This is a genomic window from Rothia sp. HMSC071C12 (assembly GCF_001813895.1).
GTDB lineage: Bacteria > Actinomycetota > Actinomycetes > Actinomycetales > Micrococcaceae > Rothia > Rothia mucilaginosa.
In genome coordinates this window covers 244621-359963 of sequence record NZ_KV814374.1, presented here as the reverse complement: position 1 = coordinate 359963, position 115343 = coordinate 244621, and the positions used below count along the sequence as shown (strand labels likewise).

Sequence of the window (115343 nt, the reverse complement as noted above, 5' to 3'; positions counted from 1 at the left end):
CACGTGGCTTCCCCGGCTCCGCACGGCGGTATCTGGATTATTGGTCTGGCGCAGAACCCGTTGATGTTCCTGGCGGCTGTTGTTGCCGGTACCGTTGTTTCTGCGCTGCTGTACGTGGTGCTGAAGTCCCTGGGTGCCCGCTCTAAGGCATCCGCATAAAGGCCGTATAACCTCACCTTCATTTGATCGTCTGTTTGCAGGCGTGAGCGTGAAAAAACACGTTACACTGTAGACAAACCACAGATAGGACATGAATTTATGACTACCTACAAGGGCGTCGGCGTATACGCCGGCCGCGTTATTGGCCCCGTTCTTCAGATGCCTAAGCCCATCGAGGAACCCAAGGACGGTCTGCGTCTGAGCGGTGAGACCGCTGAGGCTGCAGCGCAGCGCATCAAGGACGCTTCGGTCCGCGTGAAGGAAGACCTGCTCGCTCGTGCAGAGCACGCTAGCCGTGACGGCAAGGCTGTTCTGAAGTCTACCTCTCAGATGGCTACCGACCGTGCACTGATTAAGAGCGCTATCAAGCTGGTTGAGACTCAGGAGATGGCGCCCGAGCGCGCAATTTGGGAGGCTGCAACCTCCTTCGCAGACCAGATGGCTGCCCTGGGTGGCTACATGGCTGAGCGCGTCACCGACATCCACGACGTGCGTGCCCGCATCGTTGCTGAGCTGACCGGCCAGCAGGCTCCCGGCATCCCCGTTTCTGATGAGCCGTTCATCCTGGCTGCTATTGACTTGGCACCGGCTGATACCGCGACTCTGGACCCCGAGAAGGTTATCGCTCTGATTACCTCTGATGGTGGCCCCCAGGCACACACCGCTATTCTGGCTCGCGGCCTGGGTCTGCCCGCTATTGTGGCGGCTAAGGGCGTGACCGAGATTGCTGACGGCACCGTCGTCTACGTGGAATCCAACGAAGGCATCGTTGATACCGAGCCGACTGACGCTGACCGTGAGGCAGCAATCAAGTACGCAAACCGTAAGCCCGTCGCTGACTTCGACGGTCAGGGTGTGCTGGCTGACGGCACCCGCGTTGAGCTGTACGCAAACGTTGGTGACGGCAAGTCCGCTGAGAAGGCTGCAAGCCTGAAGGCTGAGGGTGTTGGCCTGCTCCGCACCGAGTTCGGCTTCCTGGGCCACGACTCTGAGCCTTCTATCGAGACTCAGGCTAAGACCTACAAGTCCGTGTTTGACGCATTCCCCGGCAAGCACATTGTGGTTCGTACCCTGGACGCTGGCGCTGACAAGCCCCTGCCGTTCCTGAACGTGAACCCCGAAGAGAACCCCGCGCTGGGTGTTCGCGGTTTCCGTACCGACTGGACTGTTCCGGGCGTTCTGACCCGCCAGCTGGAGGCTATCAAGGCTGCTTCGGAGGACTCCGACGCTGACATCTGGGTTATGGCTCCGATGATTTCGACCACCTCCGAGGCTCGCAACTTCGCGAACATGCTCAAGGAGATTGGCCTGCCCGTTCACGGTGTGATGGTTGAGACCCCCGCAGCTGTGATGAACGCTGAGGCAATCCTGGGCGAGGTCGACTTCGTGTCCATCGGCACCAACGACCTGACCCAGTACACCATGGCGGCTGACCGTCTGCTGGGCGACCTGGCACACCTGAACAACCCCTGGCAGCCTGCAGTGCTGAAGATGATTAAGATGACCGTTGAGGGTGCTCAGCGTGCATCGGTCACCGCGGGTAAGAAGAAGTACGTGAGCGTCTGTGGTGAGGCTGCGGCTGACCCGGCTCTGGCTGTTGTTCTGATTGGTCTGGGTGTTGACACCCTGTCCATGAACGCTGGTGCTATTCCCGCTGTGGCTGCGGTTCTGAAGTCTGTGACCAAGGAGAAGGCACAGCAGATTGCGGCTATCGCTCTGCAGCAGATTTCTTCTGCTGAGGCGAAGGAGAGCGCACGCAAGGCTCTGCCGATTCTGGATGAGCTGGGCCTCTAAGCCTTAAAACGATTCCGGGTTCTGCCTGCCGCCCCTTGGTGGGGTGTGTTAGGCGGTGCCCGGGTCCATAAAAATGCCGGGTGCGGAGTTTTATTTCTGCATCCGGCATTTTTGTACTTGTTAGCGTACGGCTGAACGGTACAATTTATAGAGTAAGGGCGGGTCCTGAAGCGCCCCGTTCATTTAGAATAGGTACTGATATATTTTCGGTTCCTTGATCAAAGGAGAAACATAATGGCAGAGCGCGAAGCCACTATTGCAAGCCGTGTTGGCCTGCACGCACGTCCGGCAGCTATCTTCGCTGAGGCAGCTGGCGACCTCCCCGTCGAGGTCACCATCGCAGCTAAGGGCGAGCCCGCAGATGAGGCTATGGACGCTGCATCGATTCTGTCCCTGATGTCCCTGGGTGCAAAGCACGGCGACGTTGTTGTCCTGCGCGCTGAGGGCGAAGGTGCTGAAGAGGCTCTGGACTCGCTGGTTAAGATCCTCGAGACCGACCACGACGCTGAGTAATTGACTTTCGCCTCTGAGGTGGCCCCGAGCGGTGCGCTTCAGATGCTGTGAAGGCTACAGCCTTAAAGCGTGAATATCCCGTCACTTCGGTGGCGGGATATTTTTTTATTATGAATAATTCATTTTTTATTGAGTTGTAAGTGGGGCATGGGGAATATTTCTCTGCTAAATCTTAATGTATATATAACCTTTATTTTCCCTCGGAAATAGCTCCAAAAATATATCCCCAAATATCTTCTGTACAGTAGCGCCCCGGATTTCTCTACATATCGATGAAGATATTTGGTGTTGGTTACGCAGTGCGCTTTTTGCGTGCAAAACCACCGGTCAGAAAAGTGATATTTCTGCGTCCCAGTGCTACCGCAGAATCGTGCCCTTGTTAGACTAAAAAGGCACTGTCTATCTGGGAGGGACATTGGCAGAATCGAGGAACACCCCCGCGGAATCCAAACCGCGGGAAGCTTCGCATGCAGGCGAGGCAAATACTGCCGCAACGGAAGGAAGCGAGCAGAACACCACCGCGGGCTACATTGCCGGTAAACGCGGTTTTCCCCTGGTTTCGCTAGATCAGGTCACCGACGAGAAATTGCGCCGCGTGCTGGCTCAGCAGACCGCCTCCACGAAGAGCTCGGAGGGTACCGTCGCTGCTGAAGCTGTCAGCGAGGTACTGCAGGAAGCCGCAGCGGATATGGGCATCACCTCGCAGGAGGTAGAGCCCGCCAGCGATCCCGAGCCGATCCCTAACGGCCACGGTGCGCGCACCGTCATTGACCCCTCCCTCGTACCTGACGACGACCTGGACGCATACCGCGAGGAACCGAACCCCGTCACCTCCAGCAACCTGGTGACCGAGGCGGCGCTGACCCGCCCCTCCCAGCCGGTGCCCATGACCGGCATGATTCCGCAGGTGCCCAACTCTCACGCAGCCCGACGCTACGGTGCGGAACCTACCGCAATGCCGAAGACCGGGCCTGTCTCGATGCCCACCACCTCCGTACCGCTGGTTGAGGGCGGCTCTCGCGGCCTGTTTGGGCGCGGTAGCGGTGGTCGCTGGGGTTCGCGTCGCTTCCGCTCCTTCGTGCGCACTGAGGAGGCGGCACCCGCCGCCCCGCGCGGTGCCCAGCGCATCGCGCAGCGCCAGTTCGTGCCGACGATCCGCTCTGAGGAGCATGAGCGCCGTGAGGCGTTCCGCCGTGAGAAGGAGTACGCCCGCGATACTCTGAACTTCACCCTGCGCCTGGCGGAGGCGATGTTCCACTACGGTGCGGATGCAATGGACGTGGACTCGGCGATTATTGCGGTCTCTTCGGCGTACGGGCTGGACTCTGTGGAAGTCGACATTACGAACCAGTCGGTGACCATCAACTACACTTCGGACCCCGATATTTACATGGAGTCCCGCATCGCCAAGCGCAATGCGAACGCTGAGGAGCGCTTTACGCACACCCTGGTGCGTGTGGTGCGTTCCTCTACGGAGAACTACGAGGCGCTTTCTGAGGTGTACGGCCTAATCTACAAGATTACTCGCGGTGGTATGACCCTGGAAATGGCTGATTTGAAGCTGAACCAGATTACCCCCCGCCCCAAGCCGTTCCCGCCTCTGGTGGTGTGGTTGGCGAACCTGGCGTGTGCCGGAACCCTAACGGCGGCGCTGGGTGCAAGTTTTGCGACGGCGTTGAGTGCGGCGATTATTTTTATTCCGGTGTACCTGCTGATTCAGTGGTTGAGTTCGATTGGTATTCCGGCGTTCTTTCGTATGGCTGCTAGTGCGGGTCTGATGACCTTCTTGGCGATTTGGCTGGGCGGTGAGGGATCCATTCTTTCGGTGTTGCAGCGTCAGGGGGAGGCGATTTCGGCGCCTCTGGTGGTGGCTGCGGGCATGATTATGTTCTTGCCGACTCCGCGTCTGGTGGGTGCCGTACAGGACGCGATTAATGGCTTCCCGGTGACGGCTGCGGGTCGTTTCGTGTCTACGGGCATGAGCTTCTTGGGTCTGGTGGTTGGCATTGCGACCGCGGTGAGCGCGATCAATATTTTCAACGGCCCGACCCTGGATATTGAGCAGTTGCGTTTTGAGCCGACAACCCCGCTGGTGGCGTCGTTCTTCTTCCTGGTGGCGATTGCGACCTTTGCGATTACCTTGCAGACGAAGCTGGTGAAGGTCGGGTGGCTGATGGTCATTACGGGCTGCGGTCTGGCGGCGTATTACGGTTATGAGCTGCTGGCTGGCCCGAGTACTGGTCGCGGTCCGACGGCGTGTGCGGCGGTTGTGATTGGTGCGTTGAGCACGTATTTTGCGTACCGTCTGCATGTGCCTCAGGCGATCTTCTCGATTCCGGCGATTACGTTCTTGCTACCGGGTCTGTCGTTCTTCCGCGGCATGTATTTGTTGACGGTTGAGACGGACGTGATTCTGGGTATGCAGAATATGATTACGGCGGTTTCGATTGTGGTGGCGATGGCTTCGGGTGTTGCGTTGGGTAATTACACGATGCAGTATGCACTACAGCGTTTTACGACTCCGCGAAACGTGGAACCGGCTGATTCTTAGCCCTTTTTCAAGGGTATATAGCCAATATTGCATATACTTGTGATGCAAAAGGGGCGGTGGCTTGTGAGGTGAACTCGTAGCCGCCGCCCCTTCACTATGCCTATTGCGCCAGCTCGTACACTGGCTCTTATGTTGCGCCTAGCGAACCGTCCAGTCCACCGGCTCCGCGCCCTGTTGCACCAGCAGGGAATTCACGGTCGAGAACGGGCGCGAACCAAAGAAACCACGACGAGCAGACAGCGGCGAAGGATGCGCTGACTCCACGCTCGGGTACGGTTGCAACATGGGTGCGCACTTGCGTGCATCCGCACCCCACAGCAGACCCACCAGCGGCTGGTTACGCGCCACCAGTGCACGGATAGCGCACTCGGTGATCTCCTCCCAACCCTTGCCGCGGTGCGAACCCGCATCAGACTCGCGCACCGTCAAAACCCTGTTGAGCAGCATGACGCCCTCATCAGCCCAACAGGACAGGTCGCCGTGATCAGCCGGGGCAATACCCAAATCGTCCTGCAGCTCCTTGTAAATATTGTTCAGCGAACGAGGCAACGGCATACCGCGGTGCACCGAGAACGACAGACCCATCGCATTGCCCGGAGTAGGGTAGGGGTCCTGACCAATAATGAGGACCTTCACCCCGCTCATCGGGCGGCGGAACGCATTGAAAATATCGGCAGCAGGCGGGAAAGTACGGTACCCCGCCGCGTGCTCCTCACGCAGGAAAGCGCCCATGGCGTGAATCTGCTCTTCGACGGGGGCAAGTGCTGCCGCCCAATCCTCGCTCATAATGCTGCTGAGGGGCTGGTTCATAAATCTCCTCGGGAATCTCCTGGTGCTGATGCAACCCGGACGGTGACGGGGCCGGGTGCGGGATGAATGGTTCTCTTCTAGACTGAGTTTCTCTTCTAGACTAGGGGATGACGAATACACGCGCTAGGAGACGCCAGCCGCGGCAGGCGAGCTACAGACAGGAGGGAACGTGTCAGAACAGGAACGAGCTGAAACCGCTGAGACCCAGACGGAAGTAGAAAACCAGCCGGAAGTAGAGAACCAACCCGGTGGCCTGACCCCGGTGGAGCGCCGCATCCTTGAGGTGGAGCGCCGCCGCTTCAAACACCAGGGCTCCAAAGAGAAGGCGATTATCGCCGCCGGATTTACTCCGATTGCCTACTATCAGCGCCTGAACGTGATGCTGGACGATGAGCGGGTACGTGCCGCAGCGCCGCAGATGATTGACGTTCTGCGCGCCCGCCGAGACGCTGACTAGGGGCTCAAACTGGAGGAGTCGTGCGAGCTTTCCAACTCCTGCTTTCAACCCCGCGCACCTCAAGTTCAACCAGAGATTGAACACTGTGCGGTGTCCGTCTCTTTCACAGCCGGTTGCGGGGCGTTCACGTTGGTTCTCGCTAGTTGAGCCGGTACTCTAGGTACTAGAACACCAAGACCGCACCTTCCGCAGCAGCGCCCGCGCGCCCGGTAGGGCGGTACGGTACCAGCCGGTAAACAGAGACCCGTGAAATGAGGATAAATGAGCTACCCCCGCGACGAATTTGACGAGGTAGACGAAAATACCGCCCGCCGCGGAACCTACCGCGCGGTCAATGCTGACCCGGCAAAGAGCCCCAAGGGTGCTATCCCCCTGGTAGCTGCAGGCGTAGTTGGTCTGCTCATCGGCGGTGCAATGTACGTGTACGCGCCGCGCACCGCCTCCCCACAGTATTCGGCGTCCACTGCGAAGAGTAGCTCCGCCCCCGCAAGCGCCTCTGCGTCCTCTGCTCCGGCTAAGGCTTCCGCCTCGGCAAGTGCTACGAAGACCGGTCTGGCTGAGTCCATCTCTGTGGCGGTCTACAATGCGGCGGCTCCGGCGGGTAGTGCATCCCGTGCGGCGGCTCTGCTGACCGGCTACACCATCAACGAGACGGCAAACTACACGGGTGTGGCACCGGCAACCAGCGTGGTCTACTACGCTGAGGGCTACCAGTCGCAGGCGCAGAGCATCGCCTCGAAGCTGGACATTTCGCAGGTGCGTCAGGCAACTTCCGATGTGCAGATGGGCAACCACGAGGTGATTGTGGTGCTGGCTTCCGATTACACCGGCTAGGCCCCGGCATCCGCCGCTTTGTAATTACAAACTTTCATCAACCCCACCCGTGCGATCCCACCGATGCACAGGGCGGGGTTGATGCTTTTAACACCCCTCTCGCACTCCCGGCGGGCACACCGGTAACGCCCCTTTTGACGGGGTTGATGAGCGCAGATTAAGCACTGGGCGATTAACCCTTCAACCTTGGGCATAAACGTTTGCTCCATGCCGGTACGGGTGCCACAATTGATGTAGCGTTCGGGTGTTTTATGTCCTGCTCTGCCCGCGCCTCCGTAACGGGGGCGTTGTGGAGGGGTAGCCACCCGATTTTAGATGTACCGCACCCGCAGGGGTGAAGGAAAAAATCCGATCGTCCAGGAGGACACTTATGGCAAAGCTCATTGCTTTTGACGAAGAGGCACGCCGCGGCCTTGAGCGCGGTTTGAACACCCTCGCCGATGCAGTGAAGGTGACCCTCGGCCCCCGCGGCCGCAACGTTGTGCTGGAGAAGGCGTGGGGCGCCCCCACCATCACCAACGACGGTGTCTCGATCGCGAAGGAAATCGAGCTGGAGGATCCGTACGAGAAGATTGGTGCGGAGCTCGTCAAGGAAGTTGCTAAGAAGACTGACGACATCGCAGGTGACGGTACCACCACCGCTACCGTTCTGGCTCAGGCACTGGTCCGCGAGGGCCTGCGCAACGTGGCTGCTGGCGCTGACCCGCTGAGCCTCAAGCGCGGCATTGAGAAGGCTGTTGAGGCTGTGACCGAGGCTCTGCTCTCCTCCGCAAAGGAAGTTGAGACCGAGGAAGAGATCGCTGCAACCGCGTCTATTTCCGCTGGCGACGCTGAGATTGGCAAGCTCATTGCTGAGGCAATGGAGAAGGTCGGCAAGGAAGGCGTCATCACCGTTGAGGACTCCAACACTTTCGGTCTACACCTCGAACTGACTGAGGGTATGCGCTTCGACAAGGGCTTCCTGTCCGGTTACTTTGTGACCGACCCGGAGCGTCAGGAAGCAGTCCTGGAGGACCCCTACATCCTGGTTGTGAACCAGAAGATTTCGAACGTTAAGGACCTCGTCCCCGTCCTGGAGAAGGTCATGCAGTCCGGCAAGCCGCTGCTGATCGTTGCTGAGGACGTTGAGGGTGAGGCTCTGGCTCTGTTGGTGCTGAACAAGATGCGCGGCTCCATCAAGTCTGTGGCTGTGAAGGCTCCGGGCTTCGGTGACCGCCGTAAGGCTCAGATGGCTGATATCGCTATCCTGACCGGTGGCCAGGTCATTACCGAAGAGGTTGGCCTGTCCCTGGACGCAGCAACCCTGGACATGCTCGGTTCCGCTCGCAAGGTCGTTGTGACCAAGGACGAGACCACCATCATCGAGGGTGCAGGCGACGCAGCAGCTATCGAGGGTCGCGTGGCTCAGATTCGCGCAGAGATCGCTAACTCTGACTCCGACTACGACCGTGAGAAGTTGCAGGAGCGCCTGGCTAAGCTTGCCGGTGGCGTAGCCGTGCTGAAGGCTGGTGCCGCAACCGAGGTTGAGCTGAAGGAACGCAAGCACCGCATTGAGGATGCTGTGCGTAACGCTAAGGCTGCTGTTGAGGAGGGTATCGTCCCCGGTGGTGGCGTTGCTCTGATTCAGGCCGGCGTGAAGGTCTTCGACAAGCTGGAGCTGACCGGCGATGAGGCGACCGGCGCGAACATTGTGCGCGTGGCTATTGACGCACCGCTGAAGCAGATCGCTGCTAACGCTGGCCTGGAGCCGGGCGTTGTGGTTGACCGCGTTCGTTCCCTGCCTGCTGGTACCGGCCTGAACGCTGCAACCGGCGAGTACGAGGACCTGATGGCTGCCGGTATTGCTGACCCGGTGAAGGTGACCCGTTCGGCTCTGCAGAACGCTGCGTCGATTGCTGGTCTGTTCCTGACCACTGAGGCTGTTGTTGCGAACAAGCCGGAGCCCGCTGGCGCGGCTGCTCCCGGTGCGGACGCAATGGGCGGAATGATGTAATAACTTTTTGTCCCTGATGGGGCAAAAAGTTATGGAATCCGAAGGGCACGAAGTGACCTTCGGTGGTGAGATGCCGCTGGAAACTAACCCGGCATAATCACACCGCATCCGTATGAGGCGGGGGCGGCTACCCATGAAGGGTGGCCGCCCCCGCTTTTGTGTGCCCGTGCGTCCTGTCCCGGCGGTGGAGGCGGTAGAATGGCTCCTTATGGAATGCGCCTATTTTCGTGATGACCTCTGCTCCTCCTGCCCCAGCATTGAGACCGCCTACACCGCGCAGGTGCAGGCGAAGCAGGAGCATGCCCGCGCCCTGCTCGCTAACTACCCGCAGCTACAGTGGCTGGACCCGGTGACCAGTGCGGAGGCGGGCTTCCGCAACAAGGCGAAGCTCGTGGTGGGCGGTTCGGCGAAGAACCCGACCCTCGGCATCGTGGATTACCGCACGGGTGCCTCCACTGATCTTGGCGAATGCCCGCTCTATATGGAGCCGATTCAGGCGGCTATACCGGTGCTGCGTGAGCTGATTCAGCGTGCAGACCTGACCCCTTATGACATTCCGAACCGTCGCGGTGAGCTGAAGAATATTCTGGTGACTGCTTCGGCGGCGGGTGAGCTGATGGTGCGTTTCGTGCTGCGTTCGAAGAAGCTTCTGGTGCCGATTCGCCGCCAGATGGGCTGGCTACAGGAGCGGCTGCCGAACCTGGCAGTGCTGTCGGTGAACCTGCTGCGTGAGCCGGTGGCGCGCGTTGAGGGTGATGAGGAGATTATTCTCTCGGAGCGTCAGACCCTGCCGATGCAGGTGAATGACCTGACCCTGCATTTGCGTCCGCAGAGCTTCTTCCAGACGAACACGAAGGTCGCTGAGGCGATGTATGCGCAGGGCCGTGAGTGGGTGCGTGAGGTGGCTCCGCGCTCGCTGTGGGATCTGTACTGCGGTGTGGGCGGTTTTGCCCTGCATGCCGCTTCGGTGATGGATGGCGGCTCGGTGACGGGCATTGAGATTAGTGCGGAGGCGGTTGCTTCGGCACAGCGCACGGTCGCTGAGTACGGTCTGGAGGGCGTGGACTTTTCGGCTCAGGATGCGCCGGAGTTCGCGGTGTCTTCGGGCGCGGTGCCGCAGATGCTGGTGGTGAATCCGCCGCGCCGCGGTATTGGTGAGAGCTTGTGTGCGTGGATTGAGGGTTCGGGTATTGACCGTGTGGTGTATTCGAGCTGTAACGCGGTGACTTTGGCGAAGGATCTGGAGCGTATGCCCTCGTATGCGCCGGTGCAGGGCCGTGTGCTGGACATGTTCCCGCATACGGACCACTATGAGGTTATGACGTTGCTGAAGCGCGGGTAGGTTTCTCGGGTCAAGCGCTCATTCCTATCCCAAGTCCGCGAGCAGATACATAACACTAGGGCGCGAGCAGGTGATTTTTGGCCGAGCAGGTAGTATTTTTCCTGCATGCTCGGCCAAAAATCACCTGCTCGCGGTGTTATCAGGGTTGCCCGCAACGTGGCGGAGGTGAGGCGATGATGCCCCGAGGCGATATACAGAGCACAGTCATGCACCCGCACGGCTCTTTGCCTCATTCCGCGATTCCTGCGCCCGTATCGCTCGCGCAGTCGGGCCGAGAATGAACGTGAATACGGTGGCGATGATGAAGAGTGCCCCTCCGGTAACAATGGTGTTGATCGCGCCGAACGCTGGTACCGCCCATCCGGTGATGAGGTACCCGACCATACCCGCTAGGGAGAAAACCACACCCATGAAGCTGTAGACGCGCCCGCGCATGTGTTCGTCGATAGCGTCTGCGAAGAGGACTTGCCCGAGCACTTCTTCGGGTCCGTAGAACATGCCCCAGATGAACCAGAGCACGAGTACCGCCCACAGCGCCGGGTGTAGTCCCATACTCAGACAAACGGCGCCGTAGCCGAGTCCGGAGATGCACATCCACCCGCGTTTGGTCATACGCACCCGCCCGGCGCCTGTACCGACGCCGAGTTTGGCTGAAAGCCAGGAGCTGATCACGCATCCGGCGGCGTAGACGGAAGTTGCGATTCCGAAGGCGGTGTAGTCGTGCCCGAGGCCGCGGGTGAGGTATTCGAGCATGGGCAGGGTGGTGATGGGTACGGCGGCGATGGAGAGGAACCAGAAGGTGAGCATACCGCGCACGATGGGGTTGTGTGCGGTGTAGGCGGCGCCTTCGCGCAGGAGTCTGCCGGTGTGGTGTTCCTGCACGGTGGCGGTGCGTTCGGCGTGGGTGAGGTCGTAGTTGCGTATGGTGGCGACGGTGAGGGCAGCGAGCAGGTTGAGGGTGCCTGCGAATCCGACGGCGAGGGCTGGGGTGGTGAAGGATGCGACGGCGGCTGCGATGGTGGGGCCGAGGGTTTGGGCGAGGAAGATGAGGCTGCCGCGGCGTGCCATGTATTTTTGGTAGTCGTCGCCGAGCAGGGAGGGCATGGCGGCGGAGGCTGCGGGGGATGAGAAGGTGCCGAAGGTTGAGACGAGGAATGCGATGGTGAGGAAGGCGGGTAGTCCTGCGGCGGCGTAGAGGGCTGGGGATGCGATGAGTAGGGCGGCGCTGGCGAGCCTGAAGCTGACGGTGAGGGTTTTGCGGTTGAATTTGTCGGCGATAGCGCCTGCGAATGGTGCGAAGAGGATGACGGGGACTGCCTCGACGACCATGACGATAGCGGAGTGGGCGAGGTCGCCGGTGGCGCCGTAGGTCAGCAGGGGCATGGCGATAGCTTGGATACTGGACGCAAGAGCATCAGAAACCTGCGCGGTCAGGAGCGTGAGCTGCCCGCGTGCGTTCAGCGGCGTTGCTGATGTGGGTTTTGCGGTCGCGTCTGGTGTGTTTGTTGGAATGCGCGACGCAGGTGATTCAGGGTGCTCAGGCGAAGGGTCTGTGGTGCGTCTCATAATACTGTGGATTCTATCACGGGTAAGAACGCTGTAACCGAGGCGAAACAAGACACAAGATGCGCGAGCAGATAACAGTCCGTTATCTTCTCGCCGAAATATTATCTGCTCGCGGTGTTATCGGGGTTGCCCGCAACCGGGCGGTGGCGTCTCGGGCTGGTTGTGTCCGAGGCGCCACCGCTTTTTCGTTCCCCTCTAGCGGGCGTGAAATTCTATCCCTGCGCCGCGAAATCCTGTGCCGCGAGAATACCCGCCGCGTACGCCGCCTGACCCACGTGCTGGGTTGCGTCGTCAATCAGGCTGACCAGGCGCATACCGCGAGTTACCGGCGGAGTCCACGAACGGTCAATAATCTCGCTCAAATCAGCCTCGCTCAGTGTCTGCGCGTAGTCGGCGAGCGCCTCGCCGGTCGCCACAAGGTACTCCACCAGCAGGGCAGAATCTTCAACCACGATGGAGCGTGCCTGCTCGGCGGTGTGACCGTAGCCCATGGTGTCGCCGAGCTCGCCCAGGTTGAAACGCTCCCTGAAACCCTGAGTCTCCCAGACCTGCGGCTGACCATTCAGAGCAGAAAGCTGCATGTCCATTTGTCGTCCTGCATGCCAGAGGAGCCAGGCGATAGAGTTCGGGTGCCCACCCGGATGTGCGTTCAAAGCCTCGGGGGATAGCCCCTTGACGGCTACGGCGGCTTCGATGCCGGGGCGGCTGGCGGCGTCGTGCAGAATATCGTGGGTTTTCATAAAGTCCTCCTGAAAATGTTGGCTGCTCGTAGGCTGGCTTCTCGTAGGGAGCCGGGTAGTTTCAGTCTACGCCCGCACGGGCTGAGGGGCGGCTGGGGCCAAGAAAAAATGTGGCGCACGGGAATAATACTCATTTCTTCCCGTTGAACTCTGTGAAGACATCATTATCTAAATTTCACAGGAGAATATTATGACCACCCCCGCTCAGTTGCACTTTGACATGGTCGTCATCGGCTTCGGCAAGGGCGGCAAGACCCTCGCCGGCGCATACGCCAAGACCGGCAAGAACGTTGCCCTCATTGAACAGTCCAGCGGCATGTACGGCGGCACCTGCATCAACATCGGTTGCGTACCCACCAAGGCGCTCGTACACCGCGCCGACGAGTTCCGCGCCAGCGGCGAGCGCAGCCTTGAAGAAGCAAACGCCGCCTACGAATCCGCCGTGGTTTTCCGTGACAAGCTGACCGGCATGATGCGCGCCAAGAACCGCGAGATTCTGCTGTCCAACGAGACCGCTAAGCTCATTGACGGTCACGCACGTTTCGTCTCCGACACCGAGGTTGAGGTCACCGCGGGCGAGGACACCCTGCGCGTTACCGCCGACTACTTCATCATCAACACCGGTGCCGTGTCGGTTATCCCGCCGATTGAGGGCATCCGCGAATCTGAGCGTGTGCTCACCTCCACCGAGCTGCAGAAGCTCACCCCGCGCCCCAAGCGTCTGGGCATTATCGGTGGCGGCCCCATCGGTGTTGAGTTTGCCGGTATTTTCTCCTCCTACGGTACCGAGGTGACCATTCTGGACGGTGCACCCGCCCTCTTCGGCCGCTACGACGAGGACGTTGCCCAGGTTGCCCGCGAGATTATCGCAGACCAGGACATTACCGCTCACACCGGCGTGCGTGTGCAGTCCTTCAAGGACGGCGCTGACTCGGTGACCGTAACCTACCTCGACTCCGAGGGCGCTACCCGGGAGCTGGAGGTGGACTACGTGATGGTTGCGACCGGCCGCAAGCCCGCCACCGAGGGTCTGGGTCTGGAGAACACCAGCATCGAAACCAATGACCGCGGCGCAATTGTCGTGGATGAGCACCTGCGCAGCACCGTGCCGAACATTTTCGCGCTCGGTGACGTGAACGGCGGCCCGCAGTTCACCTACATCTCCATGGATGACTACCGTGTGGTGCTCTCCCAGCTGGTCGGTGACGGTTCCCGCTCCACCAAGGACCGCAAGGCAGTGGCTTCGACCATTTACATGAACCCGCCGCTGTCTTCCGTGGGTCTGACCGAGCGTGAGGCAATCGAGGCTGGCCACAAGGTGAAGGTCGCTTCGAAGCCGGTTGCCGCGGTTGCCGCGATGCCGCGCGCGAAGACCCAGGAGAACCCGCGCGGCATCATGAAGTTCGTGATTGACGCGCAGACCGACCAGATTCTGGGTGCCCAGCTGCTGGTAATCGAGTCCATGGAGGTTATTAACCTGGTGGCTCTGGCGATGCGCCACGGCATTACTGCTTCGCAGCTGCGCGATGAGATTTACACTCACCCCTCGATCACTGAGGGCCTGAATGAGGTTCTTGCCGTCGCGGCGCCCGTGAACTAGTTGAACTAGAATCGCGTCTGGATTCGCGGTTCGTATAGCGTTTCTGCTTGTCTGAGTGCTTCCCTGCCCGTTCCTCCCGTTGTGCTGTCAACGGGGGTGCGGGTGGGGAAGCATTTTTGTTAAGGCTCATATATACCTTGCACCTAAGCATGCCCTAAGATGGTTATGAGATAAGCGCAAGCTCACCGGTTGGGTGGTCAGCGCGAGAGGGCTCGGAGGAGACACCCACTCGCTGCTACACCCACCACAGCGCACCGCCTGCGCCGCGCATACAACCGAAAACCATAGGCACGAACCGGGAGAATCATGGCACTGCCCAAAATCAAGCCCTACACCTACGTCGACCGTGAACACAGCAACCGCGTGAGCTGGCCCGTGGACCCCTCCCGCGCTGTACTGCTCGTGCACGACATGCAGGTACACTTCGTCCAGGCTTTCGAAGGGGCCAACCTGGGTGAGGGCAACGACAACCCGGACGCCCAGATCAACATCGCCATTCGGAACCTGCGCCGCCTCATTGACGCCGCCCACACCGCCGGAATCCCGGTCTACTACACCGCGCAGCCGCCGCGCCAGAACCCCGAAGACCGCCGCCTGCTCATCGACTTCTGGGGCGACGGCCTGCAGAACGACGAGTCCGCCCGCGTGCTCGACGAACTGGCACCCACCGACCGCGACACCGTGCTGACCAAGTGGCGCTACTCCGCGTTCGTGCGCAGCCCCTTCGAGGACCTGCTCAAGGAGTCTGGCCGCGATCAGCTCATTATCGGCGGCGTGTACGCGCACATTGGCTGCCTGACCACCGCCCTGGAGGCGTTCATGCGTGACATTCAGCCGTTCATGGTTGCGGATGCGCTCGCCGACTTCTCGGAGGAGGAGCACCGCATAGCGTGCGAGTACGCTTCGGGTCGTTGCGCCCGCGTGCTGAACACCGCCGATGTACTCGCCGACCTGCATGCTGCAGAAGGTGCTGAGAAGGCTGAGACTGCTGAGGAGGCGCGCGCATGAGCTGGGTCATTGTGACCGGCGCGAACGGCGGTATTGGTGAGGCAACCGTCCACCAGCTCATCAAGAACGGTTATTCGGTGTTTGCGGCTGACCTTGCGGAGCAGCCCATTGCTTCCTTCGGTACCTACGGGGACGCGATCTTCCGCTACCGCGCCGTAGACGTTACGAGCGAAGAGTCCGTCACCGCCCTCGCCAACGCTGTAGCGGCACTCGACGAACCCATCACCGGCGCAGTGCTCGCCGCGGGCATCGCCCACAGCCAGCCGCTGCTGGAAACCAGTTTCGCGACCTGGAAGCGCCTGCACGCGGTCAACTCCGACGGCGTGTTCCTGTGCCTGCGCGAATTCGCGCGCATCATGATTGACCAGCAGGAGAGCGACCCGGCGAACAGCCGCTCCCTGGTGACGGTCGCCTCCAACGCGGCACGTGTGCCCCGCGCGGAGTTTGGCGCCTACGGTGCATCGAAGGCGTCGGCGGCGCGCGTGAGTTCCAGCTTCGGCCTGCAGCTTGCCGCGCACGGTATTCGCGTGAACTCGGTCTGCCCCGGCACCACCCGAACCCCCATGGTGACTGACGCCTGGGAGGGTGAGGATCGCTCCGCCCTGCCGGTTGCCGGTAACCCGGAAACGTTCCGCCTGGGCATTCCGCTGCGCCGTATTGCCGACCCGGCGGATATTGCGGCGGTCAACGCTTTCCTCATTTCTGAGGCGGCACGCCACATCACCATGCAGGAGATTGTCGCTGACGGCGGCGCGACCCTCTAACGGCACCCCGCGTCCGGCGTTTAGATGCCCGGCGCGAACCCACACACCACTGATAGAAGTACGATGACGAACCTTCCCGACTTTATCTTTTCCACCGGCACCCGCGTTCTGCGCGCATCCGGTGCGATGACCCCTGTTACCTTCGATAATGCCCTGGACGAGGCGAAACGTGCCGGTAGCGCCGTCGTGGGTCTGATTCCTTTTGACCCCGATATGCCCGCCTACCTCTTCGTGCCTGAACGCCTGGAGGAGCAGCAGGTGCCGGTCCCCGAGCAGACCGTGGCGCTTGCCGAGCCGGTATCGGTCACCGGCCGGCAGAACGACCGGTTCCGTGCCGCCGTTGCGACCGCCGTGGAGCGCATGAAGGCGGGTGAGCTGAGCAAGATCGTGCTTTCGCGTGTGCTCACCGCCCGCTACGCACCCGGCGCTCTCAACCTGGAGGCGCTGTACAACAACCTGCGCGCCCAGCAGCGTTCCGCATTCAACTTTGCGGTGCGCCTGCCCGACGGTGAGCGCGGCATGAGCGGAAGCTACCTGATGGGCGCCTCCCCGGAGCTGGTGTTCCGCACCGAGGGCCGCGCCTTCAAGACCCACCCGCTTGCCGGTAGCGCCCCGCGCATTGCCGAGCCCGGTAGCGCCGAGGACGAGGCGATTCGTGACCGCCTGTTCGCCTCGCCGAAGGACCGCCACGAGCACGCCTACGTCATTAACGACATTGCCAAGCGCCTGGCCCCCATTGCCGAGGAGCTGAACGTACCGCAGGTGCCCTCGCTGCTGCAAACCCCGCAGCTGTGGCACCTGGCGACCCCCATCGACGGCGTGCTGAAGGAGGGGCTGACCTGCCTGGACGGTGCCCGCGCGATCCACCCGACCCCCGCGATTTGCGGTGCCCCCACTGAGAAAGCGCTGGAGCTGATTCGCCAGCTGGAGTCTTTCGAGCGCCGCTACTTTGGCGGCCTGGTCGGCTACATGGACGCCGAGGGTAACGGCGAATGGGCGCTGGTGCTACGCTGTGCCCAGGTCAGCCCGGACGAGGCGGTGCTGTACGCTGGCGCGGGTATCGTGGCTGACTCCGACCCGGAGCTGGAGCACACGGAGACCGGCACGAAGCTCGGTAGCTTTGGCCGCGCCCTGGGCGTGGACACTCTGGGCGAAGATACCCCTTAGGTTCTGCCACGAACTCCTTGACGAGGCAGAATACAACGACTGAATACGATGACTGAATAAAACGACGGAACGCGCTCGCTGGCATGGCGGGCGCGTTCCGTCGTTGTATCAGGTGTTAGGGGATTGAGCGTGACTAATCGGTGAGCAGGCGCTTGAGCTCCAGGGGAGTAGCCACCGGCAGAAGCTGAGCCTCAACCTGCGCGGGCTCACCCTCGGCAGGGTTCTCCACTGCCAGGGCGATGAGCATCTTCTGCGCGTGCTCGGGGTTCTCCGCGTCGGGGAGCGCCACGGGTACCCACTGCAGGCTAAAGCTTCGCTCGATAGCCTCGCCGCCCTGATTACCGCCCTGATCGCCGCCTCCCTGAGCTGTGGGTGCGCTAAAGGTCGCTTGGGTGGTCAAGCTGTCCTGAGTCAGTACGCGCAGGGCGGTCGGCTCGGGAGTATCGCTGTCTAGAAGGTCCCCCGGGACCTCCTCGTTCATGGCAAGTTCGAGCGCATCCAGCAGGTCATCGGTGAGCTGTACCCGAACCAGGGAGGGCACCACGCTCAGGCCGTGGCCGGTCGCCTTGAGCACCGCCTCCTTAGCGGTCCACAGCGCCACCGAGAACAGGTGCAGTACGGGCGCGGGACGTTCCTGCGCCACCTGCTCATAGAATGCACGTTCTTCATTGGAGAGCGCTAGGCGCGCAAAACCGGAGAACAGGCGCGCATCCAGGGTCTCAACATCCACGCCGAGCACCGCCGAAGAATTACGACTAAACGCGCCCACCACCAGCGGATTCACCTGCGACATATTGAAATTCACGCCCGCAATACGCGGCTTGCCGTGCTTCTTACCGCTGGTGCACAGGGTGCAGGAACGATCCACCTCAATCTCAGAAGCGGCACTGGACGGCACATCCAGACGCGCCGCCGCCATAGCGCGCATGAGCGCCTGAGTGCTCAGGTAGCTGACCGCCGCCGTGGAGGTCGGCAACTGCGCCGCATGCTGCTGCTCGGCAAGACCCAGGTAGCTCAACCAGCTAAAACGCAGGGAACCGTACATTGTGCGGGTGGGAAGAGCGAAAATCTGCACGCGCTCGCTCGGGCGGGCGGTAGGGCGCTCCGGGCGCTGTGCGCCGGGTGTTTCGGGGGCAGAATAGCTCATAGGTTTAGTGTACCCGCCCGGCATTACGGCAATGAGCGCGTCCGAGGCTACTTGAGGTTATCCACAGTGGCGACTGTGTGCTACGCACCCTCGCCGCCGGTGCGGTAAAGTCATCACAGACATCATTACGGACAGCCGCCCGCACGCTAGAGGGGTGGCAGCTTAGAAAGAAGGTACCGTGAACAGCACGCAAGAAATCATTGCCGCCGCAGACGGCTCGGCGCTGGGCAACCCCGGACCGGCGGGCTGGGCATGGTATATCGACGACGACCACTGGGCGAGCGGCGGCTGGGCGCACGGCACCAACAACATGGGTGAGCTCAAGGCGGTCTTGGACCTGTTCGAGGCGACCGCATCCCGCCCGGAGGCGAAGCTGCGCGTGTACTGCGATAGCCAGTACGTCATTAACTCGCTGACTAAGTGGATGCCCGGCTGGAAGAAGAAGGGCTGGAAGAAATCTGACGGCAAGCCCGTGCTCAACCGCGACCTGCTGGAGGCGCTGGATCAGGCGCTGACCGGCCGCGACTACGAGTTTATTTGGGTGAAGGGCCACGCGGGTCACGCGCTCAATGAGAAGGCGGATTCCCTGGCGAACGGTGCCGCGCGCGCCTACCAGGAGGGCCGTGAACCCGCGCACGGCCCCGGCTTCGGTGCGGCTGCTGAACCCACTACTGCGGCTGAGCCTGTGGAGGCTCCGGCTGTTGAAGTGCCGATTGTGAACGCTCCGGTTGCAGAACCTGCCCTCTCTGACGTTGCGCTCTCTGATTCGGCGCCCTCCGAGTCTTCCGCGGACGCCCACCTGCCCATGCAGGAATTCACCGCAGCCGAGATCGAGAACGCCCAGCGCGGCGTGGAGAGCCTGCGCCTGTCCGGTCTGTTGCGCCCCGCCTCCGCGGTGAACGCCCCCGACCCGGAGGCGGTCCGCACCCGCAAGGAACAGCTGGCGCTCGCGGCAGAGCGTGCCGCTGAGCGTGACGCAAAGGCACTGGCACGCCAGCAGGAGGAGACCGCTCAGCAGGCATCGAGTGCCGCGCAGGCGGAAGAAGAGGATGACCTGACCGGTCTGGAAGAGTTCGCAGGTCTGGACCCGAACGATGTTGACCCGGCGGAACTGCTGGGCGAGACGGAAGCGCACGCAGAAGAGCAGGCGGTAGAGCCCGCCGCGGCGCCCGCACAGACCGTAGAGCCCGCTCAGGTTGAGGCACCCGTGAAGGACGCACCCGCTTCTGCCCCTGCGGCACCCGCGGCACCCGCTCTGAACCCCGAGGAAGCCGCCGCCGCAGAACAGCTACTCGAAAGCCGCGGCTCCGTCATGGAGGCACCGCAGCTGGAGTCCATGCTGCACGAGCGTCTGGTGTGGGTGACCGCCACCGGTAAGTCGGTGTCCCGCTCCTCGGTGCTGCAGTACCGCGAACGCGCCTTCACCCAGCAGGGTGCCCCACTCAAGCAGGGTATGCAGGTGCTGGATTCTTCCAGCGTGCTGGTTATGGCGGCGGTTGCGACCGCGCGTGGTCGCGTGAGCCGTTCGAGCATTTGGCATTACGATGCTGAGCGCGGCCTGTGGCGTCTGCGTTTCCGCCAGGAGACCCCTGCTTCCTAAAGCTCAGCTCCTAAAGCTCAGCTCCTAAGGAATGGGCTCTTGGGCGCAAAGATTTCCGTGCAATAAAACCCCGCCGCATCCTCATTCTCGAGGATGCGGCGGGGTTTTCTCAATAGATGTTCGCCGCCTTCTGGCAAATCTGGCGGGCGGTGTGCCGTGCGTCCGGGACCTTTAAACCACCCGGCCTGCTGCCTGGCTGCGGGTGGGGTTTTGGGCTTGCCGCCCTGACCCCTTAGCCGACGAACATGGAGGCGTTAGCCTGCTCGGTGTCTGCGTAGTTCACGCCTGCGCGGGTGAGTGCCTCGTTGATCTGGGTGATGGATGCTTCGACCTGGCGCTGGGTTGCGTGCCACTGGTCCAGTACGCCCTGGAAGTTGGCGGATGCGGAGCCGGTCCAGGAGCTCTGCAAATCGTGCAGGGATGCGGTCATACCGTTGACGTCTGCGGTGATGGATGCGACGTAGGATCGTGCCTGTGCGCTCTTGGCTGCGATGACTTCGGAATCGACATTGAACTGTGCCATGGTTTTTCTCCTTTGAGATATGTGAGATAGGTGGGGCGGTTGCCCCGTGGTGGCGCTTGGGGTGTGGATCTCTGGAAGGGTTGAGTTCCTGACCGGAAGCTTGTTATCACTATATCTTTCAAAATGCATCAAATGAGCTAAAAAGTGATTATTAAATAAATCTGTGGATAAACCCGCCAGATTCACTCCGCATCTCGAAAAAATCGAAAGCCCTCCCGAAAATGACGTCGCCATGACGCGCGCTAGGTTGTTCCCGCTGTTCTTTAGCCGTGCCGCTCCTTCTTACTCACGCTCTCTTTACTCGCGCCGCCGCGAGTTATCATCCCGCCTCCGGCGCACAGCAAAACCCCCGAACCGCAGAACACTCAAGTTCCACAATCCGGGGGTTTATGCATCAGTACTACTTCATCAGCTGATCGTCCGAGACGGGCGGCGGATAGAACGGCAAAGAAATCACGAAGGTAGCGCCGCCACCATCGGTCTCTTCAATGTGAATCCTGCCCTCATGCTGCTCGATAATCGCAGCCACAATGGACAGACCCAGACCCGTACCGCCGGTCTCACGCGAACGTGAAGCATCGGTGCGGTAGAAACGCTCGAAGACGCGCTCGCGGTCCTCGCCGTGAATGCCGGGGCCGTGGTCGCGCACCTCCAGCACGGACAGCGGGAAGCCGTGAACCTCTTCGCGTACGCCCACCGCAATCTCCAGGGGAGAGCCGTCGGGGGTGTAGCGCATGGCGTTGGTCAGCAGGTTCGCCACGACCTGACGCAGGCGTGATTCGTCGCCGAGTACGGTTGCGGAGGTCGGCGCGACCTCTTCGTTCAGACCCACCAGGGACACTGCACGGTCGGGTGCCGTAGCGTAGGCGTCGTTCGTAGCGTCCACCGCAAGGTTGAACAGGTCGAAGGGCGCCAGCTTGGATTCGCGGCGCTCATCAATACGCGCCAGGGTCAGCAGGTCTTCCACGAGCTGACCCATACGCTTGGACTCCGATTCGATGCGGCTCATCGCGGTAGCGACAGCCTCATCGGTCGGTAGCGCGCCCTGACGGTACAGCTCCGAGTAGCCTCGAATACTGACCAGCGGGGTGCGCAGCTCATGCGAAGCGTCACCCACGAAGCGGCGCATTTTCGCCTCGCTCTTCTCGCGGGCTTTGAAGAGCATTTCAATCTGGGTGAGCATCGTGTTCAGCGAAACCGCGAGGTTACCGATCTCGTTGCTGGGGTTGTAGTCCTCAATACGCTGAGAGAGGTCACCGGCAGCGATCTTGGCGGCGGTCTGCTCCACGCGAGCCAGCGGCTCGAAGGTGCGGGTCACAATCACCCAGGTCATCGCAATCGCGGAGGCGAGAGTCGCCAAACCAAACGCGAAGGTCAGCACACCCACGAGGGCGACCACCTGGTTCGTTTGTTTCAGCGGCATGGCAATAACCAGAGATGCCGCCTCCGTCAGCCCAGAAGAATCTTTCGATTCAATGGGCACGGCGAGCACGCGCCAATCGGAGGAGCTGCCCACCGAGTTGACGGTGACTGCCTCCTCGTTTTGCTTGCGAACCTTCTCTTCGGTCCAGCCCTGCAGCGCCGGCTCGCTGAACTGTTCGCTGTCCTCGGACTTGAGCGAGTACAGTACGTTGCCGTCCTTATCGAGCAGGTACAGGCGGTAGGTGCTCAGGGATTGTTCCTGATTGCCGGAAGGGCGCACGGTCGCCAGCTGCACGAGTGAGGGGGCGCTGTTCTTCATCTCTTCGTCCAGCTGGTGCACCATCTGGGCACGCAGAGCGGAAATCGCCACCAGGCTCGTCACCGCAATGGAGAGGGCGATGAGCATGGAGGTAATGAGTACCAGCTGGGTGCGAAGGGAAAGAGACTGGGGGATCCGGTCGAGGGGTTTGAGCGCCACGTTAGCCTCGAGAACCGCGAATCATGTAGCCCACACCGCGCTTGGTGTGGATGAGCGGCTCGTGGTTTTCACGGTTGTTGTCAATCTTGCGGCGCAGGTACGAAATATAGGACTCAACGATGGAGGAGTCGCCGTTGAAATCGTACTCCCACACGTGGTCGAGAATCTGCGCCTTGGACAGTACGCGGTTGGCGTTGAGCATCAGGTAGTGCAGCAGGTTGAACTCGGTGGGGGAGAGGTCAATCTCTTCGTCACCGAGGAACACTTCGTGGGTGTCCACGTTCAGGGTGAGGGCGTCAACGCGCAGTACGGCGTCGTCCTCTTCCTGGACGCTGCGGCTACGGCGCAGAATCGCGCGGATGCGGGCGATCACCTCGTCGAGGGAGAAGGGCTTGGTGACGTAGTCGTCACCACCGGCACCCAGACCGGTTACCTTGTCCTCGGTGGCGTCCTTTGCGGTCAGGAAGAGTACGGGGGTGGTGGTGCCGTTTTCGCGCAGGCGGCGGGTCACCTCGAAGCCGTCCATGCCGGGCATCATGACGTCCAGGACAATGAGGTCGGGGTTTTCGGCGTGCGCCTTTTCGAGGGCTTCGCGGCCGTTGCCGGCGGTAACTACTTCAAAACCGGCGAAACGCAGGGAGGTGGCGAGCAATTCAAGAATGTTGAACTCGTCATCGACGACTAGGAGTTTTGCTTCAGCAGACATACTCTATCTTTCTCTCTGAATGGCAGGCTGTACTTGATAAGTGAATGATGTGTGTGAGCTTGCGGCTCAAATCTTTATGCCTTGTTGCGGCGCATGACCGACAGGATGAGTGCGGCCATGAGTGCAATAAAGGCGACGGGTAGGAGGACCAGCGGAATCTGGCTCATGAGGGCGGGCGGCGTTGCCCCAACCCACTTCATCACGAGCATGGCAACTCCGGTGAGCAGACAGAGCAGGGCGAGAAGCGCACCTGCCGCGCCGAGCCAACGGATGGCTCCGGCGTAGGGCAGGGGTGCAGGGATCTGCTCTGCAGTGTTGTGCTTATCCTGTGCGGGTTCATTACTCATGAAATTAACGGTATCAGCTCACACACAGCTGTTCGTGGGCGAAGCCCCAGATTTAGCGGTTTGAGACCCAAATTCACAGCGTATGCGAAGCTTGGAGCGGGCGCCGCAATGTTTGCGCACGCGAGATGCTTTAATAGGGGTATGTCTGAACAGGTTATTGAACTGCTCCCCGAAACTACGCCCGCTACTGACGCGCCCGCAGAGTCCGTTGTGCCTTCTGCCGCGCCTGAGAGCACCGACGAGGGTAGCGCTGTACCTGCTGAGACTCAGCCCTCCGTGAACGCTGAGGAGACTGAGGCGGCTGATACGCCCACTGAGGGATCTACCGCTGAGGAATCTGCCTCCGGGGAATCTGCTGCCGAAGAAACCGCACAGAACGAAGACTCCACCCCCGACCCCTTCACCCCGCTGGATGAAGAGGTGGGTGCCCCCTCCCTGGGTGTTCCGCACAAGCTGCGCCGCACCTCCAAGGTGGATGAGATTCTTGCCGCCGCAAAGGATGTGGCGTTGCAGGGCGTTCAGGAAATCGCTCCGGCACACGCTATCGGCCTGGTGCACCACGTGCGCGCCGAGGAAGAGCGTCTGAGTACTCACCTTTTCGAGTGCACCCTGCCCGGTTACCGCGGCTGGTTCTGGTTCGCGACCCTCTCGCGTGCGCCTCGTTCCCGCGTGGCAACGATTTGCGAGGTTGGTCTGCTGCCCGGTGATGATGCGCTCATCGCGCCGGATTGGGTGCCGTGGGCTGACCGCGTTCGCCCGGAAGACCTGGAGGAGAACGCCGAGCAGGAGAACGCAGAGTCTGCTGAAACCGCTGAGGCAGAGGAATCTGCTGAGCTTGCAGAGAACAAAGCGGAAGAGAACGAATCTGCCGTGGAAGAAACCGCTGAGGCTGAGTCCGCAGAGTAAGCCTACCGTCTACTCCTCTTAATAAGGGGTGGGTTAGCAAAAGCGTATATATAAGGTGTCTTGAGTCGTCCAATGAGTTTTCATTGGACGACTCAATGACTTAAGCCGTGGCAAAAGCCGCTGAAAAAGTACATAATAGATTATTGAATTAAGTAACGACTTAGGCAGTGCTATCTAAGTACTGTTGCGGTGATAGCTGGGAGAGATATATGACAGACCTCATCGATACCACAGAGATGTATTTGCGCACCATCCTCGAACTGGAGGAAGAGGGCATCGTCCCCATGCGTGCGCGCATCGCTGAACGACTCGAGCACTCCGGCCCGACCGTTTCCCAGACTGTGGCACGCATGGAGAAGCACGGCCTGCTCACCGTTGAGCCGGACCGCCACCTCGAACTGACCGAGGAAGGCCGCCACAAGGCGGTCGAGGTAATGCGTAAGCACCGCCTGGCTGAGCGACTGCTCTCCGACATCATTGGTCTGGAACTTGAATACGTGCACGAAGAAGCATGCCGCTGGGAGCACGTCATGAGTGACAAGGTGGAGAAGCGCATCCTGGAGATGCTCAAGGACCCCAAGTTCTCCCCGTACGGCAACGCTATCCCTGGACTGGAGGACCTGGGTCACGCTAGCGAGAAGAACGACGAGCGTACCGTGCCCATGTCCCTGGCGGCACGCGACTCCGGTCCCGAGGACCGTTTCACTATTTCTCGCTTCCCCGAGTCCATTCAGACTGACGTTGAGTTGCTGAAGCTGCTGGCTGACGCAGGTATTGTTTACGGCGCTTCGGTGTCCGTGGTCGCCGGTCAGGACGATGACGTGATTGTTCACGCCGACGGTGAAGAGGACACCCTCTCCCTGGATATGGACGTGGCAAACGCAATTGTGGTCAAGCGCGGCGGCAACCTCTAAGCTCTAATTCTGAGAGTCCGCTAACCCAGTTCACGCTAAACGGTGGTATCGCCTCCTCACTTGAGGAGGCGGTACCACCGTTTTTTGTGCCGTTAGCTCCCTGAGAACCGGCTTTGTCTTAGATAATGGACGATTTAGCTCAATAATCGGAGTAAAACGCCGCATATAAGGGAAGAATCGGGGAAAGCGGAGGAACGAGGCGTATTCGGGCTGCAAAAGGTGGACTAAGTGGCGTAGATCAGTGGCCCAGGCTACCCTCACGTGAGCGAGCATATACTCCTCTCTTAACTTTTTGGCAACTGCGCTTGAGTGCATTTTTCGCGTTTTTCGCTTAAATCTGAGGTTGAAGCTAAGAGACACGCCGGTTTCTGAGTGAGTATATGGGAGCAAAAGCTTAAGAGACGAGGGTCATTTTTAAGAGTTTTGAACCATGCCCTTAAGGGGTGGTAGTGCATTAAAAGCGAATGTGCATCCTTGTGAAATGCCTAGTCAAACGCCTTAATCTGCTTAAGCTCCCATAAATAAACGGGGTTCTAGTTGCCCAAACCCGCTCCGTTCCGCCGGGGGTGAAAGCTCAAAATTTAAGTCCGAATGAAGTGACAACTGGGAGTTTTCTGTGTATTCTCGATTTGTGCCTAAATCCTAATCGTAAGAGGGCACCGTCGAAGCGGTTCCGCTGAGTTCTGCCAACGCTTCGATGAACGTCTACCCAATATGGCAGAAGCGGGGGACCCAATCCCCAAGCTGGGATACGGCTTCTCAATCGAGAGGCCTCGGGGCTAAGTCACTTCGGTGGCCGAGCGAATCCATGCTCGAGTCCGACAGCTCACCTCGTCAGGCAATGGAGGAATTACCAATGGCTAAGAAGATCGTACGTACCGCAGGTGCAACCCTCGCAGCAGGCGCAATCCTGCTCGGCTCGACCGTTCCCGCGAACGCATTTGCACAGATCCCCGCTGCTGCTGATCTGTCCTACGACTACACCAACTACGAGTTCGACTACACCAGCTACAACACCCCCGCAACCACCTACGTTGCACCCCAGGCTCAGGCACAGCAGACCTACGTTGCTCCCGCAGCAGCTCCTGCACCCGCAGCTGAGACCGCCTACGTAGCACCCCAGGCTGAGACCCAGCAGGCTTACGTTGCACCCGTTGCAACCGAGGCTCCCGCTGCACCCGCAGCTTCCTCCGCTTCCACCGGTAACGCTTCCCGCGACGCAATCGTTGCAACCGCAATGAGCGGCCTGGGCGGCTCCTACGTTTGGGGCGGCAAGACCTTCGGTGCATGGGACTGCTCCGGCTTCACCTCTTGGGTTTTCGCTCAGCACGGCATCAAGCTGACCGCTTTCACCTACGCAATGAAGAACGAGCTGCGCCCGACCGCTAACCCCCAGCCCGGCGACATCGTCTTCCAGAACGGCTACAGCCACGTTGGTATCTACCTGGGCGACGGCAAGATGATCTCCGCTCTGAACCCCACCAACGGTACCCTGGTGCACCCCACCTCCTGGATGTCCGTTGACGGCTACTACACCGCTCTCTAAGCCTTAGCGCATAAGAGCTGGGTCTAGTCCAACATACTTCTCAAAAGGCGCCTACCCCGCACGGGGTGGGCGCCTTTTGCGTACCCGAAAGATTCCGTGAAAATACCGCCGAGAACGCACCTTAGTATGGGCGCATTCTCGGCGGTATGTGTTTTAGGTGTATGCGGCTAGGACGCGAGAGCCTGCAGAAGCCCCTGCGGGTCCTGCGACCACTCGCTGAGCTCTGCCTGCAGATTAGTCTGCGCGGGCTCCTCCCAGAGCTGCAGAGCCTGTTCGGAGAGGAAGATGCGCTTGCGCCCCAGAATCGAACGCAGGAAGGTCGTACGACCGGCACGGAATGCCTCATCGTCAAAATGGGAGTACTCGCTACGCACCCCGCGCAGGTAGCGGCGGTAGCGTGCCGAATCAGCCGCCAGGATAGCCATATCGGCATCGAGGAAAAACTGAATATCCGCTGGCTCATAGCCCGCCGGTAGATCGGCAGACTCGGGCAGCTTGTGGGTTGCCGTGGCACGCACCAGAAGGCTCACCATCTGCAGCTCGTCACCACTGAGCAGGCCCGCGGTAACCAGCGGCTCCAGGGAGATGTTCGCCAGCTGCTCGCTACGGCGCTCATCCTCACCCGGCGCGCCCTCGTACACCGCGTCGTGGAACCACGCCGCCAGAACCAACGCCAGGGGAGTAGAACCCTGCGTGCGGTATGCGTAGAGGCGGTCCAGATCAGTGAGCATCTGCGAAAGGTGCCCGCTGTGGTGGTAGGCGCGGTGCGGCTGCTCCCACGCCTGCAACAGGCTCTCACCCAGCTCCGCGACCTGTTGCTGGAATGTAGCGGGAGCCTTCTCGAGGCGGGGTGCAAACGCCGCCTCCCAGGCGCGAAGCAGGCGCGGGCGAATCTTCTCGGGGCGTTCCTTTAGGGGAATCCGCAGACCGCTGGCAATGAGCGTGCGAGTCAGTTCTGCACCGCTGAGTTCCTTCGCACCCGCCTGCACCAGCTCATCGTAGAGGTGCGCCGGAACATCGTAGTGGTCGCGGTCGAAGGCGCGTTCACTGATGCCCGCTGCTGCGGCGAACTCGTGCAGTTCCGCCAGGGATGCATCGGAGATGAGGTGCGAGAAGACGGTGCCGTGCGCGGGCCAGGTGGGCGGGTCAATGTAGATGCTCATTCGTACATTGTAGGAGCGGTTCTGCCGCCGGGTGCGGGTGTCCTCAAGCGGTGAACACAGGGCGGTGAACACGGGCTGTGCGGACCCTTGGTGCGGGGTGCTTTATACTGGATAGGTACGCCCTCGTAGCTCAGGGGATAGAGCACTTCTCTCCTAAAGAAGGTGTCGGACGTTCGAATCGTCTCGGGGGCACACAGAACCGGTATTCACGCCGGTACGAGAAAACCGCCCGTCGCTTGCATTAGCAGGCGCGGGCGGTTTCTCTGTTTCTGCACGTAACGAGCACTCAAGAAAACACGTTGTTATAGCTGAGACAGGTCAATCTTGCCCATCAGCAGGATTTTCTCGCGAGCGGCCTTATCCGCCATCAGCTCAGCAATATTGTGCGGGACAACCTGCCAAGAAATACCCCAGCGATCTACACACCAGCCGCAACGCTCCGCCTCAGGTATAGCCGAGAGCTGCTCCCAATAGTAATCAATCTCCTCCTGAGTACGGCACGAAAGAACTACCGAAACCCCCGGCGTGAATGTGAAATCGTGGAAAGTGCCGGAATCAGCAGCCGCCATCCAGGTGCCGTGCAGGTTGAAGTCGGTAAACATGACCGCATCTGCCTCAAAGGGGCTACCTTCCGGATAGTGGTACAGGGTACCGCGGCGGGCATCATCAAACATGGAAATCCAGCCGTTGGTGGCTTCCTCTGCATTGCCGTGATTCGTGCCGCCAAACATGAATGAGGGAATGACGAAGGGTCGAGGGTCACCCTCGGGGTTGGTGAGCATCAGCTGCCAGGTCATACCGAAACGATCGCGAACCCAGGCGTAGCGAGGAGAGAACGGGTACTCGCCTAACTCCATGAGTACACCGCCGCCGCTTAGCTTTTCGTAGAGCTCATCAAGGTAGGCGCGCGCCTGATCCTCACCGCCGAACAGGAGTGGGTCAAAGTTTAGGATGCAACTGATGTACTGGTTCGGGACGTACCGGTCATCACCATTAATGAGTGAGAGCTGGAAGCCATGGATGCTTAGAGCCGTCGTAAGTCCGGGCACCTGTTCAACGATAGAAGCATCGCGAAAAACCCTGGTATAGAACTGTGCGGCTTCATCGGCTGAGCCATTGCACCATAGGGCTATTGAGAGGCTCGGAGGTAAGGTCTGGGTCATGCGGTCATCCTAGCATGACTATTCTGTGCCACCGGTGTGCCGTTGCCGATTTAGGTTGTGAGGCTGATTGACCGAACGGGTGGGAGCCGCGGAGTAAATGCGGTAGCATGGAATATCGAACGTGTATTCTAGGCAGCGAGGTAGATGATGAGCGACAAGCCCGAACAGCAGAAGCAGCCCTTCACCGAACAGGACGGCCTGTTCGCCGCCGAACTCGTCACCCCCGCAGCACCGGTAGCGGATGATGAGCCGCCCTTCGACCCCTACTACGACGTACCCCCTGCCGAGGACGACTACTACGCCCCTCCCATGGACGCCGCAGTGATGGATGCCCCGGTGATGGAAGCGCCCGCACAGGACGTACCCGCCGCCCTGCCCACCGGCATGCCCGCCTACGGTACCCCTGCTACCAGCGCGCCCGTTCCTGAACCCGGCGCACCCGCAGCCTTCACCGCCGCAGACCCGCTCGGCGACTTCATGCCACCCGCCTACCGCGTCGGCGGCTACGGTGAGGACTTCGACCCCGCTGACCCCTACGGCGAACGCGCCCACAGCCTCAACGCCGTGGACCCCGCCTCCCTCACCGCCGGGCTCAACGAACGCCAGGAAGAAGCCGTGCTGCACTCCGGCTCGCCCCTGCTCATCGTCGCGGGCGCCGGCTCCGGCAAGACCCGCGTGCTCACCCACCGCATCGCCTACCTGCTCGCAACCCACCGCGCGACCCCCGGCCAGATTCTCGCCATCACCTTCACCAATAAGGCTGCCGCCGAAATGCGTGAACGTATTGAGGCGCTGGTTGGCCCGCGCGCCAAGCACATGTGGATTTCGACCTTCCACAGCTTCTGCGTGCGCGTGCTGCGCCGTGAGGCCGCCGCCCTGGGTTTGAAGTCCACCTTCACCATCTACGATTCGACCGACTCGCAGCGCCTGCTGAGCCTCATCATTAAAGAGCTCAACCTGGACACCAAGAAGTTCACCGCCAAGGCCGTGGGCAACCGCATCTCCGCGCTGAAGAACGAGCTGGTCAGCGCCGAAGCGTACGCATCCCGCGTGGCGAGCGATAACCCGTACGAGAAGACCATCTCGCAGATCTACACCGTCTACACGCAGCGTCTGCGTGCCGCCAACTCCCTCGACTTTGACGATCTGATTGGCCGCACCGTCTTCTTGCTCAAGAAGTTCCCCGAAATCGCGAACTACTACCGCCGCAAGTTCCGCCACATCCTCGTGGACGAGTACCAGGACACCAACCACGCCCAGTACCAGCTGGTGCGTGAACTGGTCGGCGCCCACACGAAGGCACCGGCTGACCGCGGCCCCTACCCGGATGCCGTGCCCCCTGCCGAGCTGACCGTGGTGGGTGACTCCGACCAGTCCATCTACGCCTTCCGTGGCGCGGATATTCGCAATATTACGGACTTCGAGAAGGACTACCCGAACGCCCACACGATTCTGCTGGAGCAGAACTACCGTTCCACGCAGAACATCCTCTCTGCGGCGAATGCGGTCATTGAACGCAACCCCGACCGTCGCCCCAAGAAGCTGTGGACCGCCTCCGGCGCGGGCGCGAAAATCATCGGTTACGTCGCCGAGTCCGAGCACGCCGAGGCACGCTACATCACCCGCGAAATTGACCGCCTTGCCGATGAGCACGGCGTGCAGCCCGGTGACGTCGCAATCTTCTACCGCACCAACGCGCAGTCCCGAACCCTCGAGGACATGCTCATGCGTGCCGGCCTGCCCTACCGCGTGGTCGGCGGTACCCGCTTCTACGAGCGTAAGGAAATCAAGGACGCCCTGGCGTACCTGCGCGCCCTGAGCAACCCCGATGACGACGTGAACGTGCGCCGCATCCTCAACGAACCCAAACGCGGTATCGGTGCCAAATCTGAGTCCGTGGTGGCGGAGTACGCGAGTGCGAACCGCATCTCCTTCTACGCCGCCGCACGCCAGGCAGCCGACATCCCCGGCCTGGGTGCCGCCGCGGTCAAGAAGTACGCCGAGTTCGTGCGCCTCATGGACGACCTCGCGCAGATTGCCCGCACCGAACCCGCCGCAACCTGCCTGGAAGCGGTCCTGGAGCAGACCGGATACCTGGCGGCTCTGCGCGCATCCAAGGACATTCAGGACGAATCGCGCGTGGAGAACCTCTCCGAGCTACTTGACGCCATGGTCGAGTTCGAGACCGAGAACCCCGGCGCCGACCTGGAGCAGTTCCTCGAACACGTGGCCCTGGTCGCCGACGCCGACTCAATCCCGAACCGCCCCGCCAGTGCGGAGGGCGAGAACGCCTCCGCCGCACAGATTGCCGCCGAAGCCGCCGAGGCGAAGGCGCAGGGCATGGTCACCCTCATGACCCTGCACACCGCTAAGGGCCTGGAGTTCCCCGTGGTGTTCCTGACCGGCATGGAGCACGGCCTGTTCCCGCATCAGCGTGCCCTGACCGATGAGAAGGAAATGAGCGAGGAACGCCGCCTGGCGTACGTGGGTCTGACCCGCGCCATGGAGCGCCTGTACCTGACCCGCTCGGAAACCCGCACCATGTGGGGTAAGAGCCAGTTCAACCCGCCCTCGCCCTTCCTGGAGGAAATCCCGGAGGAGCTCATCGAGTGGAAGCGCACCGCCGGTTTTTCGGGTTTTGGCGCCTCCGGTATGGGTGCGTATGGCGCTCGCGGCGGCGGTTCCTATGGCGGCAGCTCCTACGGCAACTCGTACGGTGGCGGCTATTCGGGTGGTTCCCGTTCCGGCTATGGTTCCGGCGGCTACTCGGGCGGTTACGGCTCGGGCGGGTACAGTTCCGGTGGCTCGCGCGGCTCATACGACCCCTACGAGTCCCGCCCCGTACGCCGTTCCGAGCCGTCCACCGCGGATATTAACGGCTCGGCAAGCTACGGGCTGGCGGCGGCCACCTCGAAGGTGACGAACCGTTCCCGCGTGCACCAGAGCAAGGAAATCCCGACTCTGGCGGTCGGCGATACCGTGCGCCACACCAAGTTTGGTGAGGGTCGCGTGCTCGCCGTTGAGGGTAGCGGCGATAAGACCGTGGCGAAGGTCCGTTTCGGTTCGGAAGAGAAGCGCCTGCTGCTGCGTTACGCGCCGCTGGAGAAGGTGAGCTAACGCGTCGGGCGTGAGAACCTGACAACGCCGATGGAGGGGCGGGTACCTGAGGGTGCCCGCCCCTCTTTTGTGCGCTGTACCGGGCGTGTTGTCCGCCTGCTGAGAAGGTGGCCGGGGCTTTGCAGAGCACGGCGGTAAACGCCGCATTTTCGCCGGTATTTCGCGGCGGATGGGGGAGCGTTAGTTCGGGTTAGTTACCCGGTGCACAGCCTTTGGGTGGAATGTACCCAAAATATTTGTGAGCTGAGTCGCTAAAATCTCAGATTTGGGGCTCTGTGAGTGCGAGCTCACGCCGAATCCGATAGAGTAGAGACGAGAGAAATTCCCCGCGTCAATGATGCGTGTGCGCCGGGTGCGAGAGACCCTTATCGCACCGTACTGACCACACGGGGGAACCTCCTCTAATGACCAGGCCGAGTGCACCAGTACTCGGCACCACTTCGAAGAAGAAGGACACCTGTGGACCTTTTCGAATACCAGGCGCGCGAGCTCTTCGCAAAGCACGGTGTACCCGTGCTCAAGGGCATTGTTGCGACCACCCCTGAAGAAGCAAAGGCAGCAGCTGAGGAAATTGGCGGCCTGACCGTCATTAAGGCTCAGGTTAAGACCGGCGGCCGCGGTAAGGCTGGCGGCGTTAAGCTCGCAAAGTCCCCCGAAGAAGCTTACGAGCACGCTAAGGCAATTCTCGGCATGGACATCAAGGGCCACACCGTTCACCGTGTGCTGGTCGCTGACGGCGCAGACATCGCCGAAGAATACTACTTCTCCCTCCTGCTGGACCGTGCAAACCGCTCCTATCTGGCAATGTGCTCGGTAGAAGGCGGTATGGAAATTGAGCAGCTCGCTGCTGAGCGCCCCGAGGCACTGGCAAAGATTGAGGTTGACCCGCTGGTTGGCCTGGACCAGGCTAAGGCTGAGGAAATTGCTAAGGCAGCAGGTTTCTCCGCAGAACTGCAGGAGAAGGTTGTTCCCGTTCTCGTCAAGCTGGGCGAAGTCTACACCAAGGAAGACGCAACCCTGGTTGAGGTTAACCCCCTCGTTCTGACCCCCGAGGGTACCATCCTCGCCCTGGACGGCAAGGTCTCCCTGGACGACAACGCAGAATTCCGCCAGCCCGAGCACGAGGCTCTCGTGGACAAGTCCGCTGAGAACCCGCTGGAAGCTAAGGCAAAGCAGTTCGACCTGAACTACGTGAAGCTGGACGGCGAGGTCGGCATCGTTGGTAACGGTGCAGGTCTGGTTATGTCCACCCTGGACGTCGTTGCATACGCTGGTGAGAACCACGGCAACGTCAAGCCCGCAAACTTCCTTGATATTGGTGGCGGCGCGTCCGCTGAGGTTATGGCTGCTGGTCTGGAAATCATTCTGGGCGACGAGCAGGTCAAGAGCGTTTTCGTGAACGTCTTCGGCGGCATCACCGCATGTGACGCAGTGGCAGACGGCATTGTGAAGGCTCTGGAGATTCTGGGCGACGCAGCAACCAAGCCCCTGGTTGTGCGCCTGGACGGCAACAACGTTGCTGAGGGTCGCCGCATCCTCTCCGAGGCGAACCACCCGCTGGTTGTTCTGGCTGAGACCATGGACTCCGGCGCCGACAAGGCAGCAGAGCTCGCTCACAAGGCGTAATCGCCAGCAAAGGATTTCAAGGAAGTAATATGTCTATCTTTGTGAACAAGGACTCCAAGGTCATCGTTCAGGGCATCACCGGTGGCGAGGGTACCAAGCACACCGCACGCATGCTCGCAGCAGGCACCAACATTGTGGGCGGCGTGAACGCTCGCAAGGCTGGTACCACCGTCACCCACAAGGCGAAGGACGGCTCCGACATCGAGCTGGACGTCTTCGGTTCCGTAGCTGAGGCTATGGAGAAGACCGGCGCGAACGTCTCCATCGTCTTCGTTCCCCCGGCCTTCACCAAGGCAGCAGTTCTCGAGGCTATCGAGGCTAAGATCGGCCTCGTCGTCGTCATCACCGAGGGCGTTCCGGTTCAGGACTCCGCAGAGTTCTGGGCAGCTGCTAAGGCATCCGTGGACGAGAACGGCAAGCAGATCACCCGTATCATTGGCCCCAACTGCCCCGGCATCATCTCCCCCGAGGAGTGCCTGGTTGGTATTATCCCGGCGAACATCACCGGCAAGGGCAAGATTGGTCTGGTTTCCAAGTCCGGTACCCTGACCTACCAGCTGATGTACGAACTGTCTGACATTGGTTTCACCACCGCTATCGGTATTGGTGGCGACCCCATCATCGGCACCACCCACATCGACGCTCTGGAAGCTTTCGAAGCTGACCCCGAGACCGAAGCAATCGTCATGATTGGTGAGATTGGTGGTGACGCTGAGGAGCGTGCTGCAGAGTACATCAAGGCAAACGTGACCAAGCCCGTCGTTGGTTACATTGCAGGCTTCACCGCTCCTGAGGGTAAGACCATGGGCCACGCAGGCGCTATTGTCTCCGGTTCCTCCGGTACCGCTCAGGCGAAGAAGGAAGCTCTGGAAGCAGCAGGCGTGAAGGTCGGTAAGACCCCCTCCGAGGCTGCAAACCTGATGCGCGAAATCTTCGCAGCGAAGTAAACAGCATAGTATTGCGGCAGATGCCGGTAGTCCATGAGGCTACCGGCATCTGTGCTTTAACCGAGAACTTAACAGAGACAGCGCCGAAGAACGCTCAGAGGCGCTGGGGGAGTGCGCTGGGGAAAAGAGGAGGGATAGAGCCGCTCCAGCTGTCGAACAGTGCTGGGATTTGAGGGTGCTTTTGAGATGTTTGAACCAGAGCGGTAGAACTTGCGACAGAAAGTAAGATTGTGCACATCCGCCCTCATAAGGTGCAGATATAACCTTAACCTTTGTATACTGGAGTGCATTGAGCCTAGTCAGAATCATTTTGAGCGGCTCTAAGAAACATCAAACACTCACAGGAGATCACTACACTCATGACTCAGCCCATCTCTCGCCGTACCATCGCCAAGGCAGGCGTCTGGTCCGCACCCGTCGTCGCAGCCTCCGCGGCCGTTCCCGCCTACGCCGCATCTAAGGAAACCCCCGGCGTGCAGTACGGCGTGTACGTCAGCGTGCAGAACAACGGCGGCTACGTCGGCTACGCATCCTCCAACAACACCGGCACCATCAACCCGGCAAGCCCCGAGGCACACTTCACTGCCTCCGGCACCCCCGACTCCGACATCAACTGGGACGACGCAACCTCCAAGCCCAAGAGCGCAACCTACGTCAACGGCGAAGGTAAGTTCACCCCCGTCACCAACTCCCAGACCGGCGCAAACGGCGCCTACATGTCCTCCAGCGGCTTCTGGTGGTCCGTACCGACCAAGGACACCGCAACCGGCACCGGCTATATCCCCGGCAGCAGCGTTACCCTCGCGGCGGGTGCGACCTTCGTGACCGAGGTTGAGTACACCGTCGCCGCCAGCGCACAGTCGCTCACCAAGCTCGGTAAGATCAACGGCCAGTCCTGGAGCCCCTCTGGCCGCAAGCTGACCGGTAAAACCACCGAACTGGTAGCCTCCGCAGGCCAGGCAAAGTACCTGTCCGTGGCACAGACCGCCGGCACCTGGACCGCAGAAGTACCGACCGTCACCAAGAACTCCGACGGCACCTACACCTTCAAGGGTCGTATCGTCTACACCACCAGCAAGGCGTACACCATGAAGCAGTCCGGCACCAAGTACTACAGCCAGACCAACTTCATGCCGGCGCAGCTGCGATTCCCGGCAAACGACGGCTGGGTTTCGTACAAGCAGACCTCCAGCGTGCAGGTCGCTAACCTGACCTACTCCGGCAATGGCGCGACCGGTTCGGAGAGCGTTTCCGGTCAGGCCACCACTGCGGAGATTCACCCGTAATAGATCAACCCCTCATGCAGGGTAAGAACATATAGAAAACCCCGGCGTGTGATTTCAAATCACCCGCCGGGGGTTTCTTTGCGCTCAAGCTACGGCACATGCAAGAGCGGCTATATACACTTGTTGAGAGCTTATAAGGGGTGTTGCAACTAGCCGACCGTCGTGCCGAACGCCAGACCCAGCAGATAGGTCACGAACGCCGCACCAAAGCCAATTAGAATCTGGCGAATACCGCGCTTGAGGGGGGAAGCACCCGAAAGCAGGCCCACCACGCCGCCGGTGAAGCCCAGCGCCGCACCCACAAACAGCAGAGACAGCACCATCGCGAACACACCCGACAAGCCAAAGATATACGGCAGAATCGGAACCAACGCACCCGAAGCGAAGAACGCGAACGACGCTGCGGCGGCACCAATATCGGTACCCAAAGCCACATTCTCCTCACGATCCTCTTCCTCGCGGTGAGACAGCGACGGATCGCAGTCACAATCCAGGTAGCCGAAACGCTCCATCGCACGGTGATGCGCCGCGTCCGGCTCCATGCCGCGGGCACGGTAAATGAGCTCCAGCTCGTTCGAATCCAAATCCAAATCGTGCGCAACACGCAGGGTCACCTGGGTCGGCTGGGAGGCATCCAGCAGTTCGCGCTGAGAACGCACAGACACAAACTCACCCGCCGCCATCGACAGTGCACCCGCCAGCAGGCCCGCAATACCCGAGAGCAGAACCATCGAGCTGGACGCGCCCGAGGCGGTAATACCCATAGTCAACGCCAGGTTCGACACCAAACCGTCGTTAGCGCCAAAGACTGCCGCACGGAAATTACCCGAAAGCTTCTCCCTGCCACTGGTCGCCAGGGCACGGATAATTTCCTCGTGAATCGCCTCGTCAGCCGCCATTTCCTCGGTAGCGTCCGGATCCTCAGCGTAAGGGGAACGGGACTCGGCGCGCTGAGCCATCGCCAGAATAAACACCGAACCGAAGTTCTTCGCCAAGAACTGCAGTAGCTGAGACTGCATGGACGGGCGCACGTGAACATCCGCGTGTTCGCCGAGCATGTCACGCCAATGCTGCTGGTGACGCTTCTCCGCCTCAGCAACCTGCAGCAAGATTTTGCGGTCGGTGCCCTCGGCGCGGCGAGCCAGGTAGCGGTAGATGCGTGCCTCCGACTCTTCATCAGCCAGGTAGCGGCGCCAACGCTTAATCTGCGCGGGGGAGGGGGAGGTGACGGCGCTATGGCGGGTTGGCTTGTGCTCGGTCGCCTCAGCTGCGGTCCTTTCAGTCTGAAGCTTCTCGGTCTGCTCGCCGTACGTGTCTTCGCCGTGCTCGTTCGGGGCGTGCGTGCTCATATCTCTCTTTTCGCCGGATGCGGGTCGCGCAGGGTATCTCCCGGGCGCTCAATCATGCGTTTGATCTGTGTGTTCTGAGTTGATCAGTGAACCACTGTAGAGCACTCCGAACAGAAAATCTAGGACGGCCTAACCCGGTGTTATTGTTCGCCTCAACGTACTTTGTGATACCGCACGGACGAGGACTCAAGTGCCGGGAAAGGTAAAAGTGGTTGGGAGTAAGCGGGGTAGCTTCGAGCATAAAAAGCCGGGCGGGTGCACCCTCCATAAGGAGAGCGCACCCGCCCGGCTTGTGACTCTAAAAGCTAACGCCTATATAACTTGCCGCCATAGGTAGGCTGCAGTTTAGAGGCTACAACTTAGATGGTTGCGGCTTAGATGTTGCCTTCGCCGTTCTCCAGGAACGCGCGGATGAACCACTGGAACTTCTCCAGCTCAGCGGTCTGGCCAATCAGCAGGTCCTCGGTGACGGGGTCGGACTCACCGGCAAAAGCAATCGCCTTGCGGTGATCCTTGATCACACGGGTGTACACGTCGTTCAGAGCGTGCAGGTGGTCAGCAACGCGTGCGCGGCCGACGGGGTAATCCTCGACGGTACGCTGTGCGACCAGTGCGCCAGCCAGGCCGTTGGGGGTTGCGCCCAGGGTTGCCATGCGCTCTGCGATGGCGTCGACGAACTCGCGGACGGTGTCGACCTGGGGGTCAATCATTTCGTGAACGGCGATGAAGCCGGGGCCGGTCACGTTCCAGTGAGCGTGCTTCAGCAGCAGGTGCAGGTCGTTCAGGTCGTGCAGACGTGCCTGGAGAACCTCGGAAATGCCCTTGCCTTCTTCGAGGGTCAGGCCGGGTGCGGTGTAGTTTGCAAATGCCATGATGGTCTCCTTCATGATGCTGTGATGTTTGTGGTTCGGTGGGATTTGTCGCCCCGCCGAATCGTTATTATGAGTAAATCATTTTAAGGAACCGCTGTCAAGGTTATTTTGAGTAATTCGTAATAAATTGTCATCTATGTGTCGCGCCACACTTAAAAGCCCCTGTTCAAAAGGCGCTGCTTAAACGTGTCAGCCCCAAATGCCCGCGTGGCTCACCGCCCAAGCACGCACAAAGGGTGGGACGCGCGGTATCTCATATCGCGCATCCCACCCTTTATGGTGAAGCGTATTCAGTTTTCTACAGAGCTTCCGGCCTTTCTGTAGGGCTTCCCGCGTGCGAATCGGGCGGCTACGCCAGCGCGCGAACCGCCTCCAGGGTCAGCTCCTCATGCTTGAGGCGTGCGGTGCCCAGCTCCGCCGGAACCTCCAGCTCGCCCGGTACAACAATGACACGCATACCTGCCGCGGTCGCACTGCGCACGCCCGAAGGGGAATCCTCGAGAGCCACGCACTGAGTCGGGTCAACACCCAGACGCTCCGCCGCCAAAAGATAGGGCTGCGGGTCCGGCTTGGGGTTGGTGGTCTCATCGTTGCCAATAACCACCGAGAACGTGCCCTCGGGTGCCGCGTTTGCGGTGCGGCGAGCCACGGAGGTGGTTGCGTTTGTGACGATGGCGGCCGGAATCTGTGCATCGTGAACCTCCGAGAGGAAACGCTCAATGCCAGGAAGGAACTCGACCGGCTGCTGCGCCAGGGCCTCGCGCACCTTCGCCACCAGTCGATCGTTAATCTCCTCGTCTGGCAGGTTTACGCCGCGCTCGCGCAGGCGATCCAGGGTGAACTGCATGGATAGGCCCAGGCAGTCGAGGGTGTCCTGCTCGGTCCAGGTGCCGCCAAATTCTGCGGTGAGAGCAACCTTTGCGGCAGCCCATACGGGTTCGGTATCGACGAGGGTTCCGTCGTGGTCGAAGAGAATGGCGGCGGGGAAGGTGTTCGTAGTCGTCATGTCATTAAGCCTACCGGTTTATTTCTGGGGCGAGCGTAGGGTAACGTCCCCAATCGTCACCAAAAAATCTGTGCCCGCGTTCTGGGGGTTCTTGGCGATAGTGAGTAGCGCATCGGCGACGTCTTCACGGGCAATCGTCGGAATGCCTGGAGTTCGCTCGACACTCGCCATATCAAACACCTTCACCCCGCCCTTACCTGGCTTATCGGTCAGCCTGCCCGGATGTGCACGCGAAATATACGGCTGATATTCGGCAACCAGGGCGTCCGCCTTAACCTTGTCGGTAAAAATGCCGCGCATGATGACCTTGCATACCAGGCGCATGGGCAGGGACGCGGTCCGCATCGTATCGCCGACACCGTAGGCGCTCATCAGAACGCAATGCTTTACGCCTGCACCCGTGACCGCCTCCATGATGAGGGGCAGGCGCTCCTGCATGAACGTGGAGGAGAGAAATTCTCGCACCGTGGCTTTCTGACCCAGGATGCTGACCATCACGTCTTGCCCGGAGGATGCTGCGGCGAGCTGCTCGGCATCGTTCAGGGCTCCCGGAATGATAGTGAGATTTTGGTGTGCCCCCAAAAGTGTTAGCGCCTTGTCGGGGTTGCGCACGTAGGCGGTGACGGTGTGCCCCTCCTCTAGGGATTTGCGGATGAAGAGGTAACCGGTGCGGCCGGTTGCACCTAGAACCAGTATTTTCATGTGGGTCCCCATTCGTGACTGTGATTGTTGCGGGAGCCCGCAAGCGCCCAGCCTCGCAAGTACCCAGTCCGGTCAGTATAACAATGCGGTTTTGACTGGGGTTTTTGTCCGGGGCTTTTGTTTGGGGGCAGGGGGTGTGAGGTGGGGCAAAAAATACGAAAATTTTTTACAGGAGGCTTGCGAAACATAATTGAGTGGAGTAGACTCAAGTTATGTAATGCGGGGGCGCATAGGATAAGCCCCTCGAAACACGAAAGGAACATCATGGACAACAAGTTCACCACCAAGAGTCAAGAAGTCATCTCGGCGGCAAATACTAATGCTCAAACCGCCGGCAACCCCACTATTGAAACCGCGCACATCCTCAAGGCCCTCATGGACCAGCGCGAAGGCGTCGCCGTAGCAGTCCTCAAGGCTGCAGGCCTGGATGTAGACGCTATCTCCGAGGCCGCATCCGCCGAAATCAAGAAGCTGCCGAAGGCATCCGGTGCCTCCGTGCAGAACGCCTCCCTCAGCCGTGCCGCGCTTTCCGCTCTGCAGGCGGCACAGACCCGCGCCCAGGGCTTCGGAGATACCTACGTTTCTACCGAAATGATTCTGCTGGGCATTGCCAGCGGAACCGATAGCACCGCAACCGCAATGCACAAGCTCGGCGCTACCGCAGAGCTCATCGCACAGACCATCCCCAACGTCCGAGGAGACCGCACCGTGGACACCCCCGACCCCGAAGGCACCTTCCAGGCACTCGAAAAGTACGGCACCGACCTGACCGCCATTGCTCGCGCAGGCAAGCTTGACCCGGTCATCGGCCGTGACTCCGAGATTCGCCGCGTGGTGCAGGTGCTTTCCCGCCGCACCAAGAACAACCCCGTGCTGATTGGTGAGCCCGGCGTCGGTAAGACCGCCGTCGTGGAAGGCCTGGCACAGCGCATGGTTTCCGGCGACGTGCCCGAATCCCTGCGCGGCAAGACCCTGATTAGCCTGGACCTGGGCTCCATGGTCGCAGGCGCAAAGTACCGCGGTGAATTCGAGGAACGCCTGAAGGCAGTCCTCGAAGAAATCAAGAAGTCCGAGGGTCAGATTGTGACCTTCATCGACGAGATTCACACCGTTGTCGGTGCTGGCGCATCCGAAGGCTCCATGGACGCAGGCAACATGCTCAAGCCCATGCTCGCCCGAGGCGAGTTGCGCCTGATCGGTGCCACCACCCTCGACGAGTACCGCGAGAACATCGAGAAGGACCCCGCCCTGGAGCGCCGCTTCCAGCAGGTGTACGTGGGCGAGCCCAGCGTAGATGACACCATCGGTATTCTGCGCGGTCTGAAGGAACGCTACGAGGCACACCACAAGGTGCAGATTGCTGACTCCGCGCTGGTTGCCGCAGCAACCCTGTCTAACCGCTACATTCCCTCCCGTCAGCTGCCGGACAAGGCAATTGACCTGATTGATGAGGCAGCATCCCGCCTGCGCATGGAAATTGACTCCGCACCGGAGGAAATCGACCAGCTGCGCCGCGCCGTGGACCGCCTCACCATGGAGGAACTGGCACTTGCCGGCGAAACCGACCCCGCATCCGTGGAGCGTCTGGAAGCGCTGCGCAAGGATATGGCAGACAAGAAGGAACAGCTCGACTCCCTCAACGCCCGTTGGGAAGCCGAGAAGGCGAACCTGAACCGCGTGGGTGACCTCAAGACTGAGATTGACGAGCTGCGCTCCCGCGCAGAGGTTGCACAGCGCGAGGGTAACCTCGCCGAGGCATCTCGCCTGCTCTACGGTGAAATTCCCGCGAAGCAGGCTGAGCTGGAAGAAGCACAGCGCGCCGAGGACACCGCCAAGAGCGAGTCCATGGTCTCCGAAGAGGTTACCGCGGACGATATTGCCGAGGTGATCTCCTCCTGGACCGGCATTCCCGCAGGTCGCATGATGCAGGGCGAGTCCGAGAAGCTGCTCGAAATGGAGAAGCGCATCGGTGCCCGCCTTATCGGCCAGGAAGCCGCAGTGGTCGCTGTCTCTGACGCTGTGCGCCGCGCCCGCGCCGGTATTTCCGACCCGAACCGCCCGATTGGTTCCTTCCTGTTCCTGGGCCCGACCGGTGTTGGTAAGACCGAGCTGGCTAAGGCACTGGCTGAGTTCCAGTTCGATGACGAGCGTGCCCTGGTGCGTATCGACATGAGCGAGTACTCCGAGAAGCACACCGTGTCCCGCCTGGTCGGTGCCCCTCCCGGATACGTCGGCCACGAAGAGGGCGGTCAGCTGACCGAGGCTGTACGCCGTCGCCCCTACTCGGTGGTCCTGCTCGACGAGGTCGAGAAGGCACACCCCGAGGTCTTCGACATCCTGCTGCAGGTACTCGATGACGGCCGCCTGACCGACGGCCAGGGCCGCACCGTGGACTTCCGCAACGTCATCCTGATCCTGACCTCGAACCTCGGTTCGCAGTACCTGGTCAACCAGGACCTGCCCTTCGACGAGCGCTCCGAGAAGGCGCTGGAGGTTGTGCACCAGGCATTCCGCCCCGAGTTCCTCAACCGACTGGACGACATCATCATGTTCCAGCCCCTGTCGGCTGAGAACCTGGGCCAGATTGTGGGCCTGCAGATCAAGAGCATGGCTAAGCGTCTGGAGGACCGCCGCCTCACCCTGAACGTCACCCCCGCCGCTCTGGAGTGGCTGGGTAAGACCGGCTACGACCCGGCATTCGGTGCCCGCCCGCTGCGCCGCCTGGTACAGCGCGAGATTGGCGACCGCCTGGCTCGAGGCATCCTCTCCGGTGCAATCCACGACGGCGACACCGTGACCGTGGACGTGAACCCGGACGTTGCCAGCGACGGCCTGTCGGTGACCTCCGAGCGTGAGCAGAAGGCTGAGAACTAAGCTCAACCGGTTGGCTGGGCGGACTTAGCCTGTGGCTGAGTTTGCACATTCGAAACCATAAGAAATAGGCTGTGGGGTACCCTCGAAAGGGGGCGCCCCACAGCCGTTTAACGCGCTAGAACCGCGCTGAACCGCACTAGTACACAGAGCATTGAGGAGAAGAATGGACCGCTGGGCTGACCACCAGAACTTCGCCGCCGCAGGTGAGCAGCGCGAAGAAATCGCCTCCGTGCACCGTGCCGCAATCCGCTCGATTCAGCGCGTTGTCTCTGAGAACGCCACCCCGCACGACGAAGAATACGCCTCCGCGGGTATTGCCGAGCTACTCAAGGCGGGTAAGGTTCTCGTGCTCACCGGCGCGGGAGTAAGCACCGAATCCGGCATCCCCGACTACCGCGGACCCGGCGGTTCCCTGCACGATCACCGCCCCATGACCTACCAGGAATTCCGCTACGATGACGCCGCCCGCCAACGCTACTGGGCGCGCTCCTACGTGGGTTGGCGCCGCATGCGCCGCGCCGAACCGAACCGCGCCCACTATGCGCTCGCCGAGCTGGAGCAGCTGGGTGCCGTGAGTGGTGTGATTACGCAGAACGTGGACGGTCTGCACGCCCGTGCCGGAAGCTCTAATCTGCTGGCGCTGCACGGTGACCTGTCGCGTATTGTGTGCCTGGACTGCGGTCAGGATGAGGGGCGCGAAAGCCTCGATACGCGCCTGGATGCGGCGAACCCCGGCTACCTGGCGCGCCTTGAAGACGAAGACCTGCGCGTGAACCCCGACGGTGACGTGGAACTGGACGACCGCTACATCCGCGATTTTCAGATGGTGCCCTGCCTCGCCTGCGGTTCGACCCGCCTCAAGCCGGACGTGGTGTACTTTGGCGAATCCGTGCCCGCCGAACGCAAAGCGCTCAAGGATGCCATGCTCGCCGAGTGTTCGGCGCTGCTGGTGGTCGGCTCCTCGGTAGCGGTCATGAGCAGCTACAAGATTGTGCTGGAGGCTCTGCGCGCCGGCAAACCGGTCGCCATCATTAACGGAGGTCCGGGACGCGCCGATGCGAAGGCAACCTACCTGTGGCGTAGCGGCGTGGGTGAGGCGCTGGAGCTCATGCTTGACGAGATTGACGACTAAGTAGCACTGGCACAACTAGGTGGCGCCGGCACGACTGGGTAACGCTGGCGCCCGGCGAATTTTGCCGCGCGTGCACTGACCTGTAGTTGGCCCGTCATTAACTGCACGAAAGTGCTACTTTGTGGCGTAATTCATTTTAAATAGCCCCTGGACAGGCGGATACACCCATTACGCGAGGATAAAATGATGGGATGGACATTCGACACACTATCACTCGCTTCGGTGCCACCGCCCTGATCGGTTGCGGTCTGGCGGTCACCGCAATCCCCGCAACGTTCGCTCAGAACGGCGAAGAGTCCGTCACTCACGTCTACTCCGACAAGGCTACTTCCCACATTTCTGAGGTTTGGTACAAGGGTGAAACCCTGAAGATTACCGGCGAAGGCTTCCTGACCCAGGACGGCACCTCCGGCTCCACCATCGCTATCAAGCTGAACAAGGGTACCGTCAAGATTGACGGCCAGGACTACCTGGAAGTTCAGGCTGATGAGAAGGGCAACTTCTCCGTTTCCATTCCCTGGCAGGACGACCTGGATGAGCGTATCTCCGTGGACGTCTACCTGCTCTCCGGCTCCCTGAAGGACAACGACACCGCTCGCGGCGGCAAGGCAGCCACCGTGAAGATTCAGGCTCGTTCCGTTCAGGAAGCAACTCCCTCCGCATCTGCTTCTGCGACTGCTTCGGCAACCGCTTCCGTGGTGGCTACCCCCTCCGCATCTGTAACCCCCTCCGCTTCTGCGACTGCTTCGGCTACTGCCGCTGATGAGGTTGTTGCCTCCGTGGATGCAAAGATCAAGGACCGTGCCGAGGAGAAGGCTTCCGCTACCGCTTCGGTGAGCCCCTCGGCTACCGCATCGGCTTCCGCTTCTGTGGTGGCTACCCCCTCCGCTTCGGCAACTGCTTCTGCGAGCGCATCGGCTTCGGCTGCTGCTGATCAGAACGCAGTCGTTGCGAATGAGGCGAAGGATCAGCTGGGTGATTCCACCTCCGCTACCGAGCAGGTGACCGCTTCGGCTGAGAGCACTCGCTTCGCGAACTGTGCAGAGGTTGCGGCCGCTGGCCTGGCGCCCATGCATAAGAGTCACCCGGACTTCCGCCAGAAGTTCGATAATGACAAGAATGATTGGGGCTGCGAGGTCATTAACAGCGAGGTGACTGACGGTTCCTCCTCCAACAGCTCCTCGGGTTCTTCGTCCCGTAACTCTGGTGGTCTGGATAACCTGGGCGGCAGCTCTTCCTCTTCGAGCAGCTACACTTCGAGCCGTGCTCAGCGCTCTTCCCTGGCTAACACCGGTGCTTCTAACGCCTTCACCATTGCTGGTATGGGTCTGGTAGCTCTGGGTCTGGGTGTTGCTGGCGTGTCTGCTGTGCGTAAGCGCAAGAACTCCTAAAAACTGTTGCCGCCCGGTGCGGTGTGCATGAGGGTCCCTTCCCCTGAATGCTTTCGAGTGTTCGGGGGAGGGGATTTTCGCGTTTAACGGGGTGGTTTTTGCTATTGGGTTGTGCTGATGGGATGGGGTATGTACCTGTTAGTTTCTTCAACGTCGGGTTGAGAGTTTAGGTGTGCACGGCGGTGCAAAAGGCTTATATAGTTCAACCATGCCTTCAATAAACCTTCAAGAAAAATATGTTTTGTGAGTCAGGTCATGGCAAATTAGCGTCTTGGGAGCCGGTATCCCAAGCTTCGCTCGTTAGAATGGGTGGCATGAATATTCGAAACAACATCGCACGCATTGGTGCCACCGCCCTCATCGGCTGTGGCCTCGTTGCTACTTCCGTCCCCGCGACCTTCGCTGTTGAAGGTGCGCCTCAGGTTGTCCACACCTACGCAGACTCTGCACAGTTCATCGCCCCCGACGTATGGGTTGAGGGTCAGGGTCTGAATATTGGCGGCGAGGGTTTCAAGACCGCTGACGGCACCTCCGGTTCCGTCCTGGCACTGAAGCTGAACAAGGGTGCTGTCAAGATTAATGGCCAGGACTACCTGGAAATCCACGCTGACGCGGCTGGCAACTTCTCCGTTACCATCCCCTGGCAGGAAGAGCTGCACGGCAGCGTTTCCGTTGACATTTACCTGCTGTCCGGCTCCCTGAAGGACGGCGACGTTCCCCGCGGCGGTAAGGCAGCTACCGTGACCATTAAGGTTGCAGAGCAGCCCGCTCCCGCACCTAGCGAAGAGCCCACCCCGGCTCCCTCCGAGGATCCGACCCCCGCTCCCTCCGAGGACTCGACCCCGGCTCCCATTCAGGATCCGACCACTGAGGCTCCCAAGCCTGCTGAAGAGACCTCCGCACCCGCAGTTGAGGACGCTAAGGAAACCAAGCCCGCTGAGGACCAGAAGCCCGCCGAAGAGCAGAAGTCTGAAGACCAGAAGTCTGACCAGGCTTCCGACTCCTCCGCAAAGGGCGAGAAGACCGACAAGTACCAGAACTGCGCCGACGTGTGGGCAGACCGTGGTGGCCCCATTTACAAGGGCGACCCGGACTTCCGCGAGAAGTTCGACGCTGACGGTGACGAAAAGGGTTGTGAAGAGCAGCCGAACTACGAGAACTCCAAGTCCGACAGTGTTTCGCTGAGCTCCGGCTCGAACGACAACCTGGGCTCGGGTTCCTCTAACGCATCCTCTAAGAGCTCTTCTTCCCTGGCTAAGACCGGTGCATCCGATGCGATGACCGCTGCTGGTCTGGGTCTGATTGCTCTGGGTGCTGGTGGCGCGACCATCGTGGCAACCCGCATGCGCAAGAAGGCATAATAACGCCTAGTCGCTAAGTTTTTAGCTGCTTTTATGGGCTCCCTCCATATCGGAGGGAGCCCATTTTTTTTGTGCCTTTTGATACCGCAGAAGATACAGAAAACGTAGTGGAGAGAGGAAAAAAAATAATAGCCTCTAGTGCATTTGACCAGCAGATTTACTAGAGACATATAACACTTATCTCTAAGTTAAGGGCAGCACAGGGTAAACACAGGCTTGCACGGGAATCTAGATACTACAAAGAACGCACAGCCCGAAGCTGAAGAACAGGCAGCAAAGAGCACCGCGAACATCACGACACGATATCTGGAGCACCCAATGACTATTCTGACCATGGCGATTGCCGATGCCATAGCCATCGCAGCTCTCTGCACCCTCTACATGGTGCGGCATCGCAACCGCGAACTGATGATTTCCTATGCGGTCATCAACGCCGGTATCTTCACCGTCTCGGTGGCGCTGGTATCCGCCGGATCGAACGCATCCGCTATGGGTATGGGCCTCTTCGGTGTCCTGTCGATTATCCGATTGCGTTCCACCGCCCTGAGTCAGCGCGAGGTGGGTTACTACTTCGTAGCCCTCTCGGTCGGCATGATTGCAGGTGTGAACATTAGCCCGGCGTACATCGCCTTCGGCCTCATGGCTACCCTGGTCGGCCTCATCGCGATTCTCGACTCGCGCAGCACCCCGGTCTCTGCTGAAAAGACTCAGACCGTTACCGCCGATCGTGCGATCAGCGACGAGGAAGAGCTCAAGGCATACCTGAGCGCTCGCCTGGGTTACACCGTCATCTCGGCGAAGATCACCGAGCTGGACATGGTGAACAACCTGACCCGCGCCACCGTCACCTACCAGCCCAAGGAAACCACCGAGGGCGGCATCCCTGCGGCAGTGGAGGCGGCTCAGCCTGTAGCCGCTCAGACGGTAGCATCGCAGGCTCCTGCGGCTTACCCGGCAGCACCTCAGGTTCCCACCGCCGAGGCGCACACCACCCTGGACACCCGGATGGTTCCGCTCCAGCGCACCCCGGTAGGCAAGTAAGACCAGCCGGTATAAAAGCCTCCGATTCACTCTAACTGCACAAACATCTCCGATACCCACGACACGCCGCCCCCAGCGCACAGCACGCAGGGACGGCGCCCCAGAAGGACGAAGACCCATGACTAACGCAGCCGCAAACATCATCCCCGCAGAGTGGAAGAGCATCAGCCTCGAAGCCATGAACGAGAAGGCAGCCATGCAGACCCGCGTGGACCGCAAGTACATTGTCGACGCAGAAACGGCCGCCAAGGTACTCTCCACGCTCGGCGCAGATGCCTCCGTCATGGAAATCGATGGCCAGCGCGACTTCGCCTACGACTCGGTCTACTTCGACACCCCGCAGATGCAGAGCTACCACTCGGCAGCCTACAGCCGCGATGACACCTTCAAGATTCGTACCCGTAGCTACCTGGACTCGGAGCTGACCTTCCTGGAGGTCAAGACCGACGGTGAGCAGGATATGACCGTCAAGAAGCGTATCCCGTACACCTTCGAGAACCGCGATACGCTTACCGTGGAAGGCCACGAGTACATCACCGCAGCACTCGGCGATATTCTCGCCGGCCCCGTGCACAAGCTGGAGGCGGTTCTGACCACCGGCTACCGCCGTACCACGGTCTTCCTGCCGCAGAGCGAGAAGAACCCGGTCGCCTCCCGTATGACCGTAGATAACGCCCTGACCTGGACCCCTCTGTCCGAGAACATCCTCATGGCGGGCGTGAACTACCGTAACTTCCACGGCAACCTGGTTGGCACCACCTACGGCCTGCCGAACGCGGTCATCATCGAAACCAAGTCCGGCGTGGAGCCTTCCGTGGCAGATCAGCACCTCTGGGATGCGGGCATCACCCCCGCGAAGATTTCCAAGTTTGCAACCGGTATGGCGGCGTTGAACCCGCAGCTGGCAAGCAACAAGTGGGAAGAAACCCTGAAGAACTGGATGCACCTGGAACCGGTCAATGGCACCCGCCTGAACGTGGATGACATGACCGAAGAGGACTACCAGAAGCTGCTGACCGAGCGTTTCGCAGCCGCCTAAAACGGCAATCTGGCTATAACAACAATCTGGATGCGCGGGTAGGGTAGCGCACCTACCTTACCCGCGTCCCCAGCCCCCTAACCTATACCCCCGAACCAAGCACAACATCGGCCTTATTCGCCCCACACAGGCAATAACCGCTCTCACACATATTCACATTTCACATACGTCTTACCCCTGTGGCGCTGGCTCTACGCGAGTGGTCACCCAAACACAAAGGAAAACCCGTGAAAAAGAGCAATATGATTAAGAGCGCAACCTCCATTACCCTCCTGGCAGCCCTGGCGTTGACCGGCTGCTCGGCAACCTCGGCATCGAATGCCAGCGCTTCGAGTGCAATCAGTACCTCCGCTTCGAGCACTTCGGGCACCACGTCGAAGGTGGCAGACTCCTTCTCCACCGACGTGAAGAGCGGAGCGAAGCTCGCCGAGGACACCCACTACTCCGCGAAGGATCTGACCTGGGATTCCTCCAGCGAAGTTACTATCGATCTTTCTAACCCGACCGCGACCGACGGTGTGACCGTCAGCGACGGCGTCATCACCATCACCAAGGCGGGCAACTACAAGCTCACCGGCACCTACGATGGCCAGATTAAGGTTGATGCAGCCGACAGTGACATGGTCCGCCTGATCCTGAACAACGCGACAATCACCAACTCCACCGGTGCAGCTATCAACGTTGTTGAGGCGGACGAGGTCGTTATCTACACCGCCTCGGGTACCACCAACACCGTCTCTGACGGCTCCTCCTACTCGGATACCGCCAGCGGCAGCCCCGATGCAGCTATCTACTCCAAGAGTGACCTGACCCTGGCGGGCGAAGGCACCCTGAAGGTTGAAGGTAAGTACGAAGAGGGTATCCACACCTCTGACGGCCTGGTCATTGCCTCCGGCACCCTGGAAGTGAACGCGGCAAACACCGGCATCAAGGGTAAGGACTACGTCGATATCCTGGACGGCACCATCACCGTGACCGCAACCAAGGACGGCATCAAGGCAACTAACGACACCGACGGCAACCGCGGCTGGGTACGCCTGAGCGGCGGTACCGTGAACATCTCTGCAGGTGATGACGGTTTCAAGGCTGAGCGCGTGCTTGAAATCTCCGGCGGTACCCTGAACATTACCAGGGCGAACGAGGGTATTGAGGCGCAGTACATCAACATCCTGGACGGCACCGTGAACGTGACCAGCTCCGATGACGGTATCAACGCCTCGTACAGCACCACCTCGACCAGCACTGAGTCGACTACTGCAACCTCGACTAAGCAGAGCGCGCAGGGTGGCCAGAACTCTGCGCCCCAGGCGCCCAGCGGTAGCGCAGGTCAGGTACCTGCAGGTGGCGGTCAGGCTCCCTCGGGCACTATGGGTCAGCCCCCGGCTGGCGGTGGCGCAGGTGGCGGCATGGGCGGCGGCATGGGTGGTGGCGGCACCTTCGAGGTGGTCGACGCAACCATCAACATCACCGGCGGTACCGTCACCGTGAATACGAACGGCGACGGCATCGACTCCAACGGTACGGCAACCCTCTCCGGTGGCACCCTGATCGTGAACGGTCCCTTCACCGGCGGTAACGCATCCCTGGACACCAACGGCGACCTGCTGCTCAACGGCACGACCGTGGCCGCGGGTAACTCCGGCGACATGTTCGAGGCACCCTCGACCAACTCCACCAGCGGCTACGTGAAGATCAGCAACGTATCGAACCTGAGCGCAGGCACCACCGTACAGGTGACCGACTCCTCCGGTAACGTGGTGGCGAACTACAAGGTGACTAACTCCAGCACCGCACTGATCCTGGTCTCCAGTTCCAAGATCACCAAGGGCGAGAGCTACACCGTGTACACCACCACCGATAGCGTGGATGCCTCCAGCACCACCCTGGCTTCTAACGCCACCTCGCTGGGCTCCTTTACCGCAAGCTAGCAGCTCCTTCGCCGCAGGCTCAGCGGCAGGGGGCTCTCCCTTAGACCCCGTGCGGGATGTCATGACCTGCACGGTACCCTCTCTGAACCCGGTCTTGTGAGTGAGCCGGAGGCAGAGACACTCGCCCCGCATCGGATATAGTGATATATCCGGTGCGGGGCTACGTGTTATATAGGGAGTGTGGCGGCTGGGGTAAAAAAGCTGCGGGTGCAAAATAAAACGGTTGTTCCGGTGCGAAGAAGTGCTCTGATACGCAAAATAGGTGCCGTCCAGCGAGACATTCAGGGCTGAAACAGGGTACTCTATAGTGTAGTAAAGACTGTTGAACGATCCGAGAGCGATGCGCCGCGCGTGCTGTTCGCCTCGGACAGGATGAAAGAGGGGGTCACGCCATGGGGCGCGGCCGTCAGAAGGCTAAAGCAACAAGGCAGGCTCGGGAGATGAAGTACTTCAGCCCCGAGACCGACTACAGCGCACTCGAGCGCGAGCTCAGCAGCGCGAAGAAAACGAAGTCCTCCGATTCGTCCCGCCGTCGCTATGACGACGAGGACGACTACTCGGCATACGCAGAAAAGTACGCGTCCTACGAGGATGAGGCATAAAGAATACGCGGAATGATTCGGTGCATATCGACCGAGCGTATTTCATAGATGATGAACCGGCTTGAGGCCCCGCACGGGGTGCTCAGCCGGTTTTTTCGTGCCTTCGAGTGGCCACGTGCGCGTGGGGGAGTGGGGATGCGGTGGGTGCTCAACTGCTTGGTACACACAGCCAGTACACATGTTTATACATGGGTGTGTATAGCATCTTCTGGTAATACGGAACAGGCAGTAATAAAAAAGCCTGGAATGAATAAGCATACATAGCTTCTGCACAGCTTAGTAATGCCTGGCACAGAGAATAGCCCGGCATTCTAGAGACATGAACAACGAACAGAACATGACTCAGAACATTGACCAGGCCACCCAGACCGCAGCGGAACAAGCTAACGCAGCGCAAACCGCTGCAGAGCAGAAGCTAGCCAAGAAGAAGCTCACCCGTCGAATTTTCATCGGCGGCGGCCTCGGCGCACTCGCAGTAGTTGGCGGCGGCGCAGGCTGGGCGTACAACCGCTACCTGGCAGAGCACACCGAAATCGAAGACACCACCGCCTACGAGGCGGCAGCAGCCCAGGCAAACGCAAGCGCCTCCGGCTCCGCCACTGCAGACCCCACCGAACTGACCGGCGTGAAGGTCAACGGCCAGAGCCTCACCGCTAACGAAGGCTCGATTACCATCACCTCCACCACCACCGGCAGCGGCTCGGACGCGGTCGTCTCCTTCGTAGCAGACATCAAGCTCGACAACGCAACCCTGCTGCGAAGCGCCTTCGCCAACAACAAGTTCGGCCAGAACATCATCGACACCCCCTCGAACATGGCGTCCGAACACAACGGCATCTGGGCGATCAACGGCGACTACTACGGCTTCCGTACCACCGGCATCGTGATCCGAAACGGTGTTGTCTACCGTGACTCCGGTGCACGTGAAGGCCTCGCCTTCTACCGCGACGGCTCCGTCAAGCTCTACGACGAAACCGCAACCAACGCCCAAACCCTCGTCAACGAGGGTGTGTGGAACACCCTCTCCTTCGGCCCCGCACTGGTCAAGGACTCCGTAATCGTCGACGGCATCGACAGCGTCGAAGTGGACACCAACTTCGGTAACCACTCCATCCAGGGCAACCAGCCGCGAACCGGTGTGGGCGTGCTCGGCACCAACCACCTGGTCTTCATCGTGGTCGACGGCCGCTCCACCAACTACTCGCGCGGCGTGACCATGCCCGAGTTCGCCCAAATGTTCAAGGACCTCGGCTGCGTGAGCGCCTACAACCTGGACGGTGGTGGCTCCTCCGCCATGGTCTTCAACAACAAGCTGGTCAACCGCCCGCAGGGTGGCACCAAGGAACGTGGCACCAGCGACATCCTCTACATTGCAGGGAGCGCATCGTGATTATCCTGATACCCGCCTATAAGCCGGACCAATCACTGGTCCGCCTTGCCCGGGCCCTGCGCAAACAGGACCCTGCCGCCGAAATCCTCGTGATTGACGACGGATCCGGTAGCGCCTACGCACCCATCTTTACCGAACTGCGCATCGACGGCGTGACCGTGCAGACCCACCCCGCCAACAGGGGCAAGGGTGCGGCACTGCGCACCGGCATCGCCTGGGCGAAAGCAAACCGCCCCGGCGAGGTCATCGTCACCGCCGACGCGGACGGCCAGCACCTACCTCGGGATATCTTCCGTGTGGGTGTGCGCACCGAAACCGCCGCGGCGGCAGGGCAGAGGAGCATCATCCTCGGCGTGCGTACCAAGCCCGACCCGAACGCCGGTGAAGAAGGCACGAAGGTGCCGCTGCGCTCCAAAATTGGCAACAGTGCAACCGTAGGCTTCTTCGCTCTGGCGACCGGTGCCCGCGTGGCAGATACCCAGACCGGTCTGCGCGGCTTCACCCCGCAGATCCTGGACTGGCTGCTGCAGATTCCCGGCGATAAGTACGAGTACGAGTTCTCCATGCTGCTACGCGCAACCCGCGCAGACGTGGAGCTGGTGCAGGTACCCATCGTGAAGGTCTACGAGCCCGGCAACCCGACCAGCCACTTTAGGCCTCTGCAGGACTCAGCGCTCATTTACGCACCGCTGCTTGCCTTCCTGGCTTCGTCGTTCCTGACCGGCTTCCTGGTGGATGCTATCGCCCTCTTCGTCCTGGTGGGTATGGGCGTTCCGCTACTGGCTGCCGTGATCGGTGCCCGCGTCATCTCGGCGCTGACGAACTTCACCGTCAACCGAATGCTCATGCACGACGGAGGCGCACGCCCCTCGGCATCCTCCTCGCTGGTACGGTACACCGTGCTGGCGGTGGGCATCCTCGCAGCCAACGCGGCTCTGATGGAAACCCTGACCGGCCTGGGCGCGTCCCTGCTGGTCGCCAAGATCCTGACCGAACTGATTCTGATCTCGATCAGCTTCGCGGTCCAGCGCCGCTGGGTTTTTCTACCCACCCAGCGTCAGGAAAATACGCGAGAAAAGACTCAAGCAATCGCCGCCTCTTCCGGCTTGCGTGCGGTGAGCTACGAGTCCGCTCGCATGGAGGCGGCCGGTATCCGTACCGGTGCGCGCGCCTCCCAGGTACGCCCCTAGCGGCTAGTTCACTAGGGACTAGTTCACTAGGGGCTACCTACAAACTTCTCCCACCTGTCAGTCGTGAGGGTGGGTGGGAGATGCAAGCTGCAGCACCAAAAGCGGCAGCGTTCTGTTCACGAAAAGCCCCCGCTGAGTTGTCAGCGGGGGCTTTTTGTATGTGGCATCCTTCAGAAGCCTATTGGCTCACCGGCTTCCGAGCTGGCAACATGCCGATTACTGACCGGGAATCAGGCCGTGAGCAGTAATCAGGAACGGCGGGTTGTGGTTAGTGGTCGGGTTGGTCACGTAGCCAACACGAGCCGCACGGGTCGGGTGCTTGGGTGCACGCTTCGGCCAGGGCTTCGCAACAGGGTTCGGGTCCTTCTTGCCCTGCACCATAGCCAGCGCGCTCGCCGCGTTCACAATGCCGGAGCCGCAAGCGTTCACATCGCAGGTGAGCGGCTTGGAGCTCTGCTTCAGAATCTGCTTTGCACGCTCAGCGGTCAGCGAGGGATCCACCGACTTCATCAGCGCAATCACGCCAGCAACCTGGGGTGCAGCCATGGAGGTGCCGTCGTACTCGGTGTAGCCTGCGCCGGTGGACACGGTGGTGCCCAGATCCACGGTGGACATGATGCCGCTACCGGGGGCGCTCACATCAACGAGCTTGCCGTAGTTGGAGAAGTCGCTACGCTTACCGTCCTGGTCGGTAGCACCCACCACGATCGAACCGCCACAGTTAGCCGGAGCAACCTTGGAGGTGTCCTGACCGTCGTTGCCGGCAGCGACAACGAGAATCGCGCCGCGCTTGTTCACCTCAGCAATAGCCTTGGAGTAGGTAGCGGGGCAGGTGCCCTCGCCACCGAGGGAGAGGTTAATGATCTTGGCGGGGTTGGAGTTCGCGGGAACGCCCTCAACGGTGCCGCCGGCTGCCCAAACCATTGCATCCGCAATGTCGGAGTCGTAGCCGCCGCACATGCCCAGGGCACGCACCGGCAGAATCTTGGTGGAGGGCGCCACGCCGACGATACCGCGCTTATTGTTCATAATCGCCGCGATGGATCCTGCAACGTGGGTGCCGTGCCAGTTCGACTCGCTTGCCTCAGAGTAGGCATCGCAGACGCCCGCTTCTTCCCAGTTGCCCTGGTCGGTCGGGTCGGAGTCGCGGCCGTTACCGTCGCGTGCGATGGAGGGCTCGGTGATGAAGTCGTAGCCGGGCAGAACGTTAGCGTCCAGGTCGGGGTGCTTGACGATGCCGGAGTCAATCACGGCAACGGTCACGCCAGCGCCCTGGGCGGTCTTCCACGCTTCGGGGGTAGCCAGACCCTTGGTGCCGTGCAGGTTCCACTGCTGCGGGTAGAGGGTGTCGTTCGGCGCCACAACCTGGTTCGACGCCTGGGCAGCCTGGGCTACCTGAGCGACCTTGGAGTTTGCGGCGGTACGGGTGCGTGCGTTGGAGCGGCGCAGCAGGTCGGGCTCAACCGACGCGACGGAGGGGTTAGAGCTCAGCGCCGCCATGTACTTCTCTGCCTGCTCCGCGGTGAGCTTGGAGGAGAGAGTCACCACGGTTGCCTTCTGAGCGGTGGTGCGTACGTAGCTGGTCTTGATTTTGAAGAGGTCATCGACGCTCTTTACCTCGGAGGTGAGACCCTGGTAGAGGGCGTCGCTCCAGGTGGCGACCTGGGTGCCTGCGGGGCTTGCCCAGTTGACGCCCCCGGCGTTCAGCGCGCTATCGGTGTAGGTGATGACGAAGCGGTTGAAGCCTGCCTTCTGCTGTGAGGAGCTGAGGGAGGAAATGGTGGTGTGCGCCTTGGCGCGCTCGGCTCCGTTAGCCTTGGCGGGTGCCGCGAAGGATGCGGGGGCGCCCAGGGTCGTGACGAGTGCTGCGGCGGTGCCCAGGCTCAGAGCGGTGCGTGCGACATCGCGTGCTGAGGGGTGAGTGGTAAAAGACATCGGGGTCCTTTGCGTATGTGAGTGCCGGAAGCGGCAAGCGGGTTGGTTATTCACCCACATAAATGCACCTTCGAGAAAATATCTGCATTCTTTTGTGTATTTGCTTGTGAGGAGCGAATAGAAAAAGAAAATGCACATCACTGCATTGATGTGTATTTTTCTCTAAAACCCCCGTGTGGGAGTTCTTCGGAAGTAGTTTATGTGGTGAGATATCGCTATCCTAGCACCTTTTTCCAGGTATATAGCGGCTAAAGCTCGATAGTGTGGCGTAAATAATGAGATTTTTCCTTCATGTAAATGCAGATAAAGAAATGCCTAGTCGAGGTATTCTGGCGCCTTAAAGTGAAGATTTAAATTTTGCTCATCTTTGCATAAAATGATCTGCATCACAAAGGTTATTTTATTCATAAAGTAACCCGAAAGGGTGCTAGAGTATCTCACGGTGCGTACCCGTGCATGCGCATTGTGGAACCACTTCACAGCCCACAATACGCACCAACACCTCACTCTTCCGTATTCACTCGTACCGACCCCGCGCCCTCAACTCGAATCGGCAACGCTACGCCGTATCGTGCGCACCCGGTACCACTCACCTCAAGGACGTCCATGCTTCGCATTGCTCGCCCCTGGCAGGCACGCTCCTCACAGCGTTCCCTGCTGAGCTTCGTCACCGCAACCTGCCTGCTCTCGGCAAGCGTGATCCCCGCCGTAGCGGCACCCACCGCGCAGGCTACCCAGCCCAAGGCACCCCAGGCATCTACGGCGGCACAGGCTTCTAACGCCGCGCAGACCTCCAACACTGCACAGATTTCTAACACCGCACAGGCAACCCAGTCCGCGCCCGTGGCGTACAACCGCTTCATCATCACCTACACCGAGGACGCGAAGAACGCCGCCTCCACCGACGCCACCGCAGACCAGATTGACTGGTCCGCCGCCGCCGGCACCCAGCAGGCAACCTGGAGCGACGCACTCTACGCGGGCATCACCTCCGACGTGCAGAGCATCGACGAGCTGCTGAACATTAAGACCAGCTACGTCCGCTCCACCGCGCTGGATGCCAGCGTGGTCACCACCTCCGCGGAGCTCACCCCCGCCCAGGCGCAGCAGTACATGAACGCCCTGAGCGCGAACTCCAAGGTTGCCTCCGTGTCGCCGGATATGCGCCGCTACGCCACCGTGGACAACACCTCGGAGACCGTCAAGATTAACGACCCGAAGATGAACCGCATGTGGTCCCTCACCGGCGAGAAGGGCGTCTCCGCTCTGGAGGCGTGGGGCACCACCCGCGGCAAGGGCGTGACCGTGGCGGTGCTGGACTCCGGCATTACCGCCCACCCGGACCTGGACGCTAACGTGCTGCCCGGCTACGACTTCATTGCCGAATCGGCGTTCTCCAATGACGGCGACGGCCGCGACTCCGACCCGACCGACGCCGGCAACTGGACCGTAGATAACCAGTGCTTCACCGGTTCGAAGGCGACCGCCTCCGACTGGCACGGCACCCACGTGGCGGGCACTATTGCCGCTATCGCGAATAACAACGAGGGCATTGCCGGCGTGGCACCCGAAGCGAAGATCGTGCCCGTGCGCGTTCTGGGCGCCTGCGGTGGCTTCGACTCGGACATCACCGACGGCATTATTTGGGCTGCCGGTGGTAGCGTGCGCGGCGTTCCCGCAAACCAGAACCCCGCCCAGGTCATTAACATGTCCATCGGTAGCGAGGGCACCTGCACCACCCCGTACCGCCAGGCGATTGCTCAGGCGAATAAGCGCGGCTCCATCGTGGTCGTCGCAGCCGGTAACAACAACTTTGACGCCTCGAAGTCCAGCCCCGGCAACTGCGAGGACGTCATCACCGTGGGCGCAACCGATAAGAACGGCAAGCGCTCCTACTTCTCCAACTACGGCTCCCGCGTGGACGTGAGCGCGCCCGGTGGCGACCGCAGCTACTGGGGTGGCGGTATTCTCTCCACCCTGAACGCTGGTAAGACCGCTCCGGGTAAGGCTGACTACGCCGAGTACCAGGGCACTTCCATGGCGGCACCGCATGTTGCCGGTATTGTGGCGCTCATGAAGGCGGTCGACCCGAAGCTCACTTACGCTCAGGCGAAGAAGGTTCTGCAGTCCACCTCTCAGGGTGTTGAGTGCGACCAGTCCGCGTGCGGTTCCGGTATCGTGAATGCGGCGCGTGCGGTTCAGCAGGTCCGCTCCGACCGTGAGGCTGCCGATGCCGCTGCGGCTGAGGCGGCACGCAAGAAGGCTGAGGAGGAAGCCGCACGCAAGAAGGCGGCTGAAGAGGCGGCACGCAAGAAGGCTGAGGAGGATGCTAAGCGTCAGCAGGCCCCCGCACCTAAGGCAACCCCTGCACCGAAGGTGACCCCCGCGCCTAAGGCTAGCCGTCCGGTGACCCGCCCGTCCCGCCCGGTGACCCGCCCCTCCTACCCGTCGCGTCCGCGTCACGGCCACACTCCGCGTTACCGCTCCTGGTACGGTGCATCCGCGAACACCTACCCGAACAGCAGTTACCCGAGCAGTGCATACCCGAACACTGGCTACCTGGGCTTTGCGACCGGTAACCGCCGCTAGTCAAAACTCGTTTTAGATACGAAAAGCCCCCGATGAGTTCTCTCAGCGGGGGCTTTTACTATGCGCTGTCGACTGGGCCTGATGGGGTGTCGGTAGCAGATAGCTTATTGTTCATTGACCTCGCGGGGCTTCTGCGCGGGGTTGGTGACCAGCGGTTCGTCCTGGGCGATGGGTTCGGCGTCACCGTTCAGGTCGTAGACCTGGGCATCTTCGGGGATTTCCATGGCGGGAGCGCCGGGAATCCGGTCGTAGTCACCGGTGAGGCTCTCGCCGTTGGCTCCTGCCGTGAGAGCTTCTGCGGTTGCTTCGGCTGCCTCGTCGGTGGCGGCTCTATCGGCAATCTTAGTGTTAGATGCGCCTGCGCTCAGTCCCTTAGAGATTACCTTGATGGTCTTGCGCGGTCGCAGGTAGGTCACCCTGCCGTTCGCGTCCAGGTTTCCAGCCTTTTTAGCCAGGTTGAAGCTGTTGATAATACCTCGGCTGCAGAAATACTTATCGCACTTGATGCGGTTTCCCCCCGCGAGGGTGAACGCCTCCTCGACCTGCTTGGTGGTCATGGAGGTGCCGTTGACCAGCTGCTGCGCCAGCAGAGCGGAGACGTGCGGTGCCGACATGGAGGTGCCGCTCTCATAGTCGTAGCTGAACTTAGTGTTATCAGGGCGGTCGAGGCTGTTCATGGACAGGGTGAGGATGTTTTCACCCGGTGCCGAGATGTTAACCCTCGTGCCGTAGTTCGAGAATGATGCTCGCGTGCCAGCCTTGGTGGTTGCACCAACCGTGATGACGCCCATGCAGTTGGCGGGCGCGTACTTGGACGCCTCCGTGTTGCCGTTACCTGCCGCGGCGACCACGATTGCGCCCTTGGAGCGTGCAATGTTGATGGCGCGCTGGTACGCGGCGGGGCACGTGGTTACGGTGCCGATGGACATATTGATAATCTTGGCGGGGGAGGCGTTGTCCGGTACTCCGTCAACGTGTCCGCCAGCAGCCCAGATGATGGCGTCGGCAATGTCTGAGGTGCGGCCACCGCATCGGCCCAGTACGCGCACGGGCTGCACGCGGGCGAGGTCGGCAACGCCGACGATGCCCATGCGGTTATTGCCTCGGGCACCGATAATGCCAGCAACGCTGGTGCCGTGCCAGGTGGAGGTGTGGGCGTTCGCCTGGTCCTTGCAAAGGTTGTAGGGTGCGTAGTCGCCTTCATCCCTGGGGTTGGGGTCGCGGCCGTCGCCGTCGCGGGCGCTGAGCGGGTCGCTGACGAAGTCGTAGCCGTTCGCCATGCCGGTAACCAGGTCGGGGTGCGGCACGTAGCCGGTGTCAAGTACGGCGACCTTCACGTTTGCGCCGCGGCGCAGGCGCGCGTTACCGGTGTTCTGAACGCCGGTGGTGGGGTTGGTGAGGTTCCACTGCTTGCTGTACTGCGGGTCGTTGAACTGGAAGGTGATGTCGCCCTCTGCGGCGGGGTAGTTGATGTAGTCGGGCTCGACGGAGGCTACGTCCGGGTCGGAGGCGACCTTCGCCATGAACTCCTTCGCCTCGTTTTTGTTGAGGGTTTTGGAGGTCTGGATGACGGCGTCATCGGTGGAGGTGTTGTGCAGGAACTTGGTGTCGACGTTCAGTGCTTCGCTGACGACGTCGACGGTGTCCATGATGTCGTCAACGATGCCGCGGACTGCATCCCACTCGCCGTCGCGCAGCATTTTGCGCTGCTTGGCTTCCTGGGTGTAGGTGACGATGAATCGGTCGAAGTTCTGCTGGGGGAGCGTGCCGGGTGCCGCCGCGGTGGGGGTGGTGGGGCGTGTTACGCCGTTGCGTGTGAGGGTGAGGGGGCTGACGGGCCCTTCAATCTGGGGCGCTGCCTGAGCTGCTGCCAGGATGGCTTCGTCGCTGGGCCCCTGCGCGAGGACGGCGGGTAGGTCGCCTCCGAAGAGGATGACGCCGGCGGCGAGCAGGCTCAGTGCTGCGCGTGCGGGGCGCTTGCGGCGGCGGTTATCGATGCAGTGGTTATCGATGCAGTGGTTATCGATGCGGGGGCGAGGAGGTGTTTCGGTGCGCTGCGCACCGATGTATGGAAGCCTCATCTGGTTCTCCTGATGTAGGTGGTATGCGAACTGTGTGATGTGTACTGGTGTTTCCGTCTGTAGGTGCACGAGGTGCGCATAGGGTTTTTGCGGGGCGGCAAAGGGGCCTGTTTTTGGGCGCGCTGAAGTAATGAATGGGGTGAGGGAATAGTGTTTTGTAGACCCTTTTTCGTACCGAAAGAACCCTTTTTGGACGGTGTGCAACGTACATTTCTAAGGTATCACTTCAAGGTGAACTTGAGGGATTTTTGAGGTGCTTTTCACGGGTTAATGTGCAGAAAATCAACCTCTGGAGGCTGAATAGCGCCCAATGATTGAGAGTTTATGTAAGTAAAGCTTGAGGGTTGGAATGTGCGAGGCAGGATATGCGGTACCTCTTGCTGACAGGGGAGAGAAATAAATGTTTTAACACTGTGGTGTAAGCACTAGAATGCATTAAAAATGCAGTTGATAGCAAAAAATAAAAATAGCCTGAAATGCGCGTGAAAATAAATAAAAAGCTGGCATCAATACGCTGGACAGCACGCACCTCCGGTAGACACACAGACCGGGGCGGCCACCGCATCGGTGACCGCCCCGGTCTATAGAATCATCAACACCAGCACGCTGGCGCTCGCTACCTACTGGAGAAAGCGTCCTTAGGAAGCGTAGGAGCCCAGTAGGCGAACCGCGCCGCCGTCCACGCCCTTAGCGCCCTGAACGTAATCGGGGTTGTTAGCCTCGGGCTCACCGGCGGCAACAACGTCACCCATAATCCAGGAGGGGATACCGCGGTCGTTCAGGCGCTTGGTAGCAGCCTCAGCCACGGAGGGGTCAACGATAGCGATCATGCCCACGCCCAGGTTCAGGGTGCGTTCCAGGTCGGCAAGGGGCACGTTGCCCAGCGAACCGATCAGGGAGAAGATGGCGGGAATCTGCCAGGTGGAGCGGTCCACGCGACCCTCCAGGCCCTGAGGCAGAACGCGAGCCAGGTTAGCAGCCAGGCCGCCGCCGGTCACGTGGGAGAAGCCGCGTACACCGCTGCCGGTGGTGCCGTCTTCGCCGTTGACGGGGAATGCTGCCGCCAGGTCCAGGCAGTCTGCAGCGTACACGCGGGTGGGCTCGAGTAGCTCCTCACCGATGGTGCGACCCAGCTCGTCCACCTGGCGCTCCAGGCCCCAGCCGGCTACGTTCAGGACCTTGCGGACCAGGGAGTAGCCGTTGGAGTGAATACCGGAGGACGCCATAGCGATCAGCACGTCACCCTCGCGCACGCGGTCCGGGCCGAGCAGCTCGTCCGCTTCAACCAGACCGGTTGCGGCACCGGCGACATCGTACTCATCCTCGGCCAGCAGGCCGGGGTGCTCAGCGGTTTCGCCGCCAACCAGGGCGGTGCCAGCCTGTGCACATGCGCCAGCGATACCGCGCACAATGTCAGCGATACGCTCGGGAACGACCTTGCCGGTGGCAATGTAGTCGGTCATGAACAGCGGCTTAGCGCCGCAGACCACGATGTCGTCCACGACCATGCCGACCAGGTCGTAGCCGATGGTGTCGTGAATATCGAGTGCCTGCGCAATAGCGACCTTGGTGCCCACACCGTCGGTGGAGGTAGCCAGGTAGGGCTTGCGGTACTTGACGAGCTCGGAGACATCGTACAGGCCCGCGAAGCCGCCCACGCCACCAACGACGGAGGAGTTGTGGGTCGCCTTGATAGCGCCCTTCATCAGCTCAACGGCGCGATCGCCAGCCTCTACGTCAACACCTGCGCTCGCGTAGGTTACGGTGGTGGTGTTCTCGCTCATTAGGATTCCTTCGGGGTAGCGGTAGCGGAGGAGTTTGCGGGGATGCGGTCCTGCTCGGTGAGCAATGCCTCGAGGTCGGCGTCGGGGCCGGGGTTGCACATGCCCATACCGGCATCGTCTGCGGCAACCTGTACTGCGGAAGGGTCGAACTTCGTTTCGAGAGTTTCGGTTCCTTCGCGGGTTTCAATGGAGACTGCCTCGGCGTGCTCAGGCTTGGAGGGGACGGGGCGCTCCACGGTCACCTCAGCTGCCTTGCCGGCGAGGGGTCCGCCCTTGCCCTTTTCTCCAGCGTCGAAGAGGGACTTGCCGCGTCGTTCCTCGCTCGGCAGCTCGATCGGGTATTTGCCGGTGAAGCATGCGGTGCACATGTTTTCGGCGGGCTGCTCGGTGGCTGCCATCATGCCGTCCTGGGAGATGAAGCCGAGAGAATCGGCACCCAGGGAGGAAGCGATTTCGTCCACGGACAGGCCGTTAGCGATCAGCTCCGCGCGGGAGGCGAAGTCAATACCGTAGAAGCAGGGCCACTTCACGGGCGGGGAGGAGATGCGCACGTGCACTTCCTTCGCGCCAGCTTCGCGGAGCATACGCACGAGGGCACGCTGAGTGTTACCGCGAACAATGGAGTCGTCAATGACGACGAGGCGCTTACCGGCAACCACGGACTTCAGCGGGTTCAGCTTCAGGCGGATACCGAGCTGGCGGATAGTCTGCGAGGGCTGAATGAAGGTTCGGCCCACGTAGGCGTTCTTGACCAGGCCGTTACCGTAGGGGATGCCGGACTCTTCGGCGTAACCAATAGCAGCCGGAACACCGGATTCGGGGGTGGGCATGACCAGGTCAGCTTCAACAGCGTGTTCGCGGGCGAGCTGACGGCCCATTTCTACGCGGGATTCGTAGACGCTACGGCCGGAGATGGTGGTGTCCGGGCGTGCGAGGTAGACGTACTCGAAGACGCAACCGGCGGGCTTAGCTTCTGCGAAACGCTGGGAACGCAGACCGTTCTCGTCAATGGTGAGGAATTCGCCGGGCTCCACTTCACGCACGTAGGATGCGCCGACAATATCAAGTGCCGCGGTTTCGGATGCGACAACCCAGCCGCGCTCCAGGCGACCGAGTACGAGGGGGCGTACACCCTGCGGGTCGCGTGCGGCGTAGAGAGTGTTCTCATCCATGAAGGTGAGGCAGAAAGCACCGCGCAGGGTCGGCAACAGGTCGAGCGCTGCTTCTTCAAGGGAATCGAAGTCATGCTCTGCCAGTAGAGCCGTAACGAGTGCGGTGTCGGTGGTGTTACCCTGAGCAAGCTCACCGTGCTTGGGGGGCTTGCCGCCGTTCTTTTCGAGGATACGGTCGTAAAGGTCAGCGGAATTGGTGAGGTTACCGTTGTGCGCCAGACAGAGCGTGCCGTGCGGGGTGGTACCGAGGGTGGGTTGTGCGTTAGCCCAGTGGGATGCGCCGGTGGTGGAGTATCGGGCGTGGCCGATAGCGTGGTCGCCGGGCATGGAGCTGAGGGTGGCTTCGTCAAAGACCTGGGAGACGAGTCCCATATCTTTGTACACGTGGATGCGTTTGCCGTTACTGGTTGCGATACCTGCTGATTCCTGGCCGCGGTGCTGGAGTGCGTACAGACCGTAGTAGGTTAGCTTTGCCACGTCCTCGCCGGGTGCCCACACGCCGAAGACGCCGCAGGCGTCCTTGGGGCCGTGGTCAATCGGATCGAGGTCGTGAGTGAGTTTTCCGTCGGGACGAATCAATTCACTTCTTTTCGACGTTGGGACTGCGGATGCGTCTGCGCAGGCGCAAGACGGACGTGTGTTTCTGTACTCGCACCTGCCTGTGTGTGCGGTAGCATACACCAGACCTTTAAAAGTGTACCGGGTTTCAATGTAGACGTGGTGAAGGATACGCTAAATACCTCAGGATGGACCACTAGAACAGGCACCAAACACGCCAAATCACGAAAACTGCGTGGACCTGTGAGCTCGTAGCGAATTCTAGAAGAGCGGCAACAAACCCGAAAGGTCACTACGCTCACCCGACGCATCCAGCGCACCGGCACTCACCGCCTGCGCCCACGAACAGGCACCCAGAACCAGCGCCGCCCACACGAGCGGACGCGCCTCCACAACGGACGGGGGAGTGCCGCGCGTATGGCGGGGGCCAGCAATACACTGAGTCACACCCAGCGGGGGTACACGCACCTCCACACTATTGCCGGGGGCGAGGGTTGCCAGCTCCTCCAAGGTGAAGCGCACAAAGGTCGCACGCACCGAGCGGGGGAGCGCGGCAAACGCCTGCTCCACCTCGGCGCTGTTCAGCAGGTACTCGCCTTGGGCATGCACATCTGCAGGCTCGCCGGCTGCCGCACGCTGCGCCTCAAAGAAAGCACGCACTTCGCGTACCGCCGCCATGCCGTCTGCTTCGGAAGTTTTACGTCGAATCGCCACGATTAGTCCTCTTCCGGGGCGCCGGGAACCAGACCCTCGCGGGTGAAAAGCTCCTCATACACACGCAGCTCGCCCACCTCAACCGGCTTGCCGTCCACGTAGCCGCCGGTCACCGGGTGAACCACCAGCGCGAGTAGGCGCTCGCATTCCTCGGCGCTCAGGTAGCCGCCAGCGGCGAGAGCACGCAGAGCCACGGCGTACATGGCGCGGTGCGAACCGTCGCTCATCTTCACCACCACGGATGCGCCCGAACGCAGACCAATGCAGAGCACGCCCTCCGCACCGCCCTTGACGATCGCGTCCAGTTCTTCGCTGAGCACGGTGTCGGGGGAGCCGGGTGCCTGAATCAGCTCGGGGTAATCCACCATGGCGGTCGCGACCGTGGAGGCGCGCGCATCCGCGCCGAGGTTGCGGATTGCCGCACCCAGGGTCGAGTAGGCGCGTGCGGCACCGGCCAGGGAGACGGCGTGCACGGGCGCACCGCAGCCATCAACGCCGATAGCGGCTACGGGCTCGCCGGTGAACGCCTCAATTTCTTCGGTGATGACCTGCTGCAGCGGGTGGGCGGGGTCGAGGTAGTTGTGCAGAGTCCAGTCCTGCGAGCCCTCTTCGAGGTCGCCGCGCTCAAGCTTGGCGGTGCACGCCCACAGGAATGCGGCGTGCTTGCCGGAGCAGGGGTGCGCCAGGGCAGTAGCGGCAAGGTTCGCCTGAACCATTGCCTGGCGTGCCTGCTTGTCGGAGGGGAGCGTGGGCTTGAGCGCCAGGTTTGCCGGGGTGAGCGGGTTGGCTTCGGTGCTGCCCTGGGTGAGTACGTCCTGCACGGCGCGCATCTGCTCGAAGGTGCCTCGATGCGAGCCGCAGGCGATGGCGACCTGGGAGCCGCGCAGGGGTGCGCCCGCCTTCATGGATCCGATGGCCTGCAGCGGCTTGGCGGCGGAGCGCAGGTAGAAGGGCTCGTGAATGTCGCCGAGGGCAAGCTGTACTTCGCCGTCGGGGCCCAGCAGGATGAGGCGGCCGCGGTGGCGTGCCTCAATGAAGTTGTTGCGGGTGAGCTGCGCGAGTTCTACGTCGAAGGTGCTGCTGTGGTCGGTGGTGTGAGTGGTTGCCTGTGGGGTGGTGCTGTTGGTCATTCTTCTAGTTTAAACGGGGCGTGCGGCTTGACCCTATTTGTCTCTGGTGGCGCGGAGCTAGGATGGGCTGGCACCGTCGAGGGAGAGCCCTGTGAAGAGATTCACGTTTACTGCGAGTTGAAGCTATGAGTAATTCATTTTTATAATTGAAGTGTGCTCAAGCGCAACGGGTAAGACTAAGGTAAGTGAGCGAGGCGCAGCCCGCACGAACCGAAAAACCCAGCACCGCATAGGACCGACCACGATTGACGCCCGACGAACCATTCTGGCGCCTCGACGTACCGCCTCATGAACATGGCGATGACCAAGGCAGCGGCAGATGAGCAAAACCCCACCCCGTCAATCGATGAGCTATGAGTGTATCCACGGTTCATCATCTCTGACATGCCCCAATATGCAGTCTGAGAACGGGCGTAATGTATCCAGTACGCAATTGATGCAGTCCCGGGGCCTCTATATCTAGGCGAAACTAGTTAGACGTGACCCGGTACGAGTATGCATCGCTTAATGCCCCTTACCCCTCAACTCACTCTTGATTGGTGAGCGGCAAACCATGTAAAGGAGTACATCCATGGCAGAGCAGAACAACACCTCCGCAAACACCTCCGCACAGAACGTCTCCCCCAAGGGTGGCGTGGGCGTGGATTCTGAATTCCACGCAAAGTTCTTCCCCATCCTGGCTCGCGTTGCTTCTGTGACCGCAGTGCTCATGTATGTCTTCTACTTCCCGCAGATTATCGGTAACCTGAACGGTCACAAGGGTGACTGGATCCAGCCGCTGGTCGCTGCGGTGAACTGCACCCTGTGGGTTCTGTACGGTCTGTGGCGCCCCAAGAAGGATGTTCCGATTATCATCGCGAACCTCCCGGGTATTGTCTTCGGTGGTGTGGCTGCCATTACCGCCCTCATCTAGTGCTTTTAGCTTGATTCGGTAGCTTCGGTTACCGCGCTGTGCGGCTCTTCTCTAGCGTGCATTCTTACGAATGTGCCGCTACATGAGAAGAGCCGCATTTTTAGTGAGCCCAGCTCACGTTTTTAGAGTGATACCGGGTACCCTGAATAGCATGAAGGTTTTGGTACTGGGCCCCGGCGGCCGCGAACACGCAATTATTCGAGCGCTTCTGCGCGACCCTGAGGTAACCGAGGTGCACAGCGCCCCCGGCAACGCCGGCATTGCCCAGGATGTTCCCGTCCATGCAATTGATGCGAATGACCCCGCCCAGGCAACCGCCCTGGCACGCGAACTGAACGCCGACCTGGTCGTTATTGGCCCGGAGGCGCCGCTGGTCGCCGGTGTTTCTGACGCACTGCGTGAGGCGGGTTTTGATGTTTTCGGCCCCTCCGCAGCTGCCGCTCAGCTGGAGGGTTCTAAGGCTTTCGCTAAGCAGGTCATGGAAGAGGCTTCCGTGCCGACTGCCCGCGCTTACGTGGCAACGAATGCTGCTGAGGCGCAGGCTGCCCTGGACGAGTTCGGTGCACCCTATGTGGTGAAGGACGACGGCCTGGCAGCAGGTAAGGGCGTTGTGGTGACCGAGGACCGCACCGCAGCACTGGAGCACGCCCAGGCTTGCTTCAACGCTGGCGGTACCGTGGTCATCGAAGAGTTCCTGGACGGCCCCGAGGTGTCCCTCTTCGTCATTTCTGACGGTAAGAACGTTCTGCCGCTGTCCCCGGCTCAGGACTTCAAGCGCATTTTTGACAACGATGAGGGCCCGAATACCGGCGGTATGGGCGCCTACACCCCGCTTCCCTGGCTGCCCGAGGGCTTCGTGCAGGAGGTCGTGGAGAAGGTTGCCCGCCCGACCGTGGCTCGTATGGCTGAGCGCGGCACCCCGTTCGTGGGTGTGCTCTTCTGCGGCCTGGCTGTGACCAGCCGCGGCGTGCGCGTTATCGAGTTCAACGCCCGCTTTGGCGACCCGGAAACCCAGGCGGTTCTGGCGCGTCTGCGCACCCCGCTGGGTCAGCTGCTGCGTGCGGCTGCTCGCGGTGAAATTTCTGAGGGTACCGAGCTGGATTGGGATCCCCGCACCGCAGTTGACGTGGTTATGGCTGCTGAGAACTACCCTGACACTCCCCGCAAGGGTGACGTCATCTCCGGTCTGGATGAGGCGAACGCCCTGGAGGGCGTGCACGTGATTCACGCGGGCACCGTGGTTTCCGGCGAGGAAATCCACACCGCCGGCGGCCGCGTGCTGGCCGTCGTGGCGCTCGGTGAGAACCTGGGCGCCGCCCGCGACGCCGCCTACGAGGGCGTTCGCGCTATCTCTTGGGCTGGCGCGCAGTACCGCACCGATATCGCGCTGAAGGCTGTGGAGAACCGTATCCACATTCCCGCCCCGCGCGGCTAAAACCTAAGGTGACCGGCTTCCCCGCTTGAGGGTGGGGGAGCCGGTCGCTTCTTTGCCACTTGCCCCTTTGCCTCTTACTTCTTGGCTTCTTGCCGTCTCGGCTTTTCCCCAATCGGGGTGCTGTCGGCGGCGACCGGGGTAGGTTGGGCTCTCAAGATTGTGCCGTATTGATGACTGATTGGCACTATCGGGAGCCGTGCCTGTCGCGGTATTGTAATTACACAGACTTTTTGCATCCACATCACACCACCTCATCAGGAGAAATTCTCATGACTTCTCGTTCTAACCCCGTGGAAATCCCGGGCTGGACTCACATTTATTCCGGCAAGGTCCGCGACCTGTACGTTCCGAATGAGGAACGTTTTGACGCTACCGGCTTGACCGTCAATGATGACGCTGAGCTACGTGCCGGTTCGGTCATGGTTGTTGCCTCGGACCGTATTAGCGCTTTTGACCGTATTCTGCCCACCGAGATCCCGGATAAGGGCAAGATTCTGACTCAGATGTCCCTGTGGTGGTTTGAGCAGCTTAAGCAGGTTCCGAACCACGTGCTGTCCACTGACGTTCCGGATGTTGTGGCTGGTCGCGCGATGATTTGCCGCTCCCTGAACATGTTCCCGGTGGAGTGCATTGTGCGCGGTTACCTGACCGGTTCGGGTTTGGCCGTGTACAACCAGACCGGTGAGATTGCTGGCGTGAAGTTGCCTGCGGGTCTGGTGGATGGTTCCCGCCTGGAGACCCCGATTTTCACTCCGACCGGTAAGGCTGAGGTGGGTGAGCATGATGAGCTGGTGACCCGTGAGGAGCTGTACGCTGAGGTGGGTCAGCCGGTGGGTGAGCGCCTGGAGGAGCTGAGCCTGAGCCTGTACACCACTGCGGAGAAGATTGCTCGTGAGCAGGGCATTATTCTGGCGGATACCAAAATGGAGTTCGGTACTGATTCGTACCGCGGCGAGATCACTCTGGGTGATGAGGTTCTGACCCCGGATTCTTCGCGTTTCTGGGACGCTCAGCAGTATGAGCCGGGTCATGCTCAGCCGAGCTTTGATAAGCAGTACGTGCGTGACTGGCTGCGTTCCCCGGAGGCGGGTTGGGACGGTTCGGATAACGTGCCGCACCTGCCTGAGGAGGTTGTGGAGAAGACTCGTGCCCGTTACGTTGAGGCGTATGAGCGTCTGACCGGCACGAAGTTCTAAACTCAATATTTCGGGCTGAAATAAGTCTTTGAGATAGCTAAAGGGCAGTGCCCCGGAAGGTCATTCTTCCGGGGCACCGCCCTTTAATCCATAAGCTCTTTTACATGCATTCTTATAGGTGCTATACGTCATAAATACATCTTGTGTGTCTATTGTACGGGGGGGTGTCCTCTATCATACTTAGTAATCGGCTCATGATGCTTCTACTCCGCAAAACGCAGGTTCACATCGTATAGCAGGTCTGTAGATAGCATCCACGATACGCCCGTATCACTGCCGATTCTCGCCCATCAATGATGCTTGAGAAAGATGAAGTCCATGGCAAAGAAGCCCTTCACACCCCTCGCCCTTATCGGTATTGCTTGCTGTCTGGGCGTATCGAGTTGCTCCACCACCGTTGAAGTTAAGCAAGACATTCGCAATGTCCTGGCAAGCTACGAGAATCCCTCCCCGGATATTAACGTGGCCCTCGTCAACGAGGTCAAAAAGTGCATGAGTGAGAAGTCCTTCACCTACTCCGGTAGTCAGAACATTATTTCCGGTGCCTCCGTTCTTGAACTTGCGATGAGTGATGCCTACCTCCCCAGCGAAGAAGCGGCCACCCGAGGGTACTTATTCACCCGGCAGGACAACGCTAGCTCCAGCAATGAACCCGCGATGGAAAACCCGGCATATCGCAAGGCGTTCCAAGGTGACCCCCAAGCCGCAGACAGCAAAACTGTCACCATCACGCTGAGTAACGGTGCCCAGGTCGGCATGGCAACAGATTCATGCCTGGGACGTGCGGCAGAGGCTGTCTTCGGCTCAACAGAAAACTACCTCAAATACACCAACTTCATTAATGAGCTCACCACGGGTGGATCCAAAAATAACGCGGTAGAAGAAATGGGGAAATACTACCGTAATGACACCACCTACGGTGCATGCATGAAAGAAAGCGGATACGCCGACATCCAGCACTTCGGAGATGCTCCCAGCTACGCAGAGAAAACCTGGGGTAAGTACAAGGCAGCCAATGTAGCCGCCAATGCGGAAGAGCAGTCCCTAGCTCACGCCGACTACAACTGCCAAAAGTCCACTGGAATCCTGACTAAGGCACAGAATATCTACTACGAAAAGGCTGCGACCTGGCTCAATGAGCATGAGCCGCTCATCCTTGAAGTACGCGATATCGAACGTCAGGCCCAGGAGCGTGCCGCAGCTCTACTCAACGGCAACTAGCCAAGGGCAACTAGCCAACGGCAAATAGTAAACGCTGATTCCTCGTTGGACATTTTCTAGCGAGATTTTTCTACCGATCCTCTGCTCTCAACCGCTTTCACCCGCGGATGAGAGCAGAGGATACACCCCTTTATTCAACCCCCGCCACGTTGTTACCCTCAGCAATTACCCCTAGTCCCACCCCATATTTCACCGCAGAAAGGTGAACCCATGAACACGCAGCAGAGTTCAGAAAACCCCCGCCGCGCCGCCACGACGGCAACCATACGCGCCTACCTGGTTCCAGTGCTCGTCATTCTGCTCGTCATCACCGGCGGGTTCTCCATCTACGCGCTCAACACGGGGCTACGCACCAATGTTGAATCCAATGCGCAGCCGTCCCGCGCCGCGCAACTAACAACCCGCATCAGCACGCAGACTGTTACCCGCACCTACTCGGGAGAAGTCAGCGTGTCACCCGCCCGAAGCTACACCGTAGGAACCCCTCAAGGAGTGGTGACCAGGGACGGTGCCAAGGCGGGTACCCAGATGAGTAACGGCTCAATTATCACCACTATCAACGAGCGTCCCATCATTGCGTTCAAGGGTAGTATTCCCGCCTACCGCGACCTTGCCGTAGGCGCACGCGGCGATGATGTTAAACAGCTCCAAGAAGCTCTAGAATCGCTCGGCTACAGCATCTGGGATGAGGAAGGAAACTACGGCGAAGCAACCGCCAACGCCGTCTACCGTTTCTACCTGGACCGTGGCTACTACCCTCCCGGGGATACTGACCGAACCGAAGAAGGACGCTACAGCACCGCCCTGCCGCTCTCTGAATACCTCTTCGCTGACGGCAATGAATACACCGTAGACAACAGCTGCGGCACCAAAGGCCAAACCTCAACTCCGGCGCTGTGCACCCTATCCGCGGGTGGGTACCGTCTGGTACTCTCCGCGGACGGTAGCGCTCTCAGCAATGAACTCGCTGAGGGACAGAAAGTCCAGATTCTTACCGATAACGGAAGTCCGCTCGAAGGCACTCTGGGCGCGGCTCTCACACCCGAAGGCTCAACTAACGCTGACGGCGGCGCTAACGCAGGTGCCTCCAACGGTGCTCAGAACAGCGCGCGATCTAACAGCGATACCTCCGCACCGGGAGCTACCGCGCGGAAACGCTACCCCATCACAATCGACTTGCCGGAAAACACGACGGCATCAACACGTTTTCAAGCAACCGTCACTCTCAACCGAGGCGCTGAAAACGCCCTCGCGGTGCTCGAAGCTGCCGTCAAAACCGAAGAAAACGGAACGCACTCCATCACCCTGGAGAACGGTCAGAGCGTTCCCGTCACCCTCGGTGTGTGCTCCGCCGGAATCTGCGAGCTCGTCAACCCCGCAGCAGAACTCAAGGCAGGCACCGTCGTAAAGCTGAAGGAGCGCTAAAATGCCTCATCACGAGACAGAACGCGCCTTCCCCGCGAGCGCTACCGCCACAAAACCTAATATCGAGTGCCACAATATTGCGCGTTTCTTCCAGCCCTCCACCTGGGCGCTAAAAAACGCAACCCTCAGCATTCATGAAGGCGAATCAGTGGCCATTACCGGCGCCTCCGGAAGCGGAAAATCTACGCTCCTCTCTATCATCGGGCTACTCGATCAGCCCTCTGAAGGTGAGCTGAAAATATTGGGCCAAAACATGGGCACCGCCAGCGACGCCGAGCGAACTGTAGCACGCCGTGAGCACATCGCTTTTGTCTTTCAGGCGTACCACCTTATCGCTCATCTGAACGCCACCGAGAACATTGCCCATACCCTCCGGATGCGCGGCGTACCGGGCCGTCAGGCACATCAGCGTGCGTTGCAGGCACTCGAACAGGTGGGTTTGGGGCACCGTTTGGAGGTTCTTCCACGCAACATGTCCGGTGGTGAACAGCAACGAGTCGCGGTTGCGCGTGCGTTAGCCTGCGCCCCGCGTATCCTACTGTGCGATGAGCCTACAGGAAACCTCGACACTGAAAACTCTCACAAGGTGTTGGATCTGCTCCTCGCCGGCCGTGCGGAGAAGCAAAGCCTGGTCATCATCACCCATGAACCCGATATCGCGGCTCGCTGCGACCGGCAGCTGCACATGGTCGATGGGATGCTCGTTAGCCCCAAACTCACTCGTCCCGAAGAGCCTGCCCATCAATCGCTCAAAGAACCCGTTATCAGGGGAGGATAGATGCTAAGGAACAACCTTCACTACGCTCTCCTTGCAGTTGTTCGCCGTTGGCGCCGCAACCTGCTCACGGTACTGGCGATGCTTGCAGGAACAACCACCATCATCATGCTGGTGGGCGTCAGCGAGTCGTCAGCACTCAACACGAGCTCGCAGCTGGCCAGCTACGATTCCACCCGGCTCGGTGTGCGCCTCCAGCCGCAAACCTGGGATATACCGGAGGATGAACTGCTCTGGCGCGTTAACCAAGTTCCAGAGGTCAAAGCTGCCGGTACAGTCACCATCGATACGCAGACAACGCGTCCGCAGGTCAACAGGCCGGGGCATGATGGCCAACAGACACCCCTCGCAATCGTTTCAGAATCGGGTTTGAAAGCACGAGGCGCGCACATTGTCGAGGGGAACTTTTCGGAACCTGCCCGCGAACGCCCCGGTGAGCCTACCGTCTATCTGGGCGTTGCCCTCGCAAAAGAGCTAGGGGTCAGTACTGAGCCCGGGCGGAACATGATTGAGGTCAACGGAATGCGAGCTTACGTGCTCGGCATTATCCGTGACGGCGGTAAAAACGCTGCTCTCAGTAGCGCTCTTATCCTGCCGACCACCTCCACTTTTTTGCCGCAAGCCCACACCCTACAACGCGGTATGGACGTCATCGTGAATCCAGGAAGTGCAGATACGGTCGCGGAACAGCTCAAGCAGGTACTCGATCCGCAGCGCGCCCCCGTTGATACAAACATTGAGATTCCGCCTTCACCGGTGACTCTTCGTGCTTCCCTGACGAAGGATAGCCGAGCTCTTACAACCATCATTCTGGTGGTTCTTATCGCCTCGACAAGCTTCGGCATTGTGATGACCATGCAGATTTCGGTCTGGGAACGCCGCCGGGAAATCGGCATTAACCGTGCATTAGGGTTGGGACGGCGAGATGTGGCGGTCAGCTTCCTGGCGGAGGCGGCTCTCCTCGGGGCCCTGGGCGCTCTTGGAGGCTTCATCCTCGGTATTCTCGGTTCCTGGGTTGTGTGCCTTCTCAACGGATGGGCACTATCTCTACCACCCCTTATCCTAGGGATTCCTTTCCTCGGCTTGGGTGTGGGCATCGTGGCGGGTGCATTGCCCGCCTACGCGGCAACGAAGGTTCAGCCGCTTGAGCTCCTGCAATAATTGCCCCGCTGAAATAATTGCTCGGCGCATAAGGGCGGTGCCCCGGAAGGTCATTCTTCCGGGGTACCGCCCTTTAGCTATATGAGGTTATGGTATTGAGGGGCGCACCTTAGCCGTTGTGAGCGTCTTCATCGTGTACGTTTGCGTGGCACAAATCCTCGTGCAGAAGATCCCGCGCCGGGTGCAACCGCGCCCGCTCCTCCGCTGCACGGTCAGACAGCGAATAGAACCACGTAATATGCTCGCACACCCGCTCGTAGGCCGCCTGCTCATCGTGAGAGGCAATCGCCTCAATAATGCCGTAATGCTGCCGCTGCAACGTGCGCTTGACCGCCTCCCAATCCTTCAAGAAAGGAACCGCCTCCTGCACATAACTCATTGTCGCCATGTGCAAAGAGTCAATCACCGTATCAAGCACAATATTGCCGCCAAGCTTCGACAGCTCATAGTGAAAACGCGTATCGCAGAAATGGAAGCGCTCATCGCTGATCTGCTCATCCATCTCCGCCAAATGCGCACGCGCCCGCTCCAACGCCGCTTCACGCTCCGGGGTGTCCGGCGCTGCGGCTGCCGCACGTGCCGCGGGGCCCTCCAACAGCAGGCGGGTTGAGACAACGTCCTTCACCGGCAGGCTACGGGTCGCAATGTGCATGCGCAACGCCCAGCTGAGCGCATCCGACGGCTCCGAAATGATAATCGCGCCCGACTTCGGTCCCGAACCGGTACTGGAACGAATCAGGCCCAACGCGTTCAAAACCCGAAGGCCCTCACGGACCGAGGGGCGGGAAATGCCGTGCCGTGCGGCAAGCTCACGTTCGGAAGGGAGCTTATCGCCCACACGCAACTCACCCAGGCGCAGGCGCCGCTCAAAGGTCTCCAGGATGATGCTGTAGCTGCGGTCCGCCAGAATCGGCTGGCGCTCAACCGCAGGGGGCGCCTCTGCAGGCTGGGTGTCGTCAAAAGAACGAGGCATACTCTCTCCTGATAACGAGGCGGATAACGAAAAGAAGTCTCGACTCAGCATGTTCTCCCAAACTATTGGGGCAACCTATCGAGTCATAAGGGGCATAAAAAGCGGGGCGGCGATACCGGAAAGGTACGCCGCCCCGCTGTGGCCTCCGGTCAAACCGGGGCGAATGTCCTACTGTTCGTGAAGCGGATGCTTCAGGAACTCTCTAAAACCTGAGCTTCAGATTAGGGAATCATGAAGGACAGCACGTTGGTCTGCAGGAAGACCAGGACGCAGACGAACAGGAGCATAGCGAAGGACCAGGGGAGGACAGCCTTGAGGATGTCGGATTCCTTGCCTTCCATGTCCACGGAGGTAGCAGCAATAGCCAGCGACTGCGGGGAGATCATCTTACCGACCACACCACCGGTGGTGTTAGCAGCCAGCATGAGCTCGGGGGTTGCGCCGTGGATACCTGCGTGCTGCAGGTTCTCAGCAGCAGACACCTGCAGCTTGGAGAACAGTGCGTTCGCGCTGGTGTCCGAACCGGTCACAGCGGTACCGATCCAGCCCAGAGCCGGTGCGAGGAACGCGTAGACGGTGCCCAGGCCTGCCAGGAAGGTACCCATAGCAATGGTCTGACCGGAGAAGTTCATGACGTATGCCAGTGCCAGAACCGAAGCAATGGTCAGGATGGACCAGCGCATGCGGTAGACAACGGAACCGAACTCGGTGAAGATTGCCGGGAACTTGAAGGCGTAGCGGCCCTTCTCGTTGAAGAAGAAGTAGACCACAGCAACAACCAGACCGGAAATGATCAGCAGGGTGCCGGGGTTGGACATCCACGCGAAGTTGTAGACAGCGTCCTTGACGGGCTTGCCGTCAGCGGTGACGAGGCGGGAGCTCAGAGCCTGGATATCAATCTTGATGACGAAGCTCTTCAGCCATGCCTTCAGGCCAGCGTGCAGGTTAGCAACACCGAAGATTGCAACGACGATGACGTAGGGCAGCAGTGCCATCCAGACGCGAACGGCGGGCAGAGCTTCCTTCTCTTCAGCCTGTGCGGGCAGACCGTAGCGTTCACGAACGCCTGCGACGCCGCGCGGCTTCCAGAACTGCAGGAAGATCACGGCAACGCCCATGGAGACGATGCAGGCAACAACGTCGGTCAGGTTGTATGCGGGGGTAGCGGCGGTGACCCACTGTGCGATAGCGAAGGAAACGCCGATGACCAGTGCGGGCAGCCAAGCGTCCTTCAGGCCCTTCATGCCGTCGAGGATGACGAGCAGGATGAGCGGAACGAGCATTGCCAGGAACGGAGCCTGGTGACCAACGATGGTTGCGATAACGTGTGGGTCCTTGCCGCCGACTTCACCTGCGGTGGTAATCGGGACAGCAACCGCGCCGAATGCCACGGGTGCGGTGTTAGCGAGCAGAACGGTGATAGCAGCCTTGAGGGGCTTGACGCCCAGTGCCAGAATCATGGTTGCGGTAATTGCAACGGGAGCGCCGAAGCCAGCCAGTGCCTCGAGCAGACCACCGAAGCAGAATGCGATGAGGATAGCCTGGATGCGCAGGTCGCCGCCGCCGAGGCGGTCGAAGACGCGGCGCAGGTCTTCGAATCGACCGGAGAGAACGGTGATCTGGTAGAACCAGATGGCGCCCAGAATCACCCAGCAGATGACCAGGCCGTAGATGGCGCCGCGGACGGCGCTCAGGCCGGCGAGGTCAGCGGGCATGTGGAAGCCCAGCGCTGCTACGAGGATGGATGCTGCCAGTGCCACGAGTGCGGACCAGTGAGCGCGTGCCTTAACGCCCAGTAGCATCACAAAGAAGGTGAGGAGGGGAATGGTTGCCACGAGCGCGCTGAGGCCGAGGCTACCTCCCACTGCATTGGTTACAGCGGTATAAGTTTCCACTGGAACTCCTTTGGTTCAGGGTGTGTCTTGTGTGTGGTCAGACCATAGATAATCCCGCTGGGGAACGGGTCATTGTTTCCCATGCGGGGATGTGGTCAGACCATTGATCGCATGTTTAGAAGAGTAGCGGATAGTGCGGCGTTTCACCAAAAGTGACCTGACTCATTTCCGCGACTAAGGGGTGTCTGGAGGGTTTGTATCCCGTGAATTTACCGAAATATTGCGGCTCTGACAGTTAATGCCAGCTTCTGAAACTCGAATATTTCTGAAGGCGTAAAGGATTGGGTGTATGAGTGACTGCTTTATCTATTGAGGAACCTTCAACTGTGGGCACATTCTTGAAAAGAATGTTGTGTTAAAGAGGAGTCGCCCCATAAAACAATCATTAACGCTTCAGAAAGGCGGATTTCTAGGGGGTTTAGCCGCCAAAGATGTGTGTTTGATAAACGTTCAATAATTAAAGAGGCATAGGGGGTGTGGCGAGAGTGAAAACTAGATGAGGTCATATGTACCGGAAGGTAGGAAAATATACCTTAAGGTCAGGTAGACCTAACCCATTATTTAACAAGGAAAGTATGCGCTATTTCGACTAGAGAAAAGCCGCACAACGGTGTTAAATGGCAAGGAAGATATAAGACATCACCACGGTTTCTGATCCCACCGCATCCCACCTCCACTTGGGGCGCGCACATCAGCCGGAACCAACCGGCCCAGCTTCCCCGGTTCACCTCATTGAACCGCAGTACACGGAAGACCGAACTTATTCGGACTGTGCCCCGCCTGCCCCAGACGCAGGCGGTGAGACCGAGAAACTCTGAACACAGAGGAAAGGACGGACAAGTCATGCGCATTGCACTCTTCTCCACGTGCATCGTTGACGGCATGTACCCCCGCGTAGCACGCGCCACCGTCGAAATTCTTGAGCGCCTGGGCCACGAGGTTGTCTTCCCCCCGAACCAGACCTGCTGCTCCCAGATGCACGTCAACTCCGGCTACTTCGATGACGGCTACGAAGTCATCAAGAACCACGTTGAGGCTTTTGACTCCTGGGACTGGGACGTAGCTGTTGCGCCCTCCGGCTCCTGCGTTGCTTCCCTGCGTCACCAGCAGGCAATGGTCGCACGTAGCCGCGGCGACGAAGCGCTGGCTCTGAAGGCAGAGCAGATCGCTTCCCGCACCTTCGAGCTTTCCCAGCTGCTGATCGACATCCTCGGCATCACCAACGCTGCCGAGCAGCTCGGCTCCTACTTCCCCGAGCACGTCACCTACCACAGCTCCTGCCACGGTATGCGTATGCTCGGCCTGGGCACCCGCCAGCAGGACCTGGTCCGCACCGTCGAAGGCATCAAGTACACCCAGCTCGAGGGCATGGACCAGTGCTGCGGCTTCGGTGGTACCTTCTCCTTCAAGAACGCTGACGTCTCCGGCGCAATGGTCAACGACAAGGCAGACAACGTTGAAGCAACCGGTGCATCCGTGTGCACCGGCGGCGACTGCTCCTGCCTGATGAACATCGGCGGTGCGCTGATGCGTCGCGGCTCGGACGTTCAGACCATCCACTTCGCTGAAATCCTCGCATCCACCAAGGAAAACCCGCTCAAGATCAACTCCGAGCGTGTTGAGCTCTCGATCGGCTAAGGAAAGATAAGACCTCATGACCGCTATTCAGCTTGGTATGCCCAAGGTCGTTCACTACGGCGAGGGCAACATTTTCGAAGAAACCCCCTTCCCCAAGTACGCGAAGGAAGAGCTCAAGAACGAGCAGCTACGCGCCAACCTGCGCTTCGTGACCCACGCGATCCGTAACAAGCGCGCACGCGTCACCGCAGAGGTGCCCGACTGGCAGGACCTGCGTAACACCGGTGAGTCCGTCAAGAACTACGTTCTGGCGAACCTGCCCGAGCTGCTCGAACAGTTCGAGCGTAACTTCACTGCCGCAGGCGGCCACGTGCACTGGGCACGCAACGCCACCGAGGCAAACCAGATTGCTTTGGACCTGATCCGCGAGCAGGGCGTGGACGAAATCATCAAGATTAAGTCCATGGCAACCGCAGAGACCGGCCTGAACGAATTCCTCGAGGAAAACGGCATCAACGCTATTGAGACCGACCTCGCGGAAGAAATCGTCCAGCTCGGCCACGACCGCCCCTCCCACATTCTGGTGCCCGCAATTCACCGCAACCGCCGCGAAATCCGCGACATCTTCCTGCGCGAAATTGAGGGTATTAACCCGGACATCACCGATGAGCCGGCAGAACTGGCAGAGGCATCGCGTAACCGTCTGCGTAACAAGTTCCTGAACACCACCGTGGCAGTCTCCGGCACCAACTTCGGTATTGCTGAGACCGGTACCCTGACCATCGTGGAGTCCGAAGGTAACGGCCGTATGTGCCTGACCCTGCCCGACACCCTCATTACCTTCATGGGTATTGAGAAGATTCTGCCCACCTTCCAGGACTACGAGGCATTCCTGCAGCTGCTGCCCCGTTCCTCCACCGGTGAGCGCATGAACCCCTACACCTCCATGTGGACCGGTGTGACCCCCGGTGACGGCCCGCAGAACATGCACGTCATCCTCATCGACAACGGCCGTACCGCCGTTCTGTCCGACGAGCTGGGCCGCCAGGCACTGCGTTGCATCCGCTGCTCCGCTTGCATGAACGTGTGCCCCGTATACGAGCGCGCAGGCGGTCACGCCTACGGCTCCACCTACCCGGGCCCCATCGGCGCGATTCTGTCCCCGCAGCTCTCCGGTATCGAGGCTGCAGAGAACAACTCCCTGCCGTACGCATCCTCCCTCTGTGGCGCATGCTACGAGGTCTGCCCCGTGAAGATTAACTTCCCCGAGGTCCTCGTGCACCTGCGCGCTAAGGACGTCGAGTCCAAGCACGCTATCCGCGAGTTCGAGGGCAACAAGAAGGCTCCCTTCTCGCAGATGGACGGCATGATGCTCGGTGCGAAGAAGCTCTTCACCTCCGGCAAGATGATGTCGATTGCAGAACGTGGTCTGCCCATGTCCCGCCTCATTAGCGGCCGCAAGCACAAGATCACCGCTGTTCCCGGTATCGTCGGCGGCTGGACCGCATACCGCGACATCCCCGAGCCCCCCAAGGAATCCTTCCGCAACTGGTGGAAGAAGGAGAAGGGTCAGGCCCCGGCACGCGATAACGCACAGCGCGTTGACATTCAGGCCCTCATCGAGGCTAACAAGGGTAAGGCAGCTGAAGCGGCTGCAAACGCTAAGGCTGCTCAGGAAGCCCGTGAAGCTAAGGAGAACAACTAATGTCCTCTGCTAAGGAAGATATCCTCGCACGTATCCGCTCGTCCCTGGCTGACGCACCCGTCGCCCCCGAGCCCGTACGTAACTACCGCCGCGTCAGCGAGCTGAACGAAGAGCAGACCATTGAGATGCTCGTCGACCGCCTCATTGACTACAAGGCAAACGTGTTCCACGCGAACAAGGAGAACATCTCTGAGGTCATCGCAGAACGCCTGGGCGAAAAGTCCACTTACGTGGTTCCCGAGGGCCTGAACATGGAGTGGCTGCCGGCTGACACCGCTGACCGCAAGCGCGTCACCGACTCCGGTAGCACCCTCAAGCCCGGCTGCCTGACCCTGAAGGAACTGGACGCAGTTGACGCTGTGGTGACCGGTTCGACCGTCTCCTGCGCAGAGACCGGCACGATCTTCTTGAACACCAACCCCGATGAGGGTCGCCGCGCCATCACCCTGGTGCCCGACCACCACATCTGCGTGGTGCCCCGTTCCACCGTGGTGGAGCTGGTTCCCGAGTCGATCGAGCGTATCACCTACACCCGCCCCGTGACCATGATTTCCGGTCCGTCGGCAACCAGTGATATCGAGCTGATCCGCGTGGAGGGCGTGCACGGCCCCCGTACCCTGGACGTCATCATCTACGACGCCTAAGGTAAAGCGCCAGAAGGCAAACCTCTAAAGAAACCGCCCGAGAGCTAAGGCTCCCGGGCGGTTTCTTTATGCCCTCTTGGCTTCTGCATCTTTCAGAGCAGTAGAAAGCGGCGGAGAAGATAAGCGAACGGTGGCGGGCCCATGTTTCCCGCCACCGTTCTGTGCTTTATAGGGTGGTGTATCGACGGTTAGCGTCGTAGCGCCCCGTAAAGGTGCTTAGGCGCGTGCGTCGAAGTGCTGCAGACCGGAGTCCTCGCGGCTACCGCCCTGGCCATCGCCAACATCGTGGTAGTCCTTGATCCACTCGATCTTCTGAACCCACTTGACCATCTTGTAGCCGTGCATGGAGTCCGCACGCAGACGGAGCGGGCCACCGTACACATCGGGCAGGGGCTTGTCGTTCATGCCCCACGCCAGGATGGTCTCATCTTCCATTGCCATGGAGATGTCCAGGCACTCGTAGTAGGGTTCGGTCGGGCGGCCGTCGTAGGTGTGGCCCACGTGGCCGAAGGAGGTCACCATAACGTAGCGTGCCTCGTCGGTCTTCTCGACCAGTGCGAGAACGTCGCGCAGGCGCACGCCCTCCCACTTGGCGATGCCGGTCCAACCCTGCATGCAGGTGTGCATGGTGATGTTGACTTCCTTGCCCAGCTGCTTGAGCTCGTCAATGCTCAGGGACTTGGATTCCTTCACCAGGCCGCCCAGCTCCAGGCGGTAGTCAACGAACTCGTGCTCCTTCAGGCGGTTCCACTCGGTGCTCTCACGCTCTGTCGGCGGGCGAGTGTTAACCCAGTGGAAGGGCGAGATGTCGGCATCGGTGAAGGTCTTCTTCTGCACCTGACGGGAGGTGATACGGTCCAGCAGGACGTTACGAATCGGCTGGGTCAGACCCCAAATGAAGGTCTGGGTGAATCGCAGGTCGCGCAGGGACCAGTACGAAGCGAAAATCCACAGAGCCACAGCGAAGACAATGCCGCCAATGAGCATGGTGACTGCCTGAGCGAACTGTGCTGCGTCCACCTCGTTGTAGGGCTTGTTCAGCATCATGTGGGCGATGTTGTACTGGGGGTGAACCACGAACACCAGCGCCACGTGAATGACGGTGAAGACGCAGTAGAACGCCATGCCCAGGAAGTGGATGGAACGTGCGGTCTGGCGGTTACGGAAGAGGCGCACGTAGCCGGGGAAGCGGCCGCAGAATGCCGGGCTCATAATCGGGCCGGTTGCAATCATCAGCGGTGCCACGATGAACACCACGGTGAAGTACATGATCTGCTGCAGAGCGTCGTACGGCTGGAAGTGCTCAATCGAGGGAATCTGGAAGCCAGCGTAAATCTGGATGGATTCCCACGCCTGCGGGATGATGTCCCAGCTGGTCGGGACGATGCGGCGCCACTGACCGGTCAGGAACAGCAGGGAGACATATACCAGACCGTTAACAATCCAGATGACGGTCACCAGCGCGTGCCATGCGCGGCCCAGACCAATCTGGGCTTTACCGGGCAGAGAAATCAGGGGAGACAGGGTGCGCTGGTCATCGCGCGCAGTAAATGCGCCGGGGGTGGTAGGGACCTTGTCCTTGGTGAACTTAATCCACTCAGAACCCGGGGTGCAGTGGTTGTTCCAGTACAGGCGGGGGTGAGAGGCGAGAACTTCCCAACCTGAACGAATCAGGAAGCCCATCATAATGAAGTTGATAAAGTGCGTAATTCGGAGCCAGGCCGGGAAGTCCAGCTCTACGCCACCAGTGCTCGCGGTGAGGAGTAATTGGTGCATGATATTTCCTTCGGAAATGACTGTGTGTGCAGACAATCTTTAGGATTCAGTGCGAGGCCTTGAGATGCGAGGTTAGAAATAATTACCTTTCTGACCCATATGATCCTCCTCCGTGGTTGGGAGCCGCCGGGGGTATCGTCGCGGATACTCCCGAAAGGGGCGCCTCCCGTGTGTGAGAGGGGAGGTGCTCCAGCTCCCGCTGGGGCGGAAGCGACTCTGTGTATGTATGTTGGTTTATGTGTGTTTTAGGGAAATTCCCTGTCCGCTTTCAATTTTATAGGACAAAGTGTCAGTTGAGAAAGCTAAGACACGTCATGTTCTGTAATATTTGCATAAAAAATCCGAATTTAAGGAAGATTCTCATCTTCCCGCGATTTATAGGGTTATTTGGGCGCAAAAAGCCCACCGCAGCCTCAAGAGAGGATGCGGTGGGTTTTGATCCTATGTGTGGGATGCATGTTGGTTTGCAGGTCTTTAACTGCCTGGTATTGTGTGGTTTTATAAATTCAATCCAACATAAGGTTGGGGTGACTGTAAGCGGGGTACCCGCTCAAACCGGTTCGTACCCGATCTTGAAATGTCGAACCGCAACCGTAGCCGCTGCTAGATCTCTGCAGAACCCGTATTCTCCGCAGAACCCTTACGCTTCTTTGCTACGCTTCTTTGCCTCAGCCCGAGAGGCTGCTCGAGACGCAACGCTAGAACCAGCGGAAGCGCCCGTAGCCTCGGCAGAACCGGGCTGAGCATCAGCCGGGGACTCAGATTCGGGCTGGGTCTCAGAATCAAGCTGGGGCTCGGAGCCAGGCTGGGACTTCAAACGAACCACCGGAATCATGCCTGTGGCAAGCTTCGCCTGCGCATTACGCTGAGCCTTCAACGCATTCATCTGCTCCTTACGGCTCGGCTCCTGCTGAACCGGCTGACCAGAGCCAAACGCCTGACGAATACCCAACGCCCACAGCGGGAACAGCAGAACCGTCAGCGCGCCACCGGCAACCAGAAGTGACGCCGTTGACTCCTCCAAAAGATCCGAACTGGTCGCAACCTCCGTCACCGCCACAATAATCGGTAGACCCGCAGCCGAATACAGAGCCAACTGCGCCTTCTGCGCACGCGTGGTCAGGCCCGAACGGGTATCAAAGAAATGCTCCGCCAAAAGAACCGGAACACCACGGCACAGCAGAATGCCCACCACCACGGCAAACAGACCCAAAGGATTAGCCACCACAGCAGAGACATCAATGCCCATACCGCTGACCACGAAGAACAGCGGAATCATGAACGTAAAACCAACCACCTCAAGGCGGCGCGTCATCATGTGCAGAGCCGCCGGAGGGGTCAGAGTACGCAGAATCAGGCCCGCCGCGAACGCGCCCAGCACCGCATCCAAATCGAAGAGTGCGGTGCACATGATCAGGGTCGCCAGCAGGAACATCGCAAGACGCAGAACCGTCTGACCGGTCGTATTCGCTTCCGCCGCCATAATCTGGCGCAGACCCGGCACATGCGCAAACAAGCGGTGCGGAATCAACGCCGTAATCACCGCAACCACCATAAACGCCAACAGCACCACAAACGCCATGCCCGGCGAACGCGACGAGAGCAGCAGCGAAATAGCGAAAATCGGCAGAAGCTCACCCACAGCACCGTGCACCAGCACCGCGTTACCCACAGGAGTACCGGCAGCACCGTGAGACTTCAACATCGGCAGTAGGGTACCCAGCGCCGTAGAACTCAGCGCCACACCCACCGCAACATACGTATTCAGCTCACGCGAGAACGACGTAATCACCGCCGCACCCGCCATACCCAAGGCAAAACACACTGCCCATGTGGCAATAGCGCTATACCCCTGGCGGCTACGCAGAGACGACACATTAATCTCAAAACCCGCAATCAAAAAGAGCATGCCCAGACCAAGCTCCTTCAGCAGCGGGATACCGCCCTCACTGCTGGCAAGGTTGAACATATTCGGGCCAATCAGCAGACCAAAAATGAGCAGGAAAACCACATCAGGGATCTTCTTGCCCGTCAGCCGCGAAAGAATCGGCGACAGCAACGCAACCAACGTAATCCAGAAAATGGACACAAACTGGCCGCTATCGTGGCTCGACCCTTCCGACAGAGTCGTACCCGAAGCAAGAAGAGCACCAGACGCCCCCAAATCCGTCAAGAAAAGCGGGGAAAAAGTCGAAAACATAAAACCTCAACGTGGTGTGTGCAGGTGGGGCGCGTTTGGGACAGTAAAAGGAGCGAAATCATGCTCCCGCGGGATTGCCCCACCTTTAAGAACGTACCAATGGTACACACCTAACCTCGTGCAACAACACTTGAACATCACCAACAGGGCAAGAAGCTCCAGCCAGCAGCCGACAGAGACACGGTATGAGAGCAAAACCTCCGCGCCACCACCCGAGCAGACACAGCTTCCACCGTTACACTTAACACCTATGCCAGCGCATCCGGCACACACCACCGGGTAGGCAATACCCTGGCAACGCACATCCCCTAGCAGGGCACACACCCTGGCAGGGCGCACAGACTCTCAAACACGGCACTACAAGGAGTGAGGACATGGCAGCAGGGCGCACTCAACCCATCCCCACCGTCAGCAGCGGGGCACGCGCCGCCTCCCTCGGAGGCACCCGACGCGACCTCGGGCTCGACCTCGCCCGCGCCTTCGCCGTGCTCAGCCTGCTCATCCCCTTCGGATACTGGCTGCAACTGATCCCGGTGTCCTGGACGTTCTGGATCCCGCAGACCCTCGTACCGGCAGAGCCGCTCTTCGCCGCAATCCTGGGTGCAGCCGCTTGGCGTTACGCTCGCACCGCGAACTTCCCGCAGCTCTTCGCCGGAACCATCGTGCGATTCCTCGCGCTACTTCTGCTGGGCGTGGCACTCATGCAGGGTGCCACCTACCTGCCGCAAGCCGGCGTGACCGTACCGGCGCAGGGCTTCAGCTACACGCTGCCCTTCGACATGCTCGTGCACCTGGCGCTGCTCACCCTGCTAACCCTATTCATCGTGCACCTGCCCCTGTGGGCGGTCGCCGTACTGGCGGTGATCACCAGCCCCTTCATCACCTGGACCTACACCCTCCTCATGGACGTAGCCGCCCAGGCAGATGCGTGGACCGCCGTCCAGCTACCCTTCCTCGCAAGCCACGGCGTCAACCACGCCCAAAGCGCCCAGCTCATCTGGGTCATGTGCCTGGGCATCGTGCTCGTTCGCCTCTACGACAACCTGCAGGCAAAGCTCGCAATCCCCGTAGTGCTCGCCGTGCTGGCGCTCGCCGTCTACCGCACCTTCAACCCCTACACCGAGCTGGGCTTCCTCAACAGCCCGCAGGTACTGCTGACCCTGAACCTGGCGGCAACCCTGTACTTCTGGGCAGAATGCGCGCGCCTGCTCTCCGCGCAGGCGGGAATGCTCACCCCCATCGCACGCCTGGGCCAGATGTCGCTGAGCGCATCCATTGTGCTGAGCGGAATCATCATCTACGCAGGGCCCACCGTCAAGGCTCTCACCGCGGGCGAGCACTACATCGCCACCGGAGGTTGGGGCACCGCCGTGTACTGGAGCGTCTTCCTGCTGCTCGGCGCCGCAATCGCCCTGGGCTTCTGCACCCTCTGGTCGCGCATGGCGCGCTCCATCGCCGGACGCGGCCCCCTGGAGGCGATTCTCGCCCTCATCTCCGGGCGCGGCTAGCCGAATCTGAACTCAACACAAAAGCGACCCCCTCCCCACGTTCCTGCGCGGGTAGAGGGTCGCCTCTATATACTCAACATCTGCAACAGAATCTGCGCCAGAGTCTGACTAGGAATCTGACTAGGAGCCTGCAACAGAAATACTGCGGGTACGACAAAGCCCCGGTCCAGTGGACCGGGGCTAACTGTCGGGATGACAGGATTTGAACCTGCGACCTCGTCGTCCCGAACGACGCGCGCTACCAAGCTGCGCCACATCCCGATGTTGACCTATCAGCAAATACCGTAGGCAACTCACCTAGGATAACCCAAAAAAATTCAGAACGCAACACAGCGGCACGCCACGGGATATTGGGGCGACTCAGAGGCGCCTAAGCGTCAGCCTCCTGAACCTGATTCAGCTCATCCCAGGAGGCGTACATCGCCGCAAAACGACCACCGGAGGCAATCAGCTGCTGCGGGGAGCCATCCTCCACCACGGAGCCCTCATGAATCACCAGCACACGATCAGCGCCCAGAACCGTCGAGAGGCGATGCGCAATCACCAGCGCCGTACGCCCCGCCAACACGGTTCGCAGCGCCGCCTGCACCGCGCGCTCACTCGGAATGTCCAGCGAAGCCGTCGCCTCATCCAGAATCAGCACTCGCGGATTCGCCAAGAACACGCGAGCAAAGGACACCAGCTGACGCTGACCCGCCGACAGGGTAATACCGCCGCGACCCAGCTGTGATTCGTAGCCGTCACGCAGACGCTCAATGAACGCATCAGCGCCCACCGCCTTCGCGGCAGCCTTCACCTGCTCATCGGATGCCTGGGGGTTACCCATGCGGATATTCTCCAGAATCGACGCGGAGAACAGGAACACCTCCTGGGTCAGCATGAGCACCTCACGGCGCAGCTGCGCATCCGCCAGCTGGCGGACATCCACGCCGTCAATACGCACCTGACCAGCTGAAACATCGTAGAAACGAGCCACCAGCTTAGCGATCGTCGACTTACCGGCACCCGTAGCACCCACCAGCGCCACGGTCGTACCCGGCTCAATGCGCAGGGTCGTCTCCTTCAACGCGTGACGATCCGACGTGTACCCAAAGACCGCCGAATCCAGCTCCACCAGGGCGCCCTGAACTTTGCCGGACGCGCCCTCAGCAGCACTAGACTTAGATGCAGACTCGGCGGCAGACTCTACAGCGCGCTCATACGGATGCTCCGGCTCAGCAACCTCCGGCTCCTCAGCCAAGAACGACGACAGCTTCTCCAGCGCGGACATCGCTGACTGGAACATGTTGTAGAACTCAGAGAGCTGCATGACCGGCTCAAACACACGGTTCGCGTAAATCACCAGCGCCAGCAGGGTACCGATCTGCATGGTGCCGCCCAGCACCGCATAGCCACCCAGCACTAGCGCACCGGCAATAAACACATTGCCCAAAAGCATCAGCACGGGCGAGTAGACGCCGAAAATCTTAATCGAATCCATCACCGCAAGGCGGTAACGCTCCGACGCCTCAGCGTACTCGGAACGCATCTGCGCCTCCGCACCAAACGCCTTCACCGCGCGGATACCCGTAAAAGTCTCCACAAAACGGCTCGTCAAATGCGCAGATTCGGTACGCATCGTGCGGAAAACCGGCACCGCAGCCTTCTGGAACCAGCGCGTCAAGAAGTAAATCGGTACGCCCATGACCAACATGAACAAGCCAATACGCCAATCCAGAAGGAAAATAGCGACCGCAGAAATCACCATGGACAGCAAGGTAATCGCCAACTGGCTGATGCCGCTGTCCAAGAAGCTGCGGACCGTATCAATATCGCTGGTCAAACGCGAAATGACCTTGCCCGAGGTGTACCGCTCATGGAACGACACGCTCAGCGACTGCGCGTGACGGAATACCCGCTTACGCAGGTACACCACCACACCCAGCGACACACGCACCGTGTACGCCACGTTGACCCACGAGAAGATCGCGGTCACCGCGGTAGCCGCCACAAAGAACGCCAGCAGGGTCAGCAGGGGAGAAACGTCACCCTGCTTGAGCGGTTCAATGGAACTATCCAGGACGCGGGCAATCAGAATCGGCGCAATCGCCGAGGAACCCGACACCAAGAGCACCGAAATGATCGATAGCGCCAACGCCCCACGGTGCGGGCGCAACATCTGGCGCAGCAGAGCCATCGAGCGTTCACGGGTCTCCGCGCGCTCCTGCGGACTCATCTGCTCCCGCGGCTCCGCCGGACGATGATGGGCCATTAGCCCTCCTCCATCGTCATCAGCTGACGGTACTGCTCCGAAGAGTCCATCAGCTCAGCGTGAGTGCCCTCAGCGACCACGGCACCATCAACCATCAGCAGCACGCGGTCCGCCAACGCCACGGTGGAGGGGCGGTGCGCCGTCAGCAGGGTCGTAGCGCCGCCCAGACCGTCCAGACCCTCACGCAGGCCCGTAATAATACGCTCCTCGGTGTTCACATCCAGCGCCGAGAACGGGTCATCCAGCAGCAGCACGGAGGGACGCTTCGCCAAAGCGCGCGCCAACGACAGACGCTGACGCTGACCACCCGAAAGGCTCAGACCCTCCTCACCAATGACGGTATCCAGACCCTGCGGAAGCTCCGCCACAAAATCGCACGCAGCCAGCTGCAGTGCGGTCTGGAGGGTCGCCTCCAGCTCTTCTGCGGCAGGGTAGTCCTCATCCTCGGTGCCGTGTTCGTACTGCTCGGCAACACCCATCAGCACGTTCTCGCGGACCGTGCCGGAGAAGAGCACCGCCTCCTCAAAGACGAACGCGGTCTGGGCGCGCACCTCCTCAATAGACATGTCGGCGGTATCTCGGGTGCCAAAACGCAGGGAGCCGGAGGTCGGCTCGTAAAAACGCGGAACCAGCGACAGCACGGTCGACTTGCCGCTACCGGTTGCACCCACCAGCGCCAGAATCTCGCCCGGGAAGACCTTGAAATCTACGTCCTTCAGCACGGAAACCTCGGGTGCCTTCGTCTCAGAAGCAACTTCAGAATTCGCCTCAGTGGTAGCCTCCGCCGACGCCTTGATAGCGTCGTAGCTGAACTGAACGTGATCGAAAGTGACAGATACTGCGCCACCGCTGGGGTACTGCATAGTTTCCTTCCCGGAGCCGCCCTCGGCAGATACTCCAGCTACTGTTGACGAATCAGAAGCACCCTGCGGATGCTCGGGCCCAGACACAGCCGCGGAGCCACGAACCAGCGGCACCGCCTCAAAGCCGGGCTCGTCCATGACCTCGTTGTGGCGTTCCAACGCCACCTTATAGCTCAAATAGGCAGACATCAGTGCGGTCGAGCGCGTCACGTGGCTGAGCACGGTTGTCTGCACCGCAAAGTAGGCGGTCATCGCGCCCAGGCTCAAGGTGCCCGCCGCAACCTGCGAAGCGCCCACAGCCAGCGCCACCGCCGTAGAGACACCCACAATCAGGCCCTGGTACAGGGCAACACGAGCCACCAGCATCGACCTGCCGTACTCGCGAACCTGCAGGGCGTCCACCGACTCGGAATATTCCTGAATCTGCTCGGGGGAGCGGCCCAGCGCCTTAATCACGCGGATGCCGCGCACCGACTCCTCAATGCGGGTGGAGAGGTCGCCCGTCATTTGCTGAATCTCATGTGAAGCGCGGTAGTACTTGCGAGTGAAGTTCACCAGCGACAGCACCAGAATCGGCACGGTCACCACGAACACCAGTGCCAGAGACGGCGAAGAACGCAGCATGAAGAAGCCACCGACCTGGAACATCACCGCAACAGTCAGCATCTGCACGATACCGAAAGACAACCAACGGCGAATCGTCCCCAAATCGCTCATGGAGCGGGTCAGCAACTGACCGGAGGGCCAACGATCCAGCAGGGAAAGCGGGGCACTGAGCAGGCGGTCAAAGAAGTTCATGCGCATGGACAGCTCAATTGTGGAGGTCGGGTCCACAATCAGCCAGCGCCTCCAATACATGAAGGAGGCATGCGCGATACCCAGCAGAAGCACCAGGCCTCCGGCAATCCAGATGGCGCTCTCGGTGGTGCTCTGCGAGAGATGATCCACAATAATCTGCAACATCTGCGGGATGGAAATCTCAAGGGCACCGGCACCGAACGCCACGAGCAGGCCCACGCCCCAGCGCACACGAATCGGACGCGCATACGCGGCGAGGGTGCGTGGGGCACGCTGACCGTGCGCGTAGTCGATCGGGTCGGGGGTCGGTTCGCTCGCCGTCTCCAAGAAGGGATTACGGCGGCGCTTAGCCGTGTGTGCTGTAGAAGCCTCAGACATTAGCGGCGGCCACCTTTCGAAGCGTCAGCTTCACCCTTATCGCGAGCCGTGAGGGTCACCAGGATTGCCTCCGGCGGGCAGAACAGACGGACCGGAGCAAAACGAGAGGTGCCCAAACCGGCAGAAACCTGAACCGGAATACCGGACTGCTCGCTGACACCCTTCGCACGCGAAGGCGGCAAATCGCAGTTGCTGACCAGGGCGTGACCGCCGGGCAGGCAGACCTGACCGCCGTGCGTATGGCCGGCAAAAATAGCCTGCGCACCGTCCTGGACGAAGCGGTGCAGGGTGCGCATGTAGGGGGCGTGCGCCACGCCGATACGGACGCTCGGCTCGTCCCCCTCATCGAAGGCGCTGGGAGCGAATCCGGGGTGCTCATCGTAACGCAGGTGCGGGTCATCCACACCGGAGAATTCCAGGCGCAGACCCTTGAGATTCAGCGTATCGTAGCGATTGATTAGACCTGTCCAGCCGCGCGACTCGAAGGCGTCGTGCATCCGCTCAATGGGCAGGGCTACACGCGAGCCTTCCTCAATCATCTGCGGGGTGCGCGGCTGCCACAGGTAACGCGCCGGGTTCTTGAAAACCGGCGCGAAATAGCAATTCGAGCCGGGCACAAACACGCCGGGGAAGTCCATGAGCGGGTCGAGTGCCTCCAGCAGCGGGCCCATACCGTCCACGTGGGAGAGGTTATCACCCGTGTTCATCACCAAATCCGGCTCCAGGGCTGCCAGCGAGTGCATGAAGTCAATCTTCTTCTGCTGGCCCGGAATCATGTGCATATCCGAAATATGCAGAATCCTAAAGTCGGGGCTCCCGGCGGGCAACACCGGCAGGGACTCGGTGCGGAGCTGAAAATTGTTCAGCTCAATAAAGTGCCCATACGCCGCCGTGGCGGCCCCCAAGGCTGCAGTGGCGGCTACCGCCCCCGCTACCTTCTTCAGGAGCGGGGAGGAGCCGCGTGCGCCGGGGACCGCCACGGGGACGCGGGCGTTGACTGCGTTTTCACACATTATCAATCGCCTTTCAGGCTTCAGCTGATGAGCTGTGATTCTAGCTGTACGACAGAATCTTATCGCTGGGGGTGGTGAAGTCCTTCGTGTTGTACTTCGGAGCCATCGTCTTCATGAACGACTGCCACTGTGCACCCGCGTAGGTTGCACCATCGACGTACTCGAGGACTCGACCGTTAATGCCCACACCGTTCAGGGAACGGAAGCCGAGGTTGTTAGAACCAACCCAAGACGCGGTGGACAGGCCACGAGTGTAGCCAACCTGCCAGGTCTGGGAGGAGTTATCGTTCGTACCGGTCTTCGCAGCCGAACCGTTCGGCAGACCAATACCGCGCTGAGAAGCGGAACCGCCAGGCTGGATAACGCCCTTCAGAACCCAGCTGACACCGTTCGCGATGTCCGGATCCAGAACCTGCTCACACTGGTTCTGGTATTCCTTCATGGTTTCACCGTTGGTCTTGGTGATCTTCTCGATGGGGCGCGGGGTGCAGTACTTACCCTCAGAAGCGAAGATAGCGTACATGGATGCGCTGGTCAGCGGGGAGATACCGTACTTGGTACCACCAATGTTGGTACCCAGGTCGGGGATGCTGTGCAGCGGTTCGCCGGTACCGTCCAGGGCGTGCATCTTGATGGACAGGTCGTGCACATCGCACAGGTCAATCTGGGAGAGCATGCCGTACAGGTACGAGTTCAACGACTGGCGAATACCGTACGCAGCGGTACCGTAGGTCAGGCCGCCGTTGACTGCGTTCTTGTAGGACCAGCCGTTCGGCTGACCGGTGTAGTAGTACTTACCGCCGTCGTAGCACTTGGCGTTCCAACCGAAGCTGGTGGGCCAGAACAGCTGGGTACCGTTCACGGTAGCGTTAGCGCCGCGGCCACTGATGAGCCACTGTGCCAGAATAATCGGCTTGAACGTCGAACCGGGCTGGAAGCCGCTGGTACCACCGTAGATGGCGTCAACGTTGTAGTTGTACTCGGTCTTGGAGTGGTCGTTTGCGTCAGCCGGGGTGCCGAGCTCAGTGTTCTGTGCCATCGCGATGACGCGACCGGTACCGGGCTCAACACTGGTCAGAGCGGAGTTCACGTCGTTCCAGTTGGTTGCTGCCGGCTGGGTGGAGTCAACTGCCTGCTTAGCCGCGGTCTGAGCCTCGGGGTTGAGGGTGGTCACAATCTTCAGGCCGCCACGCTTGATAGCGGTGTTACGCAGCTCAGCGGTTGCGCCGAGGGACTCATCCTGCAGCAGGTAGTTGACCACGTAACGGCAGAAGAATGCCTTGTCGCCTGCCAGGGAGCAACCCTGGGACTTGGTGTGGACGTTGAGCTTAATATCGCTGGCGATAGCGTCGCTGTATTCCTTATCGGTAATCTTGCCGTCGCGGAGCATAGTGCCCAGAACGATGTCGCGGCGTTCACGGGCGAGTTCGGGGTTCACGGTCGGATCGTACACGTTAGGTGCCTGCACCAGACCGGCAAGAAGCGCGGACTGTGCCACGTTCAGGTCCTTAGCGGAAATACCCCAGTAGTACTGTGCAGCAGCCTCAACACCGTAGTTCGAACCACCAAGGTTCACGATGTTCAGGTAGCCTTCAAGGATTTCGTCCTTGGACTTGTTCTGCTCCATAGAAATCGCAAGCTTCATCTCGCGAATCTTTGCAGCGTACGTCTTGTTACCGTTCAGGGTTGCGGTAGCGTCCTCACCACGAGCCACAGCGGAGTCAACAATGAGGTTGTTAACGTACTGCTGGGTCAGGGTAGATGCACCCTGGCGGCGGCCGCTGTTGGAGTTAATGATGTTGTTCAAGAACGCACGACCGATACCGATAGCGGAGACAGCACCGTGGTTGTAGAAGTCACGGTCCTCCACCGAGACGATAGCGTTCTTCATGTGCTGAGAAATCTGATCCAGCTTGACCGGTTCACGGTTCTCTTCGAAGAAGGTCGCAATTTCGGTCTTGCCGTCAGCAGCGTAAATAGTAGAAGGACGGGAGGAGATGCCATCGGCAATGTCGTTAGGAAGGTCCTGGAACCATGACATCGACGCGTTCGTGACCATACCCAAGCTCACGGCAGGGGGTACGACAATAATTGCCGCGAGGAAACCGGCAATCACGCTGAACGCGAGGAACTGCAAAAAATCTCCCGGGCGGCGACGCGCACGGGTTTTCTTAGATGAAGCCATTCATTCAGTTTATCCCATGAAGCTGTGAGAGAAGGCCCGTCTCGCCACCCCACAGGGAGGTGGGCGCCTCAGCCCTGAGAATAAAGCCCCAAAAAGCCCCGGACATTGACCGAAACCATAGTGAATCCCTTTTACTTATTCGACCCTGAAAGCTAGGCTAGAGGGTATGAAGAAATGGGAATACGCAACTGTACCGCTGATGATCCACACGACCAAGGCAATCCTCGATAACTGGGGTGAAGATGGCTGGGAGCTCGTCACCGTGCTGCCCGGTGCCTCCGCACCTGCCGGTGCAACCCCCGCATCGAACATGGTCGCTCCGACTCAGGGCAACCCCATCGCCTACTTTAAGCGCGAGAAGGCTGACTAAGAGCAGCGTACCCGGCGGTCACCTCGCTATCCCGGCTCTCCTTTAACTAGGGGAGCGCGGGAATAGATGAGGAAGGCCGCCGGTTAGCCGTTTAACAGCTGCCTGAATATCAGTAGCGTTTAGATTTACGGCATTTCCCCTATCACCGTTTGGGTGCCATCACCCGCCATCCTTCTGGAGTAATCATGACTGAATCCCGTATTGAAGCACGTATCCGCGAACTCGGTTACGAACTGCCCGTAGCACCCGCCCCCGTTGCAGCCTACGTTCCGGCTGTTACGTCCGGCTCCTACGTGTACACCTCCGGTCAGCTGCCCTTCGTTGACGGCGCGCTGCCCGAAACCGGTAAGGTTTCCGACTCCGGCGCTGAAGGCTTCGTGACCCCCGAGGATGCGAAGAAGTACGCGGGTATCTGCCTGCTCAACGCCCTGGCAGCGGTCAAGTCCGTCATTGGCGACCTGGACCGCGTGCAGCGCGTCGTGAAGGTTGTCGGCTTCGTGGCATCCGAGGTGAACTTCACCGCTCAGCCCGCCGTCATTAACGGCGCATCCGAACTGCTCGGCGAAATCTTCGGTGAGGCAGGCCAGCACGCCCGCTCCGCAGTCGGCGTTCCCGTTCTTCCCCTGGACTCGCCCGTAGAGGTCGAGATCATTGTTGAATATGTCTAATCTGTACACCGGCGCGCTGCCGCTGTCTGCTATTCGTGCTGCCCAGGCTCAGCGGGCAGCACAAAGTGGCGCCCAAAAGACAGTGAACGGTATCGACGGCCACGGATCCGGCGAATCGCAGGATATCAAGACTCTACCCCAGCCGGTGCAGGAACGCCGCTTCGGCACCCCCACCCCGGCTGAGGGCGTGGAGCGCCCCCGCATGTTTACCGGCCGCCAGTCTGTGGCTAACCCGCGAACCTCCTGCATCCAGCGTCTCTACACGATTCCCGAGTTCATGCGCACCGCCGCCGAAAGCTGGCGTGAAGGCGGTAACGAAGGTGCGACCGGCTGCACGATGCGCCAGGCGGCATCCGTCATTTTTGTGCGCGACGGCGACAACGGCCTCGAAACGATTCTGACCTACCGCCCCGGCACCTCCCCGCTCGGCGTGGTCGCGTTCCCCGGCGGCACGGCTCTTCCCGGTGATGATGAGTCTGCATCCTGGATCGGCCCCGGCGCCGAATACTGGGAAGAACAGTTCCACTTCTCTGATATCGCTCAGGCACGCCGTAGCGTCATGGCTGCCGTGCGTGAATCCTTCGAAGAGACCGGCATTCTGCTCGCTGGCGAGGACGATCAGGACGTGGTGGAACGATCCAGCACCCCCGAGCTCATGGCGTGGCGTGAAGCGGTTGCCGAGCAGGACAAGAGCTTCTCTAATTTCTTGACCTCCAGTGGTCTGAGCGTGCGTGCCGACCTGTTGCGCCCGGTCGCGCGTTGGCAGTCCCCGGACTTCTTCCTCAAGCGTTACGATATCGCCTACTTCACCACGGCGTTGCCCGTCGGTCAGGACCCGAAGCTGCTGCTCGGTAAGGGCGTGTGGGGTGACTGGCTGAACGTGCGTGAACTGCTCGAAGCCAAGGACACAAGCGAACTAGGCGACCGCATCGGCCAGCCCAACACGGTGGGACGCACCCTCGACCAGCTCATTACCCCCGGTGTGATGTGCATGCTCGAATCGCTGGCGAAGGCTCAGACCTCCGTGGCGTGGCTGTCCAAGCGCCGTAATATTGAGGTGAAGAAGCCCGTGCTCGTCACCCACAACGGTGCGTGCATGCTCTCCTTCACCGAGGTGGTTCCGGCTACCACCGGTTCCATCTACACCGGCGCGATGGGTGTGCTCTAACAGGTTTGCTCCAACAGGCCTGTTCTAATGAGCTACCGCAATGCTCGCTCGTATGATGAAGCGTTAAATAGATTAGGAGCCGTTTCCCCATGCAGAGGGAAACGGCTCCTGATCTATTTAAGTCGCGTGTCTTTCAGCGAGGGCGCCCTAGAATGCCCATGCTCAAAGAGGCTTTAGCGGGAACGCTGGCGCAGGCGGGGCAGGTCCAGAATGACAACTGCGCGTGCCTCCAGGCGGATCCAGCCGCGGGAAACGAACTCGGCAAGAGCCTTGTTCACGGTCTCGCGGGATGCACCAACCAGCTGTGCCAGCTCTTCCTGAGTCAGCTCGTGAGCAACGAGCACACCGTCGGTTGCGGGGCGGCCGAAGCGGTCAGCCAGGTCCAGCAACGCCTTAGCGAGGCGGCCGGGAACGTCGGAGAAGACCAAATCAGCCAGTGCCTCGTTAGCGTGGCGCAGGCGGCGAGCCAGAGTCTTAATAACCTGATCGGAGATCGAAGGATCCAGCTGCTGTGCGCGCTTGAAGGACTCGTGCTTAATGGCAGCCAAGCGGGTCTCAGAAACAGCCACAGCGTTGGTCGAACGGGGCGAGGGGTCGAAGAGAGCCATCTCGCCGAAAACATCACCGGGACCCATAATCGCGACCATGTTCTCGCGGCCGTCAGCGGCGGTACGGCCCAGCTTGACCTTACCGGAGAGCACAGCGAAGAGCTGGTCGTCCTGGTCACCCTCGTAGAAAAGGACAGCGTTGCGGGAGAGGTCAATCTCCTGAATGTCATCGGTCAGCAGAGCGAAAGCTGCGTCGTCGAGGTTAGCAAAGAGAGGGGTACGACGGAGGATCTCGAGATCCATAAAGTTCTCCTAGATATGAGGTGATGAGCCGAAACTCGTAAATGTTCAGTGAGTGAGCCCGAACCGGTGCCATGCGTCTCAACATCTGAAATGTGAGAAGGCTCAAGCTAGTGTGACATATTCAACTGATATGAGCGTACCCTAAAAAAGCGCTTTATGCATTCCGATAGGGCGAGCTTTACAGCAAAAGTTATTTCTTCCGAGAAAATTCAAAGCTTACCCACAGGTTCAGCACCTAATATCAGGCATTCAGGTGTGTACTTTTTTCGGTACCAAGCACGCAGACACCCTCATGACAAGGAGGCCCCCGCCTCCACACACGGTACGATGCGACGAGGCAGAAACCCGAGCCCAAAAACCCCGGGAACACAAGCCCGCCGCACCCACCACTGGGTGTTAACGCGCCGCCACACTCACCGGGCACAGCCCGCACCAACCACATGGGCACACCGTGACCATTTCTACCCACCAAGGAGGCAATTAGTCGTGACGACTGGCATCAACCTGCTTGATATTGCTATCCCCATCATTCTGCTGCTCTACTTCCTCGCCGGAGTCCGCAGCGGATTCTTCACCACCCTCGGAACCTTCCTCGGCCTGGGTCTGGGCGTCTGCGCCGCAGCCTGGCTCGTACCCCTTGCCGTGGCATCCGTAGGAACCCAGTGGAGCCTCATTACCGCCGTCGGTGTGCTCGTCATCTGCCTGACCATCGGACAGTGGCTCGGCCTCGTTGCTGGACGCACCATCCGCCGCGTCACCGATATCACCCCGCTCAAGGGCGTAGAACGCTTCTTCGGTGGCGTGCTGAACCTCGCCGCCTGCGCCCTGGTCATGGTCGTGCTGACCATCTCCATGCGCACCGTACCCATCCCGCAGCTCAACACTGCGCTCAGCGACTCCAAGACCCTCTCCTGGATGGTCGCCTCCACCCCCGAGGTCGTCAAGGACCGCATTAACACGGTACGCAATGACGTGCTCGCCTTCGGAACCATTCCGGAAGTCAGCCAGCTCATCGCCCCCGAAACCAGCGCCCCCACCGAGACCGTAGAATCCGCGGCACTGGACCGGGCGGCTGCCTCCGTGGTTGAGATCCTGGGCGCCGCCGAGCAGTGCGGCTACACCTCCACCGGCTCCGGCTTCGTGGCGGATAACGGCCTGGTCGTCACCAACGCCCACGTGGTCGCCGGCGTGACCTCCCCCGTCGTGCAGGACTCCCGCGGTCGCACCTGGCCCGGCACCGTCGTCTATATGGACACCGAACAGGACATTGCCTTCATCAGCGTTCCCAAGCTGCCGCTCGAACCGCTGACCATCGGCACCAACGCCACCGCAGGTAGCCTCGTAACCTTCATGGGCTACCCCAAGGGCGGCCCGTTCAAGGCACTGCCCGCCACCGTGCAGGGCATCGGCAACACCCAAACCATCGACGCCGACACCGGCCGCGCCAACGCCATGCGCCAGGTCTACCAGCTGGCAGCCGACGTGCAGCACGGCAACTCCGGCGGTCCCGTCCTCGACGAAAACGGCAACGTGGTCGGCGTGATCTTCGGTAGGGCAACCACCGGCCAGACCGGCTACGCCATCACCGCAAGCACCCTCAAGCAGGCACTGGCCGAAGGCGGCGACAACACCGCCGCAGTCTCCACCGGCACCTGCCGCAAGTAACTAGCCGCTAAATAGCGATAAAAGTTCAGGCTCCCCCCTCACACGAGGAACGGGAGCCTGAACTATTTAACGAAAGGTGGCGGCGCGCTGTTACTCCGCGAGGTGCTGTGCCAGGAAATCAACCGCCATGACATAACCGTACGCACCCGCACCGGCAATCACCGCGGTAGCCTGCGGCGACACAAACGAATGATGACGGAACTGCTCACGACGATGCACATTCGACAGATGCACCTCAACCACCGGAAGCTCAGCCGCCTCCAGCGCATCGTGCAGCGCCACCGACGTATGTGTGTACGCCGCCGGGTTGATAATAATCGCCGCGCCACGAGTACGAGCACGCTGAATCTCATCCACCAGCGCACCCTCATGATTCGACTGCATAAACTCAACATCAAAACCATGATCCGCCGCGCGCTCACGCACCATACGCTCAATATCGTGCAGAGTGGTGTAGCCGTACACCTCGGGGCGGCGCTGCCCAAGCAGGTTCAAATTCGGTCCATTAAGCACAAAAATCGTATCTGACATAAAACCAGTGTGGCACAGCTGGCGCCCGCTGAGCGCTAGCCGGCGCGAACTGCCCAGAAAATGATGGGGAGCGGGCCAAGTACGGTGAACCTCGCTACCGCCCACACGCCCAAGCCCGGTACCCTCGCGCTATGACCGAGAACGCCACCCGCACCGAAGTAGAGAACACCGCGGCAGAAAATAACGCGGCTGAGAACAACGCGGCAGAGAACGCCGAATCGCTCCTACAGATCCGATTCGTTCCCGAATTCAAAGCCGCAGCCGCCGCACGCCGCCTCAACGCCCGCGCACCCGAAAGCCACCTCGCCACCGTGCGCCGCGCCCGCAAAATTAACCGCATCCTCGGCGAAACCTACCCCTACGCCGTCGCAGAACTCGACTTTGACAACCCCTTCGAGCTACTCATCGCCACCGTGCTCTCGGCACAAACCACCGACGTGCGCGTCAACTCCGTCACCGGTGCACTCTTCGCACGCTACCCGGACGCCGCCGCGCTCGCCTCCGCACGCACCGAAGAGGTCGAACCCTACATTCAGTCCCTCGGCTTCTACCGCGCCAAGGCACGCTCCATCGTCACCCTCTCCCAGCAGCTTGTCGAACGCCACAACGGGCAGGTACCCTCCACCCTTGAAGAGCTCGTAGAACTCGCCGGAGTCGGTCGCAAAACCGCAAACGTTGTGCTCGGAAACGCCTTCGACGTGCCTGGATTGACCGTAGACACCCACTTCGGACGCCTCGCCCGCCGCTTGGGATTCACCACCGCAGACGCCCCCGAGACGGTCGAAAAAGACGTCGCCGAACTCATCGAACGCAAAGACTGGACGCTCTTCTCACACCGCATGGTCTACCACGGCCGCCGCATCTGCCACGCCAAAAAGCCCGCCTGCGGCGTATGCCCGGTTGCCGACCTCTGCCCGTCCTACGGCGCCGGGGAGACGAACGAACAGGCAGCACGTAAACTCATGAAATACGAAATGGCGCCCGGTCGAGAAGACCTGCACCTGCGATTCCTGCAGGGCGCAACCCGCCGCGAACTCATGGCTGAAGGCTACCCGCTCAGCGCCTAACGGCGACTAAGCCGAACCGGAACGCAGCCGCGCAGAAGAGAGGTACACAGATGAGCGCACCCGAGCAGTCGGTACAACCCGAACAGGCTGGGCAGGATGCACAGCACCCCGCCCAGCAGGCACTGGCGGCTCTCGCAGAGGGCGGCGTGGAATTTGACGTCCAAGCCCTACTGCGCAGCGCACCCGCCAGCCCCCTCAGCAAAGAAGCCGCCGTGCTGATCCTCTTTGGTGTGCTTGACAACTCGCCCTCCACCGGCAAATTTGACGGCTGCCCCGAAAACGTCAGCGCCGACCTGGATGTACTGCTCCTCGTACGTGCCGCAACCCTGCGTTCACACGCCGGTCAGCCCGCCTTCCCCGGCGGCAAAATCGACCCCGAAGACTACGCGCTCGCCGAAACCACCGGCGAACCCGTCGCCCACATCGCCGCCCTGCGCGAGGCGGTCGAAGAAACCGGGCTCGACCCCGCCGGCGTGCAGATCCTAGGCCAGCTGCACACCCTGCCGCTACCCATCAGCAACTTCATGGTCACCCCCGTCATCGGCTGGTGGAACAGCCCCGTACCCGTCGAGGTCGTCGACCACAACGAGTCCGCGCTCATCGCCCGCGTGCCCGTGCGCGACCTGCTCAACCCCGCCAACCGGCACACCGCCTACGTCAAACGCGGCCGCACCTCACACCGCACCCCCGCCTTCGAGGTGCGCATGCTCGGCGGTGAAGAATTCACCGTCTGGGGATTCACCGCAATTCTGCTGGACCGGATCTTCGACTCGCTCGGCTGGACCGTGCCCTGGGATCAGAAAAAGATGCGCCCGGCACCCGGCTACGAGGAGTAAAGCTCATCGCAGAATAAGCGCTTGACTAGCGGATATAGGGTGCAGATAGGGGTGGCAGGTAGCTTGAACGAAGCTACCTGCCACCCCTATTTTTTGTTGTACGGTGCCGCTTATGCGCGGCTGATTATTTACCGCAGATTATTTACCCTCGGCGTAGTTGCGCACCCGCACCACCGACACCGGAAAATCAACCGGCACCCGACCGAAGAGCAGACGCGCCGCCTCCGCAGCGCCCTCACGCACGATACGCTCCACGCGATCCGCCTCCAGGTCGGGACCGCACAGCAGAAGCTCATCGTGCAAAAAATACACAATGCGGGTGCGCATCGGCATACCAAAAATCCGCTCCGACAACAGACGAGAACGCACCGCGCCCATCCAACACAGAGCCCACTCCGCCGCCGTACCCTGCACAATAAAATTGCGGGTCATACGCCCGTGCGCACGCGCAGTCGACACCGCACGCGACTCAGCCGCCGGCGAAGACCGATCAGCCACAATCTCACGGAAACGCTCATCCACCGGCGGGGACGTACGACCCAAAAAAGTCGTCACCTGCCCGCCCGCCTCACCAATACGAGCCGCACGCTCCGTAAACTCCATCGCCTGCGGAAAAAGCGCCGCCACATGCGGCAACAGGGCACCAATCTCACCGCTGCGACCGCCATACATAATCGCCAGCATGCCCACCTTCGCGTGGGAACGCTCCGTCAAACCCACACCCTTCAGGCGCGCCAACTCGGCAATACCCGCATACAGGTCAGCGCCACGACCCGCCGAAGCGAGCGCCTCATCACGGCTCAACGCCGCCAGAATACGCGGCTCAATCTGCGATCCATCCGTCACCGTCAGCACCTGACCCTCCGGCGCCTGCACCGCCTGACGAATCTCCGCAGGCAGCTGCAACGCACCACCGCCGGAAGCGCCCCAGCGCCCGGTCGCGGCGCCACCCACCTCAAGATGCGGGCGGAACGCCCCCTCAGAAACCCAGGTATCAGCCCACGTCCAGCCGTTAGCAGTCCAAATACGGTACAGCTTCTTATAGCGCAGAATCGGGTCAATCAGCGCCCAACGCTTCTCCCGCTGAGCCGGAATCGCATCCGCCCAACTCTTCAACTCCCACGAACGCGTAGACTTCACCGAAACCCCCGCAGACTGCAGAGCACGCAAAAGATCCTGCGGCGAATCCGGATTCAACGACGGCATAAACAGCATGCGCTGAATCTGCTCCGCCAACTCCTGCATCTTCTGCGGACGCTCCCCAGGCACCGGGCGCGGACCCAACAACTCGCACAGATGCTCATGATGCGCCTGCACATTAAACGGGATGCCGTAATAGCCAATCTCAGCCGCAACCAACGCACCGGCAGACTCAGCCGCCGCCAAAAGACGCAGCCGTTCCGGGTGCCTCGACGCACCGATAGCGCGCGCCTGCGCCAGCCACTCACGCATCAGCACACGCACTACCGGATGCTCCGGAAGCAGGGTCACCGGGCCCGCCGCCAACTGCGGGGCAAAAGGCTCATGAGGCGCCGCTTCAAGGAAATCGGGGGAGGAATCTGCGGGGGACTGGGTGGCGTTGGTAGCGGGCGCACTCAAAAAATCGGCGCCGAACAGCTCCTCCTGACCCTGAATCTGCCGCGCCATCGGCAGATACCCCTGAGGCTCCACCGCCTCACGCACATCAGAAAGATCCAACACCGGGCTGTACTCCACAAAACCGCTCGGATGCGTAGCGGCAGTCACCAAAATTCGCTGCACCAGACGCAAATCATGGCACAGATGCACCCGCACCCCGCGGCGCAGAAGCAACGGGTCAACGTGGCGGGTATCAGCCCAAATCCAGCGGGGGAAACGCGCCTGCGCCGAATCTGCCGCCTGCCGCTCTACCTCTCGCACATACGCCGGAAGATTCGCCGCACTCACCCGATCCGCGCGCGTAATCCGCGGAATAAAGGTCGGGTCCTGCAACTGCTCAGCGGTTGGCGCCGAAAAATGAAAAGCACCCCACGAGGTCACCGGCTGAGCACCGCGCGAGGACGCACCCGCGGCAATAGCCGAGGTGACCGGGTGCGCGGGGGTGCCGGTCTGGGCGGTAATACCCGCGCCGGTGGCAGGACTGAGCAGAACGTACATTCTTCCATTATCGAGGATGTGTCGGTAGAACGGGTGGTGCGTGGTTATCACCAGAATGTACGAGTGGTTTGTCATAAAAGCGCCGGATGCGTGCGTTTTGTTCGTTTGAGGTGCGTGCATCGTGGATATTTCGGGGTGCGCGAGGAGTTATCCACAGAACGCTCATTCTCATAAAAATTCGGGGCGGGCGCAATGCTCTCCTAGAGCCATGAACCCCTCCAACAATCCCGCCGAGCACGCAGTCAGCCACACCGCAAACCCTAACGGCTACCCGACCCGCACTGCGCAGAGCCCAACCGCGCAGAGCCCAACCGCGTATGCGCCGGACACCCGCGCGCACTCGTTGCCCGCTCTGCTCATTCCCGAAGACTATCGCGCCCGCGCCGTTGCCCTGCACGCCCGCGAACTGATTCTGCGCTCGCCGCAGATGAGCACTATCGCCCTGGGTGGTTTTAGTGGCGGATTCGGTGGTGAGCTTAGCGGCGGATTTAGTGCCGGGGTCGAAAAGACGGTCGAGAAGGCAGGGGAGCGGCCGCCCGCAGAGGGCGTGGTTGCCGCGGGCAGTGCAAACGCTGCGAGTGCCGCGGGCGGTGGGCTACTCCAAGAATCCCAGCCCCTCCGCGAGATTCTCGAAAACGCCGTGGACGAGGCAATCTGCTCCATCGACGGCGGACACCTGGGGAACACTCGGAGGAACGCCTGGGGGAACGCGAGCGCAGAAGGAACGGGCGCAGACGGAACTAATGTGACGAAGCCCCGAAAATTCCGTGTCAAAACTGCACCGCCCGCGCCCGCCTCCTGGAGCTACCCCAGCGTGGAATACGTGCCCGTCAACCGGCAGACCGCGCTGCGCTACCTCGCCGCGGAACTCTACGGCCTCGGCGCCCTCGATCTGCTCCTCGATGAGGGGCAACGCGCCGGAACCATCACCGACATCTACGTGAATTCGCCCTGCGATATCTGGGTAGGCATCAACGGAACCACCCGCCCCGCGGCGCTGAGCCTCGGCAATGAGCGGCGCGTGCGTGACCTTGCCGAGCGGCTCATCCGCAGGCACGGCGGGCAGCTGGATGCCGCGCATCCGGCGGCTGACATTAGCGACGAGCACGGCAGGCGCATCCACGCGATTATCCCGCCGCTGAGCGAACGCACCCGGCTCTCCGTGCGCCTCCCCGCCCGCGAGCGCCCCACCCTGGCGCAGCTGCAGACGGCTGGGCTGTGCGATGAGGCGACCGCCGCCTACCTGCGCCGCATGATTGCCGAACGCCGCGGATTCCTCATTAGCGGCGGTACCGGCACCGGCAAAACCACCCTGCTCAACGCCCTGCTGGGGCTGTGCACGCCGCAGGAGCGCCTCATTCTGCTCGAAGACACCCCGGAACTCGCGCCGCAGCATGAGCAGGTTATTACCCTCAAAACCCGTGCCGCCAACTCCGAAGGTACCGGCGAAATCGGGCTGGGTGAGCTGATTGTGCAGGCGCTGCGCATGGGCCCGGATCGGCTCGTGGTCGGTGAGTGCCGCGGTGCGGAGGTGGTGCACCTGCTGACCGCCATGAACACCGGTCACCGCGGCGCCGGAACAACCCTGCACGCCAATAGTGCGCACGCGGTCCCCCTGCGTTTGTGCGCCCTGGGTGCGCTCGCCGGACTGGATAGTAGAACGGTCGCTCTACATACGGCGACAGCTTTTGAACGCATTATCCATCTGGAACACCGGGACGGACGCCGCCGCATCGAAGGCATCTACAGCCTGCACCCCGCAGTTGAGGGGAGCGAAGAGTACCTGCAGGTCAGGCGTATTTCTGTGGGCTCCGAAGTTGGGTACTAGCCCCCGAAATGGGGGAAGCAGAAAACGTGAAAGGAGGAACCATGAAAAGGGAAGAAACGAGTCGAGGAAGCCTTCGCGAACGCTGGGCTGAGCACCTCGCCGGAGCAGCCAGCGCCGAGGAAATGCGCATGTGGCCGCTCATGCTACGCACCCTCGCCCTGAACCTGCGCGCCGGCATTCCCCTGCAGGAAGCGGTGCACGCCGACCCTGGCACCGGGCAGTTTGCACAGTTCGGGCAAAACGAACCGGTGCCGGATGCGGGGAAAATGCACGCGAAGAAAATAACAGCCCGGAAAAGCGCTGGGAAAAGCGCCCAAGCTCGACGGGCACGAGGCTTCTCGCCCCTTTCCGAAGAGTACGGTCAGAAACGATGCGCCGAAGATATTCGCCGCTTCACACAGGCTCTCGCCACGGTTACCTCCTGGGGTGTACCCGCGCACCTCGCCTGCGCGCAACTGCTCGAAAGCAGCACCCGGATGCGCCCGCACAGCCGCGAGCGCCTGCACGACCTGCAGCTGAGCCTGCGGATGAGTGAGAGCGCCGGCGCGCCGCTCGCCACGAGCCTGGAACGCGCCGCAGAACACGCCGAAGAACGCATCGACGCGCTCCTGGGGCGGCAGAGCGCCCTTGCCGCGCCGCGTGCCACTGGCAGGATTCTCTCCTGGCTGCCGCTACTCGGCCTGGGGTTGGGTGTGCTCATGGGAAGTGACCCCGTGGGCGTGCTGACCGGCTCCATCCTCGGGGCGCTTACCGGTTTGTTCGGGCTGGGGCTCGCCTTCGCCGGGCGCCGCTGGACCGCCGCGCTCGTGCATCGGGCGGAGGTGGAGAGCACACGAGCTGGGCATACAGGAGGCGAGCAGGCCTTGAATGCACCGACTGTTGATACCGCCCTCGTGCTGGAACTACTCGCCGCGCAGTTGAGAGCCGGGCTTGCACCGCTCGCCGCCTTGGGTACCCTCTCTGAGGCGCTCAACAGCCGAGCGTTGCATACGGTCTGCCAGCGCCTACAGATGGGCAGTAGCTGGGGGAGCGCCTGGTCGGGCTCCGCTGCGGGAACCTTCGGTGAGCTGCGGGACGCGCTCGCTCCCGCCTACACGGGTGGCGCACCCAGCACTGCGCTGCTGCTCTCCCTTGCCGATGCGCACCGCCTCAGCGAGCGCCGCGCGGCAGAACGCGCCGCCGGAAAGCTCTCCGTAGCGCTCGTGGTACCCCTCGGGCTGTGCTCGCTGCCCGCCTTTATCTGCTTGGGTATTGTGCCCATCATCATTTCGCTACTACCCACGCTGACCGGCTAAAGAACCATGCGCATAAGCGCTGTTGACCAGCTGAAATGCCGAAAAGTTTAGACCCTCGCCCATCTGCAGCGAACGCGGATGAGCACCCACCCCGCCCCGAATGAACGGGGCACAACGAAAGGAAAACCAATGACGAACACCCTCTGCGAAGCAATCCGCCACGACCTGCACCCCGTCGGCGCTCCGGTAAACGCCCCGGCCGGTGCTCCGAGCGAAATTCAGCCCGCCGCGCTCGGTGCCGTGCAGGGCGCTGAAACGCAGACCATTCTGGGCCCCGTGCCGCTGTCCGTTGCCATCGCAACCACCATGAAGCAGCTGCGCGAAGAATGCCCCGAACTCTTTACTGATGCTGAGCTTTCCGCCGGCGCTGAGCAGAAGCATGCCGGCCCCAGGATTGACCCTAACGAAATGGAGATTGATATGAACACGGACCGTCTGAACCCCGACCAGGCGCTGACCATTGCCCGCGCGCTCGCCGAGGGCTGCACCCTGGACGAATGCGGCGCTACCTGCCGCAGCCTGGGTGAGCACGCGCCCGGCTGCACCGAATATGTACCCGCTGAGGGGCACGAAAAGGCGCTCGAAGACTACGCCCCCGCGGGTGACCCGGAGGAAGGCGCCTCCACCGCGGAGTACGGCATTGTGATGCTCGCGGCGGTCGGTTTCGCGGGTCTGCTGGTGCTGATTCTCAAGTCGGATGAGGTGCGTTCCATGCTCCTGGATATTGTGCGTAACGCCCTGTCGATTGCGGGCAATACGGGGCTGCTCTAGAACCTTTGGTGAACCCGCGTAGGGTTTGCTTCTAGGTATTGGAAGTCCTGGAAAATCAAGTCAGAAAGGAGGAATAAAGAATGAATGCTCATGTGAATTTGGGTGCTTTGCGGTGCGCTCGTCTCGCAGGAAAAGTCGGGGCGGAACCGGCACCCTCAACCCCGCACAAGAGCCCAGCAGAAGAGGGTGTGATTACCGCCGAGTTTGCGGTCGCCCTACCCGCCGTGACGGTGGTGCTCGCCCTCTGCCTGGGTGCCGCCTCTACGGGGGTTGCGCAGCTGAAAGTGGAGGAGTCCGCGCGAACGGCCGCACGAGCCGCCGCCCGCGGGGATTCCGAGGCGCAGATTCGCTCCGCCGTCAGCCGCATCGACCCGGTGCAGAGCGTGCAGATTTCTGTTTCTCCTGATGCTGTCGCTTCTGATGGTGCGGTCGCCGCGGATGCGGGGCGTGCCCGGGAAGTGCACGTGCGGGTGAGTCGCCTCGCCCCCGGCGTAATCGGCTCGGCAACCGGCTGGGTGCTGCGGGCGGACGCTCACGCCCGCGTTGAAGGCGGCGGCGAAAACGATGCTGAAAACGGTGCGGGTCATGAGAGCGAGTAGAGCCGCTATGTGCCCCGACCCGAAAACAGCCTCCGAGAATCAACGCCCCGAAGAGGGTAGCGGCACCGTCCTCGCCCTCACCATTATTGCCGCGCTACTGGTGGTGACCGTGGTGATTGCCGGGCTGATCGGGGCGGTGTCCGCGAACCGCAGGGCGTCCGCAGCCGCCGATTTGAGCGCCCTCGCGGCAGCGGACGCCTACCGCGGGCTCACTGAGGGCGACCCGTGCGCGGTCGCGGCGGATCTTGCCGCCCGCCACGGTGCGCACCTGGAATCCTGTACGTTTCCGGATCGACCTGAAACGGTGGAGGTGACGGTCGCCGTCCCCGTCGCAGGGCCCATGGGGATACTGGGCCCGGCGAGGGTGCGTGCCCGCGCCGGGGCTGAACACCCTGAAGAAGAGTACGCCGAAGAAGAGCACGCCGCGGCGGGCAATGCGGAGGAGCTGAACCCCGATGAGGTCGCCGAGCTGGAGGAGGAACTGGGGGTCGAGCAGGACTCGGTATCCGATCCTCCCGAGCCGGAAAGCCCAGCCGAGCTAGAAAAACCCGCCGACTAGGCTATTTGCGCTCGCCGGGAGTTGTCATCCCAGTGCGTTCTATGCCTCCGCCATGCTCCGCAGCATTGCCTGCAGTAGCGCCCGCGCGCCGTGCTTGCTGAGCGGCTCGTTGCGGTTGCCGCATTTGGGTGAGTGCACGCAGGAGGGGCAACCGTTGTCGCATCCGCAGCTTTCGATGGCTTCGAGGGTGGCGCCCAACCACTGCGTAACCGCGTTGAAGCCGCGCTCGCTAATGCCCGCGCCGCCGGGGGCGGCGTCGTAGACGAAAATGGTGGGCCTTCCGGTGTCCACATGAAGCAGTGTGGAGAGCCCGCCCAAGTCCCAGCGGTCGCTGGTGGCGATGAGCGGCAGCAGTCCGATGGCGGCGTGCTCGGCGGCGTGCAGGGTGCCGGGGCCGTCCTCTTCGGTTACGCCCGCGCCGAATAGGTAGCTGGGCTCGAAGGTGAACCAGACCGCCTCGGTCATGAGCACTTCGGGTGGCATGGGTTGCGCCTCTTCGCCCAGGTATTCGCCGCCGTAGACGGAGAATCGCCGGTAGCCGGTGACCTGGTCGGTGACCTGAACCTGCCCGCGGTGCATGGTGAGCGGGGCGAGTTGCTGCGCGTCGGTTTCGGGTGCAGACTCTCCGGGAGCAGGCTCGCCAGGAATAGCAGCTCCAGCTGGCGCACTGTAACTGACCCGCGCACGCTCCACCAGAATACGCACCTCCGTGCTCTCAACGGCGCGCGTGTAGTAGTCCGGGTAGACGCGGCTGAGCAGAATCACGCGCTCGCCCTCGCTGAGGGACTCGACCACGTACTGCGCGTTCTGGTGAATGTAGATCGCGCCCGGGTGCCCCTGGCTCATGGCGTGCGCGGCGTCCATGGTGCCAACCAGGGTGCCGTCTTCGGCGTCGATGAGCTGGTAGGGTCCACCGCCGGTGCCGCGGATATCGACCAGGTCGGCGGCTGATTCGGCATGCGTCCAGTACCAGCCGTCCGGGCGGCGACGCAGGTACCCCTGCTGCACCAGCCGATCCAGCAGCGCGGCGGTATGCGGCCCGAAGAGGCTCAGTTCTTCGGCGCGGATGGGTGCCTCCTGCGCGGCGGCGCACAGCTGCGGTGAGAGAACGTACGGGTTTGTCGGGTCGAAAACGGTCGCCTCAACCTCCTGCCCGAAAATCGCCTCCGGGTGGTGCACCAGGTAGGTGTCGAGCGGGTTGTCGTCGGCAATGAGCACGGCGAGCGCGTCCTGACCGCTTCGACCCGCGCGGCCCACGCGCTGCATGAAGGAGGCACGGGTACCCGGCCAACCCGCCACGAGTACGGCGTCCAGCCCGGAGATGTCGATGCCCAGTTCCAGTGCGGAGGTGCTCGCCAGGCCGAGCAGTTCGCCGTTGCGGAGTTTGCGTTCGAGTTCGCGGCGCTCTTCGGGGGTGTACCCGGCGCGGTATGCGGCGACGCGGTGGGAGAGACCCGCCTCCACCTCGTCGAGGTAGCGTTGGGTTTTCTGAGAGAGGATTTCTACGCTGCGGCGCGAACCGGCGAAAACCAGGGAGCGGGTGCGGGAAAGCACCAGGTCGGTGAGCATTTGCGCGCCCTGCTCCACGGGGGAGACACGGCGCGGCGCCTCCTGCTCAGCCTTCGACTGGACCGCCTGCTGCTGGGTGCTGCGGGCGCCCTTGGCGAGCTGATCGTGCGCCTTGGGCGGCATGAATTCGGGCTCCCAGAGCGCGACGGTGGTTTCACCGCGTGCGGAGGTGGACTCGGTAACGGCGGTGACCGCCTGCTGCGGCACGCCGATGAGCTTGGAGAAAGACTCGACCGGGTTGGAGCTGGTTGCGGAGGCGCCGTAGAACACGGGCACGGTGCGGTAGAGCGCGCAGACGCGGCGCAGGCGGCGCAGCAGGTTGGCGATGTGTGCACCGAAAACGCCGCGGTAGCTGTGTGCCTCGTCGAGCACCACGTAGCGCAGCCCGCGCAGGAAGGATGCCCACTGCCGGTGGTTGCTCAGAATCGAGTAGTTGAGCATGTCCGGGGTGGTGAGGATGAAGTTGGCGTGCTCGCGGATCCAGCGGCGCTCACCGGTCGGGGTGTCGCCGTCGTAGCTTGCCGCGTGCAGTCCGGGCAGGTTGTAGGAGGTGAGGGCGGTGAGCTGGTCGGCGGAGAGTGCTTTCGCAGGGGAAATGTAGAGAACGTTCGCTCTATTATTGAGGTTTTCCACCCCGGAATACGCGGAAGTTAAGCTCACCGGCTCGCCGCAGGATGCGCGGTAGATAGCGTCCAGGGTGGGCATGAGGTAGCTCAGGGTCTTGCCGGAGGCGGTACCCGTCGCCACAATCACGTGCCCGCCGCTGCCGGTGCTCTTCACTGATGCCTCAGCGTACTCAGCTCCGATGCGCCCCGCCTGCCAGCCGTAGCGTGCCGCGCTCGCCGCCAGTGCCGCGTCAAGACCCGCGTGGGCGGCATTTGCCGCCTGCACCTGGTGGGCGTAGGGTTCGGCAATACCGAGCGATTCAAAGGCCTCCACCACGCGCGGATGCAGCCACTGCGGCCACGGCGCGTAGCTCGCCTCCCTAGCGGGAACGGTGTGAATATGGGTCACCTGCTCGGGTAGGGTTCCGGTGCGTTCCGCCTCCGGAAGCAGGGATGCCAGTACCTGCTGTGCGCTCGCGGGCAGTTCGCGGTAGCGCAGTATTTTGGGGCGCGCCGCAGACTGCCCCTGCTCGGACTGAGGGGTGGAGCGTTGCTCGGGGCGCTGGTTGGGGTTCTGCGAGGAGGTGCTGTGCGGCATGGGTTCCATTGTAGAGTGGCGGGCTAAAACCCGACTTGCCGCCGGTCATGCGCCGCGCTCAATCCGCGCCCTGAACCTTCGCGGGCGCGCACCCTGAACTTGCCCCAACCTCGCCTCCGAACCCGCCCCAGCACCGCTCCTGGACCGCCGACCCCGTAGTCAGCGCGCACATATCAAAAAATCTGCATGCTTTAGGCGTATATGACGATAAAATAGTTTCGTGGCTCAAAATAAGATTATTCTGTATTACCAGTTCGCCCCCATCGCCGACCCGCAGGCGGTCATGCTCTGGCAGCGTGCCCTCTGCGAGAAGCTCGGCCTGCGCGGGCGCATCCTCATTTCCAAGCACGGCATTAACGGCACCCTCGGCGGCGAAATCAACGCAGTCAAGGCGTACACCAAGGAAACCCGCAAGTACCCCGGCTTCAAGAACATGGAGTTCAAGTGGTCCGAGGGTGGCGCGGAGGACTTCCCCCGCCTGTCCGTGAAGGCACGCGACGAGATTGTGGCTTTCGGCGCTCCCGACGAGCTGCAGGTGGACGAGAACGGCGTCGTTGGCGGCGGCGTGCACCTGAAGCCTGAAGAGGTCAACAAGCTTGTTGAAGAGCGCGGCGACGAAGTGGTCTTCTTCGACGGCCGTAACGCGTTCGAGGCGAAGATCGGCAAGTTCAAGAACGCTATCGTTCCCGACGTGCGCACCACCCACGACTTCATCCGCGAGATTGAGTCCGGCAAGTACGATCACATTAAGGACAAGCCGGTCGTCACCTACTGCACCGGCGGTATTCGCTGCGAGATTCTCTCCGCGCTCATGAAGAACCGCGGTTTCAAGGAGATCTACCAGATTGACGGCGGTATCGTGCGCTACGGCGAGAAGTACGGCGATAAGGAACTGTGGGAAGGCTCGCTCTACGTCTTCGACAAGCGCATGCACATGGAGTTCACCCCGGACACCGTCACCATCGGCAAGTGCGAACAGTGCGGCGCCCCCTCGAACAAGTTCGAGAACTGCTCCAACGATTCCTGCCGCGAGCTGGTTCTGCTTTGCCCCGAGTGCGCAGCTGATGACGCGAAGCGCCACTGCGTGCCCGAGTGCTCGGTGGACCGCGAAGCAGCTGAGGCGAACGCCTAATGGCAGCCGCTAAGGGCGGTGCGGTTCAGATTTCTGAACCTCGCATTGAGGAGCACCCGGCGATGGTCGTTGCCGGCGTTTCGCAGGTGTTCCCCCTGGATGGCGACTTCTCCTCGCTGTGGGATGAGCTGAATCAGAAGGCGTCCCCGGCGATGCTGGATGTTCTGAAGGTGACCCAGTACCTGGGTGTGTGCACTCAGCCGAACCCGAAGGGTCAGGTCCGCTACACAGCGGGCTTCCTGGTGTCGGAGCCGGCGAGCGCGGCGAAGCTTGGTCTGGGCGTGCTTGAGTTGCCTGCGAGTACCTACGCGGTGGTTGAGGTGACCGGCCCGATTTCGGAGTCCATTCCGGCTGGCTTTGCGAGCTTTGAGGAGGCGTTCTTCGCGAAGAATCCGCAGTACCGCCCGGTGGGTGGCCTTGAGGTGTACGGTCGCGGCGATATGCAGGCGGCTGATTACCGTATGGAGCTGTGGGTTCCGCTGGCGAAGCGTTCCTAATGTAGGTTGTCTCGGTAACTTTGGTTGCTGAGTGGAGAGCCCGGTGGTGCGATGTGTTCGTTCCGCCGGGCTTTTTTGTGCCCTTTTCGGCTGTATTTTGCGCCAGCATTTTGTGGCGGTATGTGTGCCTCGTGCGGGTGAGGCGTGCGGGCGGGTGAGGCGTGCAGGTGGTGTGTGCAGCGAAAGTTGGGGAGGGATGCTCTGTGCGTAATACCCTGAAACAAAATACTTGACATGTAAAGTAATTGGGTTTAGATTTAAAACACTAGCCCGGCACTACAAGAGCCCGAGCGCAACCCGCAAAGGAAAAACCATGAGCACCAACCTGAACAGCACCCCGCAGCTTGACGAGTCTATCCGCATCAGCCACCTCGAGCCCATGCGCGGCGACGAGAAGAAGCTCGGCTTCCTCTCCTTCGGCCACTGGGCTGAGGTCCCCGGCTCCCGCGTACCCTCCGCCGCAGAATCTCTGCACCAGGCAATCGACCTTGCCGTAGGTGCCGAAGACATCGGACTGGACGGCGCGTTCTTCCGCGTGCACCACTTCGACCAGCAGCAGGCAACCCCCTACCCGCTGCTCTCCGCAATCGCCGCCAAGACCGAACGCATCGAGCTGGGTACCGGCGTGATTGACATGCGCTACGAAAACCCGCTCTACATGGCTGAACTTGCCGCCATGGCAGACCTCATTGCGGCGGGCCGACTGCAGCTCGGTGTCTCCCGCGGCTCGCCCGAATCCGTTATCCGCGGCTTTGAGAGCTTCGGCTACTACCCGGCAGAAGGCGAAAACGAGAGCGATATGGCGCGCCGCCACCTCGATATTTTCCTCAAGGCAATTGAGGGTGAGGGCATGGCGCCCAGCGCTCGCGTGGCGGGCAAGTACGCCCCGATTCAGCCGCAGTCGCCGGGTCTGCGCGACCGCATCTGGTGGGGCGCGGGCACCGATAGCACCGCCGTGTGGACCGCGCAGAAGGGTCTGAACCTCATGTCCTCAACCCTGATGCTGGAAGATAAGGGTATTCCCTTCGATCAGCAGCAGGCGCAGCAGATTCGCCTCTTCCGCTCCGAGTGGGTGAAGGCGGGTAATTCGGGTGTTCCGCGTGTTTCGGTGTCCCGCTCGGTGTTGCCCGTTATCGACGAAACCTCGGCGCGCTACTTCGGTCGCCGCGCTTCGGAGGACTCGCAGGATTACACCGGCATTATTGACAACAGCTTCTCCCGTTTTGGTCGCAGCTACATTGGTGATCCGGCGGATATCGCCGAAGAGCTCGCTCGTGATGAGGCGGTTCAGGCGGCAGACACCGTGCTGCTGACGATCCCGAACCAGCTGGGTGTGGACTTCAATCTGAAGATGCTCGACGCAATCGTGAAGGAGATCAAGCCCGCGCTGACCACTAAGTAAAGCCCCTGAGGTGAAGATTCCGCAGAACCTTCTGCGCTAGCAGAGTTTCGCGCCAGCGTGCCGCCGTCGCTTCCGTGATGGGCGGTGGTCGCTGATGAGCGCGAACTCTGCCGCCTCCCGAGGGCAAGGGCGCGGAGCACGTGCGGCAGTCCGCGCAAGTGGACAATTGGTCAGTTATCACTGTATAGTCATCGTATGCTGACTATTGCTTCACACCTCGACGTTATGAACCGGCTCGGCCGCGCCATGGCCGACCCGACACGTTCCCGGATTCTGATGACCCTCCTCAGCGGCCCGAGCTATCCAGCCGTGCTCTCGCGCGAGCTGGAACTGACCCGCTCGAACGTGTCCAACCACCTGACCTGCCTGCGCGATTGCGGAATCGTCGTCGCCGAGCCCGAGGGCCGCCAGACGCGCTACGAGATCGCCGACCCGCACCTCGCCGCGGCACTGACGTCCCTGATTGACGTCACGCTCGCGGTGGACGAGGCCGCGCCGTGCATCGACTCGGAATGCTCGGTGTCGGGCTGCTGTGGAACGGCGGCGGGAGCATGAGCGAGACCCTGACCACCGCGCGCCGCGCGATGCTGCACCGGCGCGTCCGCTTCATCGTTGGCTTCACGATCACGTACAACGTAATCGAGGCAATCGTCGCAGTCTGGGCAGGCGTCCTCGCCTCGTCCGCGGCTCTCATTGGCTTCGGGCTCGACTCGGTTGTTGAGGTACTCTCGGCCGCGGCCGTCACCTGGCAGTTCACCCGCAAGGACCCTGAGCGGTGGGAAACGGTCACCGTCAAGGCCATCGGCATCGCGTTCTTCGCGCTGGCGGCCTACGTCTCAATCGACGCGGTGCTGGCCCTGGTCGGCCAGGAGGGCCCCGACCGCAGCCCGCTGGGTCTCGGTATCACCGCGCTGAGCCTGGTCGTCATGCCTCTGCTGGCGTGGATTGAGGTCCGCACCGGGCGGGAGCTGGGCTCCAAGAGCGTGATGGCCGACGCCAAGCAGCTCATCCTGTGCATCTATCTCTCCGGTGCGGTGTTCATCGGCCTCGTCCTCGACAGCCTGTTCGGCTGGTGGTGGGCTGACTCGGTCGCGGCGCTGGTCGTGGCGGTGCTCGCGGTGCGCGAAGGCCTGGAGGCCTGGCGCGGCGACGTCGAGTCGCCGTTCGAAGTGCTAGAGGACCTCGAAGACGAGGACGACTGACCCGTCACCCGACGATGAAGAGCCAGTGCTGCAACCCAGACATGCGCTACGAAAACCCGCTCTACATGGCTG

General features: G+C 60.9%; 90 protein-coding genes, 2 tRNA genes and 1 riboswitch (1 of these 93 running past the window's edge). Of the genes, 59 read left to right on the top strand and 33 right to left on the bottom strand.

What is annotated here, in order from left to right; translation table 11 throughout:
* From HMPREF2942_RS06460 to HMPREF2942_RS06445, 4 genes are all read left to right on the top strand, one after another.
* Positions 1–159 carry the 3' end of a PTS fructose transporter subunit IIABC gene (locus HMPREF2942_RS06460; RefSeq protein ID WP_070604176.1) on the top strand. It extends 1845 nt beyond the left edge of the window, so the window shows 159 of its 2004 coding nt (coding positions 1846–2004); the start codon falls outside the window, past its left edge; it ends in the stop codon at positions 157–159.
* A 99-nt stretch (positions 160–258) separates the two neighbouring features.
* Positions 259–1953, top strand: coding sequence for a phosphoenolpyruvate--protein phosphotransferase (gene ptsP / locus HMPREF2942_RS06455; RefSeq protein ID WP_005504505.1), 1695 nt, complete (start codon positions 259–261; stop codon positions 1951–1953).
* Between the two features lie 234 nt (positions 1954–2187).
* Positions 2188–2466, top strand: a complete 279-nt coding sequence (locus tag HMPREF2942_RS06450) for an HPr family phosphocarrier protein (protein ID WP_005504506.1) — start codon at positions 2188–2190, stop codon at positions 2464–2466.
* A gap of 415 nt (positions 2467–2881) precedes the next feature.
* Positions 2882–5017 (top strand): threonine/serine exporter family protein, encoded by a 2136-nt coding sequence (locus tag HMPREF2942_RS06445; RefSeq protein WP_070688675.1) that lies wholly within the window; start codon positions 2882–2884, stop codon positions 5015–5017.
* Positions 5018–5155: 138 nt separating this feature from the next.
* Here the strand turns inward: HMPREF2942_RS06445 and HMPREF2942_RS06440 are convergent, their stop codons facing one another.
* Entirely contained in the window at positions 5156–5827 is a 672-nt protein-coding gene (locus HMPREF2942_RS06440; protein ID WP_049346120.1) for a uracil-DNA glycosylase, read from the bottom strand.
* A 169-nt stretch (positions 5828–5996) separates the two neighbouring features.
* Between HMPREF2942_RS06440 and HMPREF2942_RS06435 the strand changes: the two genes are divergently transcribed.
* From HMPREF2942_RS06435 to rlmC, 4 genes are all read left to right on the top strand, one after another.
* Positions 5997–6284 carry a DUF3263 domain-containing protein gene (locus tag HMPREF2942_RS06435; protein WP_049346119.1) on the top strand — a complete coding sequence of 96 codons (288 nt, stop codon included), beginning with the start codon at positions 5997–5999 and terminating at the stop codon, positions 6282–6284.
* Between the two features lie 261 nt (positions 6285–6545).
* Positions 6546–7118 carry a LytR C-terminal domain-containing protein gene (locus HMPREF2942_RS06430; RefSeq protein ID WP_049348967.1) on the top strand — a complete coding sequence of 191 codons (573 nt, stop codon included), beginning with the start codon at positions 6546–6548 and terminating at the stop codon, positions 7116–7118.
* 370 nt (positions 7119–7488) lie between these two features.
* Entirely contained in the window at positions 7489–9111 is a 1623-nt protein-coding gene (groL, locus tag HMPREF2942_RS06420) for a chaperonin GroEL (protein ID WP_049346117.1), read from the top strand.
* 208 nt (positions 9112–9319) lie between these two features.
* Positions 9320–10453, top strand: a complete 1134-nt coding sequence (gene rlmC, locus HMPREF2942_RS06415) for a 23S rRNA (uracil(747)-C(5))-methyltransferase RlmC (protein WP_049346116.1) — start codon at positions 9320–9322, stop codon at positions 10451–10453.
* Positions 10454–10657: 204 nt separating this feature from the next.
* On the opposite strand, the gene HMPREF2942_RS06410 is transcribed toward rlmC, so the two are convergent.
* Both HMPREF2942_RS06410 and HMPREF2942_RS06405 read right to left on the bottom strand, forming a co-directional pair.
* Positions 10658–12019 carry an MFS transporter gene (locus tag HMPREF2942_RS06410; protein ID WP_246824527.1) on the bottom strand — a complete coding sequence of 454 codons (1362 nt, stop codon included), beginning with the start codon at positions 12017–12019 and terminating at the stop codon, positions 10658–10660.
* A 212-nt stretch (positions 12020–12231) separates the two neighbouring features.
* Entirely contained in the window at positions 12232–12759 is a 528-nt protein-coding gene (locus HMPREF2942_RS06405; protein WP_070593152.1) for a mycothiol transferase, read from the bottom strand.
* Positions 12760–12949: 190 nt separating this feature from the next.
* Here HMPREF2942_RS06405 and HMPREF2942_RS06400 point away from each other — a divergent pair, with 190 nt between their 5' ends.
* The 4 genes from HMPREF2942_RS06400 (at position 12950) to HMPREF2942_RS06385 (ending at position 17298) form a co-directional block, all read left to right on the top strand.
* A complete protein-coding gene (locus HMPREF2942_RS06400; RefSeq protein ID WP_070688674.1) occupies positions 12950–14359 on the top strand; it encodes an FAD-dependent oxidoreductase in 1410 nt (469 codons plus the stop codon).
* A gap of 306 nt (positions 14360–14665) precedes the next feature.
* On the top strand, positions 14666–15367 hold the full coding sequence (locus tag HMPREF2942_RS06395; protein WP_070688673.1) for an isochorismatase family protein: 702 nt from the start codon (positions 14666–14668) through the stop codon (positions 15365–15367).
* The gene (locus HMPREF2942_RS06390) at positions 15364–16131 is read left to right on the top strand and encodes an SDR family oxidoreductase (protein ID WP_070507203.1); all 768 of its coding nucleotides are present in this window, start codon (positions 15364–15366) and stop codon (positions 16129–16131) included. Before HMPREF2942_RS06395 ends, HMPREF2942_RS06390 begins: the two co-directional genes overlap by 4 nt.
* Positions 16132–16194: 63 nt before the next feature.
* Positions 16195–17298 carry an isochorismate synthase gene (locus HMPREF2942_RS06385; RefSeq protein WP_070688672.1) on the top strand — a complete coding sequence of 368 codons (1104 nt, stop codon included), beginning with the start codon at positions 16195–16197 and terminating at the stop codon, positions 17296–17298.
* 133 nt (positions 17299–17431) lie between these two features.
* Here the strand turns inward: HMPREF2942_RS06385 and HMPREF2942_RS06380 are convergent, their stop codons facing one another.
* Positions 17432–18445, bottom strand: a complete 1014-nt coding sequence (locus HMPREF2942_RS06380) for a 4'-phosphopantetheinyl transferase family protein (RefSeq protein ID WP_083313469.1) — start codon at positions 18443–18445, stop codon at positions 17432–17434.
* Positions 18446–18623: 178 nt separating this feature from the next.
* Here HMPREF2942_RS06380 and HMPREF2942_RS09630 point away from each other — a divergent pair, with 178 nt between their 5' ends.
* Entirely contained in the window at positions 18624–20045 is a 1422-nt protein-coding gene (locus tag HMPREF2942_RS09630; RefSeq protein WP_005504525.1) for an RNase H family protein, read from the top strand.
* 232 nt (positions 20046–20277) lie between these two features.
* Here HMPREF2942_RS09630 and HMPREF2942_RS06370 read toward each other — a convergent pair whose 3' ends face one another.
* The 4 genes from HMPREF2942_RS06370 to HMPREF2942_RS06355 form a co-directional block, all read right to left on the bottom strand.
* Positions 20278–20568 carry a WXG100 family type VII secretion target gene (locus HMPREF2942_RS06370; protein ID WP_005504526.1) on the bottom strand — a complete coding sequence of 97 codons (291 nt, stop codon included), beginning with the start codon at positions 20566–20568 and terminating at the stop codon, positions 20278–20280.
* 400 nt (positions 20569–20968) lie between these two features.
* The gene (locus HMPREF2942_RS06365; protein ID WP_005504527.1) at positions 20969–22468 is read right to left on the bottom strand and encodes a sensor histidine kinase; all 1500 of its coding nucleotides are present in this window, start codon (positions 22466–22468) and stop codon (positions 20969–20971) included.
* Position 22469: 1 nt separating this feature from the next.
* Positions 22470–23174 (bottom strand): response regulator transcription factor, encoded by a 705-nt coding sequence (locus tag HMPREF2942_RS06360; RefSeq protein WP_005504528.1) that lies wholly within the window; start codon positions 23172–23174, stop codon positions 22470–22472.
* Positions 23175–23248: 74 nt separating this feature from the next.
* Positions 23249–23521 carry a hypothetical protein gene (locus tag HMPREF2942_RS06355; RefSeq protein ID WP_049357300.1) on the bottom strand — a complete coding sequence of 91 codons (273 nt, stop codon included), beginning with the start codon at positions 23519–23521 and terminating at the stop codon, positions 23249–23251.
* A 141-nt stretch (positions 23522–23662) separates the two neighbouring features.
* Here HMPREF2942_RS06355 and HMPREF2942_RS06350 point away from each other — a divergent pair, with 141 nt between their 5' ends.
* From HMPREF2942_RS06350 to HMPREF2942_RS06340, 3 genes are all read left to right on the top strand, one after another.
* On the top strand, positions 23663–24427 hold the full coding sequence (locus HMPREF2942_RS06350; protein ID WP_246824380.1) for a DUF3027 domain-containing protein: 765 nt from the start codon (positions 23663–23665) through the stop codon (positions 24425–24427).
* A 209-nt stretch (positions 24428–24636) separates the two neighbouring features.
* A complete protein-coding gene (locus tag HMPREF2942_RS06345; RefSeq protein ID WP_049346095.1) occupies positions 24637–25341 on the top strand; it encodes an iron-dependent transcriptional repressor DtxR in 705 nt (234 codons plus the stop codon).
* Between the two features lie 696 nt (positions 25342–26037).
* Positions 26038–26197, top strand: a riboswitch (cyclic di-AMP (ydaO/yuaA leader).
* The gene (locus tag HMPREF2942_RS06340) at positions 26198–26887 is read left to right on the top strand and encodes a C40 family peptidase (RefSeq protein WP_070614810.1); all 690 of its coding nucleotides are present in this window, start codon (positions 26198–26200) and stop codon (positions 26885–26887) included. It begins immediately after the preceding riboswitch.
* A gap of 167 nt (positions 26888–27054) precedes the next feature.
* Here the strand turns inward: HMPREF2942_RS06340 and HMPREF2942_RS06335 are convergent, their stop codons facing one another.
* Entirely contained in the window at positions 27055–28050 is a 996-nt protein-coding gene (locus HMPREF2942_RS06335; protein ID WP_070614812.1) for a DUF4031 domain-containing protein, read from the bottom strand.
* Between the two features lie 119 nt (positions 28051–28169).
* Here HMPREF2942_RS06335 and HMPREF2942_RS06330 point away from each other — a divergent pair.
* Positions 28170–28242 (top strand) — tRNA-Arg (locus HMPREF2942_RS06330).
* Between the two features lie 110 nt (positions 28243–28352).
* Here the strand turns inward: HMPREF2942_RS06330 and HMPREF2942_RS06325 are convergent.
* Positions 28353–29213: a VOC family protein gene (locus HMPREF2942_RS06325; RefSeq protein ID WP_070614813.1), complete on the bottom strand. Its 861-nt coding sequence runs from the start codon at positions 29211–29213 to the stop codon at positions 28353–28355.
* Positions 29214–29357: 144 nt separating this feature from the next.
* On the opposite strand from HMPREF2942_RS06325, the gene HMPREF2942_RS06320 reads away from it, so the two are divergent.
* From HMPREF2942_RS06320 to HMPREF2942_RS06305, 4 genes are all read left to right on the top strand, one after another.
* A complete protein-coding gene (locus HMPREF2942_RS06320) occupies positions 29358–32330 on the top strand; it encodes a UvrD-helicase domain-containing protein (RefSeq protein ID WP_070688670.1) in 2973 nt (990 codons plus the stop codon).
* A gap of 459 nt (positions 32331–32789) precedes the next feature.
* Positions 32790–33956 carry an ADP-forming succinate--CoA ligase subunit beta gene (gene sucC / locus HMPREF2942_RS06315; RefSeq protein WP_005504561.1) on the top strand — a complete coding sequence of 389 codons (1167 nt, stop codon included), beginning with the start codon at positions 32790–32792 and terminating at the stop codon, positions 33954–33956.
* A 29-nt stretch (positions 33957–33985) separates the two neighbouring features.
* Entirely contained in the window at positions 33986–34903 is a 918-nt protein-coding gene (gene sucD / locus HMPREF2942_RS06310) for a succinate--CoA ligase subunit alpha (protein WP_049340934.1), read from the top strand.
* Between the two features lie 359 nt (positions 34904–35262).
* Positions 35263–36189, top strand: coding sequence for an amino acid oxidase (locus HMPREF2942_RS06305; RefSeq protein WP_070688669.1), 927 nt, complete (start codon positions 35263–35265; stop codon positions 36187–36189).
* Positions 36190–36338: 149 nt separating this feature from the next.
* On the opposite strand, the gene HMPREF2942_RS06300 is transcribed toward HMPREF2942_RS06305, so the two are convergent.
* From HMPREF2942_RS06300 to HMPREF2942_RS06285, 4 genes are all read right to left on the bottom strand, one after another.
* Positions 36339–37538: a VIT1/CCC1 transporter family protein gene (locus tag HMPREF2942_RS06300; RefSeq protein ID WP_070688668.1), complete on the bottom strand. Its 1200-nt coding sequence runs from the start codon at positions 37536–37538 to the stop codon at positions 36339–36341.
* 374 nt (positions 37539–37912) lie between these two features.
* Positions 37913–38410 carry a DNA starvation/stationary phase protection protein Dps gene (gene dps, locus HMPREF2942_RS06295; protein WP_005508202.1) on the bottom strand — a complete coding sequence of 166 codons (498 nt, stop codon included), beginning with the start codon at positions 38408–38410 and terminating at the stop codon, positions 37913–37915.
* A 349-nt stretch (positions 38411–38759) separates the two neighbouring features.
* Positions 38760–39416: an HAD family hydrolase gene (locus HMPREF2942_RS06290; protein ID WP_049340938.1), complete on the bottom strand. Its 657-nt coding sequence runs from the start codon at positions 39414–39416 to the stop codon at positions 38760–38762.
* A gap of 18 nt (positions 39417–39434) precedes the next feature.
* Entirely contained in the window at positions 39435–40118 is a 684-nt protein-coding gene (locus tag HMPREF2942_RS06285; RefSeq protein ID WP_070688667.1) for an NAD(P)-dependent oxidoreductase, read from the bottom strand.
* Between the two features lie 264 nt (positions 40119–40382).
* Here HMPREF2942_RS06285 and clpB point away from each other — a divergent pair, with 264 nt between their 5' ends.
* The 10 genes from clpB to HMPREF2942_RS06235 all read left to right on the top strand — a co-directional run bounded on the left by clpB (position 40383) and on the right by HMPREF2942_RS06235 (position 54066).
* Positions 40383–42992, top strand: coding sequence for an ATP-dependent chaperone ClpB (gene clpB, locus HMPREF2942_RS06280; protein ID WP_070688666.1), 2610 nt, complete (start codon positions 40383–40385; stop codon positions 42990–42992).
* Positions 42993–43155: 163 nt separating this feature from the next.
* Positions 43156–44124, top strand: a complete 969-nt coding sequence (locus HMPREF2942_RS06275; protein ID WP_070688665.1) for a Sir2 family NAD-dependent protein deacetylase — start codon at positions 43156–43158, stop codon at positions 44122–44124.
* Between the two features lie 191 nt (positions 44125–44315).
* Positions 44316–45515, top strand: coding sequence for an excalibur calcium-binding domain-containing protein (locus tag HMPREF2942_RS06270; protein ID WP_070688664.1), 1200 nt, complete (start codon positions 44316–44318; stop codon positions 45513–45515).
* Positions 45516–45829: 314 nt separating this feature from the next.
* The gene (locus tag HMPREF2942_RS06265; protein WP_070688704.1) at positions 45830–46876 is read left to right on the top strand and encodes an excalibur calcium-binding domain-containing protein; all 1047 of its coding nucleotides are present in this window, start codon (positions 45830–45832) and stop codon (positions 46874–46876) included.
* A 318-nt stretch (positions 46877–47194) separates the two neighbouring features.
* Complete coding sequence (locus tag HMPREF2942_RS06260) at positions 47195–47917, top strand: DUF4956 domain-containing protein (RefSeq protein WP_070688663.1); 723 nt, start codon at positions 47195–47197, stop codon at positions 47915–47917.
* A 118-nt stretch (positions 47918–48035) separates the two neighbouring features.
* Positions 48036–48956 (top strand): polyphosphate polymerase domain-containing protein, encoded by a 921-nt coding sequence (locus HMPREF2942_RS06255; RefSeq protein WP_070641853.1) that lies wholly within the window; start codon positions 48036–48038, stop codon positions 48954–48956.
* A 227-nt stretch (positions 48957–49183) separates the two neighbouring features.
* Complete coding sequence (locus HMPREF2942_RS06250) at positions 49184–50884, top strand: carbohydrate-binding domain-containing protein (RefSeq protein ID WP_049346068.1); 1701 nt, start codon at positions 49184–49186, stop codon at positions 50882–50884.
* A gap of 392 nt (positions 50885–51276) precedes the next feature.
* Positions 51277–51486, top strand: a complete 210-nt coding sequence (locus tag HMPREF2942_RS06245) for a DUF3073 domain-containing protein (protein WP_005504588.1) — start codon at positions 51277–51279, stop codon at positions 51484–51486.
* 319 nt (positions 51487–51805) lie between these two features.
* Entirely contained in the window at positions 51806–52876 is a 1071-nt protein-coding gene (locus HMPREF2942_RS06240) for a phosphodiester glycosidase family protein (protein ID WP_070688662.1), read from the top strand.
* Entirely contained in the window at positions 52873–54066 is a 1194-nt protein-coding gene (locus tag HMPREF2942_RS06235; RefSeq protein WP_070688661.1) for a bifunctional glycosyltransferase family 2/GtrA family protein, read from the top strand. The genes HMPREF2942_RS06240 and HMPREF2942_RS06235 overlap by 4 nt, the downstream gene beginning before the upstream one ends.
* Positions 54067–54282: 216 nt before the next feature.
* Here the strand turns inward: HMPREF2942_RS06235 and HMPREF2942_RS06230 are convergent, their stop codons facing one another.
* Positions 54283–56001 carry a S8 family peptidase gene (locus HMPREF2942_RS06230; protein ID WP_070688660.1) on the bottom strand — a complete coding sequence of 573 codons (1719 nt, stop codon included), beginning with the start codon at positions 55999–56001 and terminating at the stop codon, positions 54283–54285.
* Between the two features lie 606 nt (positions 56002–56607).
* Between HMPREF2942_RS06230 and HMPREF2942_RS06225 the strand changes: the two genes are divergently transcribed.
* Entirely contained in the window at positions 56608–58590 is a 1983-nt protein-coding gene (locus HMPREF2942_RS06225; protein ID WP_070688659.1) for a S8 family peptidase, read from the top strand.
* A 104-nt stretch (positions 58591–58694) separates the two neighbouring features.
* On the opposite strand, the gene HMPREF2942_RS06220 is transcribed toward HMPREF2942_RS06225, so the two are convergent.
* From HMPREF2942_RS06220 to HMPREF2942_RS06200, 5 genes are all read right to left on the bottom strand, one after another.
* Positions 58695–60671, bottom strand: a complete 1977-nt coding sequence (locus HMPREF2942_RS06220) for a S8 family peptidase (protein WP_070688658.1) — start codon at positions 60669–60671, stop codon at positions 58695–58697.
* 638 nt (positions 60672–61309) lie between these two features.
* The gene (gene purM, locus HMPREF2942_RS06215) at positions 61310–62455 is read right to left on the bottom strand and encodes a phosphoribosylformylglycinamidine cyclo-ligase (RefSeq protein WP_060824316.1); all 1146 of its coding nucleotides are present in this window, start codon (positions 62453–62455) and stop codon (positions 61310–61312) included.
* Positions 62455–64206, bottom strand: coding sequence for an amidophosphoribosyltransferase (purF, locus tag HMPREF2942_RS06210; protein ID WP_060824317.1), 1752 nt, complete (start codon positions 64204–64206; stop codon positions 62455–62457). Before purF ends, purM begins: the two co-directional genes overlap by 1 nt.
* A gap of 240 nt (positions 64207–64446) precedes the next feature.
* The gene (locus HMPREF2942_RS06205) at positions 64447–64863 is read right to left on the bottom strand and encodes a sterol carrier family protein (RefSeq protein WP_371325918.1); all 417 of its coding nucleotides are present in this window, start codon (positions 64861–64863) and stop codon (positions 64447–64449) included.
* 38 nt (positions 64864–64901) lie between these two features.
* On the bottom strand, positions 64902–66029 hold the full coding sequence (locus HMPREF2942_RS06200) for an asparaginase (protein WP_070614833.1): 1128 nt from the start codon (positions 66027–66029) through the stop codon (positions 64902–64904).
* A 571-nt stretch (positions 66030–66600) separates the two neighbouring features.
* Between HMPREF2942_RS06200 and HMPREF2942_RS09535 the strand changes: the two genes are divergently transcribed.
* From HMPREF2942_RS09535 to HMPREF2942_RS06165, 7 genes are all read left to right on the top strand, one after another.
* Positions 66601–66942 carry a hypothetical protein gene (locus HMPREF2942_RS09535; RefSeq protein ID WP_171840176.1) on the top strand — a complete coding sequence of 114 codons (342 nt, stop codon included), beginning with the start codon at positions 66601–66603 and terminating at the stop codon, positions 66940–66942.
* 151 nt (positions 66943–67093) lie between these two features.
* Positions 67094–68377, top strand: coding sequence for a phosphoribosylamine--glycine ligase (purD, locus tag HMPREF2942_RS06190; RefSeq protein ID WP_049340963.1), 1284 nt, complete (start codon positions 67094–67096; stop codon positions 68375–68377).
* Between the two features lie 269 nt (positions 68378–68646).
* On the top strand, positions 68647–69573 hold the full coding sequence (locus tag HMPREF2942_RS06185) for a phosphoribosylaminoimidazolesuccinocarboxamide synthase (RefSeq protein ID WP_049359538.1): 927 nt from the start codon (positions 68647–68649) through the stop codon (positions 69571–69573).
* Positions 69574–69891: 318 nt separating this feature from the next.
* The gene (locus HMPREF2942_RS06180) at positions 69892–70794 is read left to right on the top strand and encodes an adenylate cyclase (protein WP_070688657.1); all 903 of its coding nucleotides are present in this window, start codon (positions 69892–69894) and stop codon (positions 70792–70794) included.
* Between the two features lie 210 nt (positions 70795–71004).
* Complete coding sequence (locus HMPREF2942_RS06175; protein ID WP_070688656.1) at positions 71005–72219, top strand: peptidoglycan-binding domain-containing protein; 1215 nt, start codon at positions 71005–71007, stop codon at positions 72217–72219.
* A 1-nt stretch (position 72220) separates the two neighbouring features.
* Positions 72221–72997 carry an ABC transporter ATP-binding protein gene (locus tag HMPREF2942_RS06170; protein WP_070688655.1) on the top strand — a complete coding sequence of 259 codons (777 nt, stop codon included), beginning with the start codon at positions 72221–72223 and terminating at the stop codon, positions 72995–72997.
* Entirely contained in the window at positions 72998–74155 is a 1158-nt protein-coding gene (locus HMPREF2942_RS06165) for an ABC transporter permease (RefSeq protein WP_049353899.1), read from the top strand. It begins immediately after the preceding gene.
* Positions 74156–74264: 109 nt separating this feature from the next.
* Here the strand turns inward: HMPREF2942_RS06165 and HMPREF2942_RS06160 are convergent, their stop codons facing one another.
* Entirely contained in the window at positions 74265–75128 is an 864-nt protein-coding gene (locus tag HMPREF2942_RS06160) for a FadR/GntR family transcriptional regulator (RefSeq protein WP_070688654.1), read from the bottom strand.
* Positions 75129–75349: 221 nt separating this feature from the next.
* A complete protein-coding gene (locus HMPREF2942_RS06155) occupies positions 75350–77023 on the bottom strand; it encodes an L-lactate permease (RefSeq protein ID WP_070677480.1) in 1674 nt (557 codons plus the stop codon).
* Positions 77024–77866: 843 nt separating this feature from the next.
* Here HMPREF2942_RS06155 and HMPREF2942_RS06150 point away from each other — a divergent pair.
* Genes HMPREF2942_RS06150 through HMPREF2942_RS06140 form a run of 3 tightly spaced genes read left to right on the top strand, consistent with a single transcriptional unit; the run spans position 77867 to position 80950 of the window.
* Entirely contained in the window at positions 77867–78661 is a 795-nt protein-coding gene (locus HMPREF2942_RS06150) for a (Fe-S)-binding protein (RefSeq protein ID WP_005504630.1), read from the top strand.
* A 16-nt stretch (positions 78662–78677) separates the two neighbouring features.
* Positions 78678–80306, top strand: coding sequence for a lactate utilization protein B (locus HMPREF2942_RS06145; protein ID WP_070593815.1), 1629 nt, complete (start codon positions 78678–78680; stop codon positions 80304–80306).
* Entirely contained in the window at positions 80306–80950 is a 645-nt protein-coding gene (locus tag HMPREF2942_RS06140; protein WP_049351951.1) for a LutC/YkgG family protein, read from the top strand. The genes HMPREF2942_RS06145 and HMPREF2942_RS06140 overlap by 1 nt, the downstream gene beginning before the upstream one ends.
* Before the next feature lie 216 nt (positions 80951–81166).
* Here HMPREF2942_RS06140 and HMPREF2942_RS06135 read toward each other — a convergent pair whose 3' ends face one another.
* Complete coding sequence (locus HMPREF2942_RS06135) at positions 81167–82726, bottom strand: molybdopterin-dependent oxidoreductase (protein WP_005504634.1); 1560 nt, start codon at positions 82724–82726, stop codon at positions 81167–81169.
* A 640-nt stretch (positions 82727–83366) separates the two neighbouring features.
* A complete protein-coding gene (locus tag HMPREF2942_RS06130; RefSeq protein ID WP_246824378.1) occupies positions 83367–84926 on the bottom strand; it encodes a cation:proton antiporter in 1560 nt (519 codons plus the stop codon).
* A 374-nt stretch (positions 84927–85300) separates the two neighbouring features.
* Here HMPREF2942_RS06130 and HMPREF2942_RS06125 point away from each other — a divergent pair, with 374 nt between their 5' ends.
* The gene (locus HMPREF2942_RS06125; protein WP_070688653.1) at positions 85301–86434 is read left to right on the top strand and encodes a hypothetical protein; all 1134 of its coding nucleotides are present in this window, start codon (positions 85301–85303) and stop codon (positions 86432–86434) included.
* A gap of 187 nt (positions 86435–86621) precedes the next feature.
* On the opposite strand, the gene HMPREF2942_RS06120 is transcribed toward HMPREF2942_RS06125, so the two are convergent.
* The 5 genes from HMPREF2942_RS06120 to HMPREF2942_RS06100 form a co-directional block, all read right to left on the bottom strand.
* Positions 86622–86695, bottom strand: a tRNA-Pro gene (locus HMPREF2942_RS06120).
* A 109-nt stretch (positions 86696–86804) separates the two neighbouring features.
* Positions 86805–88685, bottom strand: coding sequence for an ABC transporter ATP-binding protein (locus HMPREF2942_RS06115; RefSeq protein WP_070688652.1), 1881 nt, complete (start codon positions 88683–88685; stop codon positions 86805–86807).
* The gene (locus HMPREF2942_RS06110; RefSeq protein WP_070688651.1) at positions 88685–90724 is read right to left on the bottom strand and encodes an ABC transporter ATP-binding protein; all 2040 of its coding nucleotides are present in this window, start codon (positions 90722–90724) and stop codon (positions 88685–88687) included. Before HMPREF2942_RS06110 ends, HMPREF2942_RS06115 begins: the two co-directional genes overlap by 1 nt.
* The gene (locus HMPREF2942_RS06105) at positions 90724–91737 is read right to left on the bottom strand and encodes a metallophosphoesterase (protein WP_049347172.1); all 1014 of its coding nucleotides are present in this window, start codon (positions 91735–91737) and stop codon (positions 90724–90726) included. The genes HMPREF2942_RS06110 and HMPREF2942_RS06105 overlap by 1 nt, the downstream gene beginning before the upstream one ends.
* Before the next feature lie 40 nt (positions 91738–91777).
* Positions 91778–93922, bottom strand: a complete 2145-nt coding sequence (locus HMPREF2942_RS06100; RefSeq protein ID WP_070688650.1) for a transglycosylase domain-containing protein — start codon at positions 93920–93922, stop codon at positions 91778–91780.
* 166 nt (positions 93923–94088) lie between these two features.
* Between HMPREF2942_RS06100 and HMPREF2942_RS06095 the strand changes: the two genes are divergently transcribed.
* The 3 genes from HMPREF2942_RS06095 (at position 94089) to HMPREF2942_RS06085 (ending at position 96128) form a co-directional block, all read left to right on the top strand.
* Positions 94089–94292 (top strand): DUF4177 domain-containing protein, encoded by a 204-nt coding sequence (locus HMPREF2942_RS06095; protein ID WP_005504647.1) that lies wholly within the window; start codon positions 94089–94091, stop codon positions 94290–94292.
* Between the two features lie 185 nt (positions 94293–94477).
* On the top strand, positions 94478–94960 hold the full coding sequence (locus HMPREF2942_RS06090; RefSeq protein WP_049338331.1) for a RidA family protein: 483 nt from the start codon (positions 94478–94480) through the stop codon (positions 94958–94960).
* Positions 94953–96128 (top strand): NUDIX hydrolase, encoded by a 1176-nt coding sequence (locus tag HMPREF2942_RS06085; protein WP_070688649.1) that lies wholly within the window; start codon positions 94953–94955, stop codon positions 96126–96128. The genes HMPREF2942_RS06090 and HMPREF2942_RS06085 overlap by 8 nt, the downstream gene beginning before the upstream one ends.
* A 173-nt stretch (positions 96129–96301) precedes the next feature.
* Here HMPREF2942_RS06085 and HMPREF2942_RS06080 read toward each other — a convergent pair whose 3' ends face one another.
* Complete coding sequence (locus HMPREF2942_RS06080) at positions 96302–96979, bottom strand: Crp/Fnr family transcriptional regulator (RefSeq protein WP_005504653.1); 678 nt, start codon at positions 96977–96979, stop codon at positions 96302–96304.
* 486 nt (positions 96980–97465) lie between these two features.
* On the opposite strand from HMPREF2942_RS06080, the gene HMPREF2942_RS06075 reads away from it, so the two are divergent.
* Entirely contained in the window at positions 97466–98644 is a 1179-nt protein-coding gene (locus tag HMPREF2942_RS06075) for a MarP family serine protease (protein WP_070688648.1), read from the top strand.
* A gap of 90 nt (positions 98645–98734) precedes the next feature.
* Here HMPREF2942_RS06075 and aroQ read toward each other — a convergent pair whose 3' ends face one another.
* Positions 98735–99175, bottom strand: a complete 441-nt coding sequence (aroQ, locus tag HMPREF2942_RS06070) for a type II 3-dehydroquinate dehydratase (protein ID WP_005504658.1) — start codon at positions 99173–99175, stop codon at positions 98735–98737.
* A 131-nt stretch (positions 99176–99306) separates the two neighbouring features.
* Here aroQ and nth point away from each other — a divergent pair, with 131 nt between their 5' ends.
* Both nth and HMPREF2942_RS06060 read left to right on the top strand, forming a co-directional pair.
* Positions 99307–100242, top strand: a complete 936-nt coding sequence (gene nth, locus HMPREF2942_RS06065) for an endonuclease III (protein WP_070688647.1) — start codon at positions 99307–99309, stop codon at positions 100240–100242.
* Positions 100243–100292: 50 nt separating this feature from the next.
* Positions 100293–101078 (top strand): NUDIX hydrolase, encoded by a 786-nt coding sequence (locus tag HMPREF2942_RS06060; protein ID WP_049338328.1) that lies wholly within the window; start codon positions 100293–100295, stop codon positions 101076–101078.
* A gap of 138 nt (positions 101079–101216) precedes the next feature.
* Here the strand turns inward: HMPREF2942_RS06060 and HMPREF2942_RS06055 are convergent, their stop codons facing one another.
* Positions 101217–103214, bottom strand: a complete 1998-nt coding sequence (locus HMPREF2942_RS06055; protein WP_070688646.1) for a bifunctional 3'-5' exonuclease/DNA polymerase — start codon at positions 103212–103214, stop codon at positions 101217–101219.
* A 208-nt stretch (positions 103215–103422) separates the two neighbouring features.
* Between HMPREF2942_RS06055 and HMPREF2942_RS06050 the strand changes: the two genes are divergently transcribed.
* From HMPREF2942_RS06050 to HMPREF2942_RS06030, 5 genes are all read left to right on the top strand, one after another.
* Complete coding sequence (locus HMPREF2942_RS06050) at positions 103423–105042, top strand: TadA family conjugal transfer-associated ATPase (RefSeq protein WP_246824377.1); 1620 nt, start codon at positions 103423–103425, stop codon at positions 105040–105042.
* 41 nt (positions 105043–105083) lie between these two features.
* Positions 105084–106337: a type II secretion system F family protein gene (locus tag HMPREF2942_RS06045; RefSeq protein ID WP_070688644.1), complete on the top strand. Its 1254-nt coding sequence runs from the start codon at positions 105084–105086 to the stop codon at positions 106335–106337.
* Between the two features lie 129 nt (positions 106338–106466).
* Positions 106467–107108, top strand: a complete 642-nt coding sequence (locus HMPREF2942_RS06040; RefSeq protein WP_070633726.1) for a DUF4244 domain-containing protein — start codon at positions 106467–106469, stop codon at positions 107106–107108.
* 188 nt (positions 107109–107296) lie between these two features.
* Positions 107297–107707, top strand: a complete 411-nt coding sequence (locus tag HMPREF2942_RS06035; RefSeq protein WP_246824376.1) for a TadE family type IV pilus minor pilin — start codon at positions 107297–107299, stop codon at positions 107705–107707.
* Positions 107694–108266: an Rv3654c family TadE-like protein gene (locus HMPREF2942_RS06030; protein ID WP_246824374.1), complete on the top strand. Its 573-nt coding sequence runs from the start codon at positions 107694–107696 to the stop codon at positions 108264–108266. The genes HMPREF2942_RS06035 and HMPREF2942_RS06030 overlap by 14 nt, the downstream gene beginning before the upstream one ends.
* A 39-nt stretch (positions 108267–108305) precedes the next feature.
* On the opposite strand, the gene HMPREF2942_RS06025 is transcribed toward HMPREF2942_RS06030, so the two are convergent.
* A complete protein-coding gene (locus HMPREF2942_RS06025; RefSeq protein WP_070688641.1) occupies positions 108306–111047 on the bottom strand; it encodes a DEAD/DEAH box helicase in 2742 nt (913 codons plus the stop codon).
* 211 nt (positions 111048–111258) lie between these two features.
* Between HMPREF2942_RS06025 and HMPREF2942_RS06020 the strand changes: the two genes are divergently transcribed.
* The 5 genes from HMPREF2942_RS06020 (at position 111259) to HMPREF2942_RS06000 (ending at position 115271) form a co-directional block, all read left to right on the top strand.
* A complete protein-coding gene (locus tag HMPREF2942_RS06020) occupies positions 111259–112170 on the top strand; it encodes an oxygen-dependent tRNA uridine(34) hydroxylase TrhO (protein ID WP_005504694.1) in 912 nt (303 codons plus the stop codon).
* Positions 112170–112667 carry a GyrI-like domain-containing protein gene (locus HMPREF2942_RS06015; RefSeq protein WP_049357227.1) on the top strand — a complete coding sequence of 166 codons (498 nt, stop codon included), beginning with the start codon at positions 112170–112172 and terminating at the stop codon, positions 112665–112667. The genes HMPREF2942_RS06020 and HMPREF2942_RS06015 overlap by 1 nt, the downstream gene beginning before the upstream one ends.
* 313 nt (positions 112668–112980) lie before the next feature.
* Positions 112981–114069 (top strand): LLM class flavin-dependent oxidoreductase, encoded by a 1089-nt coding sequence (locus tag HMPREF2942_RS06010; protein WP_070677511.1) that lies wholly within the window; start codon positions 112981–112983, stop codon positions 114067–114069.
* A 195-nt stretch (positions 114070–114264) separates the two neighbouring features.
* A complete protein-coding gene (locus tag HMPREF2942_RS06005) occupies positions 114265–114624 on the top strand; it encodes a Cd(II)/Pb(II)-sensing metalloregulatory transcriptional regulator CmtR (protein WP_005504697.1) in 360 nt (119 codons plus the stop codon).
* Positions 114621–115271, top strand: a complete 651-nt coding sequence (locus HMPREF2942_RS06000; protein WP_005508275.1) for a cation diffusion facilitator family transporter — start codon at positions 114621–114623, stop codon at positions 115269–115271. Before HMPREF2942_RS06005 ends, HMPREF2942_RS06000 begins: the two co-directional genes overlap by 4 nt.
* Positions 115272–115343: the final 72 nt, after the last annotated feature.

Coding starts and splice junctions, on each gene's coding strand:
- ptsP (WP_005504505.1), top strand. CDS start 259: ATGACTACCTACAAGGGCGTCGGCGTATACGCCGGCCGCGTTATTGGC.
- HMPREF2942_RS06450 (WP_005504506.1), top strand. CDS start 2,188: ATGGCAGAGCGCGAAGCCACTATTGCAAGCCGTGTTGGCCTGCACGCA.
- HMPREF2942_RS06440 (WP_049346120.1), bottom strand. CDS start 5,827: ATGAACCAGCCCCTCAGCAGCATTATGAGCGAGGATTGGGCGGCAGCA.
- HMPREF2942_RS06430 (WP_049348967.1), top strand. CDS start 6,546: ATGAGCTACCCCCGCGACGAATTTGACGAGGTAGACGAAAATACCGCC.
- groL (WP_049346117.1), top strand. CDS start 7,489: ATGGCAAAGCTCATTGCTTTTGACGAAGAGGCACGCCGCGGCCTTGAG.
- rlmC (WP_049346116.1), top strand. CDS start 9,320: ATGGAATGCGCCTATTTTCGTGATGACCTCTGCTCCTCCTGCCCCAGC.
- HMPREF2942_RS06410 (WP_246824527.1), bottom strand. CDS start 12,019: ATGAGACGCACCACAGACCCTTCGCCTGAGCACCCTGAATCACCTGCG.
- HMPREF2942_RS06405 (WP_070593152.1), bottom strand. CDS start 12,759: ATGAAAACCCACGATATTCTGCACGACGCCGCCAGCCGCCCCGGCATC.
- HMPREF2942_RS06400 (WP_070688674.1), top strand. CDS start 12,950: ATGACCACCCCCGCTCAGTTGCACTTTGACATGGTCGTCATCGGCTTC.
- HMPREF2942_RS06395 (WP_070688673.1), top strand. CDS start 14,666: ATGGCACTGCCCAAAATCAAGCCCTACACCTACGTCGACCGTGAACAC.
- HMPREF2942_RS06390 (WP_070507203.1), top strand. CDS start 15,364: ATGAGCTGGGTCATTGTGACCGGCGCGAACGGCGGTATTGGTGAGGCA.
- HMPREF2942_RS06385 (WP_070688672.1), top strand. CDS start 16,195: ATGACGAACCTTCCCGACTTTATCTTTTCCACCGGCACCCGCGTTCTG.
- HMPREF2942_RS06380 (WP_083313469.1), bottom strand. CDS start 18,445: ATGAGCTATTCTGCCCCCGAAACACCCGGCGCACAGCGCCCGGAGCGC.
- HMPREF2942_RS06370 (WP_005504526.1), bottom strand. CDS start 20,568: ATGGCACAGTTCAATGTCGATTCCGAAGTCATCGCAGCCAAGAGCGCA.
- HMPREF2942_RS06360 (WP_005504528.1), bottom strand. CDS start 23,174: ATGTCTGCTGAAGCAAAACTCCTAGTCGTCGATGACGAGTTCAACATT.
- HMPREF2942_RS06355 (WP_049357300.1), bottom strand. CDS start 23,521: ATGAGTAATGAACCCGCACAGGATAAGCACAACACTGCAGAGCAGATC.
- HMPREF2942_RS06350 (WP_246824380.1), top strand. CDS start 23,663: ATGTCTGAACAGGTTATTGAACTGCTCCCCGAAACTACGCCCGCTACT.
- HMPREF2942_RS06345 (WP_049346095.1), top strand. CDS start 24,637: ATGACAGACCTCATCGATACCACAGAGATGTATTTGCGCACCATCCTC.
- HMPREF2942_RS06340 (WP_070614810.1), top strand. CDS start 26,198: ATGGCTAAGAAGATCGTACGTACCGCAGGTGCAACCCTCGCAGCAGGC.
- HMPREF2942_RS06335 (WP_070614812.1), bottom strand. CDS start 28,050: ATGAGCATCTACATTGACCCGCCCACCTGGCCCGCGCACGGCACCGTC.
- HMPREF2942_RS06325 (WP_070614813.1), bottom strand. CDS start 29,213: ATGACCCAGACCTTACCTCCGAGCCTCTCAATAGCCCTATGGTGCAAT.
- HMPREF2942_RS06320 (WP_070688670.1), top strand. CDS start 29,358: ATGATGAGCGACAAGCCCGAACAGCAGAAGCAGCCCTTCACCGAACAG.
- sucD (WP_049340934.1), top strand. CDS start 33,986: ATGTCTATCTTTGTGAACAAGGACTCCAAGGTCATCGTTCAGGGCATC.
- HMPREF2942_RS06305 (WP_070688669.1), top strand. CDS start 35,263: ATGACTCAGCCCATCTCTCGCCGTACCATCGCCAAGGCAGGCGTCTGG.
- HMPREF2942_RS06300 (WP_070688668.1), bottom strand. CDS start 37,538: ATGAGCACGCACGCCCCGAACGAGCACGGCGAAGACACGTACGGCGAG.
- dps (WP_005508202.1), bottom strand. CDS start 38,410: ATGGCATTTGCAAACTACACCGCACCCGGCCTGACCCTCGAAGAAGGC.
- HMPREF2942_RS06290 (WP_049340938.1), bottom strand. CDS start 39,416: ATGACGACTACGAACACCTTCCCCGCCGCCATTCTCTTCGACCACGAC.
- HMPREF2942_RS06285 (WP_070688667.1), bottom strand. CDS start 40,118: ATGAAAATACTGGTTCTAGGTGCAACCGGCCGCACCGGTTACCTCTTC.
- clpB (WP_070688666.1), top strand. CDS start 40,383: ATGGACAACAAGTTCACCACCAAGAGTCAAGAAGTCATCTCGGCGGCA.
- HMPREF2942_RS06275 (WP_070688665.1), top strand. CDS start 43,156: ATGGACCGCTGGGCTGACCACCAGAACTTCGCCGCCGCAGGTGAGCAG.
- HMPREF2942_RS06270 (WP_070688664.1), top strand. CDS start 44,316: ATGGACATTCGACACACTATCACTCGCTTCGGTGCCACCGCCCTGATC.
- HMPREF2942_RS06265 (WP_070688704.1), top strand. CDS start 45,830: ATGAATATTCGAAACAACATCGCACGCATTGGTGCCACCGCCCTCATC.
- HMPREF2942_RS06260 (WP_070688663.1), top strand. CDS start 47,195: ATGACTATTCTGACCATGGCGATTGCCGATGCCATAGCCATCGCAGCT.
- HMPREF2942_RS06255 (WP_070641853.1), top strand. CDS start 48,036: ATGACTAACGCAGCCGCAAACATCATCCCCGCAGAGTGGAAGAGCATC.
- HMPREF2942_RS06245 (WP_005504588.1), top strand. CDS start 51,277: ATGGGGCGCGGCCGTCAGAAGGCTAAAGCAACAAGGCAGGCTCGGGAG.
- HMPREF2942_RS06240 (WP_070688662.1), top strand. CDS start 51,806: ATGAACAACGAACAGAACATGACTCAGAACATTGACCAGGCCACCCAG.
- HMPREF2942_RS06230 (WP_070688660.1), bottom strand. CDS start 56,001: ATGTCTTTTACCACTCACCCCTCAGCACGCGATGTCGCACGCACCGCT.
- HMPREF2942_RS06225 (WP_070688659.1), top strand. CDS start 56,608: ATGCTTCGCATTGCTCGCCCCTGGCAGGCACGCTCCTCACAGCGTTCC.
- HMPREF2942_RS06220 (WP_070688658.1), bottom strand. CDS start 60,671: ATGAGGCTTCCATACATCGGTGCGCAGCGCACCGAAACACCTCCTCGC.
- purM (WP_060824316.1), bottom strand. CDS start 62,455: ATGAGCGAGAACACCACCACCGTAACCTACGCGAGCGCAGGTGTTGAC.
- HMPREF2942_RS06205 (WP_371325918.1), bottom strand. CDS start 64,863: ATGGCGGCGGTACGCGAAGTGCGTGCTTTCTTTGAGGCGCAGCGTGCG.
- HMPREF2942_RS06200 (WP_070614833.1), bottom strand. CDS start 66,029: ATGACCAACAGCACCACCCCACAGGCAACCACTCACACCACCGACCAC.
- HMPREF2942_RS09535 (WP_171840176.1), top strand. CDS start 66,601: ATGGCAGAGCAGAACAACACCTCCGCAAACACCTCCGCACAGAACGTC.
- purD (WP_049340963.1), top strand. CDS start 67,094: ATGAAGGTTTTGGTACTGGGCCCCGGCGGCCGCGAACACGCAATTATT.
- HMPREF2942_RS06185 (WP_049359538.1), top strand. CDS start 68,647: ATGACTTCTCGTTCTAACCCCGTGGAAATCCCGGGCTGGACTCACATT.
- HMPREF2942_RS06180 (WP_070688657.1), top strand. CDS start 69,892: ATGGCAAAGAAGCCCTTCACACCCCTCGCCCTTATCGGTATTGCTTGC.
- HMPREF2942_RS06175 (WP_070688656.1), top strand. CDS start 71,005: ATGAACACGCAGCAGAGTTCAGAAAACCCCCGCCGCGCCGCCACGACG.
- HMPREF2942_RS06170 (WP_070688655.1), top strand. CDS start 72,221: ATGCCTCATCACGAGACAGAACGCGCCTTCCCCGCGAGCGCTACCGCC.
- HMPREF2942_RS06165 (WP_049353899.1), top strand. CDS start 72,998: ATGCTAAGGAACAACCTTCACTACGCTCTCCTTGCAGTTGTTCGCCGT.
- HMPREF2942_RS06160 (WP_070688654.1), bottom strand. CDS start 75,128: ATGCCTCGTTCTTTTGACGACACCCAGCCTGCAGAGGCGCCCCCTGCG.
- HMPREF2942_RS06150 (WP_005504630.1), top strand. CDS start 77,867: ATGCGCATTGCACTCTTCTCCACGTGCATCGTTGACGGCATGTACCCC.
- HMPREF2942_RS06145 (WP_070593815.1), top strand. CDS start 78,678: ATGACCGCTATTCAGCTTGGTATGCCCAAGGTCGTTCACTACGGCGAG.
- HMPREF2942_RS06140 (WP_049351951.1), top strand. CDS start 80,306: ATGTCCTCTGCTAAGGAAGATATCCTCGCACGTATCCGCTCGTCCCTG.
- HMPREF2942_RS06135 (WP_005504634.1), bottom strand. CDS start 82,726: ATGCACCAATTACTCCTCACCGCGAGCACTGGTGGCGTAGAGCTGGAC.
- HMPREF2942_RS06130 (WP_246824378.1), bottom strand. CDS start 84,926: ATGTTTTCGACTTTTTCCCCGCTTTTCTTGACGGATTTGGGGGCGTCT.
- HMPREF2942_RS06125 (WP_070688653.1), top strand. CDS start 85,301: ATGGCAGCAGGGCGCACTCAACCCATCCCCACCGTCAGCAGCGGGGCA.
- HMPREF2942_RS06115 (WP_070688652.1), bottom strand. CDS start 88,685: ATGGCCCATCATCGTCCGGCGGAGCCGCGGGAGCAGATGAGTCCGCAG.
- HMPREF2942_RS06110 (WP_070688651.1), bottom strand. CDS start 90,724: ATGTCTGAGGCTTCTACAGCACACACGGCTAAGCGCCGCCGTAATCCC.
- HMPREF2942_RS06105 (WP_049347172.1), bottom strand. CDS start 91,737: ATGTGTGAAAACGCAGTCAACGCCCGCGTCCCCGTGGCGGTCCCCGGC.
- HMPREF2942_RS06100 (WP_070688650.1), bottom strand. CDS start 93,922: ATGGCTTCATCTAAGAAAACCCGTGCGCGTCGCCGCCCGGGAGATTTT.
- HMPREF2942_RS06095 (WP_005504647.1), top strand. CDS start 94,089: ATGAAGAAATGGGAATACGCAACTGTACCGCTGATGATCCACACGACC.
- HMPREF2942_RS06090 (WP_049338331.1), top strand. CDS start 94,478: ATGACTGAATCCCGTATTGAAGCACGTATCCGCGAACTCGGTTACGAA.
- HMPREF2942_RS06085 (WP_070688649.1), top strand. CDS start 94,953: ATGTCTAATCTGTACACCGGCGCGCTGCCGCTGTCTGCTATTCGTGCT.
- HMPREF2942_RS06080 (WP_005504653.1), bottom strand. CDS start 96,979: ATGGATCTCGAGATCCTCCGTCGTACCCCTCTCTTTGCTAACCTCGAC.
- aroQ (WP_005504658.1), bottom strand. CDS start 99,175: ATGTCAGATACGATTTTTGTGCTTAATGGACCGAATTTGAACCTGCTT.
- nth (WP_070688647.1), top strand. CDS start 99,307: ATGACCGAGAACGCCACCCGCACCGAAGTAGAGAACACCGCGGCAGAA.
- HMPREF2942_RS06060 (WP_049338328.1), top strand. CDS start 100,293: ATGAGCGCACCCGAGCAGTCGGTACAACCCGAACAGGCTGGGCAGGAT.
- HMPREF2942_RS06055 (WP_070688646.1), bottom strand. CDS start 103,214: ATGTACGTTCTGCTCAGTCCTGCCACCGGCGCGGGTATTACCGCCCAG.
- HMPREF2942_RS06050 (WP_246824377.1), top strand. CDS start 103,423: ATGAACCCCTCCAACAATCCCGCCGAGCACGCAGTCAGCCACACCGCA.
- HMPREF2942_RS06045 (WP_070688644.1), top strand. CDS start 105,084: ATGAAAAGGGAAGAAACGAGTCGAGGAAGCCTTCGCGAACGCTGGGCT.
- HMPREF2942_RS06040 (WP_070633726.1), top strand. CDS start 106,467: ATGACGAACACCCTCTGCGAAGCAATCCGCCACGACCTGCACCCCGTC.
- HMPREF2942_RS06030 (WP_246824374.1), top strand. CDS start 107,694: ATGAGAGCGAGTAGAGCCGCTATGTGCCCCGACCCGAAAACAGCCTCC.
- HMPREF2942_RS06025 (WP_070688641.1), bottom strand. CDS start 111,047: ATGGAACCCATGCCGCACAGCACCTCCTCGCAGAACCCCAACCAGCGC.
- HMPREF2942_RS06015 (WP_049357227.1), top strand. CDS start 112,170: ATGGCAGCCGCTAAGGGCGGTGCGGTTCAGATTTCTGAACCTCGCATT.
- HMPREF2942_RS06010 (WP_070677511.1), top strand. CDS start 112,981: ATGAGCACCAACCTGAACAGCACCCCGCAGCTTGACGAGTCTATCCGC.
- HMPREF2942_RS06005 (WP_005504697.1), top strand. CDS start 114,265: ATGCTGACTATTGCTTCACACCTCGACGTTATGAACCGGCTCGGCCGC.
- HMPREF2942_RS06000 (WP_005508275.1), top strand. CDS start 114,621: ATGAGCGAGACCCTGACCACCGCGCGCCGCGCGATGCTGCACCGGCGC.